At 71.8% G+C, this 110,993-nt stretch carries 109 protein-coding genes (2 of these 109 only partly in view); 69 read left to right on the forward strand and 40 right to left on the reverse strand.

Annotated features, from left to right (window positions below; genetic code table 11):
* On the forward strand, positions 1–157 hold the 3' portion of the coding sequence (locus ACYU7L_RS07380; protein ID WP_460794691.1) for an ABC transporter permease. 548 nt of this gene lie to the left of the window's left edge; 157 of the gene's 705 nt are visible here — the last part of the coding sequence; its start codon lies beyond the left edge, outside the window; it ends in the stop codon at positions 155–157.
* Positions 154–1,098: a glycine betaine ABC transporter substrate-binding protein gene (locus ACYU7L_RS07385; RefSeq protein ID WP_460794692.1), complete on the forward strand. Its 945-nt coding sequence runs from the start codon at positions 154–156 to the stop codon at positions 1,096–1,098. Before ACYU7L_RS07380 ends, ACYU7L_RS07385 begins: the two co-directional genes overlap by 4 nt.
* Before the next feature lie 311 nt (positions 1,099–1,409).
* Here the strand turns inward: ACYU7L_RS07385 and ACYU7L_RS07390 are convergent, their stop codons facing one another.
* Positions 1,410–2,546 carry a glycosyltransferase family 2 protein gene (locus ACYU7L_RS07390; protein WP_460794693.1) on the reverse strand — a complete coding sequence of 379 codons (1,137 nt, stop codon included), beginning with the start codon at positions 2,544–2,546 and terminating at the stop codon, positions 1,410–1,412.
* A gap of 59 nt (positions 2,547–2,605) precedes the next feature.
* On the opposite strand from ACYU7L_RS07390, the gene ACYU7L_RS07395 reads away from it, so the two are divergent.
* The gene (locus ACYU7L_RS07395; RefSeq protein ID WP_460794694.1) at positions 2,606–3,718 is read left to right on the forward strand and encodes a sulfotransferase family protein; all 1,113 of its coding nucleotides are present in this window, start codon (positions 2,606–2,608) and stop codon (positions 3,716–3,718) included.
* 42 nt (positions 3,719–3,760) lie between these two features.
* On the opposite strand, the gene ACYU7L_RS07400 is transcribed toward ACYU7L_RS07395, so the two are convergent.
* Complete coding sequence (locus tag ACYU7L_RS07400; RefSeq protein WP_460794695.1) at positions 3,761–4,519, reverse strand: hypothetical protein; 759 nt, start codon at positions 4,517–4,519, stop codon at positions 3,761–3,763.
* Here ACYU7L_RS07400 and ACYU7L_RS07405 point away from each other — a divergent pair.
* The 8 genes from ACYU7L_RS07405 to ACYU7L_RS07440 all read left to right on the forward strand — a co-directional run bounded on the left by ACYU7L_RS07405 (position 4,518) and on the right by ACYU7L_RS07440 (position 14,009).
* Positions 4,518–5,705 carry a Rossmann-like and DUF2520 domain-containing protein gene (locus tag ACYU7L_RS07405; protein WP_460794696.1) on the forward strand — a complete coding sequence of 396 codons (1,188 nt, stop codon included), beginning with the start codon at positions 4,518–4,520 and terminating at the stop codon, positions 5,703–5,705. The genes ACYU7L_RS07400 and ACYU7L_RS07405 overlap by 2 nt on opposite strands.
* Positions 5,702–6,670 (forward strand): pantoate--beta-alanine ligase, encoded by a 969-nt coding sequence (gene panC, locus ACYU7L_RS07410; protein ID WP_460794697.1) that lies wholly within the window; start codon positions 5,702–5,704, stop codon positions 6,668–6,670. The genes ACYU7L_RS07405 and panC overlap by 4 nt, the downstream gene beginning before the upstream one ends.
* Positions 6,670–7,092 (forward strand): aspartate 1-decarboxylase, encoded by a 423-nt coding sequence (gene panD / locus ACYU7L_RS07415; protein ID WP_460794698.1) that lies wholly within the window; start codon positions 6,670–6,672, stop codon positions 7,090–7,092. Before panC ends, panD begins: the two co-directional genes overlap by 1 nt.
* A 130-nt stretch (positions 7,093–7,222) precedes the next feature.
* The gene (locus ACYU7L_RS07420; RefSeq protein WP_460794699.1) at positions 7,223–8,989 is read left to right on the forward strand and encodes an L-aspartate oxidase; all 1,767 of its coding nucleotides are present in this window, start codon (positions 7,223–7,225) and stop codon (positions 8,987–8,989) included.
* Positions 8,986–9,957, forward strand: a complete 972-nt coding sequence (gene nadC, locus ACYU7L_RS07425; protein WP_460794700.1) for a carboxylating nicotinate-nucleotide diphosphorylase — start codon at positions 8,986–8,988, stop codon at positions 9,955–9,957. Before ACYU7L_RS07420 ends, nadC begins: the two co-directional genes overlap by 4 nt.
* Positions 9,954–10,760 (forward strand): type III pantothenate kinase, encoded by an 807-nt coding sequence (locus ACYU7L_RS07430; RefSeq protein WP_460794701.1) that lies wholly within the window; start codon positions 9,954–9,956, stop codon positions 10,758–10,760. Before nadC ends, ACYU7L_RS07430 begins: the two co-directional genes overlap by 4 nt.
* Before the next feature lie 149 nt (positions 10,761–10,909).
* Positions 10,910–11,248 (forward strand): histone-like nucleoid-structuring protein Lsr2, encoded by a 339-nt coding sequence (locus tag ACYU7L_RS07435; RefSeq protein ID WP_460794702.1) that lies wholly within the window; start codon positions 10,910–10,912, stop codon positions 11,246–11,248.
* Between the two features lie 184 nt (positions 11,249–11,432).
* A complete protein-coding gene (locus ACYU7L_RS07440; RefSeq protein ID WP_460794703.1) occupies positions 11,433–14,009 on the forward strand; it encodes an ATP-dependent Clp protease ATP-binding subunit in 2,577 nt (858 codons plus the stop codon).
* Positions 14,010–14,096: 87 nt separating this feature from the next.
* Here the strand turns inward: ACYU7L_RS07440 and ACYU7L_RS07445 are convergent, their stop codons facing one another.
* Positions 14,097–14,963, reverse strand: coding sequence for an HhH-GPD family protein (locus tag ACYU7L_RS07445; RefSeq protein ID WP_460794704.1), 867 nt, complete (start codon positions 14,961–14,963; stop codon positions 14,097–14,099).
* An 83-nt stretch (positions 14,964–15,046) separates the two neighbouring features.
* Here ACYU7L_RS07445 and ACYU7L_RS07450 point away from each other — a divergent pair, with 83 nt between their 5' ends.
* A complete protein-coding gene (locus ACYU7L_RS07450) occupies positions 15,047–15,874 on the forward strand; it encodes a hypothetical protein (RefSeq protein ID WP_460794705.1) in 828 nt (275 codons plus the stop codon).
* A gap of 83 nt (positions 15,875–15,957) precedes the next feature.
* On the opposite strand, the gene ACYU7L_RS07455 is transcribed toward ACYU7L_RS07450, so the two are convergent.
* From ACYU7L_RS07455 to radA, 3 genes are all read right to left on the reverse strand, one after another.
* A complete protein-coding gene (locus ACYU7L_RS07455; protein WP_460794706.1) occupies positions 15,958–16,338 on the reverse strand; it encodes a hypothetical protein in 381 nt (126 codons plus the stop codon).
* A gap of 191 nt (positions 16,339–16,529) precedes the next feature.
* Positions 16,530–17,615, reverse strand: coding sequence for a DNA integrity scanning diadenylate cyclase DisA (disA, locus tag ACYU7L_RS07460; protein WP_460794707.1), 1,086 nt, complete (start codon positions 17,613–17,615; stop codon positions 16,530–16,532).
* Positions 17,616–17,666: 51 nt separating this feature from the next.
* Complete coding sequence (gene radA / locus ACYU7L_RS07465; RefSeq protein WP_460794708.1) at positions 17,667–19,088, reverse strand: DNA repair protein RadA; 1,422 nt, start codon at positions 19,086–19,088, stop codon at positions 17,667–17,669.
* Between the two features lie 159 nt (positions 19,089–19,247).
* Here radA and ACYU7L_RS07470 point away from each other — a divergent pair, with 159 nt between their 5' ends.
* Positions 19,248–20,282 carry a LacI family DNA-binding transcriptional regulator gene (locus ACYU7L_RS07470; protein WP_460794709.1) on the forward strand — a complete coding sequence of 345 codons (1,035 nt, stop codon included), beginning with the start codon at positions 19,248–19,250 and terminating at the stop codon, positions 20,280–20,282.
* A 3-nt stretch (positions 20,283–20,285) separates the two neighbouring features.
* On the opposite strand, the gene ACYU7L_RS07475 is transcribed toward ACYU7L_RS07470, so the two are convergent.
* From ACYU7L_RS07475 to ACYU7L_RS07485, 3 genes are all read right to left on the reverse strand, one after another.
* Positions 20,286–20,981: a class I SAM-dependent methyltransferase gene (locus ACYU7L_RS07475; RefSeq protein ID WP_460794710.1), complete on the reverse strand. Its 696-nt coding sequence runs from the start codon at positions 20,979–20,981 to the stop codon at positions 20,286–20,288.
* 59 nt (positions 20,982–21,040) lie between these two features.
* Positions 21,041–21,679: a VOC family protein gene (locus tag ACYU7L_RS07480; RefSeq protein ID WP_460794711.1), complete on the reverse strand. Its 639-nt coding sequence runs from the start codon at positions 21,677–21,679 to the stop codon at positions 21,041–21,043.
* A 293-nt stretch (positions 21,680–21,972) separates the two neighbouring features.
* Positions 21,973–22,749 carry a hypothetical protein gene (locus ACYU7L_RS07485; RefSeq protein WP_460794712.1) on the reverse strand — a complete coding sequence of 259 codons (777 nt, stop codon included), beginning with the start codon at positions 22,747–22,749 and terminating at the stop codon, positions 21,973–21,975.
* 93 nt (positions 22,750–22,842) lie between these two features.
* Here ACYU7L_RS07485 and ACYU7L_RS07490 point away from each other — a divergent pair, with 93 nt between their 5' ends.
* The 7 genes from ACYU7L_RS07490 to proC all read left to right on the forward strand — a co-directional run bounded on the left by ACYU7L_RS07490 (position 22,843) and on the right by proC (position 28,635).
* Entirely contained in the window at positions 22,843–23,775 is a 933-nt protein-coding gene (locus tag ACYU7L_RS07490; RefSeq protein ID WP_460794713.1) for a Ppx/GppA family phosphatase, read from the forward strand.
* Between the two features lie 17 nt (positions 23,776–23,792).
* Positions 23,793–24,590: a sugar phosphate isomerase/epimerase family protein gene (locus tag ACYU7L_RS07495; protein WP_460794714.1), complete on the forward strand. Its 798-nt coding sequence runs from the start codon at positions 23,793–23,795 to the stop codon at positions 24,588–24,590.
* The gene (locus ACYU7L_RS07500; protein WP_460794715.1) at positions 24,587–25,222 is read left to right on the forward strand and encodes a TetR/AcrR family transcriptional regulator; all 636 of its coding nucleotides are present in this window, start codon (positions 24,587–24,589) and stop codon (positions 25,220–25,222) included. Before ACYU7L_RS07495 ends, ACYU7L_RS07500 begins: the two co-directional genes overlap by 4 nt.
* A 78-nt stretch (positions 25,223–25,300) precedes the next feature.
* On the forward strand, positions 25,301–26,023 hold the full coding sequence (locus tag ACYU7L_RS07505) for an ABC transporter ATP-binding protein (protein WP_460794716.1): 723 nt from the start codon (positions 25,301–25,303) through the stop codon (positions 26,021–26,023).
* Positions 26,020–26,757 (forward strand): ABC transporter permease, encoded by a 738-nt coding sequence (locus ACYU7L_RS07510; RefSeq protein WP_460794717.1) that lies wholly within the window; start codon positions 26,020–26,022, stop codon positions 26,755–26,757. The genes ACYU7L_RS07505 and ACYU7L_RS07510 overlap by 4 nt, the downstream gene beginning before the upstream one ends.
* Before the next feature lie 50 nt (positions 26,758–26,807).
* The gene (locus ACYU7L_RS07515) at positions 26,808–27,758 is read left to right on the forward strand and encodes a proline dehydrogenase family protein (RefSeq protein WP_460794718.1); all 951 of its coding nucleotides are present in this window, start codon (positions 26,808–26,810) and stop codon (positions 27,756–27,758) included.
* Positions 27,759–27,831: 73 nt separating this feature from the next.
* Complete coding sequence (gene proC / locus ACYU7L_RS07520; protein WP_460794719.1) at positions 27,832–28,635, forward strand: pyrroline-5-carboxylate reductase; 804 nt, start codon at positions 27,832–27,834, stop codon at positions 28,633–28,635.
* Between the two features lie 170 nt (positions 28,636–28,805).
* Here proC and trpS read toward each other — a convergent pair whose 3' ends face one another.
* Complete coding sequence (gene trpS / locus ACYU7L_RS07525) at positions 28,806–29,786, reverse strand: tryptophan--tRNA ligase (RefSeq protein WP_460794720.1); 981 nt, start codon at positions 29,784–29,786, stop codon at positions 28,806–28,808.
* Between the two features lie 111 nt (positions 29,787–29,897).
* On the opposite strand from trpS, the gene ACYU7L_RS07530 reads away from it, so the two are divergent.
* The 6 genes from ACYU7L_RS07530 to ACYU7L_RS07555 all read left to right on the forward strand — a co-directional run bounded on the left by ACYU7L_RS07530 (position 29,898) and on the right by ACYU7L_RS07555 (position 34,476).
* Positions 29,898–31,085 (forward strand): acetoin utilization protein AcuC, encoded by a 1,188-nt coding sequence (locus ACYU7L_RS07530; RefSeq protein ID WP_460794721.1) that lies wholly within the window; start codon positions 29,898–29,900, stop codon positions 31,083–31,085.
* A gap of 169 nt (positions 31,086–31,254) precedes the next feature.
* Positions 31,255–31,461 carry a helix-turn-helix domain-containing protein gene (locus ACYU7L_RS07535; protein WP_460794722.1) on the forward strand — a complete coding sequence of 69 codons (207 nt, stop codon included), beginning with the start codon at positions 31,255–31,257 and terminating at the stop codon, positions 31,459–31,461.
* Positions 31,462–31,610: 149 nt separating this feature from the next.
* Positions 31,611–31,712: a 30S ribosomal protein bS22 gene (locus ACYU7L_RS07540; protein ID WP_008356322.1), complete on the forward strand. Its 102-nt coding sequence runs from the start codon at positions 31,611–31,613 to the stop codon at positions 31,710–31,712.
* Between the two features lie 7 nt (positions 31,713–31,719).
* Entirely contained in the window at positions 31,720–32,760 is a 1,041-nt protein-coding gene (locus tag ACYU7L_RS07545; RefSeq protein WP_460794723.1) for an NAD-dependent epimerase/dehydratase family protein, read from the forward strand.
* A complete protein-coding gene (locus ACYU7L_RS07550) occupies positions 32,753–33,931 on the forward strand; it encodes a 1-acyl-sn-glycerol-3-phosphate acyltransferase (protein WP_460794724.1) in 1,179 nt (392 codons plus the stop codon). The genes ACYU7L_RS07545 and ACYU7L_RS07550 overlap by 8 nt, the downstream gene beginning before the upstream one ends.
* A gap of 53 nt (positions 33,932–33,984) precedes the next feature.
* Positions 33,985–34,476 carry a hypothetical protein gene (locus tag ACYU7L_RS07555; RefSeq protein WP_460794725.1) on the forward strand — a complete coding sequence of 164 codons (492 nt, stop codon included), beginning with the start codon at positions 33,985–33,987 and terminating at the stop codon, positions 34,474–34,476.
* 35 nt (positions 34,477–34,511) lie between these two features.
* Here the strand turns inward: ACYU7L_RS07555 and ACYU7L_RS07560 are convergent, their stop codons facing one another.
* The 3 genes from ACYU7L_RS07560 to ACYU7L_RS07570 form a co-directional block, all read right to left on the reverse strand.
* Positions 34,512–35,723: a DUF5667 domain-containing protein gene (locus ACYU7L_RS07560; protein WP_460794726.1), complete on the reverse strand. Its 1,212-nt coding sequence runs from the start codon at positions 35,721–35,723 to the stop codon at positions 34,512–34,514.
* Between the two features lie 154 nt (positions 35,724–35,877).
* A complete protein-coding gene (locus ACYU7L_RS07565; protein WP_460794727.1) occupies positions 35,878–36,708 on the reverse strand; it encodes a sigma-70 family RNA polymerase sigma factor in 831 nt (276 codons plus the stop codon).
* Positions 36,709–36,853: 145 nt separating this feature from the next.
* The gene (locus ACYU7L_RS07570) at positions 36,854–37,759 is read right to left on the reverse strand and encodes an HAD family hydrolase (RefSeq protein WP_460794728.1); all 906 of its coding nucleotides are present in this window, start codon (positions 37,757–37,759) and stop codon (positions 36,854–36,856) included.
* Between the two features lie 87 nt (positions 37,760–37,846).
* Between ACYU7L_RS07570 and ACYU7L_RS07575 the strand changes: the two genes are divergently transcribed.
* The 7 genes from ACYU7L_RS07575 (at position 37,847) to hemB (ending at position 45,583) form a co-directional block, all read left to right on the forward strand.
* Positions 37,847–39,430 (forward strand): class I adenylate-forming enzyme family protein, encoded by a 1,584-nt coding sequence (locus tag ACYU7L_RS07575; protein ID WP_460794729.1) that lies wholly within the window; start codon positions 37,847–37,849, stop codon positions 39,428–39,430.
* 13 nt (positions 39,431–39,443) lie between these two features.
* On the forward strand, positions 39,444–39,695 hold the full coding sequence (locus tag ACYU7L_RS07580) for a glutaredoxin family protein (protein ID WP_460794730.1): 252 nt from the start codon (positions 39,444–39,446) through the stop codon (positions 39,693–39,695).
* A 193-nt stretch (positions 39,696–39,888) separates the two neighbouring features.
* Positions 39,889–40,581 carry a redox-sensing transcriptional repressor Rex gene (locus ACYU7L_RS07585; RefSeq protein WP_460794731.1) on the forward strand — a complete coding sequence of 231 codons (693 nt, stop codon included), beginning with the start codon at positions 39,889–39,891 and terminating at the stop codon, positions 40,579–40,581.
* Positions 40,578–41,873: a glutamyl-tRNA reductase gene (locus ACYU7L_RS07590; protein WP_460794732.1), complete on the forward strand. Its 1,296-nt coding sequence runs from the start codon at positions 40,578–40,580 to the stop codon at positions 41,871–41,873. The genes ACYU7L_RS07585 and ACYU7L_RS07590 overlap by 4 nt, the downstream gene beginning before the upstream one ends.
* Positions 41,870–42,829 (forward strand): hydroxymethylbilane synthase, encoded by a 960-nt coding sequence (hemC, locus tag ACYU7L_RS07595; protein WP_460794733.1) that lies wholly within the window; start codon positions 41,870–41,872, stop codon positions 42,827–42,829. The genes ACYU7L_RS07590 and hemC overlap by 4 nt, the downstream gene beginning before the upstream one ends.
* On the forward strand, positions 42,826–44,565 hold the full coding sequence (locus ACYU7L_RS07600; RefSeq protein ID WP_460794734.1) for a bifunctional uroporphyrinogen-III C-methyltransferase/uroporphyrinogen-III synthase: 1,740 nt from the start codon (positions 42,826–42,828) through the stop codon (positions 44,563–44,565). Before hemC ends, ACYU7L_RS07600 begins: the two co-directional genes overlap by 4 nt.
* 10 nt (positions 44,566–44,575) lie before the next feature.
* Positions 44,576–45,583, forward strand: coding sequence for a porphobilinogen synthase (gene hemB, locus ACYU7L_RS07605; RefSeq protein WP_460794735.1), 1,008 nt, complete (start codon positions 44,576–44,578; stop codon positions 45,581–45,583).
* Positions 45,584–45,589: 6 nt separating this feature from the next.
* Here the strand turns inward: hemB and ACYU7L_RS07610 are convergent, their stop codons facing one another.
* The 3 genes from ACYU7L_RS07610 to ACYU7L_RS07620 form a co-directional block, all read right to left on the reverse strand.
* The gene (locus tag ACYU7L_RS07610) at positions 45,590–46,114 is read right to left on the reverse strand and encodes a SigE family RNA polymerase sigma factor (RefSeq protein ID WP_460794736.1); all 525 of its coding nucleotides are present in this window, start codon (positions 46,112–46,114) and stop codon (positions 45,590–45,592) included.
* Positions 46,101–47,489, reverse strand: a complete 1,389-nt coding sequence (locus ACYU7L_RS07615) for a hypothetical protein (protein WP_460794737.1) — start codon at positions 47,487–47,489, stop codon at positions 46,101–46,103. Before ACYU7L_RS07615 ends, ACYU7L_RS07610 begins: the two co-directional genes overlap by 14 nt.
* 152 nt (positions 47,490–47,641) lie before the next feature.
* Entirely contained in the window at positions 47,642–48,832 is a 1,191-nt protein-coding gene (locus ACYU7L_RS07620) for a lytic transglycosylase domain-containing protein (RefSeq protein WP_460794738.1), read from the reverse strand.
* 221 nt (positions 48,833–49,053) lie between these two features.
* Here ACYU7L_RS07620 and hemL point away from each other — a divergent pair, with 221 nt between their 5' ends.
* From hemL to ccsB, 6 genes are all read left to right on the forward strand, one after another.
* On the forward strand, positions 49,054–50,379 hold the full coding sequence (hemL, locus tag ACYU7L_RS07625; RefSeq protein WP_460794739.1) for a glutamate-1-semialdehyde 2,1-aminomutase: 1,326 nt from the start codon (positions 49,054–49,056) through the stop codon (positions 50,377–50,379).
* Between the two features lie 4 nt (positions 50,380–50,383).
* Positions 50,384–51,058, forward strand: coding sequence for a histidine phosphatase family protein (locus ACYU7L_RS07630; protein WP_460794740.1), 675 nt, complete (start codon positions 50,384–50,386; stop codon positions 51,056–51,058).
* Positions 51,059–51,141: 83 nt separating this feature from the next.
* Positions 51,142–51,705, forward strand: coding sequence for a TlpA family protein disulfide reductase (locus ACYU7L_RS07635; protein ID WP_460794741.1), 564 nt, complete (start codon positions 51,142–51,144; stop codon positions 51,703–51,705).
* Positions 51,698–52,459, forward strand: a complete 762-nt coding sequence (locus ACYU7L_RS07640; RefSeq protein WP_460794742.1) for a cytochrome c biogenesis CcdA family protein — start codon at positions 51,698–51,700, stop codon at positions 52,457–52,459. The genes ACYU7L_RS07635 and ACYU7L_RS07640 overlap by 8 nt, the downstream gene beginning before the upstream one ends.
* Positions 52,460–52,461: 2 nt before the next feature.
* Positions 52,462–54,147 (forward strand): cytochrome c biogenesis protein ResB, encoded by a 1,686-nt coding sequence (resB, locus tag ACYU7L_RS07645; protein ID WP_460794743.1) that lies wholly within the window; start codon positions 52,462–52,464, stop codon positions 54,145–54,147.
* Complete coding sequence (ccsB, locus tag ACYU7L_RS07650) at positions 54,144–55,205, forward strand: c-type cytochrome biogenesis protein CcsB (RefSeq protein ID WP_460794744.1); 1,062 nt, start codon at positions 54,144–54,146, stop codon at positions 55,203–55,205. The genes resB and ccsB overlap by 4 nt, the downstream gene beginning before the upstream one ends.
* Before the next feature lie 40 nt (positions 55,206–55,245).
* On the opposite strand, the gene ACYU7L_RS07655 is transcribed toward ccsB, so the two are convergent.
* A complete protein-coding gene (locus ACYU7L_RS07655; RefSeq protein WP_460794745.1) occupies positions 55,246–55,497 on the reverse strand; it encodes a hypothetical protein in 252 nt (83 codons plus the stop codon).
* A gap of 42 nt (positions 55,498–55,539) precedes the next feature.
* Here ACYU7L_RS07655 and ACYU7L_RS07660 point away from each other — a divergent pair, with 42 nt between their 5' ends.
* The 4 genes from ACYU7L_RS07660 to ACYU7L_RS07675 all read left to right on the forward strand — a co-directional run bounded on the left by ACYU7L_RS07660 (position 55,540) and on the right by ACYU7L_RS07675 (position 59,269).
* Positions 55,540–55,806, forward strand: coding sequence for a DUF4229 domain-containing protein (locus tag ACYU7L_RS07660; protein ID WP_460794746.1), 267 nt, complete (start codon positions 55,540–55,542; stop codon positions 55,804–55,806).
* Positions 55,807–56,928 (forward strand): L-cysteine desulfhydrase Cds1, encoded by a 1,122-nt coding sequence (cds1, locus tag ACYU7L_RS07665; protein ID WP_460794747.1) that lies wholly within the window; start codon positions 55,807–55,809, stop codon positions 56,926–56,928.
* Positions 56,929–56,961: 33 nt separating this feature from the next.
* Positions 56,962–58,116: a PucR family transcriptional regulator gene (locus ACYU7L_RS07670; protein ID WP_460794748.1), complete on the forward strand. Its 1,155-nt coding sequence runs from the start codon at positions 56,962–56,964 to the stop codon at positions 58,114–58,116.
* A gap of 133 nt (positions 58,117–58,249) precedes the next feature.
* The gene (locus tag ACYU7L_RS07675) at positions 58,250–59,269 is read left to right on the forward strand and encodes a TerC family protein (protein WP_460794749.1); all 1,020 of its coding nucleotides are present in this window, start codon (positions 58,250–58,252) and stop codon (positions 59,267–59,269) included.
* A 63-nt stretch (positions 59,270–59,332) separates the two neighbouring features.
* Here the strand turns inward: ACYU7L_RS07675 and ACYU7L_RS07680 are convergent, their stop codons facing one another.
* The 5 genes from ACYU7L_RS07680 to ACYU7L_RS07700 form a co-directional block, all read right to left on the reverse strand.
* Positions 59,333–59,674, reverse strand: coding sequence for a cupin domain-containing protein (locus ACYU7L_RS07680; RefSeq protein ID WP_460794750.1), 342 nt, complete (start codon positions 59,672–59,674; stop codon positions 59,333–59,335).
* Between the two features lie 28 nt (positions 59,675–59,702).
* Positions 59,703–59,939, reverse strand: coding sequence for a DUF3099 domain-containing protein (locus ACYU7L_RS07685; protein ID WP_460794751.1), 237 nt, complete (start codon positions 59,937–59,939; stop codon positions 59,703–59,705).
* Between the two features lie 24 nt (positions 59,940–59,963).
* Positions 59,964–61,334: a TrpB-like pyridoxal phosphate-dependent enzyme gene (locus ACYU7L_RS07690; protein WP_460794752.1), complete on the reverse strand. Its 1,371-nt coding sequence runs from the start codon at positions 61,332–61,334 to the stop codon at positions 59,964–59,966.
* Positions 61,331–61,486 (reverse strand): hypothetical protein, encoded by a 156-nt coding sequence (locus ACYU7L_RS07695; RefSeq protein ID WP_460794753.1) that lies wholly within the window; start codon positions 61,484–61,486, stop codon positions 61,331–61,333. The genes ACYU7L_RS07690 and ACYU7L_RS07695 overlap by 4 nt, the downstream gene beginning before the upstream one ends.
* A gap of 73 nt (positions 61,487–61,559) precedes the next feature.
* Complete coding sequence (locus tag ACYU7L_RS07700) at positions 61,560–62,444, reverse strand: 1,4-dihydroxy-2-naphthoate polyprenyltransferase (RefSeq protein WP_460794754.1); 885 nt, start codon at positions 62,442–62,444, stop codon at positions 61,560–61,562.
* 63 nt (positions 62,445–62,507) lie between these two features.
* Here ACYU7L_RS07700 and ACYU7L_RS07705 point away from each other — a divergent pair, with 63 nt between their 5' ends.
* From ACYU7L_RS07705 to menD, 3 genes are read left to right on the forward strand one after another with little or no spacing between them, the layout of a single operon-like run.
* Positions 62,508–63,551 carry an AMP-binding protein gene (locus ACYU7L_RS07705; RefSeq protein ID WP_460794755.1) on the forward strand — a complete coding sequence of 348 codons (1,044 nt, stop codon included), beginning with the start codon at positions 62,508–62,510 and terminating at the stop codon, positions 63,549–63,551.
* Positions 63,548–64,507, forward strand: a complete 960-nt coding sequence (locus tag ACYU7L_RS07710; RefSeq protein WP_460794756.1) for an o-succinylbenzoate synthase — start codon at positions 63,548–63,550, stop codon at positions 64,505–64,507. Before ACYU7L_RS07705 ends, ACYU7L_RS07710 begins: the two co-directional genes overlap by 4 nt.
* Complete coding sequence (menD, locus tag ACYU7L_RS07715; protein WP_460794757.1) at positions 64,504–66,135, forward strand: 2-succinyl-5-enolpyruvyl-6-hydroxy-3-cyclohexene-1-carboxylic-acid synthase; 1,632 nt, start codon at positions 64,504–64,506, stop codon at positions 66,133–66,135. The genes ACYU7L_RS07710 and menD overlap by 4 nt, the downstream gene beginning before the upstream one ends.
* Before the next feature lie 7 nt (positions 66,136–66,142).
* On the opposite strand, the gene ACYU7L_RS07720 is transcribed toward menD, so the two are convergent.
* The 5 genes from ACYU7L_RS07720 to ACYU7L_RS07740 form a co-directional block, all read right to left on the reverse strand.
* A complete protein-coding gene (locus tag ACYU7L_RS07720; protein ID WP_460794758.1) occupies positions 66,143–66,385 on the reverse strand; it encodes a hypothetical protein in 243 nt (80 codons plus the stop codon).
* Positions 66,382–67,107: a FliA/WhiG family RNA polymerase sigma factor gene (locus ACYU7L_RS07725; RefSeq protein ID WP_460794759.1), complete on the reverse strand. Its 726-nt coding sequence runs from the start codon at positions 67,105–67,107 to the stop codon at positions 66,382–66,384. Before ACYU7L_RS07725 ends, ACYU7L_RS07720 begins: the two co-directional genes overlap by 4 nt.
* Before the next feature lie 57 nt (positions 67,108–67,164).
* A complete protein-coding gene (locus ACYU7L_RS07730) occupies positions 67,165–69,270 on the reverse strand; it encodes a peptidoglycan DD-metalloendopeptidase family protein (protein ID WP_460794760.1) in 2,106 nt (701 codons plus the stop codon).
* A 38-nt stretch (positions 69,271–69,308) separates the two neighbouring features.
* Entirely contained in the window at positions 69,309–69,815 is a 507-nt protein-coding gene (locus ACYU7L_RS07735; protein ID WP_460794761.1) for a hypothetical protein, read from the reverse strand.
* A gap of 80 nt (positions 69,816–69,895) precedes the next feature.
* The gene (locus tag ACYU7L_RS07740; RefSeq protein ID WP_460794762.1) at positions 69,896–70,348 is read right to left on the reverse strand and encodes a prepilin-type N-terminal cleavage/methylation domain-containing protein; all 453 of its coding nucleotides are present in this window, start codon (positions 70,346–70,348) and stop codon (positions 69,896–69,898) included.
* A 237-nt stretch (positions 70,349–70,585) separates the two neighbouring features.
* Here ACYU7L_RS07740 and ACYU7L_RS07745 point away from each other — a divergent pair, with 237 nt between their 5' ends.
* The 5 genes from ACYU7L_RS07745 to ACYU7L_RS07765 all read left to right on the forward strand — a co-directional run bounded on the left by ACYU7L_RS07745 (position 70,586) and on the right by ACYU7L_RS07765 (position 76,738).
* Positions 70,586–71,056, forward strand: coding sequence for a GspH/FimT family pseudopilin (locus ACYU7L_RS07745; RefSeq protein ID WP_460794763.1), 471 nt, complete (start codon positions 70,586–70,588; stop codon positions 71,054–71,056).
* Entirely contained in the window at positions 71,040–72,977 is a 1,938-nt protein-coding gene (locus tag ACYU7L_RS07750; RefSeq protein ID WP_460794764.1) for a type IV pilus modification PilV family protein, read from the forward strand. Before ACYU7L_RS07745 ends, ACYU7L_RS07750 begins: the two co-directional genes overlap by 17 nt.
* A complete protein-coding gene (locus tag ACYU7L_RS07755) occupies positions 72,974–73,648 on the forward strand; it encodes a PilW family protein (protein ID WP_460794765.1) in 675 nt (224 codons plus the stop codon). The genes ACYU7L_RS07750 and ACYU7L_RS07755 overlap by 4 nt, the downstream gene beginning before the upstream one ends.
* A gap of 1 nt (position 73,649) precedes the next feature.
* Positions 73,650–75,008, forward strand: coding sequence for a pilus assembly PilX N-terminal domain-containing protein (locus ACYU7L_RS07760; RefSeq protein ID WP_460794766.1), 1,359 nt, complete (start codon positions 73,650–73,652; stop codon positions 75,006–75,008).
* Positions 75,009–75,286: 278 nt separating this feature from the next.
* Positions 75,287–76,738, forward strand: a complete 1,452-nt coding sequence (locus tag ACYU7L_RS07765; protein WP_460794767.1) for an HNH endonuclease — start codon at positions 75,287–75,289, stop codon at positions 76,736–76,738.
* 190 nt (positions 76,739–76,928) lie between these two features.
* Here the strand turns inward: ACYU7L_RS07765 and ACYU7L_RS07770 are convergent, their stop codons facing one another.
* The 6 genes from ACYU7L_RS07770 to ACYU7L_RS07795 form a co-directional block, all read right to left on the reverse strand.
* Positions 76,929–77,330 (reverse strand): cold-shock protein, encoded by a 402-nt coding sequence (locus ACYU7L_RS07770; protein WP_460794768.1) that lies wholly within the window; start codon positions 77,328–77,330, stop codon positions 76,929–76,931.
* 18 nt (positions 77,331–77,348) lie between these two features.
* Entirely contained in the window at positions 77,349–78,569 is a 1,221-nt protein-coding gene (locus ACYU7L_RS07775) for a type II secretion system F family protein (RefSeq protein WP_460794769.1), read from the reverse strand.
* A gap of 2 nt (positions 78,570–78,571) precedes the next feature.
* Positions 78,572–79,870, reverse strand: coding sequence for a type IV pilus twitching motility protein PilT (locus ACYU7L_RS07780; protein WP_460794770.1), 1,299 nt, complete (start codon positions 79,868–79,870; stop codon positions 78,572–78,574).
* 80 nt (positions 79,871–79,950) lie between these two features.
* On the reverse strand, positions 79,951–81,624 hold the full coding sequence (locus ACYU7L_RS07785) for a GspE/PulE family protein (protein WP_460794771.1): 1,674 nt from the start codon (positions 81,622–81,624) through the stop codon (positions 79,951–79,953).
* Entirely contained in the window at positions 81,621–82,127 is a 507-nt protein-coding gene (locus tag ACYU7L_RS07790; protein ID WP_460794772.1) for an RsiG family protein, read from the reverse strand. The genes ACYU7L_RS07785 and ACYU7L_RS07790 overlap by 4 nt, the downstream gene beginning before the upstream one ends.
* Before the next feature lie 8 nt (positions 82,128–82,135).
* Positions 82,136–83,242, reverse strand: coding sequence for a type IV pilus twitching motility protein PilT (locus tag ACYU7L_RS07795; RefSeq protein WP_460794773.1), 1,107 nt, complete (start codon positions 83,240–83,242; stop codon positions 82,136–82,138).
* Between the two features lie 184 nt (positions 83,243–83,426).
* On the opposite strand from ACYU7L_RS07795, the gene pilM reads away from it, so the two are divergent.
* The 7 genes from pilM to ACYU7L_RS07830 all read left to right on the forward strand — a co-directional run bounded on the left by pilM (position 83,427) and on the right by ACYU7L_RS07830 (position 90,841).
* On the forward strand, positions 83,427–84,578 hold the full coding sequence (gene pilM / locus ACYU7L_RS07800; protein ID WP_460794774.1) for a type IV pilus assembly protein PilM: 1,152 nt from the start codon (positions 83,427–83,429) through the stop codon (positions 84,576–84,578).
* Positions 84,575–85,309 carry a PilN domain-containing protein gene (locus ACYU7L_RS07805; RefSeq protein ID WP_460794775.1) on the forward strand — a complete coding sequence of 245 codons (735 nt, stop codon included), beginning with the start codon at positions 84,575–84,577 and terminating at the stop codon, positions 85,307–85,309. Before pilM ends, ACYU7L_RS07805 begins: the two co-directional genes overlap by 4 nt.
* Positions 85,306–85,944, forward strand: coding sequence for a hypothetical protein (locus ACYU7L_RS07810; RefSeq protein ID WP_460794776.1), 639 nt, complete (start codon positions 85,306–85,308; stop codon positions 85,942–85,944). Before ACYU7L_RS07805 ends, ACYU7L_RS07810 begins: the two co-directional genes overlap by 4 nt.
* A gap of 157 nt (positions 85,945–86,101) precedes the next feature.
* Complete coding sequence (locus ACYU7L_RS07815; protein WP_460794777.1) at positions 86,102–87,061, forward strand: hypothetical protein; 960 nt, start codon at positions 86,102–86,104, stop codon at positions 87,059–87,061.
* Between the two features lie 15 nt (positions 87,062–87,076).
* Complete coding sequence (locus ACYU7L_RS07820; RefSeq protein WP_460794778.1) at positions 87,077–87,850, forward strand: hypothetical protein; 774 nt, start codon at positions 87,077–87,079, stop codon at positions 87,848–87,850.
* Between the two features lie 54 nt (positions 87,851–87,904).
* On the forward strand, positions 87,905–88,648 hold the full coding sequence (locus tag ACYU7L_RS07825) for a prepilin peptidase (RefSeq protein WP_460794779.1): 744 nt from the start codon (positions 87,905–87,907) through the stop codon (positions 88,646–88,648).
* 174 nt (positions 88,649–88,822) lie between these two features.
* Positions 88,823–90,841: a PAS domain S-box protein gene (locus ACYU7L_RS07830; RefSeq protein WP_460794780.1), complete on the forward strand. Its 2,019-nt coding sequence runs from the start codon at positions 88,823–88,825 to the stop codon at positions 90,839–90,841.
* Here the strand turns inward: ACYU7L_RS07830 and ACYU7L_RS07835 are convergent.
* The gene (locus ACYU7L_RS07835; RefSeq protein WP_460794781.1) at positions 90,823–93,582 is read right to left on the reverse strand and encodes a sensor domain-containing protein; all 2,760 of its coding nucleotides are present in this window, start codon (positions 93,580–93,582) and stop codon (positions 90,823–90,825) included. The genes ACYU7L_RS07830 and ACYU7L_RS07835 overlap by 19 nt on opposite strands.
* Before the next feature lie 199 nt (positions 93,583–93,781).
* On the opposite strand from ACYU7L_RS07835, the gene ACYU7L_RS07840 reads away from it, so the two are divergent.
* The gene (locus ACYU7L_RS07840; RefSeq protein ID WP_460794782.1) at positions 93,782–93,991 is read left to right on the forward strand and encodes a hypothetical protein; all 210 of its coding nucleotides are present in this window, start codon (positions 93,782–93,784) and stop codon (positions 93,989–93,991) included.
* Positions 93,992–93,998: 7 nt separating this feature from the next.
* Here ACYU7L_RS07840 and ACYU7L_RS07845 read toward each other — a convergent pair whose 3' ends face one another.
* The 3 genes from ACYU7L_RS07845 to ACYU7L_RS07855 are packed head-to-tail and all read right to left on the reverse strand — an operon-like array spanning position 93,999 to position 97,883.
* The gene (locus tag ACYU7L_RS07845; protein WP_460794783.1) at positions 93,999–96,056 is read right to left on the reverse strand and encodes a PP2C family protein-serine/threonine phosphatase; all 2,058 of its coding nucleotides are present in this window, start codon (positions 96,054–96,056) and stop codon (positions 93,999–94,001) included.
* A 2-nt stretch (positions 96,057–96,058) separates the two neighbouring features.
* The gene (locus ACYU7L_RS07850) at positions 96,059–97,219 is read right to left on the reverse strand and encodes an acyl-CoA dehydrogenase family protein (RefSeq protein WP_460794784.1); all 1,161 of its coding nucleotides are present in this window, start codon (positions 97,217–97,219) and stop codon (positions 96,059–96,061) included.
* 49 nt (positions 97,220–97,268) lie between these two features.
* Entirely contained in the window at positions 97,269–97,883 is a 615-nt protein-coding gene (locus ACYU7L_RS07855; protein ID WP_460794785.1) for a LysE family transporter, read from the reverse strand.
* 66 nt (positions 97,884–97,949) lie between these two features.
* Here ACYU7L_RS07855 and ACYU7L_RS07860 point away from each other — a divergent pair, with 66 nt between their 5' ends.
* Entirely contained in the window at positions 97,950–98,585 is a 636-nt protein-coding gene (locus ACYU7L_RS07860; protein ID WP_460794786.1) for an MBL fold metallo-hydrolase, read from the forward strand.
* Between the two features lie 9 nt (positions 98,586–98,594).
* On the opposite strand, the gene ACYU7L_RS07865 is transcribed toward ACYU7L_RS07860, so the two are convergent.
* On the reverse strand, positions 98,595–99,338 hold the full coding sequence (locus ACYU7L_RS07865; RefSeq protein WP_460794787.1) for a VOC family protein: 744 nt from the start codon (positions 99,336–99,338) through the stop codon (positions 98,595–98,597).
* Positions 99,339–99,348: 10 nt separating this feature from the next.
* The gene (locus ACYU7L_RS07870) at positions 99,349–100,602 is read right to left on the reverse strand and encodes an isochorismate synthase (RefSeq protein WP_460794788.1); all 1,254 of its coding nucleotides are present in this window, start codon (positions 100,600–100,602) and stop codon (positions 99,349–99,351) included.
* A 54-nt stretch (positions 100,603–100,656) separates the two neighbouring features.
* Between ACYU7L_RS07870 and ACYU7L_RS07875 the strand changes: the two genes are divergently transcribed.
* Positions 100,657–101,316, forward strand: coding sequence for a hypothetical protein (locus tag ACYU7L_RS07875; protein ID WP_460794789.1), 660 nt, complete (start codon positions 100,657–100,659; stop codon positions 101,314–101,316).
* Positions 101,317–101,341: 25 nt separating this feature from the next.
* Here the strand turns inward: ACYU7L_RS07875 and ACYU7L_RS07880 are convergent, their stop codons facing one another.
* Positions 101,342–102,448 carry a L,D-transpeptidase family protein gene (locus tag ACYU7L_RS07880; protein ID WP_460794790.1) on the reverse strand — a complete coding sequence of 369 codons (1,107 nt, stop codon included), beginning with the start codon at positions 102,446–102,448 and terminating at the stop codon, positions 101,342–101,344.
* A 132-nt stretch (positions 102,449–102,580) separates the two neighbouring features.
* Between ACYU7L_RS07880 and ACYU7L_RS07885 the strand changes: the two genes are divergently transcribed.
* The 8 genes from ACYU7L_RS07885 to ACYU7L_RS07920 form a co-directional block, all read left to right on the forward strand.
* Positions 102,581–103,270, forward strand: coding sequence for a demethylmenaquinone methyltransferase (locus ACYU7L_RS07885; protein WP_460794791.1), 690 nt, complete (start codon positions 102,581–102,583; stop codon positions 103,268–103,270).
* A 343-nt stretch (positions 103,271–103,613) separates the two neighbouring features.
* Positions 103,614–103,973 (forward strand): NADH-quinone oxidoreductase subunit A, encoded by a 360-nt coding sequence (locus ACYU7L_RS07890; protein ID WP_460794792.1) that lies wholly within the window; start codon positions 103,614–103,616, stop codon positions 103,971–103,973.
* A 42-nt stretch (positions 103,974–104,015) separates the two neighbouring features.
* Positions 104,016–104,570, forward strand: a complete 555-nt coding sequence (locus ACYU7L_RS07895) for a NuoB/complex I 20 kDa subunit family protein (protein WP_460794794.1) — start codon at positions 104,016–104,018, stop codon at positions 104,568–104,570.
* The gene (locus ACYU7L_RS07900; protein WP_460794796.1) at positions 104,567–105,310 is read left to right on the forward strand and encodes an NADH-quinone oxidoreductase subunit C; all 744 of its coding nucleotides are present in this window, start codon (positions 104,567–104,569) and stop codon (positions 105,308–105,310) included. Before ACYU7L_RS07895 ends, ACYU7L_RS07900 begins: the two co-directional genes overlap by 4 nt.
* A complete protein-coding gene (locus tag ACYU7L_RS07905) occupies positions 105,310–106,671 on the forward strand; it encodes an NADH-quinone oxidoreductase subunit D (RefSeq protein WP_460794798.1) in 1,362 nt (453 codons plus the stop codon). Before ACYU7L_RS07900 ends, ACYU7L_RS07905 begins: the two co-directional genes overlap by 1 nt.
* Positions 106,671–107,459, forward strand: coding sequence for an NADH-quinone oxidoreductase subunit NuoE (nuoE, locus tag ACYU7L_RS07910; RefSeq protein ID WP_460794800.1), 789 nt, complete (start codon positions 106,671–106,673; stop codon positions 107,457–107,459). Before ACYU7L_RS07905 ends, nuoE begins: the two co-directional genes overlap by 1 nt.
* Positions 107,456–108,778 (forward strand): NADH-quinone oxidoreductase subunit NuoF, encoded by a 1,323-nt coding sequence (nuoF, locus tag ACYU7L_RS07915; protein ID WP_460794802.1) that lies wholly within the window; start codon positions 107,456–107,458, stop codon positions 108,776–108,778. Before nuoE ends, nuoF begins: the two co-directional genes overlap by 4 nt.
* Positions 108,775–110,993: the 5' portion of an NADH-quinone oxidoreductase subunit G gene (locus ACYU7L_RS07920; RefSeq protein WP_460794804.1), read on the forward strand. Its footprint extends 205 nt past the window's final position; 2,219 of the gene's 2,424 nt are visible here — the first part of the coding sequence; it begins with the start codon at positions 108,775–108,777; its stop codon lies off the right edge, out of view. The genes nuoF and ACYU7L_RS07920 overlap by 4 nt, the downstream gene beginning before the upstream one ends.

The raw sequence follows: 110,993 nt of genomic DNA on the forward strand, positions 1-110,993 counted from the left end.
CCGGGTGATCACCGACGGCTTCGCCCGCAACCTCTACGGGCAGGCCATCGCCGGGGCGATCGTGGTCGCCGTCGTCGCCCTGCTCCTCGAACTCGTCTCGTCCCTGCTCCAGCGCGCGGCCTCCGGTCGCCGTACACAGAAGGTGGTATCCGCATGATGATCCGACGCACGCTGACCACGCTCCTCGCGGCCGGCACCCTCGTGCTCGCCGCCGGGTGCGCCGACGACGAGCTCACCGAGGCCGAGGACGATGCGCCGGCGCAGTCGTCCGGTGGGGGCTCGGTCACCATCGCCACGCAGTCCTTCGACGAGGCCGCGCTGATGGCCGCGATGTATGCCGCTGTCCTCGAGGACGCCGGCTACGACGTCGAGACCAAGAGCGTGACCGAGCGCGGCGCCTACCTGAAGGAGATGCCCGGCGGCGTCGACCTCGCGCCGGAGTACGTCGGCGGGCTCACCGACTACCTCAACACGACGGTCAACGGCGAGGACGCCGAGTCGCTCACCACGACGGACACCCAGGAGACCGTCGACAACGTCACGCCGCTGCTGGAGGAGAAGGGCCTGACCCTCCTCGAGCCGGCGGAGGCGACCTCGGCGAACGCCTACTTCATCACCGAGGACTACGCCCTCGAGAACTCCGTCACCAAGCTCTCGCAGCTGGCGGGGGAGTCGGTCGTGCTGGCCGCCCACCCCGACTGCACGGGGCGCTCGGACTGTGAGGCCGGGCTGAAGGAGGTCTATGACATCGACATCACCAAGGTGCTGCCGCTGGGCTTCGCGTCGCCGCAGACCTACCAGGCGGTGCTCGACGGTGAGGCTCAGCTCGGCCAGACCGGCACGCTGGACGGCACCCTGGAGAGCCAGGGACTGGTGCTGCTCGAGGACGACAAGTCCATCCAGCCCGCGCAGAACCTCGTCCCGCTCGTCAGCGACGAGTTCCTGGCCGAGCACGAGGACGTCGAGGGCCTGCTCAACGAGCTGATGGGCTCCCTCGACAACGAGATCCTGGCTGAGCTGCTGGTCCGGGTCTCCGTCGACCGCGAGAAGCCCGCCGACGTGGCGACCGACTTCCTCACCGAAGAGGGCCTCCTCTAACCAGCCCAGCCCAGCCCAGCCCCGGCCCCAACAGCCCAGTCGGCGCAAGTTGTCAGCCGAGTCGGCGCAAGTTGTCAGCCGAGTCGGCGCTCCTTCACCGCCCAGTCGGCGCAATTTCACAAACGCGGATCCGTCGAGTCGGTCCGGGCTCTCACGAGTCCGGGCCGACTCAGCCGATTTCGGAGGAGCGCTCGCGTCGACTCGTGCCCCCACTCTGGTGAAGATGCGCCGACTCGGGCGTGAAGATGCGCCGACTCGGGCGTGAAGTTGCGCCGACTCGGCGGTGAAGATGCGCCGGGTCGGGTGGGTGGTCAGGCCTCGTGCGGGCGTACGACGAGCGCGGCGGGCGCCACGGTGGCGGGGTCGAGGACGTCGGGCGGGACGGCGAGGCGCGGAGGGGCGGTGGGGTCGGCCAGGTCGACGGCGCGGGGGACCGGCCCGCCGAGCCCCGCGACGTACTCCATCAGCCGGGCGGCGTCGGCACGCCTGTCCTGCTCGACGAGCCAGCCGACCAGCCGGTGCACGGGCGGGAGGCCGCTGTGCACGAGCGAGCGCTCGCCCCACAGCTCGGTCACCCCGGCGTGCAGGAGGTCCCACCACTCGTCGGAGCAACCGGGGATCTCGGTGAAGTAGCGGTGCAGGTCGCCGGGCAGGACCCGGTCGAGCGAGGTCGCCAGCGTCGCCTCGTCGCCGAGCTCGCGCACCGACTCCAGCGTCATCTGCTTGGTGAGGAAGCGGTCGCGCAGGTCGTCGAGCGAGGAGCGCTGCTGGGTGATCGAGGAGCCCTCGCCGCGGATCCGCCAGTGGTAGACCACGTCGGGGATCACGTCGAAGCGGCCGCGCAGGTAGGCCAGCGTGGTCGCCGGCTGGTCCTCGTAGCGGACCCCCTCCGGCCACGACAGCCCCGCCGACTCCCACCAGGAGCGCCGGAACAGCTTGTTCCACGCGAAGACGTCGCCCAGGATCTCCGGGTGCTCGCCGGCGGTGATGCCGATCCGCCGCTGCGCGTGCAGCCGCGCCATCCACGGCGGCTCGCGCAGCTCGCCGTCCTCCCAGCGCACGCAGCCGGCGGTGACGAAGTCGGACCCGCTGCGCTCGAGGGTGCGCACCATCGTGGCGTACGCCCTGCGCGGGAGGACGTCGTCGGAGTCGAGGAACGCCACGTAGTCGCCGGTGACGTGGCGCAGCCCCTCGTTGCGGGCCGCGCCGAGGCCGCCGTTGGGGGTGTGCACCACGCGCACCCGGTCGTCGCGAGCGGCGTAGGCCTCGGCGATGTCCCCGGAGGAGTCCGGCGACCCGTCATCGACCACGACCACCTCGAGCGCCCGGTGCGTCTGGGCGAGCACGCTGTCGAGGCAGGCGGGCAGGTAGCGCTCCACGTCGTACACCGGCACGACGACGCTGACCACCGGCCCGCGTCCCGCGCGGCTCCACCCACCGAACCTCATGGGCCCGAGGCTATCGGCGGCCGGGGCTCGGCCCGCCCCCGGCGGTAGGCTGCACGCTCGTGACCGCCGTACCTCCCGCCGCAGCCCCCTCCCCGTCTGCGAGCCCGTCCTCCTCCTCGGCCGAGATCCCGCGCAAGGTCCTCTTCGTGGCCGGTGCCGGGCGCAGCGGCACCAGCACCCTGTCGGGCATCGTGCAGCGGCTGGGCCTGCACGTGCCGCAGCCCGAGGTCGTCCCCGACGAGACCAATCCCAAGGGCTTCGGGGAGCCGCAGTGGGTCGTCGACCTGCACAACCGCCTGCTCGACTCGATCGCGGTCGCGGTGAGCGACGCCCGCCCGGCCGCGTGGTCGCAGACCGCAGTTGTCGCGGCCGACGACGAGCGCCGGGCCGCGGCGGCGCAATGGCTCGAGGGCCACTTCGCCGAGGGCACCGAGCTGGTCGTCAAGGACCCGCGGCTGAGCTGGTTCCTCGAGATGTGGCGCGACGCCGCGCTGCGCACCGACGCCACCCCGGTCTTCGCCACCATGCTGCGCCCGCCGGCGGAGGTGGTCGGCAGCAAGCAGAAGTACTACGACAGCCCGCTCGGCGCCGCCCACCTGGCCGCCTCGTGGGTCAACATGCTGCTGCACACCGAGCTCGCCACCCGCACCGACGCCGACTCGCGGGCGAGCGCCGGGGCCAGGGTGTTCGTGCGCTACGCGGACCTGCTCGACGACTGGCGCGGGACCACGATGCACGTCGGCGAGACCCTCGGTATCGAGCACGTGCGCCGCGCCACCTCCCAGGAGCTGGCCGCGGTCGAGGGGTTCGTCGACCCGAGCCTGCGCCGGGTCACGGTCCGTCTGGAGGAGCTCGAGCTGCCCTCGCGTCTGCACGAGCTGACCGCGCACACCTGGGAGGAGCTCAACAAGCTCGCCGACCCGGGCGGCGACACGCCGGCCGTGCATGCGGCCCTCGACGAGCTGCGCGCGGCCTACGTCGCGCTCTACGACGAGTCCGCCGCCATCTCGCGCTCCTCGGCGGTGGCCTCCGCCGAGATCGCCCGCCGTCGCGCCTCGCGCCCCCCGGCCCCGCGCGGCATCGTCGATCGCGTGCCGCACCGGGTCCGCGCGGCGATCCCGCCGTCGGTGCGTCGAGGGGTACGACGCGCGCTGCGGCGCCCGCGTCCCTGATCTGTTGCCTGCCGCCTGATCGACGCCTGATCGACGCCTGGCTCAGGGCCGGACGACGAGCCGCGTGAGCGCGCCGTCGTGGACGACCACGCCGCCGGTGGCCTCGGCGACGGAGTCGAGCGCGACGTCGGCCACCAGCTCGCGTCGCCCGTCCGGCACCGGGCGCGCCGTACCGCCGTCCAGGTCCAGGGCCCGCAACGAGCCGCGCACCGGCCGGTTCCCCAGCACGTGCCCCGGCTCGATCGCCACCGCGGTGCCGCCCGCCATCCGTCGTACGACGTCGAGCCAGGCCGCGTCGCGCCCGGTGCCCACCTCGGCGCGCGCGCCGAGCCCGTCGTCGGCCAGCGGCCACCAGTCGGCCAGCCAGTGACCGACCGACGGGGGCACGCCGGTCTCGTTGACCCGGCTGCCCAGCCGCTCGCGCCCGCTCAGCGGGTCGACGTGGACGAACTTGGGATAGCCGTCGACGTCGACCTGCACGACGTGGGCCGGCACGTGGCAGAGCCAGTCGACCGCGAGCACCAGCCCGTCGAAGCCGGCCGGCAGGTCGTGGCGCACGAGGGTGTCGGGCAGCGCCACGGTCAGGTCGGGGGCCAGCACGCCGGCGGAGCCCAGCAGCACGACCGCCCGCGGCGCGTGGCCGCGGACCAGGTCGACCAGGGCCTCACGGTCGCGTGCGAACGCCGGCGGGTGCTCGCGCAGGTAGCCCTCCGGGCCGAAGGCGGCCTGGTCCCAGGCCTGCTTCCAGGCGGGGTCCGTGGGGGCCGGCAGCCCTGGCATCCCCAGACTCGTGGTGCTCATGTCCGCCGACCCTACGTGCGTGCGGCCGGCCGATCGGGGCCGCCCCGGGGGTGCCGGAGTTACCCAGGTCACTTTCCCGTGCGGTTCCCCTGAGGAATGCCGACGCGTACATTCCTCGTTGAACTCGGTGACGCCCGGCACCAGCCGGCGCCACACCCACAGCTCGAGCACACCGTCCGGTACCCGCCCCGGCCCTCCTCGGAGGGTGGTCGGAGGGACTGGAACGAAAGGTTCGGTCATGACGCACCCGCTCCGGGTGGGGGTCATCGGCGCAGGTCGCGTCGGTGCCGTCCTCGCCGCTGCTCTCCGCACCGCGGGCCACGACATCGTGGCGGCCGCCGGCGAGTCCGACGCATCCCTGTCCCGCATCGCGGCCCTGCTGCCCGGTGTGCCCAACGCGAAGCCGACCGCCGTCGCCCGCGACTGCGACCTGCTGCTGCTCACGGTCCCCGACGACATGCTGCCCAACGTCGTCTCCACGCTCGTCGGCAGCGGAGCCGTCCACGAGGGCCAGTACGTCGTGCACACCTCCGGCCGGCACGGTCTGACGGTGCTCGCCGACGCGCTCGCCGTCGGCGCGCGTCCGGTCGCGATGCACCCGGCGATGACGTTCACCGGCACCGAGGTCGACCTCGACCGCCTGGGCGGCTGCGTCTTCGGCGTCACCGCCGAGACGCCGGAGCGCGCACTCGTCGAGGGTCTGGTCGCCGACCTCGGCGGGCGCCCGATGTGGGTCCCGGAGGAGCGCCGCACGCTCTACCACGCAGGCCTGGCGCACGGGGCCAACCACCTCGTCACGCTGGTGACCGAGGCGATGGAGATGCTGGCCGCCGCCGGCGCCGACAACCCGGCCGACACCCTGCGCCCGCTGCTCAACGCCGCGCTCGACAACGCGCTCACTCACGGCGACGCCGCGCTGACCGGCCCCATCGTGCGCGGCGACGTCAACACCGTGCGCGCGCACATCGCCGACCTCACCGCCAACGCGCCGCACACGCTCCCGTCGTACGTCGCGATGGGGCGCGCCACGCTCAGCCGCGCGGTCGTCGACGGCCGCCTCCTGCCGATCCGGGCCGCGCGCATCGCCGAGCTGCTCGGCATCGACGTCGAGGCGTTGGCCCACGGCCCGAGCACCGGGGTCCAGGGCGGGGTCGCAGGCGGGATCACAGGAGCGCAGCCACGATGAGCGCCGCCCCCGTGCTCGCGGAGACCCGCGAGCAGCTGTCCGCCCTGCTCGCTCCCCACCGTGCAGCGGGGCGTCGGGTCGGGTTCGTGCCGACGATGGGCGCGCTGCACGAGGGCCACGCCAGCCTGATGAGCGTCGCCCGCGACCGGGTCGGCGACGGTCCGGTCGTGGTCTCGATCTTCGTCAACCCGATGCAGTTCGGGGAGGGCGAGGACCTCGACCGCTACCCGCGCACCCTCGAGGCCGACCTGGCGATCTGCGCCGAGGCCGGGGTCGACGTCGTGTTCGCGCCCAGTGTCGAGGAGGTCTACCCGGGCGGACCGCCCCAGGTGACGGTCGACCCGGGCCCCCTCGAGGGCGTCCTGGAGGGTCGCTCCCGCCCCGGACACTTCCGCGGCGTGCTCACGGTCGTCGCCAAGCTCCTCGGCCTGGTCCGTCCCGACGTCGCGGTGTTCGGGGAGAAGGACTACCAGCAGCTCGTCGTCGTGCGGCGGATGGTCAGCGACCTGTGCCTGGCCGTCGACGTCGTCGGCGGGCCCACCCTGCGCGAGGAGGGCGGTCTGGCGATGAGCTCGCGCAACCGCTACCTCGATGCCGAGCAGCGGATCCGGGCCCTGCACCTCTCCGCAGCCCTGTACGCCGCTCAGGCGGCCGCCGCGGAGGGCGTGGAGGCCGCCTACGCCGCCGCCCGGTCGGCGCTGCGCCAGGCGCACGGCGTGGACCTCGACTACCTGACGATCACCGCGCCCGACCTGGGGCCCCTGCCCGACGACGTACCCCAGGCCACCCCCGCCCGGATCCTGATCGCCGCCCGCGTCGGCGGCACCCGCCTCCTCGACAACCTGCCGCTGCTGCTGGGGGCGACTCCCGAGCCGGCCCCCGACCACTCAGCAACCGACCGATCAGCCCTCGACCATTCAGCCCCTGACCACTCAGACCACCCAGCCATGAGGGAAGTCCACTGATGCTGCGCACCATGATGAAGAGCAAGATCCACCGCGCGACGGTGACGCAGGCCGACCTGCACTACGTCGGCTCCGTGACCGTCGACGAGGACCTGCTCGACGCCGCCGACCTGCTGGCCGGCGAGCTCGTCCACATCGTCGACGTGACCAACGGCGCCCGGATCGAGACCTACACGATCGCAGGCGAGCGGGGGTCGGGCGTCATCGGGATCAACGGTGCCGCGGCCCGGCTAGTCCACCCCGGTGACGTGGTGATCCTGATTGGCTACGGCCAGATGGACACCGCCGAGGCACGCGAGCTCAAGCCCCACGTCGTCTTCGTGGACGCCGACAACGCGATCGTCCAGACCGGCTCCGACCCGGCCGAGGCGCTCCTCGGCAGCGGCCTGGTGCGCGGCGACCTGACCGCCGCCGGACGCTGAGCGGGGCGGGCAGCCGGATGCGCCGATGACGCCGATGACGCCGAACCAGCATCCTCTGGCCCAGCATTCTGTGGCCCAGCATTCTGTGGCCCAGCATTCTGTGGCCCAGCATCCTGCGGCGCAGCATCCTGTGGCGCAGCACCCCCTGCCGGCGCGCCTGAGCGCGCCCGAGCCCGGGTGGACGACCCGCGCCGACGTGGTCGTGATCGGCTCCGGCATCGCCGGCCTGACCGCGGCCCTGAGGATCCACGCGGGAATCCACGAGGGGCTGCTGGCGGACGTGCCAGCGGGGCAGAGCCCCGGACGCGTCCTCGTCGTCACCAAGGACGTCCTCCACGCCGGCTCCACCCAGTGGGCGCAGGGCGGCATCGCCGCGGCCCTGGGGCCGGAGGACACCCCCGCCGCGCACGAGCTCGACACGCTGGTGGCGGGGGCCGGGGCCTGCGACCTCGACGCCGTACGCGCCCTGGTCACCGAGGGCCCCGAGGCGGTCCGCGAGCTGATCGCGCTCGGCACCCAGTTCGACCACTCGCCCGACGGCGTCCTCTCGCTGACCCGTGAGGGAGGCCACCACCGCGACCGGATCGCGCACGCCGGCGGCGACGCCACCGGGGCTGAGATCCAGCGGGCCCTGATCGCGGCGGTGCGGGCGGCGCCCGAGATCGAGGTCATCGAGCACGCGCTCGCGGTGGATCTGCTGCTCGACGCCGACCAGGGCGTCGCCGGCGTCACGCTGCACGTGATGGGGGAGGGGCAGCGCGACGGCGTCGGGGCCGTGCTGTGCCGCGCGGTGGTGCTGGCCAGCGGCGGCCTGGGACAGGTCTTCTCGCAGACCACCAACCCGGCCGTGTCGACCGGTGACGGCCTCGCGGTCGCCCTGCGCGCGGGGGCCGTGCTGCGCGACATCGAGTTCGTCCAGTTCCACCCCACGGTGATGTACCTCGGCCCCGACTCCCGCGGCCAGCAGCCCCTGATCTCCGAGGCGGTGCGCGGGGAGGGCGCCTTCCTCGTCGACTTCGAGGGGCGGCGCTTCATGCAGGGCGAGCACGAGCTGGCCGACCTGGCGCCGCGCGACGTGGTGGCCAAGGCGATCACCCGGCGGATGCACGAGACCGGCCACCCGCACATGTGGCTCGACGCCCGCCACCTGGGCCGCGACTTCTGGCAGCGGCGCTTCCCGACCGTGCTGGCCAGCTGCCTGGCCCACGGCGTCGACCCGGTCACCGACCTGATCCCGGTGGCGCCGGCCTGCCACTACGCCTCGGGCGGCGTCGCCACCGACCTGTGGGGGCGCACCTCCGTGCCGGGGCTCTACGCCACCGGCGAGGTCGCCTGCTCCGGTGTCCACGGCGCCAACCGCCTGGCCTCCAACTCGCTGCTCGAGGGGCTGGTCTTCTCCCGGCGGATCGCGGACGTCCTGCCCGCCGAGCTCCGGCCCTGGCGTGAGCCGGCGGCTGACACGCGGGTCGCCGGCCTGGTCCCCGGAGGCGTACGACGCGAGCTGCAGGAGGTGATGACCGCCCGGGCGGGCGTGCTGCGCAGCGCGGAGGGGCTGGCGGAGGCAGGTCGGATGCTCGACAAGCTGGCCGCGCCCGGCGCCGGCACGGTCGACCAGGAGGCCTGGGAGACCACCAACCTCGTCACGATCAGCTCGGCGCTCGTCGCCGCGGCATCGCTGCGTGAGGAGACCCGCGGCTCGCACTGGCGCGACGACTTCCCGACGCGCGACGACGCCACCTGGTCGGGCCATCTCGACCTCAGCCTGCGACCCGGCGACGCCGCGGCCGCCCCGGCCCTGGCCGTCACCTTCCAGCCCACCGCGCCCACCGACCTCGCCGACGCCCCAGAAATCGCCAGTGCAGCCCCAGAAATCGCCAGTGCAGGAGATCCCGCATGACCCCCCAGACGCCCCCGGACTCCACCGCCCTCGTCACCGCGATCGCGGCCCTGCCGCTGAGCGAGCTGCCCGACGCGCTCGTCGCGGAGCTGTCGGGCGTTGGCCTCGACCCGGCGCGGGTGCACGCGGACGTCGCCGCCGCGATCGCCGAGGACCTCCCCGGCGACGACGTGACGAGCTGGGCGACGATCCCGGCCGGTCAGCGCGGCACGGCCGACCTGGTCGCCCGCCAGGACGGCACGGTCGCCGGGCTCGCGGTGGCCGAGCTCGTGTTCCGCCACGTCCTGGGCCACGACGTCGACGTCGAGCGCCCGGTGGTGGACGGCACCGCGGTCCGGCGCGGCGACGTACTGCTCTCGGCGACGGGCCCCACCGCCCTGCTGCTGACCGCGGAGCGCACGGCTCTCAACTACGCCAGCCACCTCTCCGGGGTGGCCACCGCCACCGCCGACTGGGTCGCCGCCCTCGAGGGCACCGGCGCGCGGGTGCGCGACACCCGCAAGACGATCCCGCACTTCCGGGCGCTGGAGAAGTACGCCGTGCGCTGCGGCGGCGGGGTCAACCACCGGGCGACGCTCTCGGACCAGGCGCTGGTCAAGGACAACCACGTGCTGGCCGCGGGCGGCGTCGTCGAGGCCTATCGGCTGATCCGCGCTCGCTACCCCGACGTGCCGGTGCAGGTCGAGGTGACCACGCTCGCGCAGCTCGAGGAGCTGCTGGCGGTCGGGGCGGATCAGGTGCTGCTGGACAACATGTCCACCGAGCAGATGGCCGAGGCGGTGCGCCTCACCGCCGGGCGCGCCACGCTGGAGGCCTCGGGCGGGCTCTCCCTGCAGCAGGCGCGCGAGGTCGCGGCCACCGGCGTCGACTTCCTGGCGGTCGGCGCGCTCACCCACTCCGCGCCGGTCATGGACATCGCCATGGACCTGCGGTCGGGGGCGCTGTCGCCCGCCGAGGGCCGGCCGTGAGTCTGCTCGCCGCCGACATCGGCAACAGCCACACCGTGCTGGGGCTGGTCGAGGACGGCGAGGTGCTGGCCCACTGGCGGGTCGCGACCGACGAGCGGCGCACCGCCGACGAGTGGGCGGTGCTGCTGCGCGGTCTCCTCGCCGACGCGCCGGCGTCGGTCCGCAGGAGTGATGGACCCGCTGGGATCGAGCTGGCCGGGATCTCGGTGTGCAGCACCGTCCCGTCGGTGCTGCACGAGTGGCGCGACATGCTCGCCGACCGGTTCGCGGACGTCCCCCACGTCGTCGTCGAGCCGGGCGTGCGCACCGGCGTCCCGATCCTGATGGACAACCCGCGCGAGGTGGGCGCCGACCGGATCGTCAACGCCCTCGCCGCGGCCACCCTGCACGGCGGACCGGCCATCGTCGTGGACTTCGGGGGGACCGCCACCACCTTCGACGTGGTGAGCGCCGCCGGCCAGTACGTCGGCGGGGCCATCGCGCCCGGGATCGAGATCTCCCTGGAGGCACTCGGTCGGCGGGGCGCCCAGCTGCGCAAGGTGGAATTGCTGCGCCCGCGTTCGGTGATCGCGAAGAACACCGTCGAGGCTTTGCAGTCCGGAATGCTGTTCGGCGTCGCCTCGCAGGTCGAGGGAATCGTCGCGCGGATGATCGCCGAGCTCGGCGTCGCGACTGCGGATGTTCACGTGATCGCCACTGGATATCTGGCGCCGGTGGTCCTTGCCGAATGCGACTGCTTCACGGCCCATTCGCCGTTGCTCACTCTTCGTGGCCTCGAGCTGGTCTTCCTGCGCAACGCCTGAACACCTCTTCGTGGGCCAACCGTGAGGTGGTTTTCGCGCATTCGGCGCGCGGTGTTGAATCCCGGGGTCGAAAGTCCCACGATTTCTTGCAGTGCCGTGTGGCATGATTCACTCGCGATATCGAATTGTCCGATTCATGGGAGTGTGAAATGGCGCAAAAGGTCAGTATCCAGCTCGTTGACGACATCGACGGCAGTGACGCCGGCGAGACTATTTCGTTCGGGCTCGACGGTGCGTCCTACGAAATCGACCTGAATGACGCGAATGCGGCGGCGCTGCGCGAGGCGCTCTCGCCGTACGTCGGGCACGCCCGCAAGCTGAGCGCAGCTCCGCGCCGCGCCCGTCGCGGCTCCGGGGCGAGCACCGCAGCCTCCGGCGGCCCCAGCGCCAAGGAGATCCGCGAGTGGGCGCGCGACAACGGCTGGGAGGTCCCCGAGCGTGGCCGCGTCTCCTCCGAGGTGCGCGAGGCGTACGACGCCGCCCACTGATCCACGCCCGCCTGCAGGCGCCGGGGTCCGCTGTTCGCTGACAGCGGACCCCTGCCTGGTCTTGCGTGGGAACACGTAGGCTTGCTGAGAAGTTGTTCCCTCACGTGAGGCGACCCCGCCGGGGCCGCTCTCGACGCGACGTGGATAACCCACTTCGAGGAACTCCATCGTTTGAGGAGCGCACATGTTCGAGCGGTTCACTGACCGAGCCCGCCGGGTGGTCGTGCTGGCCCAGGAAGAGGCCCGCATGCTCTCCCACAACTACATCGGCACCGAGCACATCCTGCTCGGCCTGATCCACGAGGGTGAAGGCGTCGCTGCCAAGGCCCTCGAGAGCCTGGACATCTCCCTGGAGGCCGTCCGCGCGCAGGTCGAGGAGATCATCGGTCAGGGCCAGCAGGCCCCCAGCGGCCACATCCCCTTCACGCCGCGCGCCAAGAAGGTGCTCGAGCTGTCCCTGCGCGAGGCGCTGCAGCTCGGTCACTCCTACATCGGCACCGAGCACATCCTGCTCGGCCTGATCCGTGAGGGGGAGGGCGTCGCCGCCCAGGTGCTGCAGAAGCTCGGCGCCGACCTCAACCGGGTCCGCCAGCAGGTCATCCAGCTGCTCTCGGGGTTCCAGGGCAAGGAGAGCGCCGCGGCCGGTGCTCCCCAGGGTGGTGGCGCCGAGGCGCCGTCGTCCTCGCTGGTCCTCGACCAGTTCGGGCGCAACCTGACGCAGGCGGCCCGCGAGGGCAAGCTCGACCCCGTCATCGGGCGGTCGCAGGAGATCGAGCGCGTCATGCAGATCCTGTCGCGCCGCACGAAGAACAACCCCGTCCTCATCGGCGAGCCCGGCGTCGGCAAGACGACGATCGTCGAGGGTCTGGCCCAGGACATCGTCAAGGGCAACGTGCCCGAGACGCTCAAGGACAAGCACATCTACACCCTCGACCTCGGCGCGCTCGTCGCCGGCTCGCGCTACCGCGGTGACTTCGAGGAGCGGCTGAAGAAGGTCCTCAAGGAGATCCGCACCCGCGGTGACATCGTGCTGTTCATCGACGAGATCCACACCCTCGTCGGGGCCGGTGCGGCCGAGGGCGCCATCGACGCCGCCAGCATCCTCAAGCCGATGCTGGCCCGCGGCGAGCTGCAGACCATCGGCGCGACGACCCTCGACGAGTACCGCAAGTACCTCGAGAAGGACGCCGCCCTGGAGCGCCGCTTCCAGCCGATCCAGGTCGCCGAGCCGTCGATCGCCCACACGATCGAGATGCTCAAGGGCCTGCGGGACCGCTACGAGGCTCACCACCGCGTCACGATCACCGACGAGGCGCTGGTCTCCGCGGCGACGCTGGCCGACCGCTACATCTCCGACCGGTTCCTGCCGGACAAGGCCATCGACCTGATCGACGAGGCCGGCTCGCGCCTGCGGATCCGTCGGATGACGGCGCCGGCCGACCTGCGCGAGTTCGACGACAAGATCGGGGAGGTCCGCCAGCGCAAGGAGGCGGCCATCGACGGTCAGGACTTCGAGGCGGCCGCGCGTCTGCGCGACGAGGAGAAGCAGCTCATCGCCAAGAAGGCTGAGCGCGAGAAGCAGTGGCGCGCCGGTGACATGGACGTCGTCGCCGAGGTCGACGAGGAGCTGATCGCCGAGGTGCTCGCGGTCGCGACCGGCATCCCGATCGTCAAGCTCTCCGAGGCCGAGTCGACCCGCCTGCTCAAGATGGAGGACGAGCTCCACAAGCGCGTCATCGGTCAGGACCAGGCCGTCAAGGCGCTGTCGCGGGCCATCCGCCGTACTCGTGCGGGTCTGAAGGACCCCAAGCGTCCCGGTGGGTCGTTCATCTTCGCCGGGCCGTCCGGTGTCGGCAAGACCTGGCTGTCCAAGACGCTCGCGGAGTTCCTCTTCGGCGACGAGGACGCGCTGATCCAGCTCGACATGAGCGAGTTCGGCGAGAAGCACACGGTCTCGCGCCTCTTCGGCTCGCCCCCCGGCTACGTCGGCTACGAAGAGGGTGGCCAGCTCACCGAGAAGGTGCGCCGCAAGCCGTTCTCCGTGGTCCTCTTCGACGAGATCGAGAAGGCCCACCCGGACATCTTCAACTCGCTGCTGCAGATCCTCGAGGAAGGTCGCCTGACCGACTCGCAGGGTCGGGTCGTGGACTTCAAGAACACCGTCATCATCATGACGACCAACCTCGGCTCGCGCGACATCGCCAAGAGCGTCAACCTGGGCTTCAACCAGATGGGCGACAAGGCGAGCTCCTACGAGCGGATGAAGAGCAAGGTCTCCGAGGAGCTCAAGCAGCACTTCCGCCCCGAGTTCCTCAACCGTGTCGACGAGGTCGTCGTCTTCCCGCCGCTGTCCGAGGAGCAGATCGTGGCGATGGTCGACAACATGATCGCCTCGGTCGAGCTGCGCCTCAAGGACCGCGACATGTCCCTGGAGCTGACGCAGAAGTCCAAGGACCTGCTCGCCAAGCGGGGCTTCGACCCCGTGCTCGGCGCGCGGCCGCTGCGCCGCACGATCCAGCGCGAGATCGAGGATGTGATGGCCGAGAAGATGCTCTTCGGCGAGATCGGCCCCGGTCAGATCGTGCTGGTCGACGTGGAGGGCGAGGGCCCGTCGGCGACCTTCACCTTCAAGGGCCAGAAGGTCGGCGAGCTGCCCGACCTGCCGCCGCTCGAGACGGCGGCGCTCGACCTGGGCAAGGGCGAGGCCTCTGACGAGACCGAGGGTCCGGTCGACATCACGAAGTCCCCCGAGGGCGAGTAGTCCTCGAGGCCGTTGCCGGCGCCGATCTCCTGCGGGGGGTCGGCGCCGGTGTCATTTCCGGGGGGTCCGGCTCTCGGTGGTGCGGGGTCAGGGCAGGGCGTAGGTGTCGCCCGGCCCGGCGACCACCAGCCCGTCGGCGACCAGGCTCGCGAGCGCCCGCTCGCGCTGCTCGTGCGGAGCCCAGGCCGGCTCCAGGCGCGAGCGGTGCACCGGGCCGTCGTCGTCGCGCAGCACGGCCAGCAGCCGGCCTCGGCACTGCCGGTCGGTGCCGTCGTAGGTCTGCACCTTGCGCGCGGGCCCGTCGTACGCCGGGTAGCCGGCGCTGCGCCAGGCGCAGAGCTCCGCCACCGGGCAGTCTCCGCACCGCGGCCCCTTGGCCGTGCAGACCAGGGCGCCCAGCTCCATCACCGCGACCGACCAGGTGGCGGCCTCCGGCACGGGGTCGGGGAGGACGCTCGTGGCCAGCTCCCGCTCCGCCTTGGTGACGGTGGCGGCGGGGAACTCGACGCCCTCCAGGCTGCGGGCGAGGACGCGCCGCACGTTGGTGTCGAGCACGACGTGTCGGCGGCCGTACGCGAAGGTCGCGATCGCCGCCGCGGTGTAGTCCCCGATGCCCGGCAGCGCGATCAGCTCGTCGTACGACGAGGGGACCTCGCCGCCGTGGCGCTCAGTGATCGTGGTGGCCGCGGCGTGCAGGCGCAGGGCCCGCCGGGGGTAGCCCAGTCGCCCCCAGGCCCGCACCGCCTCGCCCGCGGGCTCGGCCGCCAGGGCTGCCGGGGTCGGCCAGGTGGCCAACCAGCGCTCGTGGACCGGGAGCACCCGGACGACCGGTGTCTGCTGGAGCATGAACTCCGAGACCATCACCGACCAGGCGCTCGCGTCCTCGTGACGCCACGGCAGGTCCCGCGCGTGCTCGTCGTACCAGCGCAGGATCGGGGCGTGCAGCTCGCTCATCGCGCTAGATCGTAGGTGCCGTGTCAGATGCGGTGCGGTGTGGCTCCACCAGGGTGGGGCTTCGCGTGGATAGCGTGTCCTCCATGACTGCTCTGACCCGTCCCCGGGGTCCGCTCCCCGCGCGGGTCTACTGGACCCGCCGGCTGGTCCTGCTCGCCGTGTCCGTGCTGCTGGTGGCCGGCATCGCCCGGCTGCTGGACTCGGGCAGCGACGCCTCCTCGGACCCCGAGCAGGCCGCACCGGTGGCGGCGGACGCCACCGACGAGAGCACCCTGAGCGCCGAGGCCACCGCGACCGAGAGCACCACCCCGCGCCGCCGCGGCAAGACGCCCAAGCCGGCCCCCGCGCAGCCCGACGGCCCCTGCCTCGACGAGGACGTCGTGGTCACGCCGGTGTCCCGGCCGGTCGAGGGCGGGGCGGACAGCGTGATGATGCTGAACCTCACCACGCGCGAGGCCGCGGCGTGCACCTGGCGGGTCTCGCCCGAGACCCTCACCGTGAAGATCACCTCGGGCGACGACGAGATCTGGTTCAGCCGGCACTGCCCCGACGCGGTGCCCACGCGCGACCTCATCGTCCGCAAGGAGTCGGTCGCGAAGGTCGGGGTGACCTGGTCGGGTCGACGCTCCGACGACGAGTGCAGCCCCCTGACCGCCTGGGCGATGCCGGGCGGCTACCACGTCGAGGCCGCGGCCCTGTCCGGCGAGCCCGCGAAGGCCTACTTCGAGCTCGAGCCCCGCGCCAGCGCCGTCGTCACCCGCACCGTCACCCCCAAGCCCACGCCCAGCAAGGCCGGCAAGCCCGGCAGGGCTGCGAGCGGAACAGGGGCGGGCGACGCAGCTGGGGCGGACGACCCCACGCAGGGCACCCGCCCCGGCGCCAAGCCCTCAGGCGCCGTAGAACCCGACTGACCCGTCAGAAGATCCCGCTGACCCGTCAGAAAATCACGGTGACCCGTCAGAAAATCACGGTGACCCGTCAGAAGCTCGCGGTGTCACGCCTTCGGCCTCTTCGGGGGCTTCGCGAGGGCCCGCTGGACCGCCGGGCCGACCCAGGCGTCCAGCGCCGCCGCGTCCGGAAGGGTCGTCGTCGCGACCAGGACCACGCCTCCCATCGTGCGCTCGCCCATCGTCGCGGGGAGGGCGCCGCGATCGAGGGCAGCGGCCACACCCTCCTTGCCGACGTGGACCATCAGGTCCTGCTCGCCGGTGCCCACCGCCATGTGGGTGTTGACGGTCCAGCAGAGGCCGCCGAACACCTTGATCTCGCGATAGCCGGCTGATCCCGCAGCCGCATCGACAGCTTCGCGGATCCGCGCGGCCAGCCCCTCGTCGTACGCCATCGCTGCCTCCAGCCGGTCGTCTGGGCTGCGCACGAGCCCGCTCGTCGCCAGCGGCTGGGACGGCCCAGCCGCTGGTACGGCGTGGGGCGAGCGCACGGAAGTCTGCTGCGTGCTCAGCGTAGCCCCGGCCGGGTCAGGTGCGGCGAGCCGTCGATGGTGCCGCGACACGCCGACGAAGAGGTCGAGCGAGTGACGGGTCGCGGGAGGGGGCAGAGGGGCGGGGGTCAGACGTAGCGCTCGAGGATGCTGGACTCGGCGAGCCGGGACAGGCCCTCGCGGACGCTGCGGGCGCGCAGCTCGCCGACACCCTCGACGGCCTGGAGGTCGTCGATGCCCGCCGACAGCAGCTTCTGCAGGGTGCCGAAGTGCTCGACGAGACGGTCCACGACGGTGCTGGGCAGCCGGGGGACCTTGGCGAGGAGGCGGTAGCCGCGGGGGGCGACCGCGCCGTCGAGGTGCTCGCTGGCGCCGAGGCCCAGGGCCCGGGTGACCGAGGCGGGGTCGACCAGGTCGGTGGCCGACAGCGACTCGAGGCGGTTGAGCAGCGTCTCGGGGCTCTTGGTGCGCTTGCCGGCGGGCAGGTAGTCGCGGATCACCAGCTCGCGCTCGGCGTCGACGCCGGTGACCAGCTCCTCGAGCTGCAGCGACAGCAGGCGACCGTCGGTGCCGAGCTCGAGCACGTAGTCCTCGATCTCGCGGGCGATCCGGATCACCATCTCGAGACGCTGGGCCACGACGGCGACGTCGCGGACGGTGACCAGGTCCTCGATCTCGAGCGCGGAGAGCGTGCTGGAGACCTCGTCGAGGCGCATCTTGTAGCGCTCGAGCGTGGCCAGCGCCTGGTTGGCGCGCGACAGGATCTGGCCGGAGTCCTCGAGCACGTGACGGGTCTCGCCGACGTAGGCCGCGATGATCTGCATCGACTGCGACACCGAGATCACCGGGAAGCGGGTCTGCTTGGCCACCCGGTCGGCGGTGCGGTGCCGGGTGCCGGTCTCCTCGGAGGGGATCGTGTGGTCGGGCATCAGGTGGACGGCCGCGCGGTGGATGCGGGTGACGTCCTTGTCGAGGATGATCGCGCCGTCCATCTTGGCCAGCTCGCGCAGCCCAGTGGCGGTGAACGGCACGTCGAGGGTGAACCCGCCCGTGGCGATGCCCTCGACGGTCTTGTCGAGGCCGAGCACGATCAGGGCTCCGGTGCGGCCGCGCAGGATCCGCTCCAGACCGTCGCGCAGTGCCGTGCCGGGGGCGATCGACGCCAGGGTGGCCCGAAGACGCAAGGTGTCCTCGGAACGCTCGATGCCGACCACGCCGTCCCCGATCTGCTGTGTCCATGCGGCAGCAGACCTCCGCCGCCTGCGTCAGTCTAGGGGACGCGGCCCCGTGGGACGCGGACCCGTGAGGTGGAGGAGCCTCAGCGCTGCGGCGACGTTGGGCACGTCGAGCACCCGCATGCCGTCCACGGTCCACGACTCGGGGCTGCGGACCTTCTTCTCGTGGCTCCCGGGGACCACGGCGACCCGGAATCCCAGCCGCGCCGCCTCGGCGAGTCGCTGGGGGAGGTCGCGCACCCGGCGCAGCTCGCCCGCCAACCCGATCTCGCCGATCGCCGCCACGCCGAGCGGCGCCGGCTCGCCGTACGTCGCCGACGTCAGGGCCACCGCGATGGCCAGGTCGCTGGCAGGGTCGACGAGGCGCGCCCCGCCCACGGTGGAGGCGAAGACGTCGTGGCTGTGCAGCCGGATGCCGCAGTGCTGCTGGAGCACGGCCAGGACCATCGCGACCCGGGAGGAGTCCAGCCCCGACGTCGTACGCCGCGGGCGCTCGGCCGAGCTGTGGGTGACCAGCGCCTGCACCTCGGCCAGCAGCGGACGGCGTCCCTCCATCGTGACCGCGACGCAGGTCCCGGCCACCTGCTGCTGGTGGTTCTCCACGAAGAGGCCGGTCGGGTCGGTCACCGCCGTGATGCCCTCGGAGGAGAGGTCGAAGCAGCCCACCTCGTCGACGGGGCCGAAGCGGTTCTTCATCGCTCGCACCATCCGGAAGCGCGAGTTGCGGTCGCCCTCGAAGTGCAGGACGACGTCGACCAGGTGCTCGAGCACGCGGGGCCCGGCGATCGTGCCGTCCTTGGTCACGTGCCCGACCAGGACCGTGGTGATGTTGCGGGTCTTGGCCACGCGGATCAGCGCCGCGGCGACCTCCTTGACCTGGGTGACGCCACCGGGCACGCCGTCGACCCCGGAGGCTCCGATCGTCTGGACCGAGTCGACGACGATCAGCGTGGGGCGGACCTGCTCGATGTGGGTGAGGACGGCGCCCAGATCGGTCTCGGCGGCGAGGTAGAGCTCGTCGTGGACCCCGCCGGTGCGGTCCGCACGCAGCCGCACCTGGGAGGCGGACTCCTCCCCGGTGATGTAGAGCGTGCGGTGCTGGTAGCGCGCGGTCTGCGCGGCCACCTCCAGCAGCAGCGTGCTCTTGCCGACGCCGGGCTCGCCGGCCAGCAGGATCGCGGCGCCGGGGACGAGCCCGCCGCCGAGGACCCGGTCCAGCTCGGGCACGCCGCTGGAGCGGAACTGCGACTCCGCGACCGAGACCTCCCCGATCGGGACGGCGGGCGTCGTCACCGGCCCGGCCGCCGAGCGCGTGGCGACCACCGCCGTCTCCGCGACGGAGCCCCAGGCCTGGCACTCCCCGCAGCGGCCGACCCACTTGGCGGTCTCCCACCCGCACTCGGCACAGCGGTAGGCCGGACGGGTGCGGGCCTTGTTCGGAGTTCTGCTCATGGAGCGCACGCTAGGACACGGCGCCGACATCGCGGGTGACGGCGTCCACAGGTGTGACGCGAGACGCCGCGAGCAGTGGTTGACGAGGGCCAGTGACAGCGCCGATAGTTGCGCCAAGCAGATCGATTGGAACGATCAAGACGAGGGCGAGGGGTGGGGATGTCACGCAGCGTCGTGCGCGTGTCCTCCGGGGTGCCCCCGACGCTCGCCGACGTGGCGGAGCGCGCCGGGGTGTCGCGTCAGACGGTCTCCAACGCGCTGAACAACCCCGACCTGCTGCGTCCGGAGACACTCGAGCGCGTACGCGCGGTCATCGGCGAGCTCGGCTATTCCCCCAACCGTGCTGCGCGCAACCTGCGCACCCGCACCTCCCACCTGATCGGACTCCGGTTCACCCCCGGTCAGGAGAACACGGCGAACGCCGCGATGGACCGCTTCGTGCACTCGCTGGTCGAGACCTCCCGGGTGGCCGGCTACCACGTGCTGCTCTTCGCTGGCGACCCCGAGGACCCGGTCGCCGGCTACGAGGACCTGCTGCGCTCCAACGCGGTGGACGCCTTCGTCGCCACCGACACCTACCTCGGCAACCCCCAGGCGGAGTGGCTCGAGGCCCGGCAGGCGCCGTTCGTGGCCTTCGGGCGGCCCTGGGACCAGCCCGGCGCCACCCACCCGTGGGTCGACGTCGACGGTGCCGTGGGCGCCGAGCTCGGCACCCGGCACCTGCTCGAGCGCGGGCACACCCGGATCGCCTGGATCGGCTGGCGCAAGGACTCGCCCCTCGGTGAGGACCGGCGTCTGGGCTGGGCCCGGGCGCTGCACGACCGCGGGCTGCGGACCACCGGCCTCGCCTCGCGGGTGGAGGACACCGTCTCCAGCGGTCGGGAGGCGTCGGCGGTGCTGCTCGACGAGGCCAAGCCGACGGCGTTCATGTGCGCGTCGGACACGCTCGCGATGGGCGTCCTGCACACGCTTGCCGAGCGCGGCCTCTATCCCGGACGCGACATCGCGGTCGTGGGCTTCGACGACTCCCAGGTCGCGCAGGTCGTCCCACCCGGCCTGACCTCGGTGCGCCAGCCGCTCGAGCAGGTCGCGGTCGAGATCGTCGCCGCCCTCCAGGGCCTGCTCGGGCACCCTCCGGTCCGCTCGCGTGGCGTGCTGCTCGCCCCGACGCTGGCGGTGCGCGGCTCCAGCTGAGCCCTAGAAGTGTCGCCACCACAGGTTGACGGCGTAGTCGACCTCCAGGCCCTCGTGCTCCGCGATCAGCTCCTCGGCCAGGGGCTGGGTGAACTCGATGCGTACGACGCTCTCGAGGTCGGCGCGCGTGCCGAAGCTCCAGCGGATGTCGAGCGGCACCCGGGACCAGCCGTGCAGCGACCAGAAGCGCTCGACCTGGGCGGGATCGACCTCCGGGTAGCCGCGGCGGAACCACCCGCCGAACGTCGAGCGCGTCGCGTCGTTGTCGATCACGAACGCGGTGCCCCCACGTCGTACGACGCGGGAGAGCTCGGCGAGGCCGGGCTCGCAGCCGGGGCCGAAGAAGTAGGCCCAGCGCGCGTGGACGACGTCGACCGACGCGTCGGGGAGCGGGATCTGCTGCGCCGTCCCCTGGAGGACCGCGACCGTGTCGACCCGGCGGGTACGACGCCGGGCCAGCGCCGCGAGGTCGGGGTGCGGCTCCACGCCGTACACGCGCTCGGCCCGCTCCGCCCAGCGGGGCAGGTGGAAGCCGGTCCCGCAGCCGAGGTCGAGCAGCGTGCGTCCGTCCCAGCCTGCGAGCTCGGCCATCGCGGCCTCGATGCGCCGCTCGGGGTCGACCGCGTGGTTCTCGAGCTCGTAGGTCGCGGTGTGGTTCCAGATGTTCGGGCTGGGGCGGGCGCCCGTGGGCAGTGTCATCCCAGAGTCATCCCAGTGTCAGCTTGGCTGCCCCACCGTGCCGGCGGGGTGCCCGAGCATCAGATGCGGACCAGGCCGCCGGGGGTGTTGAGCTGCGCGGCGAGGATGCCGGGCGTGCCGTGCGGGGCGACCCACTCGACCTTGATGTCCTCCAGCGGAGCCTCGACGGTCTCGCCCAGCCACTCGCTGACGCGGTGCGGGTCGCCGGCGATCTCCAGGCAGGCGAGGCTGTAGTCCTCGTCGGCGCCGTTGCTGGGGTGCAGCTCCGAGGGGGTCTCCCACTCGACGAAGAACGGCAGCTGCGGGTCGGCGATCAGGCCGTGCACGCCGATCTGCTTCCAGCGCAGCTCGGTGCCGTCGGGGCGGTGCCGGTTGCCCTGCACCGCCTCGCGGCCGAGGCGCTGCTCGACGACGGCGATGTCCTTGACGGCGACGACCCAGCCGAGCCAGCCGCCGCCCAGGGCGGAGCGGGCGCGGACGGCCTGGCCGAAGGGGGCCTTGTCCGATGCGGGGTGGTCCAGGCACTCGACGATCTCGAGGTAGGTCCCGCCGCCCAGCGGCAGGGTCATGTTGCGGGTGCCGAAGCGGGGATGCACGCCGCCGTCGACGAACTCCCGGCCGAGCAGGCCCCCAAGACGCTGGGCTGTGCTGGCGAGGCCATCCGGTCCGGCTGCATAGGAGAGGTGGTCCAGGCGCATGCCTGCATTGTTTACCCAGGCTGATTCGCTGATCACATCGGGGTCTGGTCTCTTGACGTCGAGACAGAATTGTGGGATTGGCCAGGTAATTCTGCTCGGCGGTCGGCGGGGCTCTCGATTGGGCGGAGACTGCAGCGAAAAGGCTGGAATCGTCGCCGTTTGGTCCCCAACGGCAGCACCTGTGGCTCCCGGCGGCCGGGGGCGCGTCGTACGTCACCGATTGGGCAGAGACGACATGTCTCGGCCGGGAATCACTGCCGTTGGGGACCAAACGGCAACCGGGTCGGCGCTGTTCAGCGCGGGTCGGCGGGGTGCAGGGCCAGCGCCGACCTGGAGCGCAGGTGCGCCTCGCAGTGGCGCACCAGCTCGTCGTAGGCCGGCTGGCCCATCAGCTCGACGAGCTCGGGCTCGTTGGTGACGAAGAGCGGCTCGACGCCGACGTGGGCCTCGGTGTTGCCCGAGCAGTACCAGTCGAGGTCGTGGCCGCCGGGGCCCCAGCCGCGGCGGTCGTACTCCGCGATCGAGACCTCGGTGTACGACGTGCCGTCGGGCCGCTCGACGTCGCGGAAGGTGCGCCGGATCGGCAGCTGCCAGCAGACGTCGGGCTTCGTCTCGAGCGGGTTGCGGCCCTCCACGAACGCGAGGGCGTGCAGCGCGCACCCGGCGCCGGCGTGGAAGTCGGGGCGGTTCTGGAAGATGCAGGCGCGCTGGCCGTCGACCTCGATGGTCAGCGTCTTGCGCTCGCCCTCGTCGTCGACCTCGACCCACTCCTCGCGCGCCACCTCGCCCGCCGCGCCATTCGGTGCGGGCCGGTGCTGCCACAGGTCGCCGTCCAGCTTGGCGACGTACGACGCGACGCGCTCCTCGTCGTCGGCGTCCGCGAAGTGCGCCCCCAGCGTGCAACAGCCGACGTCGGGGGCGTCGGCGTAGATGCCGGGGCAGCCCTGGCCGAAGATGCACAGATAGCTCGACGTCAGCCACGTCAGGTCGCAGCGGAACACCTGGGCGTCGTCGGCGGGGTCGACGAACTCGATCCAGGCGCGAGGAAAGACGAGGTCGACTTCGGGCACGGGCCCAACCTACTTCCCCGCACCCCGGCTGCTGTGGCCCAGCCGCGGGCCAGCAGTGGACGGGCCCGCTGGGCGAGGGGCTAGCGTGGTGCCATGCGTCTGGGCGTGCTCGACATCGGCTCCAACACGGGGCACCTGCTGGTCATGGACGCTCGCGGCGGCGCCGCGCCCCTCCCGGCCTTCTCCTACAAGCGGCCCCTGCGGCTCGCCGAGCACCTAGACGAGGCCGGTGCGGTCACCCAGGCGGGCATCGACGCGCTGACCGCCTTCACCGCCGAGTCGCTGGTCGTCGCCGAGGACAAGGGGTGCGAGGAGACGCTGGCCTTCGCCACCTCCGCGGTGCGCGACTCCGTCAACGCCGACGCCGTGCTGGACCACGTGCACGAGCGCACCGGCGTGCGGATCGAGGTGCTCTCCGGCGCCGACGAGGCACGGCTGACCTTCCTCGCCGTACGCCGCTGGTTCGGGTGGTCGGCCGGCCGGCTGGCGGTCTTCGACATCGGCGGCGGCTCGCTGGAGATCGCCGGCGGGGCCGACGAGGCCCCCGACGTGGCATGGTCGGTGCCGCTGGGCGCCGCTCGGCTGGCCCGGGAGTGGTTCCCTGCCGGGGTGCCGGACGCCGACACCCTCCGCTCGCTGCGCCGCAGGATCCGCGCCGAGATCGCCCGCGACGCCGGCAGCCTGCTGCGCGACGGGGCCCCGGACCGCGCGGCGGGGAGCTCCAAGACGTTCCGCTCGCTGGCGCGCATCTGCGGCGCCACACCGTCGGGGGAGGGCAACCTCGTGCCGCGCACGCTGCGCGCCGACGTCCTGGCGCAGTGGCTGCCCAAGCTGATCGCGATGCCGCACGACGAGTTGTGCGACCTGCCCGGGGTGTCGGCGAGCCGCGCCCACCAGATCGTGCCGGGCGCGCTGGTCGCCGAGGCCGTGATGGACATCTTCGACCTGCCGGCCCTCGAGATCTGCCCGTGGGCACTGCGCGAAGGGCTGATCCTCGACCGCTTCGACCGGCTGGCATTCCTCTGAGGGAGGCAGGTGATCGCGTGAGCAGTACGCCGCTGGTCGGCCTCTCGACGGCGTCGGTCTATCCGGAGTCGACCGCGCACGCGTTCGCCTACGCCGCGGCCCTGGGCTACGACGCGGTCGAGGTGATGGTCGGCATCGACGCCCTGAGTCAGCAGACCTCAGCGGTCCAGCAGCTCTCTGAGCACCACGAGATCCCCATCTGCGCGGTCCACGCCCCCTGCCTGCTCTTCACCCAGCGGGTCTGGGGCACCGACCCGTGGGGCAAGCTGCAGCGCTCGGCGGAGATGGCCGAGACCGTGGGCGCCGACGTGGTCGTGGTGCACCCGCCGTTCCGCTGGCAGAAGGACTATGCCCGTGACTTCGTCGAGGGCATCGCCTCCCTCGAGGAGTCGACCGGGATCGCCTTCGCCGTCGAGAACATGTATCCCTGGCGCGCCTCCCAGCGCCGCGGCATGGAGATGTACCTCCCCGGCCGCGACCCGTCGGAGGAGGACTACCACAACACCACCCTCGACCTCTCCCACGCGGCCATCGCCCATGACGACCCGATCGAGATGGCCCGCCGGCTCGGCGACCGGCTGCGCCACCTTCACCTCACCGACGGCACCGGCTCGGCCAAGGACGAGCACCTCGTGCCCGGACGGGGCGTGATGCCCGCGGCCGAGCTGCTGCGCGAGCTGGCCGGCTCCGGCTTCTCCGGCCACGTGGTCCTCGAGATCAACACCCGGCGCGCCGCCGACCGTGCCGAGCGTGAGCGCGACCTCGTCGAGTCGCTGGACTTCGCCCGCCAGCACCTCGGCGTCACCACGCCGTGAGCGCGACCCCCGCCAGTCAGCCCGCCGGTCAGCCCGCCGGTCAGCCCGCGCGTCGGGGCCGCCGGCCGGGCGCCCCGGACACCAAGGCGGCGATCCTCGCCTCCGCCCGCCGGCTCTTCGCCGCCCAGGGCCACGGGGGTACGACGATCCGCGCGGTCGCCGCGGACGCCGGCGTCGACGCGGCGCTGGTGCACCACTACTTCCGGACCAAGGACGACCTGTTCGTGGCCGCCCTCGAGCTGCCCATGGATCCGCGTGTCGCGATGCTGCCGGTCATCGAGGGGGGACCCGACGGTGCGGGGGAGCGGATCGTGCGCACGGTCCTGGGGGTGTGGGACGACGAGGCCAACCGGCTGCCGCTGCTGGCGATCATCCGCGGCATCGGCGACCCGGCGGGGCAGCGGCTGGTGCGCGACGGCTTCCTGCGGATGGTGGCCGGCCCGGTCGGGCTGGCGCTGGCCGTAGACGACCCTGCTCGCCGTACGGCGCTGGTGGCGTCGCAGCTGATCGGGCTGCTGGTGCTGCGCTACGTGATGGAGCAGGAGCCGCTGGCCTCGATGCCCGCCGACCTGGTCGTGGCGACGTACGGGCCGGTGCTGCAGGGCTATCTCACCGGCCCCCTTCCCAGCTGAGCGCGCCTCGTCGATCCCGACCGGACCAGTCCGCCGCGGGGGTTGCGGCTGCCGCGTCATCGGAGCACAATTCATCACATGATGAAATCTGCTGTGGTGGCCGAGGGGCTGGCCGTGACCCGAGGAGGCGTCGAGGTCCTCAAAGGGCTCGACTTCGCCGTGGTGCCGGGTCAGGTCACCGGCCTGCTCGGCCCCTCCGGGTCGGGCAAGACGACGCTGATGCGCACGATCGTCGGTGTCCAGCTCCACGCCATGGGCACGGTCACCGTCCTGGGGGCGCCTGCCGGCAGTGCCGCCCTGCGGGACCGGATCGGCTACGTCACCCAGGCCGCCAGCGTCTACGACGACCTCAGCGTCGCCGAGAACCTGCTCTTCTTCGCCCGCGTCCTCGGCCTCGACGCCCGCGAGGTCGACCGGTGCGTCGAGGCCGTCGACCTCACCGACTACCGCGATCGACTGGTGAACCGGCTCAGCGGCGGGCAGCGCTCCCGGGTCAGTCTCGCCGTGGCCCTGCTGGGCAGCCCCGACCTGTTGGTGCTCGACGAGCCCACCGTGGGCCTCGACCCGGTGCTGCGCCGCGACCTCTGGGCGGTCTTCCACCGGCTCGCCGACGAAGGGGCGGCCGTGCTGGTGTCGAGCCACGTGATGGACGAGGCCGAGCGCTGCGACCGGCTGCTGCTGATGCGCGAGGGCCGGATCATCGCCGACGCCGCCCCTGATGCGCTGCTGCGCCGCACAGGGGCCGCGGACATCGAGGGTGCGTTCCTGCGCCTGGTCGAGACCGGCGGGGGTGCGCGATGAGCCCGCGGGTGACCTGGGCGGTGGCCGCCCGCGTGCTCACCCAGATCCGGCGCGACCACCGCACGCTGGCGATGCTGCTGATCGTGCCGTGCGTGCTGATGACGCTGCTGTGGTGGATGTTCGCCGATGCCGACCCGGCGACGTTCGACCGGATCGGGCCCGGCCTGCTGGCGGTCTTCCCCTTCACCGTGATGTTCCTGGTGACCTCGGTGACCACCCTGCGCGAGCGCTCCAGCGGGACCCTCGAGCGGTTGCTCGCCATGCCGTTGGGACGCCTCGACTTCCTGCTCGGCTATGCCATCGCGTTCGGGATCGTGGCCACGGCCCAGTCCGTGCTCGCCGTCTCGCTGAGTGTGGGGCTGCTCGACCTCGAGATCCAGGGGCCGATCTGGCTGCTGGGCGTGGTCGCGGTCACCGACGCGCTGCTGGGCACGGCGCTGGGCCTGCTCGTCTCGGCCTTCGCCCGCACGGAGTTCCAGGCGGTGCAGTTCATGCCGGCCCTGGTCATCCCCCAGCTGCTGCTGTGCGGGCTGATCCTGCCGCGTCCGGCGATGCCGGCCACGCTGGAGGCGGTCGGCGACGTGCTGCCGCTGTCCTTCGCGGTGGACGCGATGGCGGAGCTCACGACCACCGCCGCCACCGGCGAGGTGTGGCGCGACCTCGCCGTCGTCGCGCTCTACGTGGTGGCCGGGCTGGCCCTCGGTGCCGGGACCCTGCGTCGTCGTACGGCGTAGCCTGGGGCGGTGCCCGCCGCCCGCGCGGGCTCCGCTGTCCAGGGAGGACCATGTCTGTGCTTCGCCAGCCCCTGCTGTTGCTCGCGCGCAGCGGACGGGTCAAGCGGCTCGTGACCACGCTGCCCGGGTCCGCGGAGATCGTCCGCGGCTACGTCCCCGGCGAGCAGCTCGATGCCGCCGTGGAGGTCGCCGCCCAGCTCGTCGAGGACGGGCTGCAGGTCTCCCTCGACTACCTGGGTGAGGACACCGAGGAGCTCGCCCAGGCGCAGGCCACCGTCGACGCCTACCTCCAGCTCCTCGAGCAGCTCGCCCTGCGCGGGCTCGCACGCAGCGCCGAGGTCTCGCTCAAGCTGTCCGCGATCGGCCAGGCGCTGCCGCGCGACGTCGCCCCCGAGGGCGGGCACCGGGTGGCGCTGGAGAACGCGCGGACGATCTGCCGGGCCGCCCGCAACGCCGGCACCACGATCACCGTCGACATGGAGGACCACCGGACCACCGACTCGACGCTCGCGATCCTGCGCGACCTGCGCAAGGACTTCCCCGAGACCGGTGCGGTGCTCCAGGCCTACCTGCGCCGCACCGAGAGCGACTGCCGCGACCTCGCCTACGAGGGCTCGCGGGTGCGCCTGTGCAAGGGCGCCTACAACGAGCCCGAGCAGGTCGCCTTCCAGGACAGCCTCGAGGTGGACCGCTCCTTCGTCCGCTGCCTCAAGGTGCTGATGGCCGGGCAGGGCTACCCCATGGTCGCCACCCACGACCCGCGGCTGCTGCGCATCGCCGGTGCGCTCGCCAGCCGCTCCGGTCGCGCGCAGGGGTCCTACGAGTTCCAGATGCTCTACGGCATCCGGCCCGAGGAGCAGCGTCGGCTGGTCGAGACCGGCGAGACCGTGCGGGTCTACGTCCCCTACGGTCAGGAGTGGTACGGCTACCTGATGCGGCGACTGGCCGAGCGCCCGCGCAACCTGGCGTTCTTCCTCCGGTCGCTGCTCAGCAAGGACTGACCGCGGCGCGCACGCGGCTCGCCGTACACCGAACCCCGTCGCCGGCCCGCCGGCACTCCCAGGAAGCAGGCACATGAAGCAGACCGCGATCATCGGCGCCGGAGTGATGGGGGAGACCCTGCTCTCCGGCCTGGTCCGCGCCGGCCGGCGCGTCGACCAGCTCCTCGTCGGTGAGAAGCGCCCCGAGCGCGCCCGCGAGCTCGAGGAGCGGTACGGCGTCGCCGTGGTCGGCAACGTCGAGGCGGCCCGGCGCGCCGACACGCTCGCCCTCGTCGTGAAGCCGCAGGACATGGCCGACGTGCTGGCCGAGATCACTCCCGAGCTGCGTGCCGGTCAGCTGATCGTCTCCCTGGCCGCCGGCATCACCACGGCGTTCATCGAGGCCCGCGTCCCGGACGGCGTGGCCGTCGTCCGCGTCATGCCCAACACCCCCGCCCTCGTCGACGAGGGGATGGCGGCGATCTCGCCCGGCTCGCACTGCGACGACGGCCACCTCGCGGAGGCCGAATCGCTGATGGCCTCCACCGGCAAGGTGCTGCGGATCCCCGAGAAGCAGCAGGACGCGGTCACCGCGATCTCCGGCTCCGGGCCCGCCTATGTCTTCTTCGTCGTCGAGTCGATGATCGAGGCAGGCGTCCACCTCGGCCTCCCGCGCGCCACCGCCACCGAGCTGGTCATCCAGACGGTCGTCGGCTCCGGCAAGATGCTCCGCGAGACCGGCACCCACCCCACGGTGCTGCGCGAGCAGGTCACCTCGCCCGGCGGAACCACCGCCGCCGCCCTGCGCGAGCTCGAGGACCACAAGGTCCGCGCCGCGTTCCTCACCGCCATGGAGGCCGCCCGCGACCGCTCCCGCGCCCTCGCCGAAGGCAGCTGACGCGGGCCCAGCCGCGCCGCGTCGCGCCGTACCACCCACATGTAACGCGGGGTTATCGGAACTACCGCAGCGAAATGGCGCTTGGGTAGGTCGGATAACCCCGCGTTACATGCGGGCGGGGCGCGGCGGGCGGGGTGTACGGCGCACCGCCCGTCAGGGACCGAAGTCCCTCAGGTCAGCCCGACCGCCGTCTTCGCCGCCGACAGCACCGGCGCCGTGACCGTGCGGCAGTGCTCGGCCCCGTCGGCGAAGACGGCGGACACGTGGGCGAGGTCCGCCGACAGCTCGGCATAGCGCGCCTGGAGCGGCTCGAGCTCGGCCACCACGGCGTCGGTCACGGCTTCCTTGAGCGCGCCGTACGTCGTGATGCCCGCGGCGCTGCCCCCGCAGGCGGACAGGATCTCGAGCAGGTTCGTGACACCGGGCTTGGTCTCCCGGTCGTGGCGTACGGCGTCGGGGCCGGTGTCGGAGTCGGTGACCGCGCGCGCCACCTTGCGTCGTACGACGTCCGCGCCGTCGAGCAGCCGGATCACGCCGGCGCTGTCCGCGTTGGACTTGCCCATCTTGGCGGTCGGGTCCTGCAGGTCCATGATCCGTGCGCCGGCCGGAGGCGTGGTGATCTCGGGGACCGTGAAGACCGGGCCGTAGGTCGTGTTGAAGCGCTGGGCGAGGTCGCGCGTCAGCTCGACGTGCTGGCGCTGGTCCGCGCCGACCGGCACCTGCGCCGGCCGGTAGAGCAGGATGTCGGCGGCCATCAGCACCGGGTAGGTGTACAGCGAGACCCGGGTCGCCGGCTGGTCGCGCCCCTTCTCCCTGAACTGGATCATCCGCGCCAGCTCGCCGGTGTGCGCCGTGCACTCGAGGAGGTAGGCCATCTCCGCGTGCGCGCTGACCCGGCTCTGGATGAACAGCGTGCTGCGGTCCAGGCCGACGGCGAGCAGCATCGTCGCGAGCTCGGTCGTCAGGGATCGCAGCCGGCCGGGGTCGTGCGGCACCGTGAGCGCGTGCAGGTCGGCGACGCCGTAGAAGCCCTCCTGCTCGTCCTGGGCCCGCACCATCGGGCGCAGCGCGCCCAGCAGGTTGCCGAGCGTGAGCCGTCCGCTCGGCTTGAGCAGGGACAGGGTGCGCGGGCGCGCGGCAGAGGTCGTCATGGATTCTCCTGGGATCGTGCCCGGGGGCGCAGCAGGAGGAAATGCCGAACCGCCGGGATAGTACGACGAGACGCCCATGCGCGGGCGCTTCCCAGGGGTAGGGTCGCGATCATGGATGGCTGTGGAGGTCCTGCGACGGTCGTGTTCGACCAGAGTCTGACGGAGTACGACTTCGGGCCGACGCACCCGATGTCGCCGGTGCGCGTCGACCTCACGATGCGGCTCGCGGCCGCGCTGGGGGTGACCGGCCCCGGGGGAGTGCGCCTCGTCGACGCACCGATGGCCACGGCCGAGCAGATCGCGACCGTGCACGACCCCTCGCTCATCGCCGCGCTGGAGCACTGCGGCAAGCACGGGGGCGTCGACTTCCAGCACGGGCTGGGCAGCGACGACAACCCGGTCTTCCAGGACATGCACGTGGCCGGCGCCCACGTCGTGGGCGCCACCTTGGAGGCCTTCCGCCAGGTGTGGAGCGGCGAGTCGCAGCACAGCGCCAGCATCGCCGGCGGCCTCCACCATGCGATGCGCGATCGCTCCAGCGGGTTCTGCCTCTACAACGACATCGCGGTCGGCATCCAGTACCTCCTTGACCAGGGAGCCGAGCGCGTCGCCTACGTCGACGTCGATGTGCACCACGGCGACGGTGTCGAGAAGATCTTCTGGGACGACCCGCGGGTGCTCACGATCTCTCTGCACGAGACCGGGCAGATGCTCTTCCCCGGCACCGGCTTCCCGCAGGACCTCGGCGGCGGCGACGCGCACGGCACGGCCGTCAACGTCGCCCTGCCGCCGGGTACGTCGGACGCGGGGTGGCTGCGCGCGTTCCACGCGGTCGTCCCTCCGTTGCTGCAGGAGTTCAAGCCCGAGGTCCTGGTCACCCAGCACGGCTGCGACTCCCACATCGAGGACCCGCTGGCCCACCTGATGCTGACCGTCGACGGTCAGCGCGCGACCTACCTGGCCCTGCACGACCTCGCCCACGAGGTGGCCGGCGGCCGCTGGGTGGCCACCGGGGGTGGCGGCTATGCGATCGTCGACGTCGTGCCCCGCGCCTGGACCCATCTGCTGGCGATCGTGGGCGGGCGTCCGCTGGACCCCCACACCGAGACGCCTCTCGAGTGGCGCGAGCACGTCGCGACGACGCTGGGCCGCACGGCACCGCACCGGATGACCGACGGGCGGACGCCGGCCTACCGCAGCTGGGTGGACGGCTACGACCCCGAGACCTGGCTGGACCGGGCCATCCATGCCACCCGTACCCAGGTGTTCCCGCTGCACGGCCTCGACCCGATGCCCTGAGGGCTCCGGAAGCCTCGTTTCCGATTAAAGCAACCCGACACGCCGCAATACGGACAAAATGTGAGTCTCCCTCTTCCCCATCAGTCACATGAGGCCCTATTCTCACGAAGTCGGCGCGATGTTCATGGGCGGGGAAGCTCGTGGCGCGCTGCAGAAAGTGCGGTGCACCATGGCTGGCAACTCGTCCGGGGACATCTCCGAGGTCAAGTTCCTGACCGTTGCTGAGGTCGCGACGATGATGCGCGTCTCGAAGATGACCGTCTATCGGCTCGTCCACAACGGGGATCTGCCCGCGGTGCGCGTCGGCCGCTCGTTCCGAGTGGTGGAGAAGGACGTCCACGAGTACCTCCGCAAGAGCTTCTTCGACGCCGGCTGAGCGCCGGCGTCCACCACCCGCGTGCCTCCGCCTCGCGCCACATCGTGAGCAGGGGCACGCCCGATTCTGTCGCGCGTGCACCGGCGGCTAGGCTGTCGGGGTCCTCCAGGCACCAGCCGGAGTGACGCAGACGTGTGAAAGGTTTCCCCGTGGGTTCTGTCATCAAGAAGCGGCGCAAGCGTATGGCCAAGAAGAAGCACCGCAAGCTGCTCAAGAAGACGCGCGTCCAGCGCCGCAAGCTCGGCAAGTAGTCGGTCCGTGCCCAGGGTCGTGCTCGTCACCGGGGTCTCTCGAGACCTCGGCAGACGGTTCGCGCGATCCGCGGCCGCCGATCCGACGATCGATCGGGTCATCGGTGTCGATGTGGTCCCCCCTCGGGGGGACATCGGCAACGTCTCGTTCGTGCGCGCGGACATCCGCAACCCCGTCATCGCGAAGATCATCGCCAAAGAGGACGTCGACACCGTCGTCCACATGAGCGTGATCTCGACCCCCGGCCCCGCCGGCGGTCGGCACACGATGAAGGAGCTCAACGTCATCGGGACGATGCAGCTCCTCGCCGCCTGCCAGCGAGCCCCCGGGCTCCGGCAGCTGGTCGTGAAGTCGACGACGACGGTGTACGGCGCGAGCAGCCGCGACCCGGCGATGTTCACCGAGGAGATGGAGCCCAAGCGGATCCCTCGCTCGGGCTATGCCAAGGACGCCCTCGAGGTCGAGGGCTATGTCCGCGGTTTCGCGCGCCGTCGACCCGACGTGAGCGTGACCACGCTGCGCTGCGCCAACGTGATCGGGCCGCACGTGATGAGCCCGACGACGGCCTACTTCCGGCTCCCGGTCATCCCCACGGTCCTCGGCCACGATCCCCGTCTGCAGTTCCTCCACGAGGAGGACCTGCTCGACGTGCTCGGCCACGCCGTGCGCACCGGTACTCCCGGCACGTTCAACGTCGCCGGTGACGGCGTGCTGCTGCTCTCCCAGGCGGTACGACGCCTCGGCCGCCCCGCCGTACCGGTGCTGGGCATCGCCTTCGAGCAGCTCGGCTCGGTGGTCCGCTCGGCCCGCCTGCTGGAGCTCTCGCGTGAGCAGATCGCGCTGCTGACCTACGGTCGCGGTGTCGACACCAGCCGGATGCGCGACCTGCTCGGCTTCGAGCCGCGCTTCACCACCGCCGAGGCGTTCGCCGACTTCGGAGCCTCCTTCGCCCCGGGCAGCAACGCTGCCGAGCGGGTGCTCGCCGGACTGTCCCGCTCGCTGGCCCCTCTCGAGGGGTCCGACCACGCCGGAGGCCAGCATGGGTGACGCCGAGATCATCCCGATCGGAACGCGCGGCCAGCAGGGCCGCGGCTCCGGCAAGCGCCCGTCGGCCGCCGCCCGCGGCCTGGCCGGCACCGGCGCCGGCACAGGGTCGGCGAAGAGCGCCCCGAAGAGCACCCCGAAGAGTGCAGCCAAGAGCCCCGCCCCGGGCGCACGGAGGCCCGCCCGTGCGAAGGCCTCCCCGGTGGCGGAGGAGCGAGCACCGGCCAGTGCCTCGAGACCCCGCGACCCGATCACCACCCAGGACCGCGAGCCGCTGCCCGGCATCCCGGCCGGCGACTGGCTGGAGGCCGTGCAGCACGCCTCGCGTGACCTCTGGGGGGAGCAGTGGGAGCCGCAGCTGGCCCGCTTCCTGGCCTTCCTGCGTCGCCGCGTGACCGGTGACTATGTCATCGACGAGTATGGCTTCGACCCCGAGCTGACCCAGCGCTTCTTCCTGGCGGCGCTGCGCCCGATCGCGGAGAAGTGGTTCCGCATCGAGGTGCGCGGCATCGACAACATCCCCACCGAGGGCGGCGCCCTCGTGGTGTCCAACCACTCGGGCACCGTCCCCGTGGACGGGCTGATGACGATGGTCAGCATCCACGAGCACACCGGCCGCTTCCTGCGCCCGCTCGGAGCAGACCTGGTCTTCCGGCTGCCCGGCTTCAGCAGCTTCGCCCGCAAGACCGGTGCCACGCTGGCCTGCAACGCCGACGCCGAGCGGATGCTGGGCGGGGGTGAGCTCGTCGGTGTCTGGCCGGAGGGCTTCAAGGGCATCGGCAAGCCCTACTCCGAGCGCTACAAGCTCCAGCGCTTCGGTCGCGGCGGCTTCGTCTCGGCCGCTCTGCGCACCGGTGTCCCGATCATCCCGCTCTCCGTGGTCGGGGCGGAGGAGATCTACCCGATGGTGGGCCACCTGCCGACGCTCGCCCGGGTGCTCGGCCTGCCCTACATCCCGATCACCCCGACGTTCCCGCTGCTCGGCCCGCTGGGCCTGGTGCCGCTGCCGTCGAAGTGGATCATGGAGTTCGGCGAGCCCGTGCGCACCGACAGCTATGACAGTGGCGCGGCCGACGACCCGATGCTCGTCTTCAACGTGACCGACCAGGTCCGCGAGACGATCCAGCAGACGCTCTACACGCTGCTGATGGACCGCCCGTCGATCTTCGGCTGACAGCCGCGCCCTCGGCGCGGGAACCCGCGCGGCTCGAGCCACGTCCTAGATCCATGGCCCACCCCTGCGTCAGCGCCCCCTCGGCTGTCTCGGTGCTCGTGCTGGTGCTGGCTGGGTCTGTCAGCGGGTGCGCAGGCACCATCGCGGCCGCCGACTGTGCTGATGCCGTGCTCTACGACGGGGTCGTCTACATCGAGACGGGTGCGCCCCCGGCGCAGGTGGAGACCCCCACCCCAGAGCTTTCGTCCGAGGACGCCGCTCGGTTCGACCGGAGCCGCGAGCTCGGAGTCGGCGACCAGGCCGCGTGCGACGACACCGGCAGGGACCCCATCGGCATCCACTTCCCTGATGACGCTGCCAAGCTCGTCGTGTGGTCGCTGCCCGGCTACGACAGCGCCCACGTCGTGACCGTCCCCCAGAGCGGTTCCGAGAGCGGCCCCGAGGGCGGTTCCGGCGAGCACGTCTTCGTCGCCGAGGACATCCCTGAGGCTGTCCGCCGTGACCTCGAGAGGTCGGGCCTGGTCAACGACTCGCTGTCCCGCTGAGTGCGCACCGAGAGGTCCCGTGCGGCGGCGGGCCGTCAGCCGAGCGGACCGTCGGTGTCCTCCTTGGGGGCGATCAGAGGATCGCTCGGGGGCTTGGTCGGCTGCGTCTTCCCGAGCCCGAGCAGCGGACCGAGGTCGATGCCGAGTCCGGAGGTCAGCTCGTCGACCGCCTTGGTGACAGGTGAGAGCAGGGCCCCGAGGGGGTTCTCGGCCGGGTCGTCGTCGCCGCCCACGATCGTGGTGAGGGGGCCGGACGTGGTCGGACCCTGCGTGGGCGCGCCGCCGGGGGAGGGTGCCTGGGTGGGGTCGGAGAGGCTGCCGGGGGGAAGAGCGCCCGGGGTGAGGTCGGGGATCCCGATGCTGGGCGTGCTCTTCGTGGGGCGGGCCTGCTGACTCGGAGCGGTCGGAGCCGGGGCGTCGTCCTGGTCGCTGAGGACCGGGCCGGCGTCATAGAGACCCTGCGGGATCGCCACCAGCCCTTCGCCGCAGGTCGGGCACGCGGCCACGGCCTGGGCGTCGATCTGCTGCACGTTCTCCGCAGCCGCGTGGAGGGCCTCGCCGGCCTCGTCGGGCAGCGCTGCCTCGAGCAGTGCCAGGGAGGACATGCTGGTGGCGGTGAAGTCGCGCAGGTCATCGATGTGCTGCTCGTCGCCCGACTCGGTGTACTGCTCGAGCAGGATCGAGGAGCCCTGGCTCGCCTGGGCGTTGAAGTCGTCGAGGGTGTCGGGCACGGAGTCGGGCCCGCGTCCTCCGTGCGCGGCCAGCTCGGTGGCCTCGCGCAGGCGGTCGGAGGCGTTGTCGAGCAGGGCGTGCGCCTTGGCGGTGTCGTCGAGGGTGATGTCGGTGCGCACCTCCTCGATCGCCCGCTTGATCGGATAGAGGGTCTCGCCGGGCAGGGCGCCCTGGGAGGCCACGGCCATCGAGCTCGTGGCGCCGACGAGCACGAAGGCGCCGGCAGCGGCGGCGAGTCGGCGGTCGCGGCGGCTGCGGTCGCGCACGGGCAGGGCGAGACGGTCCTCGACCTGCCGGTCGTGCGGGAGGAGCGCGGTGTCCGCCTCCGCCATCAGTCGCTCGCGCAGGGACGCCGAGAAGTCGGGGCGGGGCTCGGGGCGGGGCAGGGAGCGCACCGCTCCCACGACCTCGAGAAGCTCGGCGTAGCGCGCGCTGTCGAGGCCGCTGGTCGAGCGGTCCTCGACCAGGGCGTCGAACTCGTCGGCGCGTCGGCGCGCCGTCCACGCGGGTGTCATGCCGTCTGTCCTGTCGTTGCAGTGGTGCTCCCCGGCCGCGGCCCGACGAAGGTGTCGGAGTCTGCGGTCGTCCACGTCCACCCCAACGAGGGGTGGGCGCCGGAGGTTACGCCGCGCGCCAGGTTTGTGAGGCGGGTCTCTGCCGGGATGCTCATCAGTCGCGCATCCCCTCGGGCATCAGCTTGGCGAGGTTGCGCACCCCGCGCAGCTGCAGCTGCTTGACGGCGCCGTCGCTGCGGCCCAGGACCGCGGCCGTCTCGGCGATGCTCATGCCCTGCAGGAAGCGCATCACCAGGCACTCCTGCTGCTCGGCCGGCAGCTTCCTCAACGCGTCGAGGAGGGCCTCGTTGGTGAGTGTCGCGAGCACGGTGGTCTCCGGCCCCTCGGTCGCGTCGTCGTGCAGCCCCATGTCCTCGGTGGTCAGCTCCAGGCGGGTCCGCCCGGCCTTGAAGTGGTCGGTGGTGAGGTTGCGCGCGATCGTCATCAGCCAGGCGCCGAAGTCGCGTCCCTGCCAACGGAAGTTGTTCATGCTGCGCAGGGCCCGGAAGAAGGTCTCGGACGTGAGGTCCTCGGCGAGCGTCACCGAGCGGGTGCGATAGAAGAGGAAGCGATAGACCGAGCCGTGGTAGTGGTCGTAGAGCAGCCCGAAGGCGTCCTTGTCGCCCTGGCGGGCCAGCTCCACCAACGCGATCAGCCGGGTGCGCTCGGCGGCGTCCTCCTCCGAGGAGGCGGCCAGCTCGGCGTCGTCGTACCCGGGCGGACCGACGGTGGTCTCGCTCGACTCCTGGACGCCGACGTCGTCGCGGGCAGCGGCCTCGGAGAGCAGCAGCCGGTCGCTCGCGCGCGGCGATCGGCCGAGGGGACCGGCGGTGGCGAGGAGCGGGTCCTGGCTGAAGGGGCTCTGGCCGAGGGGGTCCGCGAGGACGGCGGCGACCGCGGCGCGCAGGGCGCTGAGCCCGCGAGCGACGTCGTCTCGTGCCTGCATGGTGGAACCCTCCCCTGACGGCCCCTCCCCGGAAGCCCGACCTACAGGGTAGGTCGCACAGGCGTCCTTGGGAACCGGCCACCGCCAATTGAGGCGCCAATCGAGCCGCCGACCGGAGGGGCGCCGGACATCGCGTCGCCGCAGGTCAGCGCAGCAGTCGGTGACGCCCGCGCATGGTGAGCCCGGCTGCGATCGCGCCGCTGGCGGCCCCGGCGACCCCGCCGGCGACGAGGCCGAGACGGGCGGCCTTGCGACCGGTCCGATAGTCGCGGATCCGCCAGCCGTGGGCGCGCGCGTGGGCGCGCAGCCGGGCGTCCGGGTTGATCGCGACGGGGGTGCCGACCAGCGCGAGCATCGGCAGGTCGTTGGCCGAGTCGCTGTAGGCCGAGCAGCGACTCAGGTCGAGGTCCTCGCGCTCGGCGAGGGCCTTGATCGCCTCGGCCTTGGCCGGCCCGTGCAGGAGGTCGCCGACCAGCCGGCCGGTGTAGACGCCGTCCACGTGCTCGGACACCGTGCCCATCGCCCCGGTGAGGCCGAGCCTGCGGGCGATGATCGAGGCGATCTCGATGGGTGCGGCGGTGACCAGCCAGACGCGTTGGCCCTGGTCGAGGTGCATCTGCGCGAGCGCCCGGGTGCCGGGCCAGATCCGGTGCGCCATCCCCTCGTCGAAGATCTCCTCGCCCAGCGACTCGAGCTCCGCGACGGTGTGGCCGGCGATGAAGGACAGGGCCGAGGCGCGGGCCTCCGCGACGTGCTCGGGATCCTCCACGCCGACCAGGCGGAAGTAGGTCTGCTTCCAGGCCGCGCCGAGGATCTCGCGCGTGGTGAAGAACTCGCGTCGGTGCAGCCCGCGGGCCAGGTGGAAGATGCTCGCGCCCTGCATGACCGTGTTGTCGACGTCGAAGAAGGCCGCGGCTGCGGGATCCGCCGGGGTCGACAGGGCGTTCTCGACCTCGGTCGCCGACGCAGCCGCCTCACCGGCGAGGGTCGAGCGCAGGCGCAGGTCCCGTGGGAGCGGGCGCTTGTGCTTGTCACCGGGCGGAGGCGTCACGGTGGGGAGCGTAGCCCCACGGCACCGTCTGCGGGAGCCCTATGACGGCCGCTTGCTCGCCGGACGGACTGTGGGAGGCTTGCGTCCATGTCTGCGATCACGGACGTGTCCGAGCTCCTCTCCCGCGCAGCGCAGGAGACCCCCGACCGTCCCGCGCTGGTGGACTCCAGCGGACGCACCCGCAGCTATGCCGAGCTCGACGACGAGGTCGCCCGCGTCGCGAGCGGACTGGGAGCGGCCGGGCTGGTCGGCGGCCAGCGGGTGCTGATCAGCCTCGGGAACCGGATCGAGTTCGTCACCGCCTATCTCGGTGTGCTGCGCGCGCAGCTCGTCGCCGTACCGGTCAACCCCACCACGGGCGCCGAGGAGCTGGCCCGGATCCTCGAGGACTGCGGCGCCCGGCTGGTGGTGGCCGACGGCGACACCCTCACCGCCGTCCGCGGGGCAGTGGCCGGACTGGAGGGGGCCGCTCTGGAGGGGGCGGTCCCGCCTCGGGTGGTGGCGGTCGGCGCCGCCCCGGCGCCCGACGAGCGTTCCTACGACGACCTCGTCGCCGGAGATCCGGGGGCGCGGCTGCCGGTGCAGGACCCGGAGTCCCTGGCGGTCCTCCTCTATACGAGAGGTACGGCGGGGCACCCGCGCGCGGCGATGCTCAGCCACCGGGCGCTGGCGGCCAACATCGAGCAGCTCGCCGCCGTCGAGCCGGCGATGATCCGCGGTGACGACGTGCTGCTCGGCGTGCTCCCCCTCTTCCATGTCTACGGGCTCAACGCCGTGCTCGGCGGGGCCCTGCGCCACGGGGCGCGGCTGGTGCTCGTCGAGCGCTTCGACCCCTCGGGGGTCCTCGACGTCATCGAGCGCGAGGGCGTCACGGTGGTGCCGGTCGCCCCGCCGGTGTTCCCGCACTGGCTGCGGGTCCCGGACCTGGGCAGACGGATGCGGTCGGCGCGCGTGGTCCTGTCGGGCTCCGCTCCGCTGGCGGCCGAGACGATGGAGCGGTTCACCGAGCTGTCGGGCGTGCCGGTCCACCAGGGCTACGGACTCACCGAGGCCGCGCCAGTCGTCACCAGCACGCTCATCCGTCCCGCAGGCTCCTCCGCCCAGGCGCCGCACGGATCGGTCGGCGCGGCGGTCCCGGGTGTGGAGATGCGGCTCGTCGACGAGACCGGCTCCACCCCCTCGGGCGACGACCCCGGGGAGATCGAGATCCGGGGCGACAACCTCTTCAGCGGCTACTGGCCCGACGGCTCCGACGGGCCGCGCGACGACGGTTGGTGGGGCACCGGCGACCTCGGGTTCCTCGAGGCGTCGGGCGACCTCTTCCTGGTCGACCGGGCCGGCGACGTCATCGTCGTCTCGGGGTTCAGCGTCTATCCCGGCGAGGTCGAGGACGTCGTCTCCGAGGTCGCGGGGGTGAGCGGCGCCGCCGTGATCGGCGTACCTGACGAGGCGACCGGCGAGGCCGTCGTCGCCTATGTCCGGGCGGCGGGCGCCGCCCCGGCGGAGGTCGAGTCGGCCGTGCTCGCCCACTGCGCCGAGCGGTTGGCCCGCTTCAAGCAGCCGGTGCGGGTGGAGGTCGTCGACGAGCTCCCGCAGACGGCGAGCGGCCGGATCCAGCGGGGACGGGTGCGGATGACCGAGCGGCGCCGCGCGACGGGTCTGCTGGAGTGAGCGGGGGGTCGCAGTGAGCGGGGCGGGGGAGGCCCGGGTCACCTTCTACACCCGGCCCGGCTGCCACCTGTGCGACGAGGCCCGCGTCGTCGTCCAGCAGGTGTGCGCCGAGCTGGGGGAGCGCTTCGACGAGATCGACATCGACGAGGACCCCGCGCTGACCGACCGGTACGGCGAGGAGATCCCGGTGACGCTGGTCGACGGGCGCCAGCACGACTTCTGGAGGGTGAGCGCCGACCGGCTCCGGGCGGCCCTCACCGCGTGAGCCCGCGGCCGCGTGCCGCTTCGGGGGCCGACTGTTGAGACGGGGACCCGGTCCGGGTGGGTCATCTCACATGTGCTAGGCCCGAGCGTCCCTCGGTTTGTTCTCACGTTCACAAACTCCTACAGTGATCGAGCCGCACGGTGCCACGACCGGAAACTGCCAGGCCGGTCTCGTGCGACTGGAGACGAGAGCAGTGACCCCACGGACCTCCCCCGACTCAGCCCGGGACATTCCCGAAGCGACCGTCGCTCGTCTGCCGATCTATCTGCGGGCACTCGCGACGCTCGCCGAGCAGGGGACCGCCACGTGCTCCAGCGAGGACCTGGCGAACGCCGCCGGCGTCAACAGCGCCAAGCTGCGCAAGGACCTGTCCCACCTCGGCAGCTACGGCACTCGCGGGGTCGGCTACGACGTGGCCTACCTGCGCTACCAGATCTCGCGTGAGATCGGACTGACCCAGGACTGGCCGGTCATCATCGTCGGCATCGGCAACCTCGGTCACGCCCTGGCCAACTACTCGGGCTTCCGCACCCGCGGCTTCCGCGTCGTGGCGCTCCTCGACGCCGACCCCGGGCAGTACGACGAGGTGGTCGCCGGGCTCGAGGTCCGTCCGATCGAGGACCTCGAGCGCATCGTGGTCGAGCAGGGAGTGGCCATCGGCGTCATCGCCACCCCGGCCGCGGCCTCGCAGAGCGTCGCCGACCGGATGGTGGCCGTCGGCATCAGCAGCATCCTCAACTTCGCCCCCACCGTCCTGTCGGTCCCGGCGGGCGTGGACGTCCGCAAGGTCGACCTCTCGATGGAGCTCCAGATCCTCGCCTACCACCAGCAGCGCAAGTCGCCCTCGATGCAGGTCGAGCGCTCGGTCCAGGGGGAGTTCGCATGAGTGTCCTGGTCGTGGGGGTGTCCCACCGGTCGGCTCCGGTCTCGGTGCTCGAGCGCATCGCCCTCGACGGCGACGGCGTCACCAAGCTGATCGGCGACATCACCAGCTGCGAGCACGTCACCGAGGCGACCGTGATCTCGACGTGCAACCGGCTGGAGATCTACACCGACGTCGACCGCTTCCACGGCAGCGTCGAGGACGTCTCGCGGCTGCTCATCGAGCGGGCCGGGGTCAGCACCGAGTCGATGCTGCCGCACCTCTACGTGCACTACGACGACGGAGCGGTCTCCCACCTCTTCCAGGTGGCGGCCGGACTCGACTCGATGGTCGTCGGCGAGAGCCAGATCCTCGGTCAGACCCGCGACGCCCTGCGCCTGGGCCAGGAGCTCGGCACGGTCGGGCCCGCCCTCAACGTGCTCTTCCAGCAGGCGCTGCGCGTCGGCAAGCGCTCGCACGCGGAGACCGACATCGACCGGGCCGCGCCCTCGCTGGTCACCGCCGGCCTCGAGCGGGCCACGGCGCGCATCGGCACGGTCGCGAGCAAGCGGGTGGTGGTCGTGGGCGCCGGCTCGATGGCCTCCCTCGCGACGGCGACCGTGTCCCGGATGGGCGCCGGCGACATCGCGGTCGTCAACCGGACCCCGGACAAGGCCGAGCGTCTCGCCGAGCAGTACGGCGCCCGCACCCGCTCCCTCGCCCACCTCGACGACGAGCTGGCCGCCGCCGACCTGGTGATCTCCTGCACGGGCGCCGCCGGCGTGATCATCACCCGGCCGATGCTCGAGCAGGCCCGTGCCGGGGCCACGCAGCCGATGGTCCTCGTCGACCTCGCGCTGCCCCACGACGTCGACCCGCTGGTGACCGAGCTGCCCGGCGTGAGCCTGGTCGGCCTGCGCCAGCTGGCCGAGGAGCTCCACGACACGGAGGCCGGCCGCGAGGTCGCGGGCGTGCGCCGGATCGTGCAGCAGGAGGTCTCGGCCTTCGTCTCCGCCCGTCGTCAGGCCAGCGTCACCCCGACCGTGGTCGCGCTGCGCACGATGGCCACCTCCGTGGTGGACGCCGAGATCGCCCGCCTCGACGGGCGCCTGCCCGACCTCGACCCGACCCACCGCGCCGAGGTCCTCCACGCCGTACGCCGCGTGGCCGACAAGCTGCTCCACGAGCCGACCGTCCGGGTCAAGGAGCTCGCCAACGAGACCGGCGCGGTCTCCTACGCCGCGGCGCTGGCCGAGCTCTTCGCGCTCGATCCCGAGGCGGTCGACGCCGTCACCCGACCGGAGGGACTCGAATGAGTGCATCCCACCCGAGCACGAAGGTCGTGCGGCTCGGCACCCGCGCCTCGCTGCTGGCCACCACCCAGTCCGGGATGGTCGCGGACATGATCCGCGAGCGGCTCGGCCGCGAGGTCGAGCTGGTCCACGTCTCGACCGAGGGCGACGTCAACCGCTCCCCGCTCGCCCAGCTCGGCGGCACCGGCGTCTTCGTCAGCGCGCTGCGCGACGCCCTGCTCGCCGGGGAGGTGGACGTGGCCGTGCACTCCCTCAAGGACATCCCGACCTATCCGGAGGCCGGCATCGCGCTGGCCGCCGTGCCACCGCGAGAGGACCCGCGCGACGTGCTCGTCGCCCGCGACGGCCTGACCCTGGGCGAGCTGCCCGCGGGCTCCAAGGTCGCCACCGGCTCGCCGCGCCGCGTGGCCCAGCTCGCGGCCCTGGGCCTCGGCGTGCAGATCGTCGGGATCCGTGGCAACGTGGACACCCGGATCGGCAAGGTCACCTCCGGGGAGGTGGATGCGGTGCTGCTGGCCCGGGCCGGGCTCGCGAGGATCGGCCGACTCGGTGTCATCACCGAGGCGATCGACCCGCTGCAGATGCTGCCCGCTCCTGGTCAGGGAGCGCTCGCGATCGAGTGCCGCGCCGACGACACCGACCTGCTGGCCGCTCTTGCCCAGCTCGAGGACCCCACCACGCGGGCGGCGATCGACGCCGAGCGCGCGGTGCTGGCCACCTTGGAGGCCGGGTGCTCGGCCCCGGTCGGTGCCCTGGCGGAGGTCGTCGAGGGCGAGGAGGGCGACGAGCTCTGGATCCGTGCCGTGGCCCTGTCGGGCGACGGGGCGCTCGCCGTACGAATGTCTGCGACCGGGTCCCCGGCCGAGGCAGTGGCTCTCGGGACGCGGTTGGCCACCGACATGCTCGCCGAAGGCGCAGCCGAACTGATCGACACACCAGCGAAGAGGCAGCACGCATGACTCGAGGAAAGATCACCAGTTCCGATTCGTCCGTCAACGGATCGGCTCCCGGCACGACCGGAGGGGTGAGCCCGCTGGGCGGCACCCACCCGGGCGCGCCCTCGGCGCTGCGTGGCTGGGTGTCGTTCGTCGGCAGTGGCCCCGGTGACCCCGGTCTGCTCACGGTGCGCGCGGTGGAGCTGCTGCGCGAGGCCGAGGTCGTCGTGACCGAGGTCCCCGAGCACGCCGCACTGGTCCGAACGGTGCTCGGGCTGCCCGAGCCGACCCTCGACGAGAACGGCAACGAGGTCGACCCGCAGGGCCCGGTGCTCGTGGACGGCGGCTTCGGCGAGGACGGCCAGCCGCTCACCCACGCGGCCCGCGCCAAGGTCGTGGTCAAGAAGGCCAAGACCGGCGCCCGCGTGGTCCGGCTGATGGCGGGCGACCCGTTCGTCTACGCCTCCGGTCCCGAGGAGGCGCAGGCCTGCGTCAAGGCGGGGCTCGGCTTCGAGATCGTCCCCGGCGTCTCGTCGGTCAGCGCGGTCCCGGCCTACGCCGGCATCCCGCTGACCACCAAGAACAACCGCGAGATGGCCGTCGTCACCTGTGGCGAGAAGGTCGACTGGAGCCGCTACGCCGACGACCGCACGCTGGTGCTGCTCTCGGCCGTCGGCTCGATCGCGGAGATCGCCCAGGCGCTCATCGACGCCGGTCGCTCGCCGCGGACCCCGGTCGCGATGACGCGGGTCGGCACGACCACCGACCAGGCGACGATCACCTCGACGCTCGAGCAGATCGGCGCCGACGCGCGGGCCGCCCGCATCGCCCCGCCGGCGGTCACCGTCATCGGCGACGTCGTCGACCTGCGCGGGACCCTGTCGTGGTTCGAGAACAAGCCGCTCTTCGGCTGGCGCGTCCTGGTGCCCCGCACCAAGGAGCAGGCGGGCTCGCTCTCGCAGCGGCTGCGCAGCTATGGCTCGGTGCCCGAGGAGGTGCCCACGATCTCGGTGGAGCCGCCGCGCAACCCGCAGCAGATGGACAAGGCCGTGCGCGGTCTCGTCGAGGGCCGCTACGAGTGGATCGCGTTCACCTCGGTCAACGCGGTGCGCGCGGTGCGCGAGAAGTTCGAGGAGTACGGCCTCGACGCCCGCGCCTTCTCCGGGCTCAAGATCGCGGCCGTCGGCGACAAGACCGCGGCCGCCATCGCCGCCTGGGGCCTGCGCGCCGACCTGGTGCCCTCGGGTGAGCAGTCGGCTGCCGGGCTGCTGGCCGACTGGCCGCCGTACGACGAGCTGTTGGACCCGATCAACCGGGTCTTCCTGCCGCGCGCCGACATCGCGACGGAGAACCTCGTCGCCGGCCTGATCGACCTCGGCTGGGAGTGCGACGACGTCACGGCCTACCGCACGGTGCGCGCGACGCCGCCGCCGGCGCCGACCCGTGACGCGATCAAGACCGGCAAGTTCGACGCGGTCGTCTTCACCTCGTCCTCGACGGTGCGCAACCTGGTCGGCATCGCCGGCAAGCCGCACCCGTCGACGATCATCGCGGTCATCGGCCCGGCCACGGCCAAGACGGCCGAGGAGCACGGCCTGCGGGTCGACGTGCTGGCGCCCTCGCCCTCGGTCGAGGTGCTGGCCGACGCGCTGGCCGACTTCGGTGCGGCCCGTCGCGCGGCGATGGTGGAGTCCGGCCAGCCGGTCACGCGCCCCTCGGACCGCAAGGCCTCGACGCGACGCAAGGCGACCACCTCGTGACGGTGGGCTGATGGTCGTCGAATACCCCGGACCGGGCCCCGTCGAGGGCCCGGTCGTGCGGCCGCGCCGGCTGCGTCGTACCCCCTCGCTGCGGCGGATGGTCGCCGAGACCTCGCTCGAGGCGCGTCAGCTGGTGCTGCCGCTCTTCGTGCGTGAGGACGCGGAGGAGCCGCGGCCGATCTCGTCGATGCCCGGCGTCGTCCAGCACACGCGCTCGACGCTGCTTGCGGCGGCCACCGAGGCGGCCGAGCTCGGGCTCGGGGGAGTGATGCTCTTCGGCATCCCCTCGACCCGCGACGCCACCGGCTCCGGCGCCATCGACCCGGCCGGCATCCTCAACCTCGCGATCACCGACGTCGTCGCCGAGGTCGGCGACGCGCTCACGGTGATGAGCGACCTGTGCCTCGACGAGTTCACCGACCACGGCCACTGCGGCGTGCTCGACGCCGAGGGCCGGGTCGACAACGACCGCACGCTCGAGGTCTATGCGCAGATGGCGCTGGCGCACGCCGCGGCCGGCGTCGACATGGTCGGCCCCAGCGGGATGATGGACGGCCAGGTCGGCGTGATCCGCTCCGCCCTGGACGGCGTGGGCGCGAGCGACGTCTCGATCCTGGCCTACTCCGCGAAGTACGCCTCCGCGTTCTACGGCCCCTTCCGCGAGGCCGTCGACTCGTGCCTCGAGGGGGACCGGCGGACCTACCAGCAGGACCCGGCCAACGCCCTCGAGGGCGTGCGCGAGGCGCTGCTCGACGTGGAGCAGGGCGCCGACATGGTCATGGTCAAGCCGGCCCTGGCCTACCTCGACGTGCTCCGCCGGGTGCGCGACGCCGTACCCGTGCCGGTCGCGGCCTACAACATCTCCGGTGAGTACGCCATGGTCGAGGCGGCCGCCGCCAACGGCTGGATCGACCGCGAGCCGGCGATCCTGGAGACGCTGACGTCGATCCGCCGCGCCGGCGCCGACGTGATCCTGACCTACTGGGCCGCCGAGGCCGCCCGCCTCCTGCGCCCCTGATCGTTCCTAGGGGTGGGCCTCCGCGTGGGGGACGGCTGGCAGCAGCGTGCGGAGCTTGGCCAGGGCGTCGCGGGACTGTGACTTCACGGTCCCGACGCCGACGCCCAGCGCCGCGGCGGTCTCCCGCTCGCTGAGGTCCTCGAAGTAGCGCAGCACGACCACCGCCCGCTGCCGCGGCGCCAGCTGGGCCAGCGCGGCTCGCAGCGGGGCGCCGTCGGTGGGGTCCACGTCGTACGTCGTGTGGTCGGGGACCTCAGCGACCCCCACCTCGCGCCACCGGCGCTGGCGCCACTTGGACACGCTCTCGCGCACCAGCACCTGGCGCACGTAGGGCTCGGGGCGGTGCGCGATCCGCTTCCAGTGCGGGACGACCTTGACCAGCGCGACCTGGACCAGGTCCTCGGCGTCCTCGTGGTGCCCGGTGAGGAGGTACGCCGTGCGCAGCAGCGCCTGGCGACGCGCGGCGACGTACTCCTCGAAGCCGGCGCGGGACGGGTCGGCCCCGCCGGGCCCCACCTCAGGGCCGGACACGTCGCCGCCACCAGATGATGCCGCCCACGCCCGCGAGCACGCCGAGGGTGGCCAGCGCGGCGACCCAGCGGGGGTCCATCGGCGCAGGAGGTTTCTGAGCGTCGACGACCGGCGCGGTGAGGAGGTCGGTGGCGAACGAGGCGGGGCCGGCTCCGTTGTCGACGCGGGTCAGGATCCGACGGGCACCATCCCTCACATCGACCTCGGCCAGGATGATGCCGCCCTCCTCCCGTGCACTCAACTGCAGCGCCGCGGCGTGCTGGGGGGAAGTCCAGCCCAGCACCGCATAGGTGTTGCGATTGCCCGGGATCCTCGTCAGGCGGGCGGTCCGCGTCGGACCATCTGGCGCGACGGAGGGTGGGCCGAGTGTCGCGGCAGTCATCTTGCCGGGAACGACGTAACCACCCGGGCCCCGGTGGATCCCTGCCACCCGTTCGCCTGTGGGGTCGACAACCGGAAACTGCAGCTGAGGGGCCACGATCGTCGCCACCTGGCCCTGCCAGGGGTCGACGACACGGTGGCGACCAGCCTTGCCCTCGAGGAGCAAGCGCCCCGAGGAATCCTTGCCGCCAAGGTCGCCGCCTGTGTAGTCCGGGACGACGCGTGGTCCATCAACCAGATCGCCGGTCGGCGACCACACCTGGGGGACGGAGAAGAGGTAGGCACCCTGTTCCTCCTCAGGTGCGTCTACCCCGGCGAGTGCCTCGGCCGCCGCGAAGACGAGGTCGTCGGTGTCGGTCCACAGCAGTGACTCACCGACGAAGCCGTGCTCGCTCCTCAGCGGATGGCGCGCGACCTCCTCCGAGGTGGTGTCCAGCACAGCGAGCCCCGTCACGAGGTCCTCTTCGAGGCTGTGCGGGCTTCGCGTTGTTCGCCCGCTCGTCCAATAGGCGACATGGCGTCCGTCAGGAGCAAGCGCGACGTCGGTAGCGCGAGCATGGTCGGGCAGGTCGAGGAAGCGGTACTCGCCCGTGGTGGCCGAGATGCCGACGGCCCCGGGGGTCGCGCCCCACCATCCACCTCGCTCGGCCTGCACCACCGCAATCAGCTGTCCCAGCGGTCCAGCATCATCGGTCCCCGGCAGCCACGGGCTGGGGGAGAAGATCCGGTCCGGGAGACCGATCGGCCCGCCGGCGGGAGCCGGGGTGGGGTCGGCGTCGCGCCGCTCCACCACCGTGCCGAGCAGCACCAGCGCCAGACAGGCGGCCGCGGCGATCAACACAGTGCCGCCGCGGCGCAGCCGCTGGTAGCGGCGGCCGCGGTCCCACAGCTCCGGTGCGAGCCGCGCCAGGGGTGCCTCGTCGGCGAGCTCGGCCAGCTGCTCGGTGAGCTGGTCGGCCCACTCGTCAGCCGACTGGTCTGTCGGTGTCGTCACGCGTCCTCCTCGGGGTCCTCACGTTGTAGTACGTGACGACTCGCGCCGCAGGAGGGGCCCCTCACCGGATCAAGAGAAGACAATGCGAGCCAGTGGCTGGATCCGCGCGGATCCAGAGCCACTGGCTCGCATTGTTTCGCCCGATCAGCTGATCAGGGGGCGAGCATGTCCGTGATGCAGCGGGTCAGGGCGGCCAGGTCGAGCGTGGTCAGCCCCTTCGCGAGGCACTGGGCACGGGCCTCCGCCCAGGTCAGCGTGTCCTCGACAGCCTGGCCGGGGTCGGTGATGACCTGGCCGGGGTCCTTGATGATCGGCGGGAGCCCGGGGTCGGTCGGCTTGGGCTTGGCCGGCTTGGTCGGGTCGGGCGCCGTGGGCAGCGGCTGCTGCGGGGCTGGCTGGCTCGGCTGCTGCGGCTGGCTCGGCTGCTCGGCCCCGACGGTGGTGCCACCGCCGCCGTTGGGCTGGCGGGCCGGCTTCTTGCCCCGGGCCGGGCGCGACGGCGCCGCGGTCTCGGGCACGAACATCGCGGCCGAGGTGGTGGAGTTGGGGACGGAGGTGAAGTCGCCCTCCGAGTAGGCCTCCATGATCGAGAGGACCAGGTCGACGTAGTCGTCGCTGTGGTTGTAGCGGTAGACCGAGTCGCGCTGGCCCGCGGTCGTGGAGAGGTCGTCGTTGCCCGAGCAGAGGTAGACGGCCGTGGCCAGGGCCGCGTCGTCGATGTCCTGGGGGTTGCGCTTGCCGTCACCGTCGGCGTCCACGCCGACGACCGACCACGTGGAGGGGATGAACTGCATCGGGCCGATGGCCCGGTCGTACTTCATGTCGTTGTCGAGCTGGCCCGCGTCGGTGTCGAGGATCTCGGCGGTGTTGCGGGTGCCGTCGAGGGCGATGCCGAAGATGCCGGGCTTGGCGATGCCGTCGTCGTCGAGGCTGTTGCCGCCGAAGCGACCGTGGTCGGACTCGACCCGTCCGATCGCCGCGACCAGCTGCCAGGTGAGGTTGCAGCCCTTGTCGGCGGAGTTGATGACCGTCTCGGCGCGCTGATAGGCGGCGAGTGCGGCGGCGGGGATGCCGTTGGTCCAGGCGGTCGCGACCACGGAGGTGGCCTTGCCGGTGGGCACGGCCGGCGCCACGACGCCGGGCAGCGAGACGCTGGCCGGAGCCTCGATCGCCTCGGTCGGGACGCTCGTCCCGTCCGGCAGCCGGGGGTCGGCCTCGATGCCGGCGGAGGCGGTGCTGATGCCTCCCACGCTGGCGAGGCTGGCGGTCCAGGCAGCCGACAGCAGGGCCAGCGGCACGAGTGCCGTGGCTCTCTGCACACGTCCGAAGCGCGGCTTGTTCATGAGTCCCTCTCCCCAAAAACGACAATACGTCGCGTGGCTCCCTCAAGCACACGTGCTGCTACAACGAGATAAGCAACCCTCGGTTACGCCAATTTAACCCCCGGGTGTGAACTGCGTCTCCCCGGCCGTTGCAGAGATGAGACGAACCTCATGGTGATCCATGACGCACGCCCCTGGACCTGGGCTCGTGACGCTTGGCCGTCTCAGGGACAATGAACCGTGTGACTGACCCCAGCGACTCGACCTCGGGCTCGCGCGCCCTCTTCGCGCGGGCGCGGTCCGTGACCCCGGGCGGGGTCAACTCCCCGGTCCGCGCGTTCAACGCCGTGGGCGGTACCCCCCGCTTCATCGCCTCGGCCAGCGGCGCCTGGCTCACCGACGTCGACGGCAACGAGTACGTCGACCTGATCTGCTCGTGGGGCCCGATGCTTCTGGGCCACGACCACCCCGAGGTCCGCGCCGCCGTCGTCGACGCGGTCTCGCGCGGCACGTCGTACGGCACGCCGACCCGGCCCGAGGTCGAGCTGGCCGAGGAGATCGTCGCCCGGACCAACGTCGACCGGGTCCGCTTCGTCTCCTCGGGCACCGAGGCGACCATGTCCGCGATCCGGCTGGCGCGCGGCTTCACCGGCCGCGACGTCGTCGTGAAGTTCGCCGGCTGCTACCACGGCCACGTCGACTCGCTGCTGGCCTCGGCCGGCTCGGGCCTCGCGACGTTCGCCGTGCCCGGCACCCCCGGCGTGCCCGAGTCCTCGACCGCGCTGACGCTGGTGCTGCCCTACAACGACCGGGCGGCCGTGCAAGAGGCGTTCGCCGAGCACGGCGCCAGGATCGCCTGCCTGATCACCGAGGCCGCGCCCGGCAACATGGGCGTCGTCCCGCCCGAGCCCGGCTTCAACCAGTTCCTCGCCGAGACCTGCGCCCGCCACGGAGCGCTCTTCGTGAGCGACGAGGTGATGACCGGCTTCCGCGCCTCGCGCACCGGCCAGTGGGGGCTCGACGGAGCGCACGAGGGGTGGCGCCCCGACCTCACGACGTTCGGCAAGGTGATGGGCGGCGGGTTCCCGGCCGCGGCGTTCGGCGGCCGCGCCGACGTGATGGCCCACCTCGCGCCCGAGGGGCCCGTCTATCAGGCCGGCACGCTGTCGGGGAACCCGGTCGCGACGACCGCCGGGCTCACCACGCTGCGGCTGGCGACCGACGACGTCTACGCCCACATCACCGCGGCGGGCGAGACCATCAAGGCCGCCACCGCCGAGGCGCTCACCGCGGCCGGCGTCGCCCACCGGATCCAGTCGACGGGCACGATGTTCTCGGTCTTCTTCACCGACGGCGAGGTGCGTGACTTCACCGACGCCTCCACCACCGACACCGCCGCCTACGGCGCGTTCTTCCACGCGATGCTCGACCGCGGGGTCTACCTGCCGCCCTCGGCCTACGAGACGTGGTTCCTCTCCTCCGCCCATGACGACCGCGCCGTGCAGACCGTGCTCGACGCCCTGCCCGATGCTGCCCGCGCCGCCGCGGCCACTGCCGAAGGAGCCTGAAGCGATGAGCGACCGCACGATCGTCCACCTGCTGCGCCACGGCGAGGTCCACAACCCCGGAGGTGTCCTCTACGGCCGCCGCGACGGCTTCCACCTCTCCGAGCTCGGCCAGAAGATGGCCCAGCAGGTCGCCGACACCATCGGCGACCGCGACATCACCCACCTGGTGTCCTCGCCGCTGGAGCGGGCGCGTGAGACCAGCCGCCCGCTGGCCGAGGCCCGCGGCCTCGAGGTCGAGATCGACCCGCGGGTGATCGAGTCGAGCAACAAGTTCGAGGGCAAGACCTTCGGCAAGGGCAACAACGAGCTGCGCAACCCCGCCTCGTGGCGCTACCTGTGGAACCCGTTCCGGCCGTCGTGGGGCGAGCCCTACAAGGACGTCGCCGCCCGGATGATGGCCGCCGTGTACGACGCGCGCGACGCCGCCCGCGGCCACGAGGCCGTGATCGTCTCCCACCAGCTGCCGATCTGGACCACGCGCCTGCACGTCGAGAAGCGCTCGTTCGTCCACGACCCGCGCAAGCGCCAGTGCACCCTGTGCTCGCTGACGTCGCTGCACTTCGTGGGCGACACGCTGTCGCAGATCTCCTACTCCGAGCCGGCCGGCGACCTGATCCCGGTCAAGGACCGCGGGGCGACCTTCTCCGCCGGCGGAGCACCCGAGGAGAAGCGACCCTGAAGCGTCACCTGTCACCCGCCCCCCGCTCGGCTCCTCTCTGGGCCCTGCTCGTCATCCTGCTCGCGCTGACGGGCTGCTCGTCGTTGGAGGGGACCGGCGACAAGGGCTTCATCACCGGCGAGGGCACCGTCGTGGAGGTCGCTCCGGCCGATCGCGACGACCCGGTCACGATGGAGGGCGAGGATCTCGAGGGCGAGCCGGTCGCGCTGGAGGACTACCGCGGCAAGCCCACGGTGGTCGTGGTGTGGGGCTCGTGGTGCTCGCCGTGCCGTGCGGAGGCGCCCGAGCTGGCCGAGCTGGCCACCGAGCTGGACGGCGAGGTGGGCTTCCTGGGCGTCAACATCCGCGACGCGTCCACCGCCCAGGCGCAGAAGTTCGTCTCGCGCTTCGACATCCCCTACCGCTCGGTCTTCTCGCCCGATGGCACGGCGCTGCTGGCCTTCGACGGCACGCTGACCCCCAACACGATCCCCGCGACCGTCGTCCTCGACGCCGAGGGGCGGGTCGCGGCCAGCATCATCGGCAAGCTGCCGTCGGCCGGGACCCTGAAGAGCCTCACCGACACGGTCCTGGCCGAGGGCACGGCCGAGGAGCCGGCTGAGAAGCCGGGCAAGGGACCGGCCGAGGGGGAGCCCGCCGGTGGGTGAGACCTTCCAGGAGATCGCGGGCTCCGGCTCGCTCGCGCTGGCGGTGCCGATCGCGCTGATCGCGGGGCTCGTCTCGTTCTTCTCCCCGTGCGTGATCCCGCTGCTCCCGGGCTACCTCTCCTACGCCACCGGGCTGTCGGGTGCCGACCTGGCGAGCACCGGCGGCGAGGGACACCGCGGCCGGATGCTGGCCGGCTCCGTGCTCTTCGTGCTCGGCTTCTCCACCGTCTTCGTGCTGCTCGGCTCGATCTCCGGCGCGGTCGGGGACTGGCTCTTCATCTACCGCCGCGAGCTCAACATCGTCCTCGGCGTGATCAGCATCGTGCTGGGCCTGGTCTTCATGGGCGTGGTCGGGCTCTTCCAGCGCGACCTGCGCTTCCACGCCGTACCCTCCGTCGGCCTGGTCGCGGCGCCCTTCCTCGGCTTCCTGTTCGGGGTCGGCTGGACGCCGTGCATCGGCCCGACGCTGGGCATGATCACCACACTGGCGGCCAACGAGGGCACCGCCGCGCGCGGGGCGCTGCTCTCGGCGTTCTACGCCGCCGGTCTGGGGCTGCCGTTCATCGTGGCGGCGCTGGCCTACCGCAAGATGCTGCGCGCCGTCGGGTTCGTGCGCCGCCACCAGGCGTGGGTGATGCGGATCGGCGGGCTGATGATGATCGTCGTCGGCATCGCCCTGGTCACCGGCTGGTGGGACTACGCCGTGACCTGGCTGCAAAGCAACCTGATCTCCGGCTATCAAGTGGACGTGTGAGCGTGAGACAAGCAGACGATCGTCGCCCCGAGGGGCACGTCGAGAACCTCGACGTCGACGAGGGGACTGAGCGGGCGGCCCCCGAGCGCCGCCCCGGCGAGCTGAACGCCGTCGAGTTGGGCCGCTGGGCCTGGCGCCAGCTCACCTCGATGCGCACGGCGCTGGTGCTGCTCTTCCTGCTGGCGGTCGCGGCCATCCCCGGGTCGGTGATCCCCCAGGAGGACGTCGACTCGCTGGCCACCTCGCGCTGGCAGGACGCCCACCCCAAGCTGACCCCGATCTATGACCGGCTCGGGCTCTTCTCGGTCTATGACTCGGTGTGGTTCTCCGCGATCTACATCCTGCTGATGATCTCGCTGGTGGGCTGCATCCTGCCCCGCACGCTGGTCTACTGGCGCGCCCTGCGCTCCCGTCCGCCCCGCGCACCCCGCAACCTCACCCGGCTGCCCGACTCCACGTCGTACACCAGCGACGACTCGGTCGACGACCTGCTCGAGGGCGCCCGCACGGTGCTGCGCAAGCGGCGCTACCGCGTGGAGGTCCGCGACGGCGCGGTGTCCGCCGAGAAGGGCTACCTGCGCGAGGCCGGCAACCTGCTCTTCCACCTGTCGGTGCTGGTCGTGCTGGTCGGCTTCGCGATGGGCAGCCTGTTCGGCTACAAGGGCGGCGTGATCCTGGTGGTCGAGAACGGCTTCTCCAACAACCCCACGCAGTACGACGACCTGGTCCCGGGCAGCCTCTTCGACGCCGGCGAGATGGAGCCGTTCTACTTCCGCGTCGACGACTTCGAGATCGAGTGGCTCAAGACGGGGCCGCGCGCGGGGATGGCACAGAAGTTCGTCTCGCACATCACCTACGGCGAGAGCCTCGATGCCGAGCCGAAGGAGTACGACCTGCGGGTCAACCACCCGCTCACGATCGGCGACACCGACATCTTCCTGATCGGGCACGGCTACGCCCCGGTCATCACGATCACCGACGGCAACGGCGAGGTGGCCTACAGCGGCCCGACGATCTTCCTGCCCACCGACGAGAGCTTCCGCTCCTTCGGCGTGGTGAAGGCGCCCGACGCGGAGCCCACGCAGATCGGGCTCGAGGGCGAGCTCTACCCGACCTACGGCTTCACCGACGCCAGCGGGCCGTTCTCGGCCTTCGGAGACGCGCTCAACCCGGCCATCTCGATGCTCGCCTACACCGGCGACCTCGGCATGGACGAGGACAGCGGCCAGTCGGTCTACGCCCTCGACAAGGCCGGCGCCGAGGTGGTCACCAAGCCCGACGGCTCGATGTTCCGCGTCGACCTGGCGATGGGGGACTCCGTGGAGCTGCCCAACGGCGCCGGGACGATCAGCTTCGACTCGATGCAGCGCTGGAACAAGATCCAGATCAGCCGTACCCCCGGCAAGTTCGTCGCGCTCACCGGCGTGGTGCTCGCGCTGGTCGGACTGCTCGGCTCGCTGTTCATCCGGCCCCGTCGCGTCTGGATTCGTCCGCGCCGCGAGGGCGGGCTCACCCTGGTAGAGGTCGCGGGCCTCGACCGCTCCGGCGGCGGCGACGTCGACGCCGAGCTCGCGGCGATCGTGGCGGCCCTCGGAGGGCCCGCCCCGGAGGACACCGCTGTGGACACCGCACCTGAAGACCCCGATCCTGAACACGCAGCACCCGAAGCACTGGAGGAGAAGCCGTGACCGACGCGTCCTGGGAGACCCTGAGCAACCAGGCGGTGGCGGCCGCCGGCGTCGTCTACTTCCTGGCGTTGCTCGCCCACCTCATCGAGTGGAGCGCGCTGCGCAAGGTCCCGGTGGCGGGCACGCGCGGCGCGAAGCGCTCCGCCGTACCCGTCGGCGCGGGAGCGCCCGTGGTGATGTCGAAGGAGGCCGAGGCGCCGGCCGCTGACTCGCAGCGGATCGCGATGTTCGGGCGCCTGGGGCTGCTGCTGACGATCCTCGCCACCGCGGTGCACGGGGTGGCGCTGGTGGCGCGGGGCATGGCCGCCGACCCCAACCGGGTGCCCTGGGGCAACATGTACGAGTTCACGCTCGCGGGGACGTTCTTCGTCTCGGTGATCTACCTCGCGGCCTACAAGAAGTTCGGGCTGCACTGGATGGCGCCGCTGGCCGTGGGCTTCGTGCTGGCCACGCTGATGGCCAACGTGATCTGGCTCTACGAGAGCGTCGCTCCGCTGACCGAGGCGCTCGACTCGCCGTGGCTGGTCATCCACGTGGTCTCCGCGGTGATCGCCACCGGCGCGTTCACGATCGGCGGCATCGTGTCGCTGCTGTTCCTGGTCAAGGAGCGCTGGGGCGGGCGCCCCACCGGCTACATCGCGCAGCTCCCCTCGACCGACACGCTCGACCGGATCTCCTACCGGATGCACGCGTTCGGCTTCCCGGTGTGGACCTTCGCGGTGCTCATCACCGGTCCGATCTGGGCGCACCAGGCGTGGTCGTCGTACTGGAACTGGGACCCCAAGGAGGTCTGGGCGTTCATCACCTGGGTCGTCTACGCCGCCTTCCTGCACGCCCGTTCGACGGCCGGCTGGAAGGGCCGCAACGCCGCCTACATCGCGCTGATCGGCCTGGCGACGCTGTGGTTCAACTTCATCGGGATCAACTTCTTCTCGAGCAGCAGCCAGCACTCCTACGCCGCCCCAGCCCAGATCCAGCCAGCCCAGATCGAGCCAGCCCAGATCGAGCCAGCATCAGCCGAGTCGGCGCAACTTCACAGCCCAGTCGGCGCTTCTTAACAGCCGAGTCGGCGCAGTTTCACGCGCCGCCGGCTGAGCGTCAGGGAGTCTCCGGCGGCGGCGTGGTCTCGGGGCCGTCGTCGGTGCCCTTCTCGGGGTGCCGCTTGCGACGGTCGAGCTGCCAGAGGAAGTCGGGGTCGTCGTCGGGTCCGAGCGGACGCGGCGGAGCGGGGCGGGTCCCGGGGCCCTCGCCTCTCCCACCCCCGCCTTGCAGGCCTCGCCGCTCGATGACCCTGATGGTCAGATAGAACGCGAGCGCGAACACGGCGACGACCAACACGAACTTCAGCACACCCCCAGACTAGGCGCAGGCTGGTGGAACTACTCTGGAGTGGTGAAGGAGTTCGCTGTCTACACCGCCCTGCGCATCGGCCTGTTCGTCGCGTCCTACGCCCTGATCGCCGCGATCTACCTCGTGGCGACGTCCGGGGACGAGCTGCCGATCCTGTGGCCGTTCATCCTCGCGTTCGCGCTGTCGGGCGTCGCGTCGTACTTCCTGCTCAACGGACCGCGCGAGGCCTTCGCCCGCCACGTCCAGGAGAAGGCCGAGCGGGCCTCGGCCAGGATGCACGAGATCAAGTCCCGCGAGGACGTCGACTGAGTGGAAGCACCTGAGGCCTGCTCGGTCGCCGACCACAGCGACCTGAGCCGCCGGGCCTGGCTCGACGAGGCGATCCGGCGCGTGGAGGCCGACGCCAACCGCTCGGCAGACACACACCTGCTGGTGTTCCCGCTGCCCGCGTCGGTGGGTGGGTCGATCGACCTCTACCTCAAGGACGAGTCGGTCCACCCGACCGGCTCGCTGAAGCACCGGCTGGCGCGCTCGCTGTTCCTCTACGGGCTGTGCAACGGCTGGATCCACGACGGTACGACGCTGATCGAGGCGTCGTCGGGGTCCACCGCCGTCTCCGAGGCCTACTTCGCCCGGCTGCTGGGCCTGCCGTTCATCGCGGTGATGCCGCGCAGCACGTCGCCGGAGAAGATCGAGCTGATCGAGCGGCAGGGCGGGCGCTGTCACCTCGTGGACGACCCGGGCACGATCTACGACGAGTCGCGGCGGCTGGCAGAGGAGACCGGCGGGCACTACCTCGACCAGTTCACCTACGCCGAGCGGGCCACCGACTGGCGCGGCAACAACAACATCGCCGAGTCGATCATCAACCAGCTCGCCCACGAGCGGCACCCGATCCCGACCTGGGTCGTCGTCGGCGCCGGCACCGGGGGGACGTCGGCCACCATCGGCCGCTGGATCCGCTATCGCCGGCTGTCCACCAGCCTGTGCGTCGTAGACCCCGAGCAGTCCGCGTTCTTCAAGGCCTGGGAGTCCGGCGACCCGGCCGCCACGGGTGGGCCCTCGCGGATCGAGGGGATCGGACGGCCGCGCGTCGAGCCGTCCTTCCAGCCGTCGGTCGTCGACTGCATGATCGCCGTCCCCGACGCCGCCTCGATCGCCGCCGCCCGCTGGTGCACCGAGGTCACCGGTCGCTCGGTCGGCGGCTCCACCGGTACGGCGATGTGGGGCGCGCTGCGGCTGATCGCGCAGATGCGTGAGCGCGGCGAGTCCGGGTCGGTGGTGACGCTGCTGTGCGACGGGGGCGAGCGCTACGCCCACACCTACTACGACGACGCGTGGGTGGCCGCGCAGGGCATGGACCTCGCGCCGTACACCGCCGCGCTGGAGGCGTTCGGCGCCACCGGGGAGTGGGCCGAGCCGGCCGGATAGCCTGGCTTCCGGCTCTCGGCAACTGGAGGATGCATGTCTCGACTGGACGCAGTCGCCGCGGCGGCCGCGCACGACGCCGGCCGGATCGACCCGGGGCTGCTCGGCGACTTCCTCTCGATCCTCGAGGAGGCCGCCGCGTCCGGTCGCCGGTTGCGACGCTCGGAGCTGAGGGAGTGCGGCGAGCGAGGCGCCGCGGCGGCGTTGACCGGGGTGCCGCTGAGGGCGTTGGTCGACCTCTACCTCTCAGCGTGCTGGCGGCTGTGGGAGGAGCTCGACACCGGGCCGGACGCCGGCCAGGTCCGCGCGGCCGCGCTGGCGGTGCTCCGAGCCTCGGACGACGCCGTGGCAGCGCTGGCCGAGGGATTCCAGCTCGCTCGCAACGACCTGTCGCGTCAGCAGGAGTCGACCCGGCACGACGTCTTCGACCTCCTCCTGGCCGGAGGGCCGTCAGCGGTCGAGGCAACCGGTCGAGCCGCCGACCTGGGGCTCGACCTCACCAGCCCGCACGCCGTGCTGGTCGCCCGGCACGACCTGACGTTCGAGCACCCGTCACTGACGGCGATCCCGCGTCACTTCGAGACCGCTCTCAGCGGTCGCCACGGTGATACCAACGCGCTGGTCGCGACGAAGAACGGGATGCTGGTCTGCATCTTCGCGGCTCCGAACCAGGCGAGCGTCGCCCTGGTCGGAGAGCGGCTCGCGGCGGTCCTCGCCGCGGTCGCACCGAGCCGTTCCGCAGGGGGTCGCCGTCGTGACTGGCAGGCGGCCATCGGGCGCACCCAGCCCGGCGCGGGCGCGATCCGGGTGTCCTACGAGCAGGCCGGCAGCGCCTTGGAGCTCGCCGACCGTCTTGGCCTCGAGGATGCCGTGATCGACTCCAGTGCTCTGGCGGTCTACGAGGTGCTGCTGCGTGACCGTGCGGCCATCGACGAGCTGATAGCGGCCGTCCTGGGGCCGCTCAAGGACGTCCCCGGCAGCGCGACCACGATGCTGGAGACCCTCGAGGCCTACTTCGCGACGGGCGGGGCGGTCACGGCAACGGCCGCTCGATTGGACCTGTCGGTCCGGGCCGTCACCTACCGGCTCAAGCGCATCGGTGACGTCCTCGGCCTGGACCCCACCGATCCGGCGCACCGCTTCACGCTGCACGCCGCGGTGCTCGGGGCCCGGCTGCTGGACTCGTTCTGAGTGCTGTGTCGGCACCCGGCGTTGCCGGATGTCGGCAATCTCGAGACCGGAAGTCGTCCAGCATTCGCCCTCGTTCGGTGGACCTGGGTCGCGGAGACTCGACGGGTATCTCCAATCACCTCGAGGAGCACTTGTGCACGACGTACCTGTCTGGCTGTGGGGCGTGTTCGTCGCCACGGTCGTCATCGCCCTGGCCATCGACCTGCTGGCCCACCGCCACGCCCATGTCATCGGCTTCAAGGAGGCCGCTCGTTGGAGCGTGGGCTGGGTAGGACTCGCGATCCTCTTCGGGGTCGTGGTCTTCGCTGTGGTTGGCCGCGACGCAGGTGTCGAGTACACGACCGCCTGGCTGTTGGAGAAGAGCCTGTCGGTGGACAACCTCTTCGTCTTCGCGCTGATCTTCGGCTACTTCAAGGTCCCGGCGCAGTACCAGCACCGGGTGCTGTTCTACGGCGTCATCGGGGCGCTGGTGTTCCGGGGGATCTTCCTGGCGCTCGGTGTGGCGGTCGTCAGCCAGTTCACCGCGATCCTCTTCGTCTTCGCTGCGATCCTGCTCTACAGCGCCTACAAGCTGATCAAGGGCGATGACGACGACTACGACCCGAGCACCAGCCTGGCCCTGCGGCTGATGCGCAAGCTCGTGCCGATGACCGACGAGTACCACGGCACCAAGTTCTTCATCCGGGAGGCCGGAAAGCGCGTGGGCACCCCGATGCTCGCCGTCGTGGTCGCCATCGAGGCAGCCGACCTGCTGTTCGCCGTGGACAGCGTGCCTGCCGTCCTCGCGGTGAGCGACGACGCGTTCATCGTCTACACCTCCAACGCCTTCGCGATCCTCGGCCTGCGCGCCCTCTACTTCCTGCTGTCCGGGCTGCTCGACCGGTTCCACTACCTCGGCACGGGACTCGCGCTCATCCTCGCGTTCATCGGCGTCAAGCTGATCCTGCAGGCCGCCCACAAGACCATCGACACCTCCATCCCGGAGATCCCCTCGGTGGTCAGTCTGGGGGTCATCGTCGTGGTCCTGGCCGGATCGGTCGCGCTCAGCTTCCTGCGGCCGATCGAGCACAAGGACGCAGACGAGGACAAGGACGCAGACCAGAACACGGACGCAGACGAGGGGCGACGCCAGGAGTACGTCGACAGCGAGTAGAACGCCTCGTCCAGGCCCGCTCATCGCGGCCAGGCCGGCGCCTGCGCAGGTGGGCCTGCCGCATCACCCCGGCAGGTCCACCATCACCAGCGTCATCCGGCAGGCCGTCTCGGCGACCAGCGCGTGGGAGGCGCCCGGCGCGAGGTTGACGACGTCGCCCTCGCCCATCAGGTGCTCGGTGCCCTCGAGCGTGAAGCGCATCCGGCCGCTCACCAGCTGGACCACCACGGCCCGCGGCGAGGTGTGCTCGGTGAGCAGCTCCCCGGCGTCGAAGGTGAACTGCACGACGCGCATGACGTCGTTGGTGACCAGGACGCGCGAGGTCGTCGACTCGGTCACCACCGGCAGGGAGTCGTTCAGCTGGAGGTGGGCGGAGGAATCGGTGACGGGCGAGAGTTTGGCCATGGAGCGAGACTACGGCCGTGCCGTGGGGTCAGTGGTCCTCGCCCCAGTTGGCGATCAGCGCCGCCGTCGGTGGGAGCACAGCCGCGATGACGGACATGACGACGGCGGCCGTCGTCGACCACAGCCGGACCACGTTCCACGCCAGCACGATCAGCACCAGGCAGATCCCCATCAGGGTGAAGTACCACCGCTGGCGCCGGCGCAGCCGCTGGCTCTGCGCCTCACGGACGTCGCTGACGGGGAACGCCCGGCGGTGTCGTCTCATCGCTCCCCCGGGCGCACCTGCGGCTCAGCCGATCGTGGGTACGGCGGCCAGCGCGGCGCCGAGGTCGGCGTCGGACAGCGCGTCGTCCTCGAGGCCTCCGCGCAAGAACGAGTCGTAGGCGCCGAGCTCGAGCAGGCCGTGGCCCGACAGGCCGACGACGATGACCTTCTCCTCGCCCGACTCCTTGCAGGCCAGCGCCTCGCGCCGCATCTGGGCGAGCGCGTGCGACGACTCGGGCGCCGGGACGATGCCCTCGCAGCGGGCGAACTCGACGGCCGCCTCGAAGCACTCGTTCTGGTGCAGCGCCCGCGCCTCGACGTACCCCTCGTGCACGACGTGCGAGACCAGCGGCGCCATGCCGTGGTAGCGCAGACCGCCCGCGTGGATCGGGGACGGGACGAAGTCGTGGCCGAGCGTGTACATCTTCATCAGGGGGGTGAGCCCGGCGGTGTCGCCGAAGTCGTAGCGGTACTCGCCGCGGGTCAGCGTCGGGCACGAGGTCGGCTCGACCGCGATGATCCGCGGGTCCTGGTTGCCGGCGAGCTTCTCGCGCAGGAACGGGAAGATCAGCCCGGCGAGGTTGGAGCCGCCGCCGGCGCAGCCGATGACGACGTCGGCGCCGGTCTCGCCGGCCTTGGCCAGCTGGAGCAGGGCCTCCTCGCCGATGATCGTCTGGTGCAGCAGCACGTGGTTGAGCACGGAGCCGAGGGCGTACTTCGCCTCCGGGTCCTGCGCGGCCAGCTCGACGGCCTCGGAGATCGCGATGCCCAGCGACCCGGGGTGGTCCTCGGCGAAGGCCTTGCCGGCCTCGGTCATCCGGCTCGGGGAGCGGTGGACCTTGCCGCCGAAGACCTCGATCAGCGTGCGGCGCTGCGGCTTGGAGTCGAACGACGCGCCGACCTGCCACACCTCGCACTCCATGTCGAAGAGCGAGCAGGCGTAGGCGAGTGCGGTGCCCCACTGGCCGGCGCCGGTCTCGGTGGTGAGCCGGTTGATGCCGTGCTGCTTGTTGTAGTAGGCCTGCGGCACCGACGTGTTCGTCTTGTGCGAGCCGGCCGGGGAGACGCCCTCGTACTTGAAGTAGATCCGCGCCGGCGTGCCGAGCTTGCGCTCGAGGTTGCGTGCGCGGAAGAGCGGGGAGGGCCGGTACTGCAGGTAGACCTCGCGCACGGCCTCGGGGATCTCGATGAAGCGCTCCGCGCTCACCTCCTGCGCGATCAGCTCCGGCGGGAAGAGCGGCGCCAGGTCGTCGGGCCCGACCGGCTGGTGGGTGCCCGGGTGCAGCGGCGGCTGGGGAGGCGTGGGGAGGTCGGCGACGATGTTGTACCAGTGGGTCGGCATCTCGTCGTCGGTCAACGTGTACTTGCGAGGGACGATGGTCCGGGGCTCGCTCATCGGCGCGGCTTCTTTCGCTCGATGGCCCGACGCTCGAGGTGTCGCTCGATGCGGGCCGGGGGCTGGCCCAGGACCTTGGCCAGGATCGGCACGCGGAACTTGTAGACGACGACGGCTGCGGCCACGAGGCCGAGCAGGATCCAGAACCACATGCCGCTCAGGCTAGTGGCACGACGGCCGCGGCGGGGGCGGATCTCGCGGCCGGATCTCGGGGGAGGGCCCGACTCAGGCGACCAGCAGGCCGACGAGGATCCCGAGCCCGTAGAGCAGCTCGGCGATCCCGGTCTGCTGCAGGACGGGGATCAGCGCCGGGCCCTGCGCGCCTCCGGCGACCAGGCGTACGGCGGCGCGCGCGGGCACGACGTACACGAGGCCGAGCAGCGCCCACCACGAGGTCTCCAGCGCCACGCCGATCAGGGCCACGACCGAGGCGGCCATCAGCAGCGAGAAGAAGGCGCGCGTCCGTGCGTCGCCGAGGAGCACGGCGAGCGTCCGCTTGCCGACCTCGGTGTCGGTCGGGATGTCGCGCAGGTTGTTGGCGACCAGGATCGCGCACGCCAGCGCGCCGATGCCGATGGCGGCATAGAGGGAGGGAAGCGCGACGTCGCGGTCGAACGAGTCGGCCTGCACGAAGGAGGTGCCCGTCACCGCGACCAGGCCGAAGAACACGAACACCATCACCTCGCCGAGGCCGAGGTAGCCGTAGGGCTTCGAGCCGCCGGTGTAGTACCAAGCTGCCACCACGCACACCACGCCGACGGCGACCAGCCACCAGGCGGTGGTGGCGGCCAGCGCCAGGCCCGCGACGCCGGCGACGCCGAAGGCCGCGAACGCAGCGAGCTTGACCGCGCGCGGGGTGGCCGCGCCGGAGCCCACCAGCCGCATCGGCCCGACCCGGTCCTCGTCGGTGCCGCGGATGCCGTCGGAGTAGTCGTTGGCGTAGTTCACGCCCACCTGCAGCGCGAGCGCGACGACCATCGCGAGCGCGGCCTTCCACCACACGGGCTCGTCGGCGTAGGCCACGACGCCGGTGCCGGCGAGGACGGGCGCGACGGCAGCGGGCAGGGTCCGGGGACGGGACCCGGAGATCCATTGAGCGGGAGTGGCCACGAGGAGGGATTCTCCCACCGGCCGGCGCGGGCGCCGGTGGCGGCTCCGACTAGCGTGGGGCCGGTGAGCTCCCTGCGTCCGGTCCGTGGCACGTCCGCCGAGGTGGTCGCGGCGCTGCGTGACTGGCTGTCGGCCGCCGACGAGCCGGAGCCGCTGATCGTCGAGACGTCCGGCTCCACCGGGCAGCCCAAGCGGGTCGCGCTGTCGCGGCGTGCGCTGCTGGCCTCGGCCGAGGCCTCGGCGCGGCGGGTGGCCGGGGCGTCTGGGGACGGCCGTGGCGCCTGGCTGCTGACCCTGCCCACGGCGTACGTCGCCGGGGTCAACGTCGTGGTCCGCTCGCTGGCCGCCGGGCACGAGCCCGTGCTGCTGGAGGACCATCCGTCGTTCGCGGCGGCGACGGCGGCGCTGGGTGACGGGCCGCGCTACACGTCGCTGGTGCCGACGCAGCTGCTGCGGCTGCTCGAGGCTGAAGAAGACCGGGCCGCGCTCGCGTCGTACGACGCCGTGCTGGTGGGCGGCGGTCCGATGGACCCGGCGCTGCGCCGGCGCGCCGAGGAGGCGGGCGTGCGCGTGGTCGCGACGTACGGCTCGAGCGAGACCTGCGGCGGCTGCGTCTACGACGGGATGCCCCTGGACGGCGTGGCGCTGGCGATCGCGGTCGACGGGCGGATCCGGATCGGCGGGCCGGTGCTCTTCGACGGGTACGAGGGGGACGCGTCGCTGACGCGCGAGGTGCTCGTCGACGGCTGGTTCCTGACCTCGGACGGGGGTCGGCTCGACGAGGACGGACGGCTGCAGGTGCTCGGTCGCCTCGACGACGTGGTGGTCTCCGGCGGAGTCAACGTGCCCACGCCGGCCGTCGCGGCGCGGCTGCGCGAGCACCCGGGCGTGCGCGCAGTCGAGGTCGTGGGGGTGCCCGACGAGGAGTGGGGGCACCGGGTCGTGGCGTGGGTGGTGGGGGAGCTTGAGCTGGACGAGGCGCGGGACTTCGTGGCCGCGGTGCACCCGCGGTCGTGGGCGCCGCGGGAGGTGCGCGTGCTCGACGCGCTGCCGCTGCTGGAGAACGGGAAGGTGGACCGGATGCGGCTCAAGGAGCTGGCTCGATGACGGCCGGTGTCGGCGAGGTGGCGGTGTGGTCGATCCCGCTGCGCACCCGCTTCCGCGGCATCACCGTCCGCGAGGGCGTGCTGGTGCGCGGGGCGTCGGGGTGGGGCGAGTGGAGCCCGTTCCTGGAGTACGACGCGCACGTGTCCGCGCCGTGGCTGCGCTGCGCCGAGGAGGCCGCCGCCGGGGACTGGCCCGAGCCGTTGCGCGACAGCGTGCCGGTCAACGTGACGGTGCCGGCCGTCGACGTCGAGCGGGCGCACGCGATCACGCTTGCCGGCGGCTGCCGGACCGCCAAGATCAAGGTCGCCGAGCCCGGCCAGACGCTCGCCGACGACCAGGCGCGCGTCGAGGCGGTGCGCGACGCGCTCGGCCCGTCGGGGCGGATCCGGGTGGACGTCAACGGGCTGTGGGACGTCGACACCGCGGTCGCGTCGATCGGGGTGCTGGACCGCGCCGCGGGCGGGCTGGAGTACGTCGAGCAGCCGTGCGCGAGCGTCGAGGAGCTGGCGCTGGTGCGCCGCCGCGTGGACGTGCCGATCGCCGCCGACGAGTCGATCCGGCGGGCGGAGGACCCCTATCGCGTGCGTGACCTGGAGGCCGCCGACGTGGCGGTGCTCAAGGTGCAGCCGCTCGGCGGGGTGCGGGCGTGCCTGCGGATCGCCGAGGACATCGGGCTGCCGGTCGTGGTGTCGTCGGCGCTGGAGAGCTCGGTCGGGATCGCCGCCGGGGTCGCGCTGGCCGCGGCGCTCCCGGAGCTGCCCTACGCCTGCGGGCTGGCGACGGTGCAGCTGCTCACCTCCGACGTGGTGTCTGCCCCGTTGCTTCCGGTCGACGGGGCGCTGCCGGTCGGCGTACCTGCCGTCGACCTCGACGCGCTGGCCCGGCTCGCCGCCGCCCCCGACCGGGTGGCGCACTGGGAGGCCCGGCTCGCCGAGGTGCGGGGGGTCTCGCGATGAGCGCTCCGGAGGACGCCGCCGTGAACGCTGCTGTGAACGCCGCGACCCGGCTCGCCCGGGGCGTCGTGACGGCGCTGGTCGACGCGGGGGTCACCGAGGTGGTCCTGTCGCCGGGCTCGCGCAATGCACCCCTGGCCTTCGCGGTGTACGACGCGGCGCGCGCGGGCGGGCTGCGGCTGCACACCCGTGTGGACGAGCGCACGGCCGGCTTCCTCGCGCTGGGGCTGACCAAGGTCGGTGCGCGGGCGGCGGTGATGTGCACCTCCGGTACGGCGGTGGCCAACCTGCACCCCGCCGTACTCGAGGCGGCGCATGCCGGACTGCCACTTGTCGTCGTCACCGCCGACCGCCCGGCGTCCCTGCGCGGCACCGGCGCCAGCCAGACGACCGACCAGGTCCGGATCTTCGGCGACGCCGCTGTCTTCCACGACCTTGCCGAGGGCGAGGTGCCGTCGCTGGCGGCCGAGGGCCCGGTGCACCTGAACGTGCAGCTGACGCCGCCGCTGGTGCCGGACGGGGTGTGGGAGGGGGCGCCGATTGGGCAGAGACTGCAGGTTGCGGACGGGAATCGTCGCCGTTTGGTCCCCAACGGCACCGGATCCGGCGCCCACCACCTCCCCCTCGGCCCCCGCACCGTCGTCGTCGCCGGCGACGACGCCGGCCCACCGCCGCGGATCCTCGCCCAGCGAGCCGGCTGGCCGCTGTTCGCGGAGCCCACGTCGGGGTGCCGGACGGGGGACAACGCGCTGCGCGCCTATCGCCTGCTGCTCGACTCCGAGCTGGCGGGGCGCATCGAGCGGGTCGTCGTGGCCGGGCACCCGACGCTGTCGCGGCCGATCACCCGGCTCCTCGAGCAGGCAGACATCGAGGTCGTCTCCCTGCGGGCCCGCGGCTCCTGGGCCACGAGGCCGTTCCCGGTCGACTCCGAGCATGACCGCCTCGAGGTCGACGAGTCCGACGACACCGGCTGGCTCGACGAGTGGAAGACCGCCGACCGGGCCGTCTCCCGCGAGGTCGACCGGCTGCTGGCGGCGGAGGAGGGCGTCACGCCGCACGAGGTGGCGGCGGCGGTGAGCCGCGCCGTACCCCCGAAGGGGATGCTGTTCGTCGGCGCCTCCAGCCCGATCCGCGACCTCGACCTGATGGCCCGCCCCACCACCGTCGGCGAGCGCCGCAAGGTGATCGCCAACCGCGGTCTCGCCGGCATCGACGGCACCATCTCCTCGGCGATCGGCGCGGCGCTGGGCCGCCCGCACGGCACCCGCAGCCTGGCGCTGATGGGCGACGTGACGTTCGTCCACGACTCCACCGGCCTGGTCATCGGCCCGGACGAGGAGCGTCCGGACCTGACGATCGTCGTGGTCAACGACGACGGCGGCTCGATCTTCACGATGCTCGAGCAGGGCGCCTCGACCTATGCGGACAGCTTCGACCGGCTCTTCGGCACGCCGCACGGTGTCGACCTCGCAAGCCTCTGCGCGGCGACCCGCACGCCGCACTGGCGCGTCGACAGCGTCGCCGAGCTGGAGCACGCGCTCGCCTCACCCAACGGCGGGATCGAGGTCGTCGAGGTCGTCGTACGACGCGACAACCGCCGCGAGCTGGACGCCCGGATCCGCGCCCTCTAGGACGGGGTCAGAGAGCGCGCAGCTGGCGGTGCCGGGTGCGGGGGTTGCCGTCGGCGTCGATGTAGACCCGCCGAAGGACCCGCTTGGTCTCCTCGGGCGGGTACTGGGCGACCAGCGCCGCGAGATTCGCGTCCCACCGGTCGAGCGCAGCGAGCACTTCGGCGACGTCCGGGTCCGCCTCGTGCTCAGCGATCTTGGCCTCGATCAGCGCCTGCCGTTTGGCATCCTCTGCCTCGCGGTCGTAGGTCATGCGGCCAGCTTGCGTCGCAGCGTCATGGTCGCGCGGCTGTGCAGCTGGCTGACCCGCGACTCGCTGACCTGGAGCACCTGGCCGATCTCGGCGAGGGTGAGCCGCTCCCAGTAGTACAGCGCCACGACCACCTGATCGCGCTCGGGCAGCTCGTGGACGGCCTCCAGGAAGCCGTCGGGCAGGTCGTCGGCGTCGATGCCCTCGGCCGGGGTGGCCGGCGCGAAGTCGTCGATGCCGCTGGCCTCGGCGCTGACCAGGCTCGTGTAGGAGGTCTCGGAGTAGCGCTTGCGCAGCTCTCCGACGGTGATCTTGAGCTCGACGGCGACCTCGCGGTCGGTGGGGGCCCGGCCGAGGCTGTGCTCGAGGGTGGCCTGGGCCATGTTGATGTCGCGGATCTTCTCGCGCACCGAGCGCGGCACCCAGTCGGAGGCGCGCAGGCCGTCGACGATCGCCCCGCGGATCCGCGGCACGGCGTAGGTCTGGAACTGCAGGCCGCGGTCGAGGTCGAACTTCTCGATCGCGTCCATCAGGCCGATGACGCCGTCGGAGACCAGGTCACCGGACTCGACGGTGGCGGGCAGCCCGGAGCCGACACGACCGGCGACGTACTTCACCAGCGGGGAGTACTGCAGCACCAGTCGGTCGCGTACGTCCTTGTCGCCGGACTCCTTGTAGAGGCGCCACAGGTGCTCGACGCTGCTCTCGGGCTCGGTCGAGGTCATCGGCTTCTCCTGTCCAGCAGGGGTCTGACTCGAAACCTTAACCGTTGGGGGAAGGGCTCAGACGCCGTACTCGAAATGCCAGGGCTCCGGACGGCTGCCACTGGCGCCGGCCCAGTCGGGGTGCACCCAGCCGCGGGAGGGCCCGTTGGCCACCATCCACTCGTGCTGCGCGGTGCCGAAGGTCTCGACGCCGCCGCACAGGTCGACCGCGCGACCCCAGCCGTGCACCGACGTGCCGGGCGTGGCGGCGAGGCCGGGCTTGGTGAGCGCCAGCGCCTGCTGCCCCTCGAGCGTGCGGTAGGAGTCGGTGATGCACAGCTCGCTGCCCATCGCGGCCTGGTAGTCGGCCGCCAGCAGCCGGTAGGACACGGCCGCGTCGCAGCTCAGCCGATGCCCGCCGGGAGTGGCGTCGCAGAGGGCCGAGTCGGGCATCTGGCCGTTGGAGTACGTCGGGCGCGGGCGCTCGGGGATGTCGATGATGAGCGCGGGGTCGACGGTGACGTCGTCGAGGCGGATCTCGAAGTGCAGGTGCGGGCCGGTGCTGTTGCCCTCGCTGCCGACGGCGCCGATCAGCTGGCCCTTCTGCACGAACTGGCCGGTGGTCACGTCGACCGCGGACAGGTGGGCGTAGGACGACTCGATCCCGGCGCCGTGGTCGATGCGGACCCAGTTGCCGGCCCAGCTCGGGTATTCCACGGCCACGACACCGTCGGCGACGGCGACGACCGGGGTGCCGGTGTCGGCGGAGAAGTCCTGGCCGGTGTGCTGGCCGGACGACCAGAGGCTGCCGGACTGGCCGAAGTAGGCGGAGATGCGATAACTGCCCGCCGCGAGCGGGAGGCCGAAGCCGTCGGTGGTGACGGGGAAGCCGGGCAGCGTGAGGCCGGGGGACGACGGCGGGGTCACGACCGGGGCCGCGTCCTCGGGGGCGCAGATGCCGGTGGTGGGTGCGGGCTCGTTCTGGCCCTCCCGCGGCAGCGCGACGCGTCGTACGCCGAGCAGGTTGTCGGAGCGCAGCTTCTCGACGGCGGCGACCCCGGTGTCAGGGTCGGCGACGATCACCGAGTCGGCGCCGACGTGGATGCCGCTCTGGGCGATGCCGGTCTCCTCGTTGCCGAGGACGACTATGTCGCCGAGCTGCAGCGCCTCGCGCGGGACGCGGCGCAGCTTGCCCCACTGGTCGTTGACGTCCGCGGGGACGGTGGTCTCGGTGGAGGCCCAGACGTTGGTGACGAAGCCGCCACAGGCGTACGCCGTGGGGTCGACGTCGCCGGGCACCTCGTCGAGGCCGACGCGCCGGAACGCGTCGGACACGGCACGCACGGTCTCGGCGGGGATGACGGGCACGCCGCGCTCGCCCAGCGGGTCGATCTCGGCGACGCCGGCGACGGCCTTGCCGTGGGCGTCGCGGACGAGGTCGAAGCGGCCGGGCAGCGTCTCGGGGTCGGCCAGCCGCTTGGCCGGCGGCGGCACGACCGAGACGTCGGCCAGGTCGTCGAGGTAGGTGTGCCAGGAGCGCAGGGCCTTCTGGTTGCGCTGGTCCTGGGGGCGGTCGGTGACCGCGTAGCGCTCGCTGAACTGCGAGCGGCGGATCGACGCGTCGGCGGCCTCGCGGGCGCTCCAGCGCGACTCCTCCTGCGCCAGCGCGCGGGTGGCGGACTCCCAGGCGATCCGGGCGGCCTCGCTGGTGGAGATCGCCTTGGTCAGCGCCTTCTCGGCGAGGGCGGCGAGCTCGAGGGCGTGCTCGGCGTCCTCGGCGGCCTCCTGGGCCTTGTCCAGGTCGGAGGGGCCGGGGGACAGCAGGTCGCCCACGGCGCTGAGCAGGCCACCGTCGTCGGCGGTCTCGCGCTGCAGCTCGGCCGCGCGGTCGGAGGCGGCGGAGGCGTTGTCATCGAGCCGCTTGTGCTGCGCGCGCACGGAGACGACGGCCTGGCGCGCCGTGGTGTAGGCGGCCTTGGTCTCGGCGACCTCGTCGGCGAGGCCGCGTGCGGTGTCGGTCGGGGGCGCGGGGGTGGCGGTGGTGCCCAGGACGTCGGCGAGGGGGGCCGTCGTAGCGGCGGAGGCTGCGGAGGAGGGTGCGGTGAGCGGGGTGAGCAGGAGTGACAGCGCAGCCACGGAGACCAGCCGGCGAGCGGCTGGGGAGCTGATGCGTCTGCCTGTCATGGGTTCCTTGCCTGGGGGAGTGGAGCGGGAGAGCTGGGTCAGTCGTCGAGGAAGGCGATCTCGTTGAGCAGCGCCAGGGAGCGGCGCTCGGGCTCGAGGTCGGGTTCGGGCTCGGGGTATTGCTGGGCGTCCGGCTGGACATCCGGATGGGGGTAGGGCTGCGGGGTGGCGAGTCCGGGGACGGGGATCGCCGCGGGGGCGCCGGGTCGGGCTGCTGCTGCGGCGGCTGGGGCGGGGGCCTCGGTCGGTAGTGCGAGGCCCTCGACGGGGATCGCCTCCGGCAGCGGCACGCTGGTGAGCGCTGCCGGCTGGGAGGCGGGTACGTCGTGGGCCGGCGTCGCGGGTGCCACCGGGACCGGGATCGAGGCCTGGGCCGGCGCTGCCGGGGCCGGCTCGGGGGAGCGGATGGGCTCCGGGGCTGCGGAGTGCTGCAGACCGGTGCCGAAGAGGACCCGGACCACGGCCGCCATCTCGCGCAGACACTGCGCGGTCTCGGCGACGCGTGCCTCGTCAGCAGCGGGGCTGCTGGTCTCGAGACTGGTCATCGGGTCCTCCGGAGGTGGAGCAGGGGGTGGGCTGGGGACGGCACTCGTGGGTTGTGCCGTCCCCAGACCTGGGGCTGTGGTTACGCGTCCGGGTCGGTGACAGTGCCGCAGGCGAGTCCCTGGTCGGTGTCCAGGCCGCCATCTGCCTCGCGGTAGACCCACTCAAGGGTGCCGTCAGTCGTGCTGCCGCCGGCGTTGTGGCCGGAGATGCAGAAGTCACCGGTAGCAGGGGCGCCAGACACGTTGTAGACGGTGTCTCCGCTGTCGTCGTGCTTCCAGTTGGCGGCCTCGAGCGTGTCAACGGTGAACTCGGTGGTGCTGGTGGGGTCGTCGGTGGCGATGGTGGCCGCGACTGTGGCCGCGTTCTTCAGGTCGGACTTGATGCTCGAGTCCACACCCTTCTCACGCTGGCTGAGGAACAGCGGAATGGCGATCGCGGCAAGGATGCCGATGATCACGATGACGACGAGGAGCTCGATCAGGGTGAAGCCCTGGTCCTTCTCCTTCAGAGACTTCTGCAGACGAGCGAGCATGGGGGACTCCTGAGACAATGAAGCACGAGCGCTGTGCCCACGGGTGATCTGGGTCTCGGCGCGGCGGACAACCCTCACTTCGGCCGCTGGTGAGGCGTACTTGAGGCCGGAGTAAAGAAATTCGACGCGCCCGGGGATCGGATTGACACGAGTCCTCAAGTCCCGATACGCGCGGGCCGATGGGAAGGGCGTGACACCCACCCGGGTGTCTGTCGTCCACCCGTCGAAGGGCCAGCGATGCCGCAGCCAGACCGGGACAGCGGATTCACGCTGATCGAGGTGCTGGTGACCATCACGCTCATGGGCGTGATGATGGCGATCGCTGTCTCGGGATGGTCCGCCTGGTCGCAGGCCAGCGCCCACTCGGGCACGGCGCGTGAGATCCAGTCGGTGCTGCGCCAGGCCCAGCAGCAGGCGGTGACCGAGGGGACCTCCATCTGCGTTCAGTTCAGCGAGTCTGCCAACAGCTACTCGGTGCTCCGGGGCTCGTGCGACGGATCCCTGACCGCGATTCGTGGGCCGATGAGCCCGGACGGCAATCAGGTCAGCATCAGCTCCCCGACGTTCAGCACGGCTTCCCCCAGCGGGGTCACGTTCTATGCGCGGGGCACCGCGACAGCTGGGACGGTCAAGGTCGTCCGCAGCGGTTCGAGCAAGGTCTACACACTCAAGGTGGAGGGGTTGACCGGTCGTGTCCAGCTCTCCTGAACGCCGAGTGCGCAGCGCACGAGGTCAACGCGACGAGGGGTTCTCGCTGATCGAGATCATCGTGTCGATCGGTGTCCTCACCGTCGTGATGGTGGCGGTGCTCCCGTTGCTCATCATCGGGATCCGGTCGACCGGTACGGCTGCGATGATCACCCAGGGCAAGGGGATCGCCCAGGGGCAGCTCGAGCTGATGCGCAACCTGCCCTACTACGTCGCTCCGTCGCGCGGCGAGTATCGCGACGTGCTGGACTACTACTTCCGCAACCGGGTCGCGGGTGCCGCCCCGGTGTGCCGCGCGGGGGACGAGTACGCATCCCCGAAGCCGGAGTGGTCGGGCTACGTCTCGGAAAGTGCCTCGCGGTGCGACTACGAGCCCGACGGTGCCGGCTACCGGAAGGTGCTCACCGCTCCGAACGCGCCTGAGTTCACGATCGTCGTGAACACGCAGTTCCTCTCCGGCTCGGCGACGTCCGCGCCGGTCGCCCCGCCCACCGCGTACAACACCCAGGACAAGACCCAACCTGCCAACAGCCGACCGGCCTCCTCGCAGATCGGGGTCACGGTCACGGTTCTGCACGCCGAACGAGGCACGCTGCGCCCGGTCACGACGTACACACAGATCGCCGAGAAGCTACCCGTCGTCAACCAGATCCAGGTTCGCGCCAACGGGACCGCGCTGGCGCTGAACGGCTCGGGGCAGACCGACGGATCGATCTCGCTCTCCGCCGGTGTCCTCAACCTGGCGGGTGCCCTGACCCACACCAGCTCAGCCGATGCCGCGCTGGCCGCCACGAGTGCGGGCCTGGCCACCGGCGAACGGGCCGCAGGAGCGACAGCGACGCTCTCCGCTCCGCCGGCGAGCACCACGGCCGGTCCGATCCCTGCCGGGCCTGGAGGTCTGGCGGCTGGGTGCCTCGTGGTGTGCTGGGGCGCCAGCCGCGTCGAGGTCGGGCCCCTCAGCTCCGACGAGGGGCTGCCCAACGTCGGAGCTGCCGGCGCCCCCATGCAGGCCCTGCTCACCGACGCCACCCAGGGGGGCTTCACCTTCCACAACGGGGACGCGGGCAACTACCGGGGCTTCCTCAGCCTGTCGGGATCACTGGTGCGGCTCAGCTCCAAGGCAACGGCCGCCCCCGGTGGCGTGGACGCGCAATGCAACGTGGCGGGCATCGGGACCGGGGCGTTCGTGTCTGCCGGCGGCTTCATCCGTACGACGGACACGGGGGCCGCGTCCTCCCCGGGCGTCGTCGAGGCGTGCGCCGTGACGAGGGCCAGCCGGATCTCGCTCTTCCCGACCAGCTTCGCTCCCGACGGTGTGATCGTCGTCGAGCTGGAGAAGTCGGCGGCCCAGTGCACCGTTGCGGGGGCAGCGCATGCCGCAACGGTCGACGCGGACTACCGCGCAGTCGTGAAGTACTTCGACCCCGACGCGCCCGCGACGTACCGCACAGCCGCTGTCATCGAGCCCGGGCTCACGAAGGATCCGCTGGCGGGCATCCCGCTCACCACCCCGGTGCGCCTAGAGGACGAGTCCACGCCGGCCATCGAGGCGCGTGTCCTGGGCGACTACATCGACTCGTGGTCGGCGCTCACCAGCAGTGAGCTGGTCCCGACAGCCATCCCCGGCTTCGCCTCGGTCTCGGTCCCCGGTGTGTTCCGACTGACGAGCCGGGCGCTGCGCACGGGCATCGACCCGCTGCCGGCGGTCCCGGGCACGCCGGTGGAGACCACAGAGACCGCCAGCCCGACGGCCAGCCCGACCCCCAGCCCTTCGACGAGCCCCTCCGTCGATCCGTCCGGCGGTGCAGAGCCCACGGCCCCGGTGACGACCGCGCCCCCGGCTCCGGAGCTGGTAGATCTGACGTCCGCGGTCACCGCGACGTTCGGCGAGGTCGGTTGTACGGCCGAGGACTCTCGATGACGCCGACGACCTCCGCCGCGGCGCGCCGTACGACGCGCGACGAGGGCGTGACGCTGATCGAGGTGCTGGTGGGCATGGGGCTCTTCACGCTGGTGGGCACCCTTCTCCTCGGCCTCGGCATCTCGACCAGCCAGGTCACGACCCAGACGCGTGAGCGCACCGGAGTCGTCGAGGAGTCCCGCATCGCGATGGAGCGGATCGCCCGCGAGCTGCGCCAGGCGTCCAGCATCAACTCGGTCACGCTCCCGGCGACGGCTCAGGACCCGACCACGATCACGTTCTGGACCGACTTCGACGGTGACACCTTGCCGGGGAGCAGCGTGACGGATCCCGAGATCCTCACCTACACCTGGACGCCACCCGGGGTCGACGGATCCGCGGGGCGGCTGACCCTGCAAGGCGGTGGGATGGCCCAGACCGTGCTCTCGGCCGGGGTCACCGCCTTCACCATCGAGCTGCGCAGCAGCCTGTGGGAGTACGACGCGAACGGCGACGGCAAGACGACCTGGGAGGAGATCGATGCTGTCGGTCCGCCGATCAGCGTCGCCAACGGGCTGCCGGACAACCCGGACCTCAACCACATCGACCTCGTGGCGCTGACCATGACGGTGGAGGACGGCGGAGCCTCGGAGACCTACCAGACGATGATCGACATGAGGAACAGGACCTGACATGGGTGTTCTCCGAGGCATGATCCGCCGAGGGGCCCTCGGCGATCGGATCCTTCGCGATCGGGTCCGCGACGATCGCGGATCGTCGATGGTGATGACGTTGATGGTGCTCGCCCTCATCACAGCGCTGGGCACGACCGTCTCAGTCCTGACCATCAACAACCTGCAGTCGTCTTGGCGGGCGCAGCAGGCCGGCTCCGCACTGAACGCTGCCGACGCCGGCATCGCGCAGGCCGTGACCTATCTGCGCTCCACTGGCGTCAACGGACTGAACTGCGCGAATCCGACGTGCCCGCCCGTGAAGCTGACGGGGACCGTGCCGGGCAAGGCCGGTCAGAGCTTCGAGGTCACGATCGAGATGGTGGACGCCTACCCCGCGAGCAACCCCGGGACCTACCGCGTCACCACCGTGGGGCGGGCTGCGGGTGCCGCCATGCGCTCGGTCAGCGTCGACCTGAGCGTGACCGCAGGCAAGGTGCCGCGGGGCATCTTCGCGCGCACGGTGGCGGGCAGCGGGGCGGCGGAGGTCTCGAACCAGAGCGTGTTCTCGACCGGCTGCGTCGTGCGCCGCTCCCAGATCAAGATGGTGAAGGGGCAGCTGGACCTCGCCTACGGCCTCCCGATCGGGGTGCACACGTCGCAGTACATCTCCGACCACAACAGCTGCGACATGAAGCGAATCCACCCGCCGGTCTGCGACCCGGACTACCCCTACGACCACGACCGGGCCGGGGGGCTCCCCCCTGCCGGGTCTGCATGCGCGACCGCCCAGCAGCCCTACCCGGACTACTACGCCAAGAGTGACCTGAACGGTGACGGGGCGATCGACGTGCAGGGGTCCTACCTCCGCGACGACAACGCCCTGTTCGAGTTGTTCGAGATCTCCCCGCGGCTCCCGGACGACCTGATCGATCGCCTGCGCACCGTCGCGATCTCCCAGGGGAACTTCCACACGGAGTCGTCAGGATGGCAGCCCCCGGAACCGGACAACGAGCCGCACAGCGTGATGTTCTTCGATCTGACGGACACCGACCCCGGGGGTGTGGTGAACCTCAACCAGATCTCGAACTACCTGCCGTCGCCCAGCTGCACTCCACGGTCGTTGGTGATCGTCGTGGCGGGCGGCAACGTCAAGATGAACTCGAACCTCCGGCTCCTCGCCTCGATCTTCCTCACGTCCAACCATCCCCACGGCAGCATCTCCAGCAACGGCAATGCGGAGCTCACCGGCACCGTCTACGCGGACTCCATCAGTCTCGGGGGCACCACCGAGTTCGGGATCGACAAGTGCTTCATGGACAACCCCAGCCCGTCGCTCCTCGACATCCGCGTCTCCAACTATCGCGAGAACGACCGCTGATGCGCTGACCGCGCGGGTCGCCTCCAGTTCACTCGTCGCCTTCGGTCTTGGGGCAGCCGCGTTCGGCGGACTGAGCAGGTTGCGCCGCCGGGTTCGCCGGTCGAGCAGGTTGCGTCGCCGGGTTCGTTGGTCGAGCAGGTTGCGTCGCCGGGTTCGTTGGTCGAGCAGGTTGCACAGCAACCGACGTCGAGACCCCACCCGCGAAAGTTCTCCACAGGTAGCGCGTCGCGCCGCTTCTGGGCGGGGGCAGTGTCGGCGCCCCCTGCTTGACTATTTCTATGTCCCAGACAGCCGCCCCCGACACCGCCGCCGCGGTGCTGGAGGCTGCCCGGGCACGCCGCTCGACCGCCGACCGGGCCGAGGTCGAGCAGCTCCAGCTCGCCGTGGACTGGGCCGCGATGCACTCGGTCGACTCCCTCACCGATGCCGCGCTGGCCCACGACGGGTACGGCGACCGGGGCCTCCCCATCGCCGGGGAGGGTGCCCCGCTGGTCGCAGAGTTCGCGATCACCGAGTTCGCCCTCGCCGTCGGCATGTCCACCGACGCCGGCAACCGCTACGTCGGCCAAGCCGTGGAGCTCAGGTATCGGCTTCCCAAGGTCTGGGCCCGCGTGTGTGCCGGTGACCTGGTGGCGTGGAAGGCGCGCCGCATCGCCGACGCCACCATGAGTCTCGTCGCCGCTGGTGCTGCGTTCGTGGACCGTCATGTCGCCTCGGTGGCGCACAAGATCGGGGTCGCTGCTCTGGACCGGTTGATCGAGGAGGCCCGGGTCCGGTTCCAGCCCGAGGACGCCGAGCAGCGCCGCCGTGCCGCGGCTGATGGCCGGTGTTTCGATGTGGACACCGATCAGGTCTCCTACGAGGGCACCATGCAGATCCGCGGCGAGCTCGACATCGCGGACGCGATGGACCTCGACGCCGCCGTCACCGCCGGAGCCGAAGCGCAGCGTGTGCTCGGGTCCGAGGAGCCGCTCGGTGCCCGTCGGGCGAAGGCGGTCGCGGACCTCGCCCGCCAACAGCTGGCCTTCGACCTCAACACCGAGGAGCAGGAATCGGATCAGCGCGGTGGATCCGACTCAACCCTTGCTCCCGATCAACCGCGCTCATCCTCCCCGGCCGATCCGACCCCCGCGCACGGGACGGGGCGTCGTCCCCGGCAGGTAGTTCTGTACGTCCACCTCTCCCACGACGTCCTGCGCGCCCGGGGCCTCGACAACAGCGCCGACGCTGACGTCGACAGGAACCGCCTCCACCTCGCCCGAGTGGAGAACACCCGCTCCTTCGTCTCGGTCGATCAGGTCCGCGACTGGTGCGCCAGCCCGGATGCCCAGGTCACCGTGAAGCCGGTCATCGATCTCGAGGACCACGTCCACGTCGGCGCCTACGAGGTCCCCGACCGGCTCGTCGAACGCGTCGCGTTGATCAACCACTCGTGTGTGTTCCCGTGGTGCACCCGACCAGCCAGGAAGCTCAAGCCTGACGGGCATCGGGCGGACTGTGACCACGTCCGAGAACACAGCGCTGGCGGGAGCACGTGCTCCTGCAATGTCGCGCCGTTGTGCCGGCGGCATCATCGTCACAAGACGCACTCGCCGTGGACCTACACGGTCATCGATCCGGGGACGTTCCTATGGACGAGTCCGCAGGGGTATCAGTACCTGCGTGATCACACCGGGACGCTTGACGTGACCCGTGACCGGTCGCGCGCTGTACCTCCGCCTGACGAGTAGCTGCATCGCCCCGCGTCCCCGTCGTTGGCAGCATCCGGCGGGGGTTTCGGCGTGTCTGCGGGTGGTCTCGACGTCGGTTGCTGCGCAACCTGCTCGACCAACGAACGGCTGCGCAACCTGCGCAACCTGCTCGACCAACGAACGGCTGCGCAACCTGCTCGACCAGCGAGTCCAGCAGGGGCGACGGGCGTCAGGTTTCTGACGTGTGCTCGTCCTCGTCATCGAAGGTCACGACCAGTTCGGAGCGGAACCCAGCCGACGGCCCCGTCACGTGGTGAACGACCTCGCGGACCGGCGCCTGGCCGACGGGCCGGACCTCCTCTGCGCTGAAGGCATAGCCGTCCTGGCCGGGAGCCTCGAAGGTGAAGCGGACCTCCTGCCCGGCCTGCAGCGTGCGATACCCGGCCATCAGCACCATGGAGAAGTGCGCCCAGCAGCCGCCGGGGGTGTCGTCGGAGTCGATGACGCCCCACCCGTCCTCGGCGTGCCACTCCCGGACCGTGCCCCGTGCTGAGTCGCCCCGTGCTGAGTCGCCCCGAGCTGAGTCGCCCCGAGCTGAGTCACCTCGCGCTGCCATCTCCCGTGACGCCATGTCGCGAGTATCCGCCCGTCAGCCGATCAGGTCGAACACCTTGAAGATCGGCATGTACAGCGCGATGATCATCGACCCCACGATCCCGCCGAGGAACGCGATCATCAACGGCTCGATCATCGCCGTGAGCGCCTCGGTCGTGGCCTCGACCTCCTGGTCGTAGAACTCCGCGATCTTCTCCAGCATCTGGTCGATCGCGCCCGATTCCTCGCCGGACGCGATCATCTGCACGACCATCGCCGGGAAGACCTCGTGCTGGGCGAGCGGCCCGGCGACGGTCTCGCCGCGCTTGACGGACTCCTTGACCTCAGCCAGCGCCCGCGAGATGACGACCGACCCGGTGGTCTCCGAGACGATGTCCAACGACTGCAGGATCGGGACGCCGGCGTGGAGCAGGGTGCCGAAGTTGCGGGCGAAGCGGGCCAGCGCCAGCTTCTGCACCAGGTTGCCGAAGACCGGCATCCGCAGCTTGAGCGGGTCCACGACGTTGCGGACCTTCTCGGTGCGCTTGAACTTGCGCCACAGCGCGCTCGACACGACCAGCCCGACGATCAGGATCGGCAGCAGGAAGCGCATCGCCTCGGACAGGACGACCAGGATCTTGGTGGGCAGGGGCAGCTCGCCCCCGAGGTCGGCGAACATCTCGTCGAAGACGGGTACGACGAACACCAGCAGGCCGACGCACATCACGATGGCCAGCACGAACACCACGACCGGATAGGTCAGCGCCGCCTTGATCTTGCCGCGCAGCCGCACCTCGGCCTCGAAGTTGTCGGCGATCTGGCGCATCGCGACGTCGAGGAAGCCGCCCGCCTCACCGGCGCGCGCCATGCTGATCATCAGCACGGGGAAGGTCTCGGGATACTTCGCGAACGACGCGGACAGGCTCTGGCCGGCCTCGACGTCGGCGCGTACGCCGCGCAGCACCCGCCGCAGCTCCAGGTTCTCCGACTGCTCGGAGAGGATCGTCAGCCCGCGCATCATCGACAGGCCGGCGTCGATCATCGTCGCGAACTGGCGGGCGAACACCGCCAGGTCCTTGGCCTTGACCCGCTTCTTGCGGCCGAGGCTGATCTCGCGCTGCATGCCGACGTTGGCCTGGCGCACCTCGAGCGGCACATAGCCCATCGAGCGCAGCCGGTCGGCGACCGCCGCCTCCGAGACCGCGTCGACCTTGCCCTCGACGAACTTCCCCTGCGCGTCCTTGACCTTGTAGGTGAACTGCGTCGTGGTCGTCATGGTCACTGCCAGCCGGCTGTCGTCGTACGCGCCGTGGACGAGCCGACGAGCGAGTCGAAGTCGGTCCGGTTCGTGCAGGCCTCCAGGGCGGCCTCATAGGTGACCCGTCCCTCGCGCACCAGCGCGGCGAGGTGGGCGTTGAGCGTCTGCATGCCGTCGCGCGCGCCCGCCTGCAGCGCGCCCTGGATCTGCTGGAGCTTGTTGTCGCGGATCATCGCCCGGATGCCGGAGTTGCAGACCATGATCTCGACGCCGGCCGCGCGGCCCTTGCCGTCGGTGGTCTTCATCAGCGTCTGGCAGACCACGGCCTGCAGGCTCGCCGCGAGCTGGGTCCGCACCTGCTGCTGCTGCTCGGCGGGGAAGACGTCGACGACACGGGTGATCGTGTCCTGCGCCGACTGCGTGTGCAGGGTCGCGAAGACCAGGTGGCCGGTCTCGGCCGCGGTCAGCGCCACCGAGATCGTCTCCAAGTCGCGCAGCTCGCCCACCAGGATCACGTCCGGGTCCTGGCGCAGCACGTGCTTGAGGGCGACCGCGAAGTCCTTGGTGTCCGCGCCGACCTCGCGCTGGTTGACCAGGCAGCCGCGGTGCTCGTGGAGGAACTCGATCGGGTCCTCGATGGTCATGATGTGACCACGGCGCGAGCGGTTGATCTTGTCGATGATCGCGGCCAGCGTGGTCGACTTGCCCGACCCGGTGGGCCCGGTGACCAGCACCAGCCCGCGCTTGAGGCCGGCGAAGCCCGAGATCACGTCCGGCATCCCCAGCTTCTCCAGCGGCACGATCTCCCACGGGATCGCACGCATCACCGCTCCGACGGCCTCGCGCTGGCGGAAGACGTTGACGCGGAACCGCGCGTGGCCCGGCACGGCATAGGCGAAGTCGAGCTCGTGCTCCTCCTCGAACACCTTGCGCTGACGCTCGGTCATCACGCCGTACAGCGTGGTCTGCAGCTGGGTGGCGCTCAGCGGCTCGAAGCCCTCGATGACCTCCATCTCCCCGCGCACCCGCACCGTCGGCGGGGCGTTCTGGGTCAGGTGCAGGTCGGAGGCCCCCACGCTCAGCGCGTGGATCAGCAGCTCGTCGAGCACCAGGCCGCGCGCGGCACCGGCCGGTGCCGCGAGGGGGGCGGCAGCGGACGGAGGCGGTACGGCGACCGGCCGGGCGGCCACCGGGGCCACGGCGACCGCCGGGGCCACGACCTGCTGAGCCACAACGGGCGGGGCGATCGGCTGGGCAACGGGGGCCGCAGCGGGTACGGCCAGCGGGAGGCCGAAGCCGTTGCTGGGAGCGTCGTTCACTGGTCTCCTCGAGCGTGCCTGTGATGGAACTGGTCCGTGACCTCCATCGGCACTCCCCGGGCCCTACTTGAGGGGGAGACTCAGGCGACGACGCGCAGGATCTCCTCGACCGACGTCAGCCCCTGGCGGACCTTGAGCCAGCCGTCGTCACGCAGCGTCTGCATGCCCTGCTCGCACGCCATCCGGGCGATCTCGTCGGTCGAGGCGTGCGCGACCGCGAGTCGCTCGATCTCCTCGGTCACGGTCATCACCTCGTGCAGCGCCAACCGCCCCCGATAGCCGGTCCGGGAGCACTTCGCGCACCCCACGGGATGGAAGAGCGTCAGCTGCTCACCGGGCTCCATCGGGAAGCCGATGCGGGCAAGCTCCTCCGGGTCCGGCTGGTACGACGCCCGACACCGGTCGCACAGTCGGCGGCACAGCCGCTGCGCCAGGACGGCGTCGAGCGCCGAGCCGACGAGGAACGGCTCGATCTGCATCTCCACGAGCCGGGTGACGGCCGCGGGCGCGCTGTTGGTGTGCAGCGTGGAGAGCACGAGGTGCCCGGTCAGTGCCGCCTCGACCGCGATCTGGGCGGTCTCGTGGTCGCGGATCTCGCCGATCAGCACGATGTCGGGGTCCGAGCGGAGGATCGAGCGCAGTGCGGAGGCGAAGGTCAGGCCGGCCCGCTGGTTGGTCTGCACCTGGTTGATGCCGGCCATCCGGTACTCCACCGGGTCCTCGACGGTGATCACGTTGACCGACGACTTGTTGAGCAGGTTCAGCGTCGCGTAGAGCGTCGTCGACTTGCCCGACCCGGTCGGCCCGGTGGCCAGGATCATCCCGTAGGGCTTGGAGTACGACGCCTCGAAGCGCTGGTAGTTGGTGTCGCTGAACCCGAGGTCGGCGAGGTTGAGCGTGGTGTTGGTGTTGTCGAGGATCCGGGCGACGACCTTCTCGCCCCACACGGTGGGCAGCGTCGCCATCCGCAGGTCGATGCGCCGACCCTGGTGGGTGACCGACATCCGGCCGTCCTGCGGCACCCGCCGCTCGGCGATGTTCATGTCGGCCATGATCTTGAGCCGCGAGATCACGCCGTTCTGGATGTTCTTGGGGGAGCGGTGCGCGTCCTGGAGGACGCCGTCGATGCGGTAGCGCACCCGCAGGTCGTGCTCGGTCGGCTCCAGGTGGATGTCGGAGGCCCGGTCGTTGATGGCCTGGGTGATCAGCAGGTTGACGAAGCGGACGACCGGGGCCTCCTCGGAGACCTCGGTGAAGTGCGTGAGGTCCTCGCCCGCGTCCTCGTTGGACGTCAGGTCCATGCTGATGTCGTCGAGCTCGCCCTCGGCCCGATAGACCTGGTTGATCTTCATCTCGATGTCGGAGCGGCTCGCGATCGCGAACCGCACCCGGCTGCGCGTCAGCCGGATCAGGTCGTCCTTGAGCTCGATGTTGCCGGCCTGACGGATGCTCACCGCGACGATCAGGTCGCCGTTCTCCCACGTCAGCGGGAGCACACGGGAACGGCGCGCGAACTCCGCCGGCAGCCGGGTCGCCGCGGAGGCGTCGACGGGATAGTCGGTGAGGTCGACATAGCTCAGTCCGGCGGCCACCGCCGCCGTACGCACGACGGTCGCGCGGTCGACAGCCCCGAGGCCGAGCAGCGACTCCAGGATCGTCTTGCCGGTCTCGGCCGCCACCTCAGTGGCGTCGTCGCGTTGCTCGTGCGTGACCAGCCCCTCGTCGATGAGGGCCTGGACGATGTCGCCGTTCACGGTCTGGGCAGCAGATCGAGGGCCGCGGCGGGGTTGGCGCGGTAGCGCAGGATCAGCTCGCTGGTGGCCTCGTCGATCCGCTCGTGCAGCGCGCGGCGATAGTCGGTGAGCTGGTGCTCGGCGGTGCGCAGCCGCTCCAGCGCGTCGGCCACCTGGCCGGCATCGGTCGGGTCGACCTCGGTGACCCACATCTCGGAGAGCTCCGGGAGGTCGGGCAGCGGCTCCGCTGCCCGCACCTGGACCAGGGCGCCGCGCGAGCGACCGGCCCCGGTGTCGCCCAGCACGCGCACGAGGTCGTCGAAGCTGAGGGCGGCGCCGGAGCTCGACTCGGCCTCCAGCACGTCGATCCGGGCGTGGGTCAACCGCCGCCAGTAGGACACGCGGTCCTCCTCGTCGGTCAGCTTCTGCCGGTAGGCGCGCAGCTGGCGCAGGTCGAGGCTCGCGAGCTCCTCGGAGGGCACCGACGACTGGACAGCGCGCGTGGAGCGGGAGTTGTTGGCCATGCGGCTCCTCACCTGGGGCTTTCGGCATCGACGAGCGTCGGGTCAATACCCGCTCGCTTGAGCATCACACTGAAGTCGTGCGTGTTGGAGCTCATCAGCCTGGCCTCCGGCACCGAGACCTCGCCGCTCAGCACCAGTCGGACGAGGTGCTGGTCGAAGGTCTGCATGCCGGTGTAGCTGCCCTCCGCGATGATGTCAGGGATGGTGTCGGTCTTGTCGGGGTCGGCGATCGCCTCGGCGAGTCGGGGATCGTTGACGGCCACCTCCATGACTACCACCCGGCCGTTCCCGTCGGCGCGGGGGACCAGCCGCTGACACACGATCCCGCGCAGCGACGTCGCCAGCCCGAGCCGGACCTGCTTCTGCTCGTGCGGCGGGAAGAAGTCGATGACGCGGTTGACGGTCTCCTTCGCGTCGGTGGTGTGCAGCGTCGACATCACGAAGTGCCCGGTCTCGGCGGCGGAGAGACCGGCCTTCACCGTGTCCGCGTCGCGCATCTCGCCGATCAGGATCACGTCGGGGTCCTGGCGCATCGCCGCGCGCAGCGCCACGGCCCAGTCGGCCGTGTCGGTGCCGAGCTCGCGCTGGTTGACGATCGCCATCTTGTCGGCGTGCACGACCTCGATCGGGTCCTCGATCGTGAGGATGTGCACCGGTCGGTTCTCGTTGACCTCGTCGACCATCGCGGCGAGCGTGGTCGTCTTGCCCGAGCCGGTCGGGCCGGTGACGAGGACGAGGCCGCGCGGCTCGAGCGCCAGCCGGCGGATGACGTCGGGGAGCCCCAGCTCCGCCAGGGTCTTGGGGGCGTCACCGACCAGGCGCAGCACGCAGCCGGCCGAGCCTCGCGACCGGAAGGCGTTGACCCGGAACCGACCCACCCCGGCCACGGACAGCGCGTAGTCGGCCTCGTTCGTCGCGTCGAAGTGAGCCTCGACGTCGGGCGGCATCGTCTCGCGGATCAGCGACTCGGTCGCCTCACTCGTCATCGCGGGCACCTGCAGCGGCACCAGCGAGCCGGAGATGCGGATCTTGGGTGGACTGCCGACCTTGACGTGCAGGTCCGAGCCGTGGTTCTGGACCACGGCCTGGAGGAACGGCGTGATCTGGAGCGCCAACGGATGCACCTCTCACTGGTCGATGCTGCGAACAGTACCCATCGTCCGCCGCGCGCGAAGGCTTCAGACGTGGCTCAAGTTCGGGTCCCCCACCGCCGATGGTGCGGATGGCGCCGGGAGCCCGGCGTGCCGGGGCGGGCACCTCCCGCGGACAGCATCGCCGGCGCGAATCTCGAGGAGCCTGATGGCACGCACCATGGTGGGACTGGATATCGGCAGCTCCGAGGTCCGCGCGGCTGAGTACGTCCTCGGCCGCCGCGCCACCCTGCGTCGTACCGCCTCGCTGCCCCTGCCGCCCGGCGTGGTGCGGGTGGGCACCGTCGTCGATCCCGAGGCTCTGACGGCCGCCCTGCGCGAACTGTGGTCGCGCGGCAAGTTCCGGACCCGCGAGGTCGTCATCGGCATCGCCAACGACGGTGTGCTGGTGCGTCAGATGGACCTGGACTGGATGCCGCCGGCGGACTTCCGCAAGGCGCTGCGCTACCAGGTCAAGGACCTGCTCCCGACCCCCGTCGACGACGCGAACCTCGACTACCACCTGCTCGAGGAGATCGAGCTGCCCGGCGAGGTCGAGGGGGACCCGCCGCGCCGGATCAACCGCGTCCTGCTGGTGGCTGCGGCGCGCGACATGGTGGATCGCTTCGTGCGGGTCGCCCAGAGCGCCGGGCTGCGACCCACCGCCGTCGACCTCGTGCCCTTCGCCCTGATCCGGGCCCGGACACCCGGGGTCGCCCCGGGGGAGTACGGCGAGGTCGAGGCGATCGTCGACATCGGAGCCCAGGTCGTCACCGTCGTCGTTCACGCAGGAGGGGTCCCGCGCTACGTCCGGATCATCCCCGGGATGGGCGGGGACTCGATCACCCAGCGGGTCCAGGAGCACTACGACTGGACCTGGGACGAGGCCGAGCGCACCAAGATCTTCGTCGCGCTGCCCGGGCACGCCCGCCTGGACTCCGAGCAGCTCCACGCCCTGGGGCCGCAGGCGGCGGGTCTCGACCATCCGGCCCAACGCCTGGTGGCGGCTGGAGCCGAGACGCTGGTCGGCGAGATCGCGGCCACCCTCGACTACTACCGTGGCCCCGGCCACGAGACCGTCCCCGGGGAGCCGGGTGGCGCTGACGCCACACCGACCGATGAGCTCGCCCGCGTGTTCCTGGCCGGGGGAGGCGCCCAGCTCGGTGGCCTCGCCGACCTGTTGCGCGAGCGGCTGGGCGTCGCCGTCGGCTTCCTCGACGGACTGGATCGGGTGCGCGCACCGCATCGCCTGCGCGGCGACGACGACACGCTGCGTGCCCTCACCGTGCCGACCGGCCTGTGTGTCGGAGGCGCTCGATGAGTCGACTCAAGCTTCCACGCAGGCGCTCCTCGGTCCGCACCCACGCGCGTCCGGGGGTCCCCTCGGTCAACCTGCTCTCCCCGTGGTCCTTCGAGCAGATGGCGACGCGTGCGCTGCGGCGCCGGTTCGTGCTCGGTGCGCTCGCGCTGGTCATGCTCATGGGCGCCGGCTGGGCGGGGCAGCACCTGCGCGTGAGCCAGGCTCAGCAGCAGCTCGAGGTGGCGCAGGCCGAGACCTCCCGGCTCACCGGCAAGACCCAGGAGCTGGTGTCCGTGCGGACGTTCGTCGCCGGGGTCGAGCAGCAGAAGATGACGGTCAAGGAGACGATGGCGGGCGAGGTCTACTTCTCCGAGGTCCTCGACGGCCTCGCGCAGTCGACTCCCTCGGCCGCGATCCTCACCTCGGTCGCCGTGACGCTGGCCCCGCCGGCCGCCGCCACCCCGGAAGGTGCGGCCGCCGTCTCTCCGTGCCCCGGCCCCGACCCGTTCAACACGCTCGAGGTCGTGGGCTGCGTGACCCTGTCGGGTACGGCGCCCGACCGCGCCGATGTCGGCGACTTCGTCATCGCCCTCGGTGAGAGCCGCCTCTTCGTGGAGCCCTTCATCTCCACCACGACGACCGGTGACGCCACGGACGTGTCGTTCAGCGGGTCCGTGGGCCTCTCGCCGAAGGTCTACAGCCGTCGCTACAAGCGCATGGAGAAGCTGCTGGCCGGGGGGGACGTGCGATGAACCTGCGGACACCTGCTGCCACCAAGGTCATCGGTGCCCTGGGCATGCTGCTCATCGCCGGGCTGGGCTGGGTCTTCGTCCTCGGCCCCGAGGTCACCGCGCTCTCCGAGGTGCGAGCCGAGGTCGAGGCCGCCCACGACCAGAACGACGTGCTCGAGCTGCAGTTGGTCTCGCTGCAGAGGCAGGCGGCCCGGCTCGGCGACACCGAGTTCGCGGCCGAGTCGCTGGCGGTGCTGTTCCCGCCGACCGCCGCGCAGCCGGACCTGTTCGCGAGCGTGACCGCGGCTGCCGTCGACGCTGGGATCGGCGCCAAGGGGGTGACCACCCTCGCTCCCGCACCCCCGGTCCTCGGAGGGGCCGACGTGGCCGCGACGGGCGCCGCCGACCCGGCTGCCGCGACCGGCGACCTGGCGCGCCAGGTGGTCACGGTCTCGGTCGAGGGCACCTACGCCCAGACTCAGCAGCTCCTCGAGAACCTGGAGCAGATGCCCCGGGCCTACCTCGTGACGTCGGTGACGTTGAGCGGTGGGGCCGAGACCGCCGGCTATGTCACCACGGTCGCCGGTCAGATGTTCGTGATGCCGCCGGTGCCCGCACCCGAGGTGGGCCTCGACGAGCGCGGCGCAGCCGAGTGACGGACGCCGCGGGAGCCCCCGCTGCCCGCCCGACTGCCCGCCCGACCGCCCGCGCGACCAGCCGCCCGACCAGCCGTCAGGCCTCAAGTTCGCCCGTCGCGATGCCGATCCCCAGCTGAAGGACCCTTTCCAGGCTCGGCACGTCGAGAGGATGACCATGGCGAACGCCCTGCTCGCGGCCCCCGGCTCGCACTCCGGGAGCAAGCCACCACTGGAGCGCCCACCGGTGCGCCTCGTCGTGGTCGCCGTCGTCCTGCTCACCGCGCTCGGCTGGGCGGCGCTCTCCGCCGCCGACGGTGCCCCCGTCGCCGTCTATGGACCGGCCCTGGCTCTGGCGGCAGCCACCGGACTCATCGGCGGTGTCTCAGCGCGTCGGATGCCGGCCCGGCAGAAGCGGCACCAACGCTCGGCACCGGTCGACGACCTCGTCGACCTGCCGCGCCTCGAGATCCCGCAGTACGCCGACGGCGAGCTCCCCCCCTCGGACACCGCTCCCGGAGCGCTGGCGGCTGTGGCGGAACTGCGTGAGGACGTCACTGTCCGCACCCTGCGGGCTCAGGTCCACACGCTCGAGCAGGCCCTCGAGCAGGTCCAGGGCACGCTTGCCCAGCGCCAGCAGGAGACGATGGAGTTGGCGGAGCACCGCCGATCGGTGCTGCTCACGATCCAGGCGATCGCCGACCGGACGACTGGTGCCGAGGGTGGCCGCACCGCGCTGTCCCGTGTCGCCGCGGCGGTCGAGCGGCTGGGCGCGCCCGACGTGTTCGCCCGTCCCGTCCTGCCCCCACCCGGATACGACGTCGGCGTCGCCTCCGACGCTCCCGCCGCACTGGTCGGAGCCGCTCGCGCGGAGCCGGTCGGCGCCGAGCCCCAGCCCGAGCCCCAGTCCGAGCCCCAGCCCCAGTCCCAGCCCGCGACCCCTGGGGCCGAGGCAGCGAGAACGACGCTGACCGCTTCTGCGTCCTCCGCTCCCACCGACTCCGTGCAGGCCCCGGCGCCGCTCGACACCCCCGACCTGCGTACCGAGCCCGCCAGCGACGTGGTCCTGCCGGTCCCGCCCCGCCCCGTGGCGTCTGTCAGCCACGGTCGGAGCTGGCGCCGCGTCCGCGCGAGCTGACCGAAGGACGACGTGATGACCCAGACCAAGGTGACCCAGACCAACGTGACCCAGGCCAAAGTGACCCAGGCCGACCCCCGACGACTGCGCCTCGCGGCGTGGGCGGCCGACGTGGAGATGCTCGAGACGCTCCTGTGGCACAACGGGCTGGACCGCGCTCCGGACCCCGCCGCCCAGCTCGCCGCCGTCGGCGAGGCCGTCGCGGCCTCGCTCGAGGCGCGGGCCGCCGCGGTGACGGGGAGGCTGTCGGAGCGGGAGATCGTGGAGGCGGCCCGCGACGCGATGGTCGCGACCTTCGACGTGTCCGTGCATGGTGTGCTCCGCGAGCGGTTCGTCTCGGTGGACCACCTCGACGCACCGCCCACAGCGGCGGAGTCCGACGACGACTGCCCCGACCTGACCCCCGACGACCTGGCCCCGGACGACTGGGACGCGGTCTACCGACTCGAGGGGCGCACCCCCGAGGAGCTGGTAGCCGAGCTGCGGACTGCCGCCGGTGACTGCATGGCGGTCGCCGAGGTGATGGCGCGCTCCGGCGAGTCCGAGGCCTCCCTCCGGCTGGCGCGACAGTCCGATGCCGCCGCCTTCGAGGCCTATCTCGTCACAGCCGCCGTCCTGTCCGGCGATGGCGGACTCGCCTCCGTCGACGTCCGGTGGGAGCGGGCCCGACAGGTGGCCGCTGATCCGAACGACGATGCGTCGACGACGCGTGCGCGGCTCCTGGAGCTGGTGGGCTCGGCGGAGCGCGACACGCTGAGCCGCTCGTTCGAGCCTCTCCCGGAGCTCTGAGCGGTGGTGCTCTCGGGAGTCGCCCTGATCAGTCCGATAGCTCTGCTGGGGCTGATGATCGGCTCGTTCCTCAACGTCGTGGTGCACCGCGTCCCCGCGGGTCTCTCCATCGTGTCGCCCGGGTCGTCGTGCGGCGCGTGCGGCCACCCCGTGCGCGCCCGCGACAACGTGCCCGTGGTGTCGTGGGTGCTGCTGCGTGGACGCTGCCGCGACTGCGCCGCCCCCATCTCCGCGCGCTATCCGGCGGTCGAGCTGCTCACCGCCGTACTCTTCGCGGTCGCGGCCTGGCGGTTCGGCTGGACCCCCGTGACCCTCGCCGTCCTCGTGGTGCTGGCCGCCGGCGTGGCGCTCTTCTGGATCGACCTCGCCCATCAGCGGCTGCCGTTCGCGATCACCGGCGTCGCCGGGGCCGGATGCGTGCTCGCCCTGGGCGCCGACGTGGTCGTCAACGGCGGCGGACCCGTGGCCACGGCTCTGCTGTCCACGCTGCTCTGGCTCGGGGTGTACGGCGGGACGTGGCTGGTCACCGGGGGGCGGGGGATGGGGCTCGGCGACGTCGCCCTCGCGCCGGTGTTGGGACTGCTGCTCGGCTGGTCCGGGTGGTCGCAGAGCCTGGTCGGTCTGGCAGCCGGCTTCGTCGGCGGGGCCGTGATCGGTGCGGTGCTGCTGGCCTCAGGTCGGGTCGACCGTCGGACCCGAGTGCCCCACGGGCCGTTCCTCCTCGCAGGCGCGGCGGTAGGTCTCTTCGCCGGCCAGCCGCTGGGGGACCTCTACCTTCGACTGGTGGGTCTGCAGTGAGTCGACACCTCTTTCGGGCGCTCACGCGGAGAGTCAAATCCGCCTCGGCCGGCACTGTCCCTGACGAGGCGCCAGTAATGTGGCCCGAAAGGCACGTCGTCGGCCTCCCGGATGTGTGCGAACCGGGCCGTCGTCAGATCGTGACGGTTGGCACTCGAGGCACCGGAGGATGTCATGCAGCAGCTTGATCCTGCGTGGGTCCTCGCGAGCCTCGGCGCGACCACGGCCGAGTGCGTGCTGGTGCTCACCATGGACGGCCAGATCCTCTGGGCGAGCGAGGCCACGGAGCGGGTGATGGGCTGGAAGCCCGATGACCTGGTCGGCCGGCGGCTCGCCGAGTTCGCGGCCCGGGCCGACGTCGGCTCCTGGGACACGCTGAGCGCGCGACTGCTCGCGGGTCAGACCGTCGGGCGCTTCACGGAGTTCCGTCATCGACTCGACGACCGGATCGTCGAGACCGTCATCACGCTCGCGCCCGTGCACGACGACGCCGGCGCCCTGGTCGGGGTGACGACGATCCTGCGCGACGTCACCCGGGAGCTCAACGACCGCCGCCAGCTCGAGCTCGCCTACGGCCGGTTCGAGCAGGTGATGACCCCGCAGGCGCTCTTCGACCTCGACGGCCGGATGACGTCGGTCAACCGTGCCTGGTGTGCACTGTTCGGGCGCCCCGAGGCCGACTTCATCGGGGAGGACATCCTGTCCCTGGTGCACCCGCTCGACCTGGACAACGCGACCACCCAGCTGGCGCCGATGCGCCAGGGCACCGTGGAGTCGGTGAGCTATCAGGCGGTCTTCCGCGACGGGGCCGGACGCAGTCTGCCGCTGCTGGTCGACGCGACGTCGTTGCGCGACCGGGACGGTCGCCCCTACGGCGTGGCCGCCTTCGCCCGTGATCTGCGCGAGGTGCGTGAGGCTCGCAGCCGGATGGCCTCGCAGGCCAACATGTTCCTCGCCCTCGGCCGCCGCTCCTGGGACGCGGCGATCGTCACCGACGCCGAGTTCAACCCCGTCTACGTCTCCCCTCCCGCTGCCCGGCTGCTGGGCTACGACGCCGAGGAGATCGTGATCGATGTCGGGTGGGACTTCATCCACCCCGACGACCTCGCCAAGATGATGCCCCTGGTCGAGGCCGTGATCGCCGAGCCCCTGCGCACCGAGCGTTTCCTGGTGCGCGTCCAGGACGCCGCAGGTCGCTGGCGCTGGTTCGAGGAGACGCTCACCAACTGCCTGGCCGACCGCGACATCGGCGGGCTGGTCCTCAACCTGCGCGACATCACCGACCAGGTCGAGACCGACCGTGCCATCCGGCTCTCCGAGGCGCGTCACCGCGCGATCGTCGAGACCGCCCAGGAGGGCATCCTCGCGACGTCTCCGGACGGCACCACGATGTTCGCCAACGAGAAGATGGCCGAGCTCCTCGACCTGGACCTCGACAGGCTCTATGGGATGGACGCGCGCGCCCTGCTCCAGCGCAACGACGGCACCGAGCCGTCCTGGTCGGGTGAGGGCATCGATCGCTACGAGACGACCTACGCCCTGCCTCATGGCGGCGAGCGCATCTTCGAGGTCTCGCACAGTCCCCTGCGTGACGACGGGGCCGAGCCGCTCGGCTGGCTGTGCATGGTCTCGGACGTGACCGAGTCGCGCGCTGCCGAGCGCAAGCTGCGTCAGCAGGCGTTGCACGATCCGCTGACCGGCCTGCCCAATCGCTACCTGTTCCTCGACCGTCTGGAGATGGCTGCCGCGCGCCGACGCCGCGTCGACGAGACCAGCACCAGCGTGCTCTTCCTCGACGTCGACGGCCTCAAGCCCCTCAACGACAGCCACGGCCACGAGGCAGGGGACCTCCTGCTGCGCCACATCGGTGCCCGGCTCGTCGACGCGGTGCGTGGCAGCGACACGGTCGCCCGCCTGGGCGGCGACGAGTTCGCGATCGTCTGCGAGGACACCGACGAGGCGGCAGCCCTCGTGGTGGCCCAGCGCATCCATGAGTCGCTGGTGGAACCGATCCGGATCGAGGAGATCCAGGTCCGGGTCACCGTCAGCATCGGCGTGGCGGCCTCACCGCCCCATGTCTTCGGTGACCTCGTCCGCCTCGCCGACTCGGCGATGTATGAGGCCAAGCGGCTCGGAGACGGGCAGACGGTGGTCGCTCGCGTGGACGCGGGCTCTCAGTCACCCACGTCGTAGCCCGTGGTGAGTCCGCCCGACAGCCGCGCCTCGTCGGGGGAGAGGGCTGCACTCCACAGCCACCCCTGGGCGCTGCCACAGCCGAGCTCGCGCAGCAGGCGGGCCTGCTCGGCGCTCTCCACACCCTCGGCCACGACCGTGACCCCGATGGCTCGGGCGAGGTCGACGATCGACGTCGCGATCGCCAGCGCGTTGGTGTCCTCGGTGATCTCCGCGACGAAGCTGCGGTCGATCTTGAGCGTCGAGATCGGCAGCGTCCGCAGATAGGACAGCGAGCTGTGCCCGGTCCCGAAGTCGTCCACGGCGATCAGGAAGCCCCGGTCGCGCAGCCGCTGGAGCAGCGCGACGGCCGACGTGGCGTCCCCCATGATGGCGCTCTCGGTGATCTCCAGGAGTACGGCGTGCGGGGCCAGGCCGGCTCGCAGGGAGCAGTCGGCGATCAGCTCCTCGAGACCGGGGTCGGTGAGGTTGTAGGCGGAGAGGTTGATCGAGACGTAGGCATCGGGGGGCAGGTCGCCACCGTCGCGCAGGGCTCCTGCCTCGCGGAGCGCTCGGCGCAGCGCCCAGCGGTCGAGCTCCGGCGCCAGCCCGGTCTCCTCCGCCAGCACGACGAAGCGGTCGGGGCTCACCACCCCGTGGCGAGGGTGGTGCCAGCGGGCCAGAGCCTCGACCCCCACGACGCGACCGGAGGTGAGGTCGACGATCGGCTGGTAGTGCATGGTGAGCTCGTCGTCCTCGAGGGCGCTGCGCAGCTCGGCCCCCAGCTCGTAGCGCTCCTCGGCCTGCTGGGCGAGCTTGGCGTCGAACATCCTGACCCGGTGCCGGCCGGCGACCTTCGCGGCGTACATCGCCGTGTCGGCGTTGCGCAGCAGATCGCCCGCGCCGTCCGCGGGTGACAGCGCGACGCCGATGGACGCTGCCACGTGCACGCGTCCGCCGGTGATGTGGAAGGGCGCGTCCAGGCTGCCCAGCAGCTCTTGGGCGATGGTGTGTGCGGTGTCGGCGTCCACGTCCTCGCAGACCACGAGGAACTCGTCGCCCCCGAAGCGCGCGACCGTGTCGGTGGGGCGAGCGCCCAGCCTCAGTCGCTCGGCGACGCCGACGAGCAGCTCGTCCCCGGCTGAGTGGCCGCGGGCGTCGTTGACGATCTTGAACTGGTCGAGATCGACGAAGAGGACCGCGGTCGAGGTGGTCTCGCGGGTCAGGGCGTGCTCGAGTCGGTCCAGGAGCAGGGCCCGGTTGGGCAGCCCGGTGAGCCCGTCGTGCAGCGCCGCGCGACGCAGCTCCTCCTCCAGACGGCGCGAAGCGGTGATGTCCGAGACCATCGCGAGCGAGCCCTCGAAGATGCCCTCGTCGTCGATGAGCGGCGCTGCGGCGACCTGGAGGATGCGTCGTCCCCCATCGGGGTGGCGATAGACCAGCTCGTAGCGCTCGGGGCCCCGGGTCGAGCGCGCGCCGAGGCGCTGGCTGACCAGGGAGGAGTGGTCGGGGTCGAGGAGGTCGGGCACCGAGCGGGCGTAGATCTCCTCGGCAGGGACCCCGAGGATCTCCGCCATCCGATCGTTCACATAGAGCGTGCGCCCTTGCGGGGTGGCCACCCACAACCCTTCGTCGGCGTTGTCGGCCATGGCCCGGTAGCGCGACTCGGAGGAGCGCAGGGCCGCCTCCGCCTCGACCCGCTCGCTGATGTCGCGCAGGCTGCACACGATCGCGGCCACCTCGGTGTCGAGGAGGTTGGTGGCGGAGCCCTCCACCCACACCCAGCCACCAGCCGCGTCCCGGATGCGCATGGTGGCGGTCCGGGTCACCTTGTCGTGCACCACGCTGCGGTACATCTCCTGTACGACGTCGCGGTCGTCGGCGTGCACGTAGTCCCACGCCGAGGTGTCGACCACCTCCTCCGCGGTATAGCCGAGCATTCCGCTCAGCCCGGGCGAGGCATAGATCAGGCGACCGTGCGCCGAGGCGATGAGCGCGAGGTCGCTGGTGAGCTCGGCGACCGCGGTGAAGAAGTGCTCCTGACGCTTGGTACGACGCTCGATGGCGCGCAGCGCGGAGAGGTCCTGGACGTAGGCGGAGACGCCGACGGGCGTGCCGTCGCTCTCGCGCAGCGCGGTCGCGTGCACCAGGGCAGGGATGCTGCGGCCGTCGGCGCCGTGCAGCACCTGCTCCACCTGGACCGCGTCGTTGTCGCCGCTGAGCAGCCGGGCCAGCTCGGAGCCGGCCAGCCCGGGGTCCGCCGCATGGGTGAGCGTGTCGAGCGGCCGGTCCAGCAGGTCGTCGCGGATCCGGCCGACCAGCGAGCAGAAGGCGTCGTTGACCTCGATCATCCGGCCCTCGGAGTCGGTGAAGACCTGGGGGACCGGGGAGAGGTCGAAGCGGCTGCGGAAGCGCTGGTCGCGCAGGGCCAGGTCGTCGCGCATCTGCACCTGAGGAGTCTCGTCGAGGACGACCGCGACCAGATGCTCGGGGAGCCCGCAGCCGGGGTCGCGGCGGGTCCAGACGACCCGCAGGTGCAGCACGCGATCGGGCTCGTGGGCGGGTGACCAGCGCTGGGTGAACTCGCCCGCGAGGTCCCCGCTGCCGGCGGCGTCGAGGGCCTCGCTCAGCGCGGAGACGTCGCGTCCACCCCGGCCGAGAGTCGCGACCGGACGGCTCAGCAGAGACTCGCGCGCGACACCGAGGAGGCGGCACAGCCCGGCGTTGGCGTCGAGCACCTCTCCGTCCACGGAGAGCAGCATCAACGGCAGGGTGGAGCCCGCGAGGGGCCACGCATCACCGCGACCAGGGCGCTCCTCGGCCATTTACGTGTCACTCCCATGCCGCTCCGAGACCAGCAGACGCAGAGAACCTAACCCGTTTTCGCCGTTCCCGTGGGTAACCGCGGGGATTGGGTCGTGTGAGCCCGGTGGCAGCAGGGGCCACCTCAAGTGGCACGGCATGTGGGCCGATGTTCCAGGTGCGGAGTGCGCGCGACTCGACGAGAGGAGGGCCCATGTTCACCGGGTCGACGCGCTCGACGCTCGCGGTGTCGCCCTCGGCACGCGCGGTGCGCACGCGGTGGTCCCGCTCGATCGGATCACCCGGGTGCGTGTGCTCTCGGCCCCGGAGCGGGCCCCGTTGGTGATGCGCCGCATCAGCCGCACCTGAGCCGGGCTCAGGGGAGCAGCCGCACCGCGAGCACGGCGACATCGTCCTCGTGGTCCGGCGGGAGCAGTGACCCCACCAGGGCGTCGCAGAGATCGTCGAGGGGCCGCTCGCGCAGACCGTCGAGGATCCGGGTCAGGTCGGCGAGGCCGTCGCCGAGGTCCCGGTCGCGCCGCTCGACGAGGCCGTCGGTGTAGAGGACGAGCGTGTCCCCGGGAGCCAGCCGCGTCTCGTGCTCCACGCGCGGGACCGTCGGATCGACACCCAGGAGCAGGTCGGCGTCGTCGGGGAAGAGACGCGTGGGCCCGCCGTCGGCGGGGATCAGGGCAGGCGGGGGGTGGCCGGCGTTGGACCACAGCACGGGCGCGTCGCCCGTCGAACCGACGAGCGACGGCACCCTGGCGACCAGCACCGATGCGGTGGTGTCCTGCAGCAGGCTCTCGACAGCGTCGTCGAGGGCGCGCAGCATCGTGGCCGGCCCGGTCCCGTCCTCGGTGGCATAGCTGATGCCGCGCAGGAGCCCGCGCAGCTGGCCCATCGACCCCGCAGCGTGCGAGTCGTGACCGACGACGTCGCCGATGACGAATAGGGTGGCGCCGTCGGACTGCGGGAAGGAGTCATACCAGTCGCCGCCGACCTGGGCGCCGTGCGCTGCAGGCAGGTAGCGCACGACGGTCTCGATGCGCTCCACGACGGGGGGCTCGGTGAGCAGACTGCGCTGCAGCTCCTCGGCGAAGGCGCGCTGCTGGCCGTAGAGCTCGATCGACTCCATGGCCAGGCCGGCTCGTCGACCGAGCTCGACGGCCACCGCGAGCTCCCGCTCCCCGAAGGTGGGGGAGCCGGCGCGGTTGAGCAGGATCATCGAGCCGAGGACCGCCTCGCGCCCGGTCAGGGGTACGGCGATCGCGCTGGCCACGCCGAGCTCCTCCAGGTGGGCGCGGACCGTGGGGTCGGGGACGAAGGCGTGCAGCTCGTCCTGGCTGACCTCGGCGAGCAGCATCGGGCCCTCGCCGCGGGCGATGCGCCGACTGGGTGTCTCGTCCGAGAGCCCGCCGGCGAGCTCGCCCTGCGCGAGCTCGGCCAGGCGGGCCAGCTCCGGGTCGCGATGGCGGACGACGACGTGACGCGTGACCATCCGGTCGTCGAAGAGCTGCATGCTCACCCAGTCGCACAGTCGGGGGACGACCTGATCGGCGAGAGCCACGAGGGCCTCGTCACGATCCACGGATCCCGCCAGCGCCACCGAGGTCAGGCCGATGAGATCGATCTGGGAGCTCAGCCGGTCACGCTGCTGCTGGGCCTCCAGGCGGGCGCTCGCGTCCTGCACGATGATCAGCGTCGCGTCGCGGCCGTCACTCAGGTGGGTGTGCACAGCGCTGAGATCGAGGTGCTGACGGGAGAGGCGGGGCGTCGCGGGCTGGGTGGTCACCGTCTCAGGGGTCACCCCGCGCTGGGCCGAGGCCAGGGCCGCGTCGAGTGCGGCCGCCTCGGCGAACAGGGAGGTCACCGAGGTTCCGGTCGCCTCCGAGCCGAGCCCGACGAGCGTGGCTGCGGAGGGATTCCACACCAGCAGGCGCCGGTCCGCATCGGCGAGCAGGATCCCGACGGGGACGTTCTCGAGGAGTGCACCGAGGGTCGCCGTCACCAGGAGCGGAGGCCGGGCCGGCTCGCGCCGCTCGAGCTCGGCCAGCAGCTGGTCGTGACGTTGCCCGCTGACCCCGACCGCGCACATCTGCGCGACCATCTCGGTCAGCCCCGGCTCGCCGGGGTGGGCGATCTCCAGGGCGACGGGGACCCCGGGCGCGAAGCGGACCCGCCCGCGCAGCGCGTGCACCTCGTGCTCGTCGCAGAGCATGACCACCGACGCCGACGGGACCGTGAGGTGCACCTGCTGGACGACCGAGACGCTGCGCGGCACCGTGCCGCCGACGACCACTGCGCACACCTCGTCGTGCAGGACGTCGGCGAGCTCGTCGGGACGCACGGCGCGCATCGGGACCGGGCACGGCTCGGGCACCGCCGCACGATGCTCGTCGGGGGTCAGACCGACGAGGAGGAGACGCGGCACCTCTAGCTGCCCAGCAGGGGGATGTCGAGCAGGGCCCGGCCGGTCCACGTGCGCAGCAGGTCGGTCGTCGGGCTCATCACGTGCGCAGCGCGCGCATCGCGCAGGTGTCGCTCGACGGGCGACTTCTCGCGATAGGCGATGCCGCCCATCAGCGTCATCGCCTCGTTGGTGACGGAGACGGCGCGGTCGGCCACCTCCGCCTTCGCCGCGGCCAGGGCCGCGAGGGCGTCGGGACCACCGGTCTCGGCCTCCTCGGCCGCCCAGTAGACGAGCCGGCGACTGGCCTGGACCTGGGCCCACATGGTGCCGAGCCGGTGCTGCAGCACCGGCTCACTGGCCAGAGTCCGGCCGGTGTGGTGATAGCGGCGGGCGCGCAGATGGGTGGTGGCCTCGGTGAGCGCGGCCTGGGCCACGCCCAGGTAGGTGCCGGCCATCGCGATCAGGAAGTAGGGCGCGACGACCTCGAAGACGTACCAGATCTGATCGCCCTCGGCGCCGAGCAGTGCCTCAGGTCCGACAGGGACGCCCTCGAGCCGGGCGGCCAGGGAGGAGTTGCCGCGCATGCCGACGCCGTCCCACGAGCCGTGGAAGGTCAGGCCGGGCGCGTCGGCGGGCACCACGACGCAGGAGAAGTCGCCCAGCGGGGCGTCCGGGTCGGCGGCCACCGTCGACACGACGTAGGAGTCGACGCGGGACCCGTTGGTGACGAAGGACTTCTCACCGTCGACGCTCCAGCCGTCGGGCGTGGTGCTCAGCCGGGTCTGTGGCAGCCAGAACTGCGCGCCCGTGCCCGGCTCGGACAGGGCCAGCGTCGTCAGGTGCTCCCCGGCAGCGATCGGCTGCAGGAAGTCCTTCGCCTGCTGCTCGGTGGCCTTCGCCGCGATCACCGCGGTCGCCACGTGGTGCATGCCGAAGCAGATCGCGGTCGAGGCGCAGACCTGACCGATGGCCTCGCAGACGCCGGCCACCGCACGCAGTGCCAGCCCCGCGCCCCCGTGCTCACGGGGCACCACGAGACCGCCGAGCCCGGCTGCCTGCAGCGCGCGCATGCCCTCCTCGGGCCACACGCCGGAGTCGGTGCGCTCGACCAGCTCTGTGACGACTCCCTGTGCCACCTCCTGGGCGCGCGAGGTCGCCTCGAGAACGGTTGCTGGTGGTGCCATCACAAGGGTGAGGCTAGCGGCAGCCGGCCGGAGGCGCGGATTTCCTGCGTCATCCTGTGAGCGTCCACACGGCCAGGCCGGCGATGACGACCCCGGAGAGCACCCCGGTGACCAGCCGTCCGCGCTCCCCGGTGACGGCGCTGCCCAGGCCGACACCGGCTGCGGCCAGCGCCAGCTGCCACAGGGCGGAGGCACTGAACGCCGCCAGCACGAACACGGTCCGCTCGGCGCCGCCCTCGACGAGCGAGCGGTTGCCGACGACGATCGCGGCGAAGTAGACGACGGTCGCGGGGTTGATCGCGGTGAGACCCACGAACGCGACGTAGGCGCGGCCCGGGCCCATCCGCCGTACGCCGGTGGGCGGTGCGTCGGGTGCGGCCCGCAGGGCGTGGGCGACGGTGAGGGCCGCCAGCACCAGCAGCACGATCGCGGCCACCGCCCGGAGCGTCCCGGTGACGGGCTCCAACCTCGACGCGAGGGCCGCGCCGCCCAGCACGGCGGCCGCGGCGTAGACCCCGTCTACCGTGGCGACCCCCATCGCGGCGGCGGCACCGACGCGCCACGAGGTGCGCGCGGTCAGCGCCACCAGGAGGGCGGCGACGGCGCCGACGGGGACGGCGATGGCCCACCCGGTGATCAGACCTGACACCACGACCTCGAGCATGCGCTGATCGTCGCCCCTGTCGCGGCTCGCCGCGAGTGGATTCGTGGCTGGCTAGGCTGGGGTGTCATGAGGATCACGAAGTTCGGTCATGCCTGCGTGCGCCTCGAGCACGAGGGCGCCACCGTCGTCCTGGACCCGGGCGTCTTCACCGAGCCGGAGGCCGTCGACGGCGCGAACGCGGTGCTGATCACCCACGAGCACCCCGACCACTACGATCCCGAGCGGCTGCGGCGCACCGACGCCCGGATCTTCACGATCGAGGCGGTGGCCGCCCGGATCCGCGAGGACGCCCCCGACCTGGCGGAGCGGGTGCAGGTCGTGGCCCCCGGGGAGTCGTTCGACGCGGGGCTGCCCGTGCGGGCCGTCGGCGAGCTGCACGCGGTCATCCACCCGGAGTTCCCGCGCTTCGCCAACAGCGGCTTCGTCCTGACGGCGGGGGAGACCCGGATCTACCACCCCGGTGACGCGCTGACCGGGCCGGGCGAGAGCGTCGACGTGCTCCTGGTCCCCGTCTCGGCGCCGTGGCTGAAGGCCTCGGAGGCCATCGACTTCGCGCGCGAGGTCGGGGCGCCCCGCAACCTGGCGATCCACGACCGGGTCTACTCCGAGGCCGGCCTGGGCATCATCGACGGGCACATGGACAAGTTCCTGCCGGCGGCCGGCCAGGAGTACGTCCGGCTGCCCGACGGCGCCGACCTCTGATCCGAGCCCTCACCGGGCCGGCAGCAGGCACAGCTCGTTGCCGGAGGGATCCAGGTAGGAGCGCCACGGCAGCTCGCCCCAGCCCGGGTGGAGCTCGCGACCCCCGCGGTCGATGAGGCCGGCCACGACCGCGTCGGCGTCGTCCGCGGCCTCGAGCCGGATGTCGAGGTGCAGACGGTTCTTGTCCGCTGCCTTGGGGGCCGCCTCGGGGCACAGCTCCAGGAGCGGGCCGAGACCCGACGGGTGTCGCAGCGAGCGCGGCGCGACGCCGTCCACGTCGGCCCACCCGCTCAGCCACGACCAGAACGCGGCGTCGCGGTCCGGGTCCGCCGAGGCGAGGGGCAGGGCGGCGACCGGCCCGCTGCCGGCGTACGCCGCGCGCTCCTCCATCACGCAGAAGGGGTTGCCCTCCGGGTCGGCCAGCACCACCCAGGGCACCTCGCCCTGCCCGATGTCGAGGTGTCGCGCCCCCAGCCCGAGCAGCCGGTCGACCTCCTCGGACTGGCCGGCGCCGCAGGAGACGTCGAGGTGCAGGCGTGGTGAGGAGGAGGCGTGGTTCGGGGCGGGGTCGAGGCCGGGAAGGCCGGAGACCCGCTGGAAGCACAGGTCCAGCACCGGCCCGGCCGCGACCTCGAGCCGTGTCTCGAAGCCGTCGGGGACGTCGGTCAGCCGCTCACCGCCGACCACCGCCTCCCAGAACCGGCCCAGCAGCTGCGGGTCCCGGGCGTCGGTGACGAGGTTCTCCAGGTACATGGCCCCGAGACTAGGGCGTGAGCGAGTCCCGGACGGGGACGAATTTCGCCTGTGACTCGGCGAGCTCGGCCTCTGGGTCGGAGCTGGCCACGATGCCGCAGCCGGCGAAGAGCCGCACGGTCGGCCCGGAGACCTCCGCGGAGCGCAGCGCGATGCCCCACTCGCCGTCGCCGTTGGCGTCCATCCAGCCCACCGGCCCGGCGTAGCGGCCGCGGTCCATCTGCTCGATCTCGGAGATCAGCGCGGTCGCCACCGTGGTCGGCGTCCCGCCCACCGCCGCCGAGGGGTGCAGCGCCTCGGCCAGCTGCAGCGACGAGACGGTCTCCGCGTCGTGGACGACGCCGGCCACGTCGCTGGCGAGGTGCATGACGTTGGGCAGGTGCAGGACGAACGGCGTCTCCGGCACGTTCATCGACGAGCAGTGCGGCTCCAGGGCGTCGGCGACCGAGCGCACGGCGTACTCGTGCTCCTCGAGGTCCTTCGACGACCGGGCCAGGGTCGCGGCCAGCGACAGGTCGCGCTCGTCGTCGCCGGTGCGCCGGATGGTGCCGGCCAGCACGCGCGAGGTGACCAGGCCGCGCTCGCGGCGCACCAGCATCTCCGGCGTCGCGCCGAACATGCCGTCGACGTGGAAGGTCCAGCACATCGGGTACGTCGCGACGAGGCGCTGCAGCGGCCAGCGGACGTCGACGTCCTCGTCGGTGGTCGCCACGAGGTCGCGGGCCAGCACGACCTTCTCGAGGTCGCCGGCGCCGATCCGCGCCACGGCGTCCGCCACGACGGTCATCCACTGCTCGCCGTTCAGCGCGCCGTCGGCGAAGCGGACGCCCGTCGGTGCGCGTGGGGGCGTGGCAGGCGGGGGGAGCTGGGCGGGGGAGTCCTGCTCGGTGCCGACGGCCGCGTCGTCGACCTGGTCGATCGTCGTCACCCACGCGGTGTCGCCGCGCCGGCCGACGATGACGCTCGGGACCACGAGCACCGAGCTGCCGGACTCGTCGGCGAAGGCGAAGGAGCCGAAGCACACCAGGCCGGTGCCGGGCTCGCGCACCTCATCGTGGACCTCGGCGCGGGCGGTGGTCTCGGCCCACCACTTGTCGGCGTCGGCGAAGCGGGTCGGGCCGCTGGTGCGGACCTCGGCGGCCACGCCCCAGCCGACGAGTCCGTCGCCCTTGCGCAGCCAACTGACCGGCCGCTCGGCCGGCACCAGACCCAGCAGCTCGACGGCATCGGCCGTCACGGCCCGGGTGCGCACGATGGTCCTCACAGGTGGTGAGCCTACTTCGGGGACGGTCAGGCCCCGCCGCGTAGGGTCGCCGCCATGAGCACCCGCACCTCGTCCGGCCGCTCCGCCGTGGCCTACTGGATCAGCTTCGTCGCCGGACTCGCCGTCCTCGCAGTCCTGACGGTCTTCGTCGTCGTGCTGCCCGAGCTCGACGACGCCGACGAGGTCTCGCTGCCCGAGCGGCTGGCGGGCGGCTTCCTGGCCGTCGACGTGGCTCGCACCGTCGACCCGAACGCCCCGGCCGTCGGCGACACGCCTCCCCAGACCCAGGACGACGCGGACCGCAACGCGCAGGAGCTCAGCCGCGAGCGCGACTACAGCGACCAGGTGCTGGCCGACGTCATCGACGGCGACGTCACCACGCGCACCTACTTCAACGACGAGTCCCAGCAGGTGCTGTGGGTCCAGGTCTTCGGCGAGGAGCTGGGCTCCTTCGTGCCGGCGTTCGTCAGGTCCCCCGAGGTGCGTGGCCTGGCCAAGCCCCCGGTCGAGCTCGAGCGGATCGACGACACCACCACCTGCGTGACCGAGTGGGCCGAGGTGCCGGAGGGCCAGGAGTTCGAGGAGGCCCAGGCCCGCGGCGGCGTGACCTGTCAGCGCAGCGAGGGTGGACGCACGCTGCGCGTCACCGCCCTGGGCCAGGACCAGGACCAGACCATGGAGATGCTCGAGGTCGTCGAGGGCGCGATCAGCTGACGCGCCGTACGCCGTGACTCGGCGGTCAGGACCAGTAGACGATGACCTTGTCGCCGATCGCCACCTGGTCGAAGAGCGCCGCGATCGCGTCGTAGTCGCGGACGTTGACGCAGCCGTGCGAGGCGCCGTTGTAGCCGTTGGCGGCGAAGTCCGGCGAGTAGTGCACCGCCTGGCCCCCGGAGAAGAACATCGCGAACGGCATCGACGTCTCATAGATGCTCGACACGTGGTCGCGGCTCTTGCTGAAGACGCTGAAGGCGCCCTCGCGGGTCTCCAGGCCGACCCGCCCGAAGCGGACGTCGACGCTCTCGCGGACCGAGCCGTCGACGACCCAGCGCAGGCTGTTCGTGGACTTGTCGATGCACAGCGCCCGCCCCGTCGTGCAGCGGGGATCGAGGGCGCCCGGCTCCGGCTCGATGTTGAAGAGCTGGTCGTGCGTGGGCTCGTAGGTCATCGCGACGAGCCGGTCCATCGTGCGCTGGTCGACCTCGCCCGTCACCGGGATCTCCCGCTTCTCCTGGAAGCCGCGGACCGCCGCGACCGTCGCCGCGTCGTACTGCTCGCCGACGTCGCCGGACCACCAGGCGATCTGGGCGAGCCGGGCCTGAAGGGCGCGGACGTCCTCTCCGGAGTCTCCCCGGGCGAGCAGGGCCGGCCCGGGACGCAGGATGTTGAGGAGCTGGTCGCGGGTGGGCATCTTGGTCATCCGCCCCAACCGGGCCCAGGTGCGCCGGTCGACGATGCCGGTGGCGGGGAGGCCGCGCTTGTCCTGGAAGCCGCGGACGGCGGCGCGGGTGCCGGGGCCGTAGACGCCGGTCGTGGTCTCGGCGAACCAGTCGAGCTGGAACAGTCGGTGCTGGAGCTCGCGCACCTGCTCCCCGCGTGCTCCGGGGGCGAGGACCGGGCCTGCCGGGGCTTCTGACGTGGGCGCCGCCGAGGGATCCGGGGTCGCGTCGGCGGGCGCGTCGACGCCTGCTGGTGCCGCGGCCGGTCCGCTCCCGGACGCGGCGACGTCGGCCTGGTAGTGCTGCATCGCCCAGCCCGCGCCGTACATCGTCGCGCCGAGCAGGGCGACCGTCAGCACGGTCGCCAGCAGCATCCGCAGTGCCTTCAGTGCCTTCAGTGCCGTCATGGGGCGCCCCCTGCAACTTCTCGCCCAGTGGTGGGCGAACTCGAGTGTCGCCTAGAAGACGCACGAAACCCGGGATTGGTTGCTCCCCGGGCCCGCCCCGGTGGTCCGGCGCCGTACCCGTAGGCTTCCCGGGTGGCCCGCGCAGACCTGGACAAGCAACCGACCGACGTCCGTCGCATGTTCGACGCCGTGGCGAAGAGGTACGACGTCACCAACGACGTCCTCTCCCTCGGGCAGGACCGACGGTGGCGACACGACGTGATCGAGGCGGTCGACCCGCAGCCGGGTGAGCTCGTCCTCGACCTCGCCGCCGGCACCGGCACGTCGAGCCAGCCGTTCGCGGACCGTGGCGCGACGGTGGTCCCGTGCGACTTCTCGCTGGGGATGCTGCGGGTCGGCAAGCAAGCCCGCCCCGAGCTGCCGTTCACGGCCGGCGACGGCACCCAGCTCCCGTTCGCCGACGCGACGTTCGACGCCGTGACGATCTCGTTCGGGCTGCGCAACATCGTGGACCCGCTGGCCGGGCTCCGCGAGCTGCGCCGGGTCACCAAGCCGGGCGGTCGGCTGGTCGTCTGCGAGTTCAGCCACCCCACCTGGGCGCCGTTCCGGATGGTCTACATCGAATACCTGATGAAGGCGCTGCCGCCCATCGCGCGCGCCGTCTCGTCCGCGCCCGACGCCTACGTCTATCTCGCCGAGTCGATCCGCGCCTGGCCCGACCAGCGGGGGCTGGCCGCCCTCGTCGCGCGAGCCGGCTGGGACGCGCCGCAGTGGCGCAACCTCAGCGGCGGCATCGTGGCGCTGCACCGCGCCCGCGCCTGAGGGTCTCGACGTCGGTTGCTGCGCAACCTGCTCGACCAGCGGGGATGGGGTGGGTCTCGACGTCGGTTGCTGCGCAACCTGCTCGACCAACGAAGGCGTGTGATGCTCGACCGGCGAGGGGCGTGTGATGCTGGGCTCAGGTCTTAGGAACTGGCCGTCAGGGACTTAGGTCCTGGAGCCTCTGGGACCTTCGGGGGCCGAGGTGGCGCTGCCGGAGTGGACTCGTAGACTGTGTCCCGCACCACTCGTGAACGGCTTCACAAAGTCGCGAGTGAACTGACTTATTGGCGTTCGACCGGTATGAAGGACACGGTCCGCACGCTGAACCGGGAAGGAAGCACCCATGGAGCTCTACACGCCGGTGCTGGCGCTGGTGATCCTCGCGACCGGGTTCGCGGTGGTGACGCTGATCATGAGCGCGGTCGTCGGGCCGAAGCGCTACAACAGGGCCAAGCTCGAGTCCTACGAGTGCGGCATCGACCCCACGCCCCACGCCGCCGGTGGCGGGCGCTTCCCGGTGAAGTACTACATCACCGCCATGCTCTTCATCGTCTTCGACATCGAGATCATCTTCCTCTACCCGTGGGCGGTCCACTTCGACGCCATGGCGTTCTTCGGGCTGATCGAGATGGTCCTGTTCATCGCCACGGTCTTCGTCGCCTACGCCTACGTCTGGCGTCGCGGCGGCCTGGACTGGGACTGATCACCGTGATCACGCCCCTCCCGATCACCGAAGGAATCTGACATGGGTCTCGAAGAGAAGCTGCCGAGCGGGGTCCTCCTGACCTCGGTCGAGGGCCTCGCCGGCTACATGCGCAAGGTCTCGTTCTGGCCGGCGTCGTTCGGCCTGGCCTGCTGTGCCATCGAGATGATGACCAGCGGTGGCCCCAAGTACGACCTCGGCCGCTTCGGCATGGAGGTCTTCCGTGCGAGCCCCCGCCAGGCCGACCTGATGATCGTCGCCGGCCGGGTGAGCCAGAAGATGGCCCCCGTCGTGCGCCAGATCTACGACCAGATGCCCAACCCCAAGTGGGTGCTCGCGATGGGTGTGTGCGCCAGCAGCGGCGGCATGTTCAACAACTACGCGATCGTGCAGGGCGTGGACCACATCGTCCCCGTCGACATGTACCTCCCCGGCTGTCCGCCGCGCCCGGAGATGCTCATCGACGCGATCCTCAAGCTCCACGACCAGGTCCAGAACACCAAGATGGGTGTCAACCGGGCCAACGAGATCATCGAGCGCGAGAACGAGGGCCTGCGCGCTCTCCCGACGTCCGACATGCGAGGGCTGCTGCGGTGAGTGACGACAAGCGGATCGACAAGGGGCCGGAGCAGCCCGCGTCCGAGCAGTCGCCGGAGAACCAAGTCCCCGCCCAGGCGGGCGAGGTCGAGCGCATCGGCACGCGCGTCGGCATGTTCGGCGTGCGCGGCAGCGGGGACACCTCCGGCTACGGCGGCCTGGTCCGTCCGGTCGTGATGCCCGGTGCGACGAGTCGCCCCTACGGCGGCTGGTTCGACCAGGTGGCCGACGCCCTCGAGGCTCGCCTCTCCGGTGGCGGCATCACGAACGCCATCGAGAAGGTCGTGGTGCACCGCCGCGAGATCACCTTCCACGTACGTCGTGAGGACATCGCCGCTGTGGCGTCCGCGCTGCGTGACGACCCGGCGCTGAAGTTCGAGTTCTGCTCCGGCGTGAGCGGGGTGCACTACCCCGAGGACACCGGACGCGAGCTGCACGCGGTCTACCACCTGCTCTCGATGACCCACAACCGCCGGATCCGCCTCGAGGTGTCCTGCCCCGACGCGGACCCGCACATCCCCTCGATCATCGCGGTCTACCCGACGGTGGACTGGCACGAGCGCGAGACCTGGGACTTCTTCGGGATCATCTTCGACGGACACCCGGCGCTGACCCGGATCCTGATGCCCGACGACTGGCCCGGGCACCCGCAGCGCAAGGACTACCCGCTGGGCGGCATCCCGGTGGAGTACAAGGGCGGCACCATCCCGCCGCCGGACCAGCGGAGGTCGTACAACTGATGAGCACCACGAACAAGCCGGGCCACGGCGAGGACATCTTCGCGGGCGCCAACGAGACCTCCCAGGGACGCGTGTTCACCGTCACCGGGCAGGACTGGGACTCCCTGGTCCAGGACATCTCCAGCGAGGCCGCCGACGAGCGGGTCGTGGTCAACATGGGACCGCAGCACCCGTCCACCCACGGCGTGCTGCGACTGATCCTCGAGCTCGAGGGCGAGACGGTCACCGAGGCCCGCTGCGGCATCGGCTACCTGCACACGGGCATCGAGAAGAACATGGAGTACCGCTCCTGGGTCCAGGGCGTCACGTTCTGCACCCGGATGGACTACCTCTCCCCGTTCTACAACGAGGCGGCCTACGTCCTGGGCGTCGAGCGGCTGCTCGACATCGAGGACGACATCCCCGAGAAGGCCTCGGTGATGCGGGTCCTGCTCATGGAGCTCAACCGGATCTCCTCGCACCTGGTCGCCATCGCGACCGGTGGCATGGAGCTCGGCGCGCTGACCGTGATGACGATGGGCTTCCGCGAGCGCGAGCTGGTGCTGCACCTGTTCGAGCTGATCACCGGCCTGCGGATGAACCACGCGTTCATCCGCCCCGGCGGCGTCGCCCAGGACATGCCCCCGGGTGCTCTGGACGAGATCCGCGACTTCATCGCGCTGATGAAGAAGCGTCTGCCCGAGTACGCCGCGCTCTGCAACGCGAACCCGATCTTCAAGGGACGCCTGGAGAACATCGGCCACCTCGACCTCGCCGGGTGCCTGGCGCTCGGCATCACCGGCCCGGTGCTGCGCTCGACCGGCTATGCCTGGGACCTGCGCAAGACCGAGCCCTACTGCGGCTACGAGACCTACGACTTCGACGTCCAGACCTGGGACACCGCGGACTCCTACGGCCGCTTCCGGATCCGGCTCAACGAGATGTCCGAGTCGCTGAAGATCATCGAGCAGTGCGCCGACCGGCTCGCCGGCCTCGAGGGCGCTCCGGTGATGATCGGCGACAAGAAGATCGCGTGGCCCAGCCAGCTCGCCATCGGCAGCGACGGCATGGGCAACAGCCTCGACCACATCCGCCACATCATGGGGGAGTCGATGGAGGCGCTGATCCACCACTTCAAGCTGGTGACCGAGGGGTTCAAGGTGCCGGCCGGTCAGGCCTACGCCGCCGTCGAGTCACCGCGCGGCGAGCTCGCGTGCCACGTCGTCTCGGACGGCGGCACCCGCCCGTTCCGGGCCCACTTCCGCGACCCGTCGTTCACCAACCTGCAGGCGACGAGCGTGATGGCTGAGGGCGGCATGGTCTCCGACATCATCGTGGCGATCGCCTCGATCGACCCCGTCATGGGAGGCGTGGACCGCTGATGCTCAGTCCAGAGACGTACGCCGAGCTGGAGCAGGTGGCCGCGCGCTACCCGCAGCCGCGCTCCGGCCTGCTGCCGATGCTCCACCTGGTCCAGAGTGCCGAGGGCCGCGTGACGGCGGAGGGCATCGAGGCCTGCGCCGAGATCCTCGGCATCTCCGCGGCCGAGGTCAGCGGGGTCGCCACGTTCTACACGATGTACAAGCGCCGCCCGGTCGGCGACTACCACGTCGGGGTCTGCACCAACACGCTGTGCGCGGTGATGGGCGGCGACAAGATCTTCGCCGACCTCAAGGACCACCTCGGCGTCGGCAACGACGAGACCACCGAGGACGGCAAGATCACCCTCGAGCACGTCGAGTGCAACGCGGCCTGCGACTACGCCCCCGTGGTGATGGTCAACTGGGAGTTCATGGACAACCAGACGCCCGACTCGGCGCGTCAGCTCGTCGACGACCTGCGCGCGGGCAACGAGGTCCACTCCACCCGCGGGCCCAAGCTCTGCACCTGGCGCGAGGCCGAGCGCGTGCTCGCCGGCTTCCCCGACGACCGCGCCGACGAGGGCCCGGGCGCCGGGCCCGCCTCGCTCGCGGGGCTCGAGATCGCGCTCGAGCGCGGCTGGACGGCTCCCTCGACCGAGGCGGCCGGCGCTGCGTCCCTGACCGGATCAGCGGTCGAGGCCAGCGAACGCGCCGACACCTCGCGCGCGGAGACCGAGACCAAGATCGCCGAGTCGCCGGCCGACCTGGCCCACGACAGGGACGACAAGCCCGGGGAGGAAGCGAAGTGACGGACATGCTGACCCCCGTCCTCACCGCCAACTGGGGGGCCGACCGCAGCTGGACCCTCGAGTCCTACGAGGCCCACGACGGGTACGTCGGGCTGCGCAAGGCGCTGGGCGTGGCCCCCGACGACGTGATCACCGCCGTGAAGGACTCCGGTCTGCGTGGACGCGGCGGCGCGGGCTTCCCCACGGGCATGAAATGGGGCTTCATCCCGCAGGACAACCCGAACCCGAAGTACCTCGTCGTCAACGCCGACGAGTCGGAGCCGGGCACCTGCAAGGACATCCCGCTGATGATGGCCAGCCCGCACACGCTGGTCGAGGGCGTGATCATCAGCTCCTATGCCATCCGGGCCAACACGGCGTTCATCTACGTGCGCGGCGAGGTCCTCCACGTGGTCCGCCGCCTGCAGCGCGCCGTGCAGGAGGCCTACCTGGCCGGTCACCTCGGCAAGAACATCCACGGCAGCGGCTACGACCTCGACCTGATCGTGCACGCCGGCGCCGGGGCCTACATCTGCGGCGAGGAGACGGCACTGCTCGACTCGCTCGAGGGCCGGCGCGGACAACCGCGTCTGCGTCCGCCGTTCCCCGCGGTCGCCGGTCTCTACGCCAGCCCCACGGTGGTCAACAACGTCGAGTCGATCGCCTCGGTGCCCAGCATCGTGCGCAACGGCCCGGAGTGGTTCGCCTCGATGGGCACCGAGAAGTCCAAGGGCTTCGTCATCTACTCCCTGTCCGGCCACGTGGCCCGCCCGGGGCAGTACGAAGCCCCGCTGGGGATCACCCTGCGCGAGCTCATCGACCTGGCCGGCGGCATGCGCCACGGCCACGAGATGAAGTTCTGGACGCCCGGTGGCTCCTCCACCCCGCTGCTGACCGCCGAGCACCTCGACATGCCGCTGGACTACGAGGCCGTCGGCGCGGCGGGCTCGATGCTCGGCACCCGCGCCCTGCAGATCTTCGACGAGACCGTCTGCGTCGTGCGCGCGGTGCTGCGCTGGACCGAGTTCTACAAGCACGAGTCCTGCGGCAAGTGCACCCCGTGCCGCGAGGGCACGTGGTGGCTCGCCCAGACGCTCGCGGCGCTGGAGAAGGGGCAGGGCACCGAGGACGACCTCGAGCTCCTGCTCGACCAGTGCGACAACATCCTGGGCCGGGCGTTCTGCGCGCTGGGCGACGGCGCGACCAGCCCGATCTCGTCGTCCATCCAGTACTTCCGCGACGAGTACCTCGCCCACCTGACCCACGGCGGCTGTCCGTTCGACCCCGCAGCCGCCACCGCCTTCGCGCCGAGCACGGCGCAGTCGGGAGCGCCCGCATGAGCACCACCCCCGACCGGGCCGGCGTAGCCGACGACCTGGTCACCCTCACCGTCGACGGGGTGCAGGTCAGCGTCCCCAAGGACACGTTGGTGATCCGCGCCGCCGAGCAGGTCGGCGTCCAGATCCCGCGCTTCTGCGACCACCCGCTGCTCGCTCCGGTCGGCGCCTGCCGCCAGTGCCTGGTCGAGGTGCCCGACGCCGGCAACGGCCGTGGCTTCCCGAAGCCGCAGGCCTCCTGCACGCTGCAGGTGGCCGACGGCATGGTCGTCAACACCCAGGCGACCAGCGAGGTCGCCGACAAGGCGCAGCAGGGGATCATGGAGTTCCTGCTGATCAACCACCCGCTCGACTGCCCCGTCTGCGACAAGGGCGGCGAGTGCCCGCTGCAGAACCAGGCGATGTCCAACGGCCGCGGCGAGTCGCGCTTCTCGGCCGGTGGCGGGGTCAAGCGGACCTTCCCCAAGCCGATCAACATCTCCGCCCAGGTGCTCCTCGACCGGGAGCGCTGCGTGCTCTGCGCCCGCTGCACGCGCTTCTCCGAGCAGATCGCCGGCGACCCCTTCATCGCGCTCATCGAGCGAGGCGCCCTCCAGCAGGTGGGCATCTACGAGAAGGAGCCGTTCGAGTCCTACTTCTCGGGCAACACGATCCAGATCTGCCCGGTCGGGGCCCTGACGAGCGCGGAGTACCGCTTCCGCTCGCGCCCCTTCGACCTGGTCTCCACCCCGTCGGTCGCCGAGCACGACGCGTGCGGCTCCGCGATCCGCGTCGACCACCGACGCGGCCGGGTGATGCGCCGCCTGGCGGGCAACGACCCGGAGGTCAACGAGGAGTGGATCACCGACAAGGACCGCTTCGCGTTCAACTACACCCGCACCGCTGACCGCCTCGCGCACCCGCTGGTGCGCGACGAGGAGACCGGCGAGCTGCGTGCCGCCTCCTGGCCCGAGGCCTTCGCCGTCGCCGCCCGCGGTCTCGCCGCGGCCGGTGCCTCGGCCGTGCTCACCGGTGGCCGCGTCACCGCCGAGGACGCCTACGCCTACAGCGCGTTCGCCCGGGTCGCCCTCGCCACCAACGACATCGACTTCCGTGCTCGCCCGCACTCGGCGGAGGAGGCGGCCTTCCTGGCGTCCCACGTCGTGCTCACCGGTCCCGGTGGCGGCGGCGTCACGTACGGCGACGTCGAGGGCTCGCGCACGGTCGTCCTGGCCGGCTTCGAGCCCGAGGACGAGGCCGGCACGATCTTCCTGCGGCTGCGCAAGGCCAGCCGCAAGGGCACGCGGGTCGTCACGCTCGCGCCGTACACCAGCCGCGGCTCGCACAAGCTCAACGCGCGCGTCGTGCCCACGGCCCCGGGCGACGAGCCGGACGCGCTCGCCGCGCTGGCCGGCGACGAGGCCGCCGCGCTCGGCGCCGACAGCCTGATCATGGTGGGGGAGCGCCTCGCGACCGTGCCCGGTGCCCTCACCGCGGCCCTCGAGCTGGCCCGCAGGACCGGGGCCAAGCTCGCCTGGGTCCCGCGCCGTGCGGGGGACCGCGGGGCCGTCGAGGGCGGCTGCCTGCCCAACCTCCTGCCCGGTGGCCGACCGGTCGCGCAGGCCGCGGCCCGCGTCGACGCCGCCACCGCGTGGGGCGTCGACCGGCTCCCCGACGCGGAGGGCCGTGACGCCGACGCGATCGTCGCCGGCCTCATCAGCGGAGAGCTCGGCGGTCTGGTCGTCGGCGGGGTCGACCCGCGCGACCTGCCCGACCCGGAGGCGGCCCGCGCGGCCGTCGCCGCCGCGCGCTTCGTCGTCAGCCTCGAGCTGCGCGACACCGAGATCAGCCGGGCGGCCGACGTGGTCTTCCCGGTGGCAGCGGTCACCGACAAGGCCGGCACGTTCGTCACGTGGGAGGGACGTCCGCGCCCCTTCGACGCGGTCTTCGAGGACCCGCGCGCCCTGCCCGACCTGCGCGTGCTCGCCGGCATCGCCGAGGAGCTCGGCCGCCCGCTGGGCTTCCGCACGGTCGCGGAGGTCCGCACTCAGATGCAGCAGTTCGGTGCCTGGGACGGCGAGCGGGCAGCAGCGCCTGTTTCCCAGCCGCTGTCCCAGCCGATGTCCCAGCCTGCGGGGCAGCCGGGGACCTTCGCCCTGGCGACTTGGAAGCAGCTGCTCGACAACGGCTCGATGCAGGACAACGACAAGTACCTCCACGCCACGGCCCGTCGCGCCGT

Source organism: Nocardioides pacificus (assembly GCF_054775955.1).

Excerpts from the sequence above, each read along its gene's own strand:
- ACYU7L_RS07725 (WP_460794759.1), bottom strand. The coding sequence starts at position 67,107 with ATGACCTCGACCGAGCCCGAGAGCAGCGTCGAGCACCTGTGGCGCCTC.
- ACYU7L_RS07830 (WP_460794780.1), top strand. The coding sequence starts at position 88,823 with ATGCAGCAGCTTGATCCTGCGTGGGTCCTCGCGAGCCTCGGCGCGACC.
- ACYU7L_RS07440 (WP_460794703.1), top strand. The coding sequence starts at position 11,433 with ATGTTCGAGCGGTTCACTGACCGAGCCCGCCGGGTGGTCGTGCTGGCC.
- ACYU7L_RS07835 (WP_460794781.1), bottom strand. The coding sequence starts at position 93,582 with ATGCTGCTCTCCGTGGACGGAGAGGTGCTCGACGCCAACGCCGGGCTG.
- ACYU7L_RS07490 (WP_460794713.1), top strand. The coding sequence starts at position 22,843 with ATGCGTCTGGGCGTGCTCGACATCGGCTCCAACACGGGGCACCTGCTG.
- ACYU7L_RS07855 (WP_460794785.1), bottom strand. The coding sequence starts at position 97,883 with ATGCTCGAGGTCGTGGTGTCAGGTCTGATCACCGGGTGGGCCATCGCC.
- hemC (WP_460794733.1), top strand. The coding sequence starts at position 41,870 with ATGAGTGCATCCCACCCGAGCACGAAGGTCGTGCGGCTCGGCACCCGC.
- ACYU7L_RS07745 (WP_460794763.1), top strand. The coding sequence starts at position 70,586 with ATGCCGCAGCCAGACCGGGACAGCGGATTCACGCTGATCGAGGTGCTG.
- ACYU7L_RS07720 (WP_460794758.1), bottom strand. The coding sequence starts at position 66,385 with ATGACCTACGACCGCGAGGCAGAGGATGCCAAACGGCAGGCGCTGATC.
- ACYU7L_RS07400 (WP_460794695.1), bottom strand. The coding sequence starts at position 4,519 with ATGAGCACCACGAGTCTGGGGATGCCAGGGCTGCCGGCCCCCACGGAC.
- menD (WP_460794757.1), top strand. The coding sequence starts at position 64,504 with ATGAGCGCTCCGGAGGACGCCGCCGTGAACGCTGCTGTGAACGCCGCG.
- pilM (WP_460794774.1), top strand. The coding sequence starts at position 83,427 with ATGGCACGCACCATGGTGGGACTGGATATCGGCAGCTCCGAGGTCCGC.
- ACYU7L_RS07790 (WP_460794772.1), bottom strand. The coding sequence starts at position 82,127 with ATGGCCAACAACTCCCGCTCCACGCGCGCTGTCCAGTCGTCGGTGCCC.
- ACYU7L_RS07805 (WP_460794775.1), top strand. The coding sequence starts at position 84,575 with ATGAGTCGACTCAAGCTTCCACGCAGGCGCTCCTCGGTCCGCACCCAC.
- ACYU7L_RS07695 (WP_460794753.1), bottom strand. The coding sequence starts at position 61,486 with ATGTGGTTCTGGATCCTGCTCGGCCTCGTGGCCGCAGCCGTCGTCGTC.
- ACYU7L_RS07550 (WP_460794724.1), top strand. The coding sequence starts at position 32,753 with ATGGGTGACGCCGAGATCATCCCGATCGGAACGCGCGGCCAGCAGGGC.
- ACYU7L_RS07690 (WP_460794752.1), bottom strand. The coding sequence starts at position 61,334 with ATGAGCGAGCCCCGGACCATCGTCCCTCGCAAGTACACGTTGACCGAC.
- ACYU7L_RS07775 (WP_460794769.1), bottom strand. The coding sequence starts at position 78,569 with ATGACGACCACGACGCAGTTCACCTACAAGGTCAAGGACGCGCAGGGG.
- ACYU7L_RS07760 (WP_460794766.1), top strand. The coding sequence starts at position 73,650 with ATGGGTGTTCTCCGAGGCATGATCCGCCGAGGGGCCCTCGGCGATCGG.
- ACYU7L_RS07810 (WP_460794776.1), top strand. The coding sequence starts at position 85,306 with ATGAACCTGCGGACACCTGCTGCCACCAAGGTCATCGGTGCCCTGGGC.
- ACYU7L_RS07505 (WP_460794716.1), top strand. The coding sequence starts at position 25,301 with ATGATGAAATCTGCTGTGGTGGCCGAGGGGCTGGCCGTGACCCGAGGA.
- ACYU7L_RS07710 (WP_460794756.1), top strand. The coding sequence starts at position 63,548 with ATGACGGCCGGTGTCGGCGAGGTGGCGGTGTGGTCGATCCCGCTGCGC.
- panC (WP_460794697.1), top strand. The coding sequence starts at position 5,702 with ATGAGCGCCGCCCCCGTGCTCGCGGAGACCCGCGAGCAGCTGTCCGCC.
- ACYU7L_RS07860 (WP_460794786.1), top strand. The coding sequence starts at position 97,950 with ATGAGGATCACGAAGTTCGGTCATGCCTGCGTGCGCCTCGAGCACGAG.
- ACYU7L_RS07895 (WP_460794794.1), top strand. The coding sequence starts at position 104,016 with ATGGGTCTCGAAGAGAAGCTGCCGAGCGGGGTCCTCCTGACCTCGGTC.
- ACYU7L_RS07630 (WP_460794740.1), top strand. The coding sequence starts at position 50,384 with ATGAGCGACCGCACGATCGTCCACCTGCTGCGCCACGGCGAGGTCCAC.
- ACYU7L_RS07470 (WP_460794709.1), top strand. The coding sequence starts at position 19,248 with ATGTCACGCAGCGTCGTGCGCGTGTCCTCCGGGGTGCCCCCGACGCTC.
- ACYU7L_RS07730 (WP_460794760.1), bottom strand. The coding sequence starts at position 69,270 with ATGACAGGCAGACGCATCAGCTCCCCAGCCGCTCGCCGGCTGGTCTCC.
- ACYU7L_RS07880 (WP_460794790.1), bottom strand. The coding sequence starts at position 102,448 with ATGACGGCACTGAAGGCACTGAAGGCACTGCGGATGCTGCTGGCGACC.
- nuoE (WP_460794800.1), top strand. The coding sequence starts at position 106,671 with ATGCTCAGTCCAGAGACGTACGCCGAGCTGGAGCAGGTGGCCGCGCGC.
- ACYU7L_RS07480 (WP_460794711.1), bottom strand. The coding sequence starts at position 21,679 with ATGCGCCTGGACCACCTCTCCTATGCAGCCGGACCGGATGGCCTCGCC.
- ACYU7L_RS07620 (WP_460794738.1), bottom strand. The coding sequence starts at position 48,832 with ATGAACAAGCCGCGCTTCGGACGTGTGCAGAGAGCCACGGCACTCGTG.
- ACYU7L_RS07765 (WP_460794767.1), top strand. The coding sequence starts at position 75,287 with ATGTCCCAGACAGCCGCCCCCGACACCGCCGCCGCGGTGCTGGAGGCT.
- ACYU7L_RS07575 (WP_460794729.1), top strand. The coding sequence starts at position 37,847 with ATGTCTGCGATCACGGACGTGTCCGAGCTCCTCTCCCGCGCAGCGCAG.
- ACYU7L_RS07450 (WP_460794705.1), top strand. The coding sequence starts at position 15,047 with ATGACTGCTCTGACCCGTCCCCGGGGTCCGCTCCCCGCGCGGGTCTAC.
- ACYU7L_RS07735 (WP_460794761.1), bottom strand. The coding sequence starts at position 69,815 with ATGACCAGTCTCGAGACCAGCAGCCCCGCTGCTGACGAGGCACGCGTC.
- radA (WP_460794708.1), bottom strand. The coding sequence starts at position 19,088 with ATGAGCAGAACTCCGAACAAGGCCCGCACCCGTCCGGCCTACCGCTGT.
- ACYU7L_RS07680 (WP_460794750.1), bottom strand. The coding sequence starts at position 59,674 with ATGGCCAAACTCTCGCCCGTCACCGATTCCTCCGCCCACCTCCAGCTG.
- ACYU7L_RS07590 (WP_460794732.1), top strand. The coding sequence starts at position 40,578 with ATGAGTGTCCTGGTCGTGGGGGTGTCCCACCGGTCGGCTCCGGTCTCG.
- ACYU7L_RS07770 (WP_460794768.1), bottom strand. The coding sequence starts at position 77,330 with ATGGCGTCACGGGAGATGGCAGCGCGAGGTGACTCAGCTCGGGGCGAC.
- ACYU7L_RS07840 (WP_460794782.1), top strand. The coding sequence starts at position 93,782 with ATGTGGGCCGATGTTCCAGGTGCGGAGTGCGCGCGACTCGACGAGAGG.
- ACYU7L_RS07875 (WP_460794789.1), top strand. The coding sequence starts at position 100,657 with ATGAGCACCCGCACCTCGTCCGGCCGCTCCGCCGTGGCCTACTGGATC.
- trpS (WP_460794720.1), bottom strand. The coding sequence starts at position 29,786 with ATGACGACCTCTGCCGCGCGCCCGCGCACCCTGTCCCTGCTCAAGCCG.
- panD (WP_460794698.1), top strand. The coding sequence starts at position 6,670 with ATGCTGCGCACCATGATGAAGAGCAAGATCCACCGCGCGACGGTGACG.
- ACYU7L_RS07555 (WP_460794725.1), top strand. The coding sequence starts at position 33,985 with ATGGCCCACCCCTGCGTCAGCGCCCCCTCGGCTGTCTCGGTGCTCGTG.
- proC (WP_460794719.1), top strand. The coding sequence starts at position 27,832 with ATGAAGCAGACCGCGATCATCGGCGCCGGAGTGATGGGGGAGACCCTG.
- ACYU7L_RS07600 (WP_460794734.1), top strand. The coding sequence starts at position 42,826 with ATGACTCGAGGAAAGATCACCAGTTCCGATTCGTCCGTCAACGGATCG.
- ACYU7L_RS07390 (WP_460794693.1), bottom strand. The coding sequence starts at position 2,546 with ATGAGGTTCGGTGGGTGGAGCCGCGCGGGACGCGGGCCGGTGGTCAGC.
- ACYU7L_RS07515 (WP_460794718.1), top strand. The coding sequence starts at position 26,808 with ATGTCTGTGCTTCGCCAGCCCCTGCTGTTGCTCGCGCGCAGCGGACGG.
- ACYU7L_RS07435 (WP_460794702.1), top strand. The coding sequence starts at position 10,910 with ATGGCGCAAAAGGTCAGTATCCAGCTCGTTGACGACATCGACGGCAGT.
- ACYU7L_RS07685 (WP_460794751.1), bottom strand. The coding sequence starts at position 59,939 with ATGAGACGACACCGCCGGGCGTTCCCCGTCAGCGACGTCCGTGAGGCG.
- hemB (WP_460794735.1), top strand. The coding sequence starts at position 44,576 with ATGGTCGTCGAATACCCCGGACCGGGCCCCGTCGAGGGCCCGGTCGTG.
- ACYU7L_RS07670 (WP_460794748.1), top strand. The coding sequence starts at position 56,962 with ATGTCTCGACTGGACGCAGTCGCCGCGGCGGCCGCGCACGACGCCGGC.
- ACYU7L_RS07850 (WP_460794784.1), bottom strand. The coding sequence starts at position 97,219 with ATGGCACCACCAGCAACCGTTCTCGAGGCGACCTCGCGCGCCCAGGAG.
- ACYU7L_RS07820 (WP_460794778.1), top strand. The coding sequence starts at position 87,077 with ATGACCCAGACCAAGGTGACCCAGACCAACGTGACCCAGGCCAAAGTG.
- ACYU7L_RS07755 (WP_460794765.1), top strand. The coding sequence starts at position 72,974 with ATGACGCCGACGACCTCCGCCGCGGCGCGCCGTACGACGCGCGACGAG.
- ACYU7L_RS07825 (WP_460794779.1), top strand. The coding sequence starts at position 87,905 with ATGATCGGCTCGTTCCTCAACGTCGTGGTGCACCGCGTCCCCGCGGGT.
- ACYU7L_RS07445 (WP_460794704.1), bottom strand. The coding sequence starts at position 14,963 with ATGAGCGAGCTGCACGCCCCGATCCTGCGCTGGTACGACGAGCACGCG.
- ACYU7L_RS07865 (WP_460794787.1), bottom strand. The coding sequence starts at position 99,338 with ATGTACCTGGAGAACCTCGTCACCGACGCCCGGGACCCGCAGCTGCTG.
- ACYU7L_RS07905 (WP_460794798.1), top strand. The coding sequence starts at position 105,310 with ATGAGCACCACGAACAAGCCGGGCCACGGCGAGGACATCTTCGCGGGC.
- ACYU7L_RS07405 (WP_460794696.1), top strand. The coding sequence starts at position 4,518 with ATGTCCGCCGACCCTACGTGCGTGCGGCCGGCCGATCGGGGCCGCCCC.
- ACYU7L_RS07560 (WP_460794726.1), bottom strand. The coding sequence starts at position 35,723 with ATGACACCCGCGTGGACGGCGCGCCGACGCGCCGACGAGTTCGACGCC.
- ACYU7L_RS07815 (WP_460794777.1), top strand. The coding sequence starts at position 86,102 with ATGGCGAACGCCCTGCTCGCGGCCCCCGGCTCGCACTCCGGGAGCAAG.
- ACYU7L_RS07565 (WP_460794727.1), bottom strand. The coding sequence starts at position 36,708 with ATGCAGGCACGAGACGACGTCGCTCGCGGGCTCAGCGCCCTGCGCGCC.
- ACYU7L_RS07890 (WP_460794792.1), top strand. The coding sequence starts at position 103,614 with ATGGAGCTCTACACGCCGGTGCTGGCGCTGGTGATCCTCGCGACCGGG.
- ACYU7L_RS07530 (WP_460794721.1), top strand. The coding sequence starts at position 29,898 with ATGGATGGCTGTGGAGGTCCTGCGACGGTCGTGTTCGACCAGAGTCTG.
- ACYU7L_RS07475 (WP_460794710.1), bottom strand. The coding sequence starts at position 20,981 with ATGACACTGCCCACGGGCGCCCGCCCCAGCCCGAACATCTGGAACCAC.
- ACYU7L_RS07535 (WP_460794722.1), top strand. The coding sequence starts at position 31,255 with ATGGCTGGCAACTCGTCCGGGGACATCTCCGAGGTCAAGTTCCTGACC.
- nadC (WP_460794700.1), top strand. The coding sequence starts at position 8,986 with ATGACCCCCCAGACGCCCCCGGACTCCACCGCCCTCGTCACCGCGATC.
- ACYU7L_RS07510 (WP_460794717.1), top strand. The coding sequence starts at position 26,020 with ATGAGCCCGCGGGTGACCTGGGCGGTGGCCGCCCGCGTGCTCACCCAG.
- ACYU7L_RS07740 (WP_460794762.1), bottom strand. The coding sequence starts at position 70,348 with ATGCTCGCTCGTCTGCAGAAGTCTCTGAAGGAGAAGGACCAGGGCTTC.
- ACYU7L_RS07385 (WP_460794692.1), top strand. The coding sequence starts at position 154 with ATGATGATCCGACGCACGCTGACCACGCTCCTCGCGGCCGGCACCCTC.